Source organism: Nocardioides sp. JCM 18999 (genome assembly GCF_055391175.1).
This window is the reverse complement of record NZ_AP043887.1, coordinates 1,743,973-1,857,660: the sequence shown is the minus strand read 5'-3', so window position 1 is coordinate 1,857,660 and position 113,688 is coordinate 1,743,973. Positions and strand designations below refer to the sequence as shown.

Genomic DNA, 113,688 nt, shown 5'->3' with positions numbered 1-113,688 from the left:
CCCGGCGGTGGCGGCGAGCCCCGCGATGGTGGTCTTGTCCAGCGAGACGCCGTACGTCTGGGCGACGGCGGCCATCATGCCCAGCTGGATGGGGACGAGGACGACGGCGTCGGCGAACGGGATCGGGGTGGCTCCGGCGGTGCCTGCCGCGGTGACGGCGGCGGCGATCTTGGCCTCGGCCTGACGCTTCTTGCGGGCGGCGTCGATCCGCTGGGCCGCGGTGAGGGCTTCGGCTACGGCTTGGGGAGCGACCTGAAAGGTGGCATCGAGGACTTCCTGCAGACCGTGCGCGGTGAGACCGGAGAAGTCGTCGTCCTGCGCCATCGTGAAGAACGCGCGGTGCTCGAGGACGGGCAGGTCGAGCGCCTCGATCGAGGTGGCCAGCGCGACGGCGTCCGGGTGCGGGCGGCCCTCGCGCATCGGCACCTGGGTGAGGACCAGGATCACCGGGAGGCCGAGGCTGTGCAGGGCTCGGATCACCTGGGCCTCGGTGTCCTCGAACCGGCGGTCGCCGAAGCGCACGCAGTACCAGGCGACGTGGAGCTGCTCGGCGATCGGGCGGTTGCGCATCGCGGTGACGTAGTCGGTCAGCTCGGAGACGAGCTTGTCGGTGTCGACGCCGATCTCGAGGCCGCGGGTGTCGTAGACCCCGAGGAAGTCCGTCGAGTGCACGTAGAGGTGCGCTTCCTGCGTGACCGGCTGCCCGATGCCCGTGGAGGCGACCTCCTCACCGAAGATCGCGTTGACCAGCGTGCTCTTCCCGACCCCCGTCTTGCCCAGGATGATCAGGTTGAACCGGCCGTACTTCTCGGCCTGGTCGCGGTAGGCACGGGTGAACTGCTCCCTGAACCAGTCGTCGCTTGCGCTCGGCATGCCTCGACCATACTGGCTGCATGCCCAGCAAGATCGCCGTCCGGATGAGCGTCGACGCACCCGTGATCCAGCAGGGTCTCGCAGCGATCGCCGCAGAGCTGGGACTGCCCTCGGCCTTCCCGCCCGAGGTGCTCGCCGAGGCCGACCGGGCTGCTGCCGCGGTCGCGCTGCCGGACCTGGATCGCACGGACCTGCCGTTCATCACCATCGACCCCGCCGGCTCCATGGACCTCGACCAGGCCGTGCACATCGCCCGTACGTCGACGGGGTTCCTGGTCCACTACGCGATCGCCGACGTCGCCGCCTTCGTCACGCCCGGGGGAGCCATCGATCTCGAGGCGCACCGTCGTGGCGAGACCTTGTACGGCGCCGGCTCCCGGATCCCGCTGCACCCGCCCGCGTTGTCCGAGGCCGCGGCGTCGTTGCTGCCCGACCAGGTCCGCCCCGCGCTGCTCTGGTCCCTGGAGCTCGGTGCTGAGGGTGCGTTGGTCTCGACCCAGGTCGAGCGTGCCCGGGTCCGTTCGCGTCGCCGCTGGTCCTACGTCGACGCCCAAGTGGCGCTCGATGCTCCCGCTCCCGAGCCGCGCGACGAGGTCCTCGACCTGCTCCGCGAGGTGGGCCTGCTGCTCCAGCAGCAGGAGAGGATGCGCGGCGGGATCTCATTGCCGCTGCCGGAGCAGGAGGTCGACGTCACCGACGACGGCGCGATCCGCCTGACCTTCCGCGAGGTGCTGCCCGTGGAGGACTGGAACGCCCAGATCTCCCTGCTCACCGGTCGGGCCGCCGCCGCGCTGATGCTGAAGGGCGGCGTCGGGATGCTGCGCACCCTGCCTCCCGCCCGTGAAGCGGACATCGAACGCTTGCGCCTCGTCGCCCTCGGCCTGCGCATCGACTGGCCCGCCGACCGCGACTACGTCTGGTTGGTGCACTCCCTCGATCCCAGCAAGCCCACCCACCTGGCGATGATCGTCGCCTGCACCCGCCTCTTGCGGGGATCCGGGTACGTCGCCTTCGACGGTGCCGTCCCCGAGCAGGCCGAGCACGCCGCCATCGCCGCGCCGTACGCCCACGCGACCGCGCCCCTGCGGCGCCTGGGGGACAGGTACGTCGGCGAGGTCTGCCTCGCGCTCTGTGCCGGTGTCGAGGTGCCCTCCTGGGCGCGATCCGGCTTGACAGACCTGCCCGAGGTGCTGAAGAAGTCCAACGGCCGGTCGTCCGCCTACGACCGCGCCGTGCTGGATCTGCTCGAGGCCGCCCAGCTGTCCCACCGGGTCGGCGAGGAGTTCGCCGGTGTCGTCACCAGCGTCCGGGACGGGAATCCGACCGAAGGGGTCGTGGTGCTCGAGGAGATCGGGGTCGAAGCGCAGGTCAGTGGGTCGTCGCCATTGCCGCTCGGAGGAGCGGTGACCGTCCGATTGACGGTGGCCGACACCGGATCGCGCTCGGTGGCCTTCGAACTTGTCGGGTGACCGACTCAGCTCACTCGCCTTCGAAGCCGCGGAAGACCCCGTCCGGCTGCACGTTGTCGGCGAACTCGAAGAAGTCCATGTTCGCGATCGCGAGGTTCGCTTCGATCGATGCGATCTCCGGGATCGTGGTGCGGAACGTCCGGCCGGGGAACGTGTTGAACTCCTCGGGCACCTCACGGCTGAAGGAGGAGAGATCGACGTAGGCGAGCGTGATCTCCGTGCCCGCCTGACGTGCTTCGCCCATCGCGCGGGAGTCGGCGAGGAGCACGTAGCCGTCCCCCTCTACGCCGGCGAACCGAGTGGCGAGTGCCGCGCCGTCGGTGCCGTCGAACTCCCGGTCCGCGATCGGGACAACATGCGGCGGCCACGGGTCTTCGTCGAACTCGTCGATCGGCACCGGGAGGGCGACCTGCGTCGTGATCGTTCGCCACGCGGCATCGTCGGTGAAGTCGGTTCTCAGGAGTGGTGTCCCTTCGCTGGCCCAGATCTCCGGGATCGAGTTCGCGCCCGATCCTTCTGAGACCGCTGCGCGGGCGGGAACACCGTTGTCGGTATCGCCGGGTCCACCGGCCGTGCAGCCCGCGGAAAGGGCCAGCACGGCAGCAAGCAAGGGGATGGTGCCAAGACGCATGCAGGCATCATCGCGCGGCTTTGACGTGAATGCGTGGGGACTCCGGGTTGGCCGGGAGAATCGGATCAGAGATGGGGTCCTGTGGAAGTGTCCCAGCCGAACCAGGCGGCCACGACCCCTTGTGTCTCGGACGTGGCACTGCTCGCGTCGATTTCCGTGCACTCGATCCATCGGTAGCTGGAGTGCTCGTCGGAGAGCGCCACCGATGCCTGGTCGTTCAACGGAACAGAGACGGTGAACTGGCGGGTCAACCTCCCGGAACCGGAGAGGTAGTCGAACTGCGCCAGGAATCCGGGCTCGACGATCCCGGCAGGGAAACCCACCTCTTCCAACAGTTCACGATCAAGCGCTTCGTTGAGGGTCTCACCCACCTCAACGCCTCCTGAGGGCAGCTCCTCGATACCTGGCATGAAAGCGTCGTTCATACTGCGCGTGAGCAGCAGAACAGCGCCAGCGCGGTGGACGATCGCGCCAACGACGCACTTCTCGACGCCGTCATTCCTGGCTGCCACGGTCAACGATTCATCCAGCACTGGGGCATCGTAGGCGCTTTCCTTGTCGCGACAGGCGCTTTGCCGTGTCAGATGCCGACGTCCCTATGCGGCGGTATGACTCCCCCGTCGACACGAATGCCAGCGGCCGGGACGGCGAGCTGAGACGAGTCGTTGCGACAACCGCAAATGCCGAGATGAGGGCGCATCCCTGCCGACGCTAGGCCTGTGGCTAGCATCGGCGGGTGAGCACGATCCGGGTTCTCAACGACGGCCGACTCGTGCTCGCTGACGGCACGAAACTGGACCTGGACTACGGCTGGCTCAGCAAGGATGAGGCCCGCTCCGTCGCCGAAGTTGCAGACGTTGTCGTGGCTGCGTCCGGACTTTCGTCCTCCGATATTTCGTCCGATGCACGCCGTATCCGTGAGCTTGTCGGCATGGTCGACGCCTCGGGCGATCCCGTCGGAGCCCGCCGCTACCGAGGCGCTGGAATGGTGGCATTGGGTCTGACCTCCGGGCACTGATCGCCCGCTGTGCCGCTGTCAGGGCGGAACGCCCGACCATGCCGCGAGGCGGGTGTTCGGCTCCCGAGCTCCACATCGACCGCTCAGCGGCATGGTCAGGGTTCGCCTCATCGTCGTGTGCCAGACCTTCTAGCTGCTGTCAGTGAAAGAATGTGGGCGTGATGCTCACCCTTTGTCGAATTGGACCGGGCATTCGGCGGGCGCTCTGACAAGAGGGGCGGGCACGCGCTGGCGGGTAATCCGACGTCTGCGCCCCTTGGTTCCTACTGTCCTGTCCATCGACACAAGTCGCTCCCAGAGGACGAACCATGACCCACCCCGATTCCTCACTCAGTCCCGTTGCCGTCGCATTTCGTCAGCGCTCGGTTGAACGGTGGCCAGGGTTCTACCTGCGTACGGGATATGAGGCGCCCCGCGGGACGGTGTCTGGACATGGCGACGCTCACCCCACGTTTCGGAGTCCTCTCTCCTCAGGTGACGAGATTGAGGCGAGTGCCGAGTTTCATGGTGCCGTCATTAGGCGGCTGGCCGCGGGTCAGCACATCACCATTGTGACCTTCGACTTCGAAAACGAGTGGCAGGGGCACCGCACCCACCAGACGTCGAGTCTGGACGGAACCTTTGACCGAGAACTGTTGTGGAGCATTACGGCACTGTCCGAGGAAGAGGACGAAGAGGACGAGGAAGAGTCGACCGACCATGTATTCATTACCCAGGTCGAAGCCGACGATCCGAGACTCGATGAGGTCTGGGCAATGGTGTCCGACAGCTGTGAGCCCTTGCTGGTTGTTGGTCCTGATGCGAGCTGGATTGCCCGTCCGCACGAAGAATGTCTAGTGGTCGAGTCCTTCGACGCCGCTGACATCGAGACGCTTCGCGAGGTGGAGCGCGAGACCTGGGCTCGGTGGGGCATCCCTCAGGACCGCTCCGCCATCCTTGACCTCTCTCGGGTCGCGTCCTACTTCGAGAGCCGCCGCGAGGCATGGAGGCACAGCGGTGTCCGGGTCGTCACTGAACCGCAGTACCGGACATGGCTCAACCCTTTCGAGTTGGACAAGATTGTCGAGTCGCTGCCTGACGATCTTTCGCTGACCGATTGGTTCCTCGTCGAACTCGAATCAGACAGAGCCCGGGTAATGCTGGTCGTTCACGACAGTGGCGCATATACAAGGCAGTTGTACCCCGATATCGACGACGAGGACGAGGAGATGATCTACGACCGTCCAGGCAGTGCTGGAAGCGTCGACTTCGAAGGTGTCGTGGATATCTTCGAGCGCTCACTCGCGATCCTCGCTGGCGGATCTTCGAACCCTGAAACAGCCTGACGAGGACTCAGCCGACACGGCCTCGGCCAGGGCCCAGGCCGACACGGCCTCGGCCAGGGCCCAAGCCGACACGGCCTCGGCCAGGGCCCAGCGTTCAGGTGACCCAACCGTTCCGCGCACTACTCGCGGCATGCACGGATGGTTGACCGGGTGCTACTCCGGAATCCACCAGCCATAGGCCATCATCCGTGCCGGCGCTTCCTCAGGCTCGAGGTCGCGCGACTCAAGTACGTCGAACCACTGTTCACGCCGGCTCGGCGGGAGACCGATGCCGCAAAACGGGCAATAGTCGATGGTCAGCGACGAATCTGAGACTCCATTCAGGCCGTCGTGAACCCAAATGCCGTATTCATCGAACGCTGGGCTGTAGTCGATTAGGTAGTCACCGCACGATCCGCGCTCGGGATGCGCGGCGCACGTGAAGTCCACCTGCTCTTGTAGTCGGCGGCAGCAGTGCCTAGGAGTCGGCAGCGGAGCTTCGGTCACAGACTAAGGATGCATGCCCGCTTCGCGGCATGGTCGGGCTCTAGCCTTACTGGCGTGCACATAGTTTGGTGGGAGCGGTCGTGGTAGGTCGTGCTCGGCAGCAACCTCGGACCGTCCTCAAGAAGTTCGGGACGACGCCGGTGGGTTTGGCGTGCGTGTTCTTTGCTGGCATGACCGTCGTGCTGTTTCTCGTCGTGTGGACCTTCATCGGGCAACGGAACTGGCCGGCGACGGCCGTGATGGGAACGGGCGCAGTCTTGCTCGCGGTCTTCACAGCGTTCAACGTTCTGATCGTGTGGCGAATGGCGCCCGGCGACCCACGCCTGTACGTCCGAGACACAACAATGTCTTGGCGGGACTGGATCGACTGGATTTCTCGCCGAGAGCATTGAGATAGGCATCCCGTCGGGCATGGCCCTCGACGCGGCATGGTCGGGCATGGATCTCGAAAGCCGTTGGTGACGGCGCGTGTCAGAATGCGGCGCATGCAGGAGATCCCCGACGCCCCAACCGATGGGTGGTTCTGGTTCGACCTTGACGTCTCGCTCCTGTCGTGGATCCAGGCCTGGTACGTAGCGAATTGCGATGGCGATTGGGAACACGGGTACGGGGTCAGGATCGAAACCCTGGACAACCCGGGTTGGTCCGTGGCTATCGAGCTCGAGCGCACGCCGCTCGATGGGTTGGATTTCGAGAAGGTCGAAGTCACTCGGACCGTCAATGACTGGGTGGTCGCTCAGGTCGACGACAACACATGGAAGTTCTTCGGCGGGCCGTTGAATCTCTCCGAGGGCCTGTACTTGTTCCGGGAATGGGCGCGCGCGGTTGCTCAACCTGATCGCGACTGGCGGTACTAGGCGCTTCACGCAACTGCGAGCACGCATCTACGAGTTGCGCGCGGCATCCGGCCCATGGCCCGCCCGTGGTAAAACCGACGCACGTTCAGCGGCTTGGTCGGGCTTCGCCCGCATCGCGGCATGGTCGGGCTTCGCCCGCGTCGTGGCAGGGACGTGCGTTCGGCTAGGTACTCACCACGACGAACACGACTTCATCGGGCTCGTTGAGGTCGTTGCCCAGGACTGTGACCCGCACGGATCCAGCGTCGACACCGATGGAGTCGTACTCCTGGCTGTGGATGTCCCGCAGTGACAGGTGCCCCTCGGACTCGATCGTGAAAGCCCCGAGAATAACCAGGGACGGGTCTGTTGCCTGCGAAAACGACACCCGCGTGGGTCCGTCGGTCACACTCAGGACCCCAACAGCGATGCAATCTGCGGTCGATGCGCAAGCCGCGCCGGCGAACGTGGATGGAGGCGTGAACTCTTCACGACCAACCAACAGCAGCACAGAGTTCGGCGGCTCGATCATTCGGCTCACTGGCTCATCCTGCCTCACCGCTCATCGGCATGAGCGGGTGGTCGATCGCGGCGGATCGACGCAGGTGTCTCGTCCCGATTGCCGATCCTTGCTCGGCGATTGCACAGCCCGTTCCATCGTGAATGGCAGCTGGCGGAAGACGTGGCGGGCGCGCCCGTAACGACAATCGGACTCTGAGCTACGTTCGAGCCATGGCTGTCATCCACCAGGCAACAATCTCTCCGACCAAGCAGGAGATTCTCGACTCCGAACTCTGCTCAGCGGTGACCATCCTCGGCAGCTACCGGTTCGACGACCCCGCTGGCGAGGTCGGCGTCGAGGGCTTCATCGTGGAGACCAGCCGCGGGCGCTCACACCTCGTCCTCACTTACCGAGGCGCACCGCTTGGGGGCGCCCGGCTCATCAGCACAATGGATCACTCCGCGTTGGGCAAGCGGTGGGTGTACGACGGAACGACGGATCCTGTTGCCCTCGACTGCCTGCGCCGTGCGATTGCCGGCACGCAGGCTCAGGCAACGCTCGAGATCTGGGTCGATGGGGTCAAGGTCGGCGTGCGCGAACCGACGCTTCAGTTGGAGGTTCACAGCAGTCCTACGGGGCAACCCGCGGCCACGGAGATCCTGGTCCTGCGGGAGCTCGACCGCGAGCGTCGCGACGATCCGTCTGCGCTCGTCGCGACCTGGGCCAGCGGGTCTGCCGCCATCGCAATCGCCGCACCCGCCTGACGCACCGCAATGATCGGCGACCAGCCTTTCACCTCTCAGGTTTCGGCGGCGTGCTTCGCTGTAGCGAACGACTGGGATCTCGTGCCAGGTTCGGAGCGGGCGGATGAACGCGGCGGAATGGGCTGAGTCTGTTGACACCGGTTCGTGCGTCAGACCCTTTCCGGTGCCCCAGTCCGCGTGCCGACTCGGACCGAAAGCGGACTAGGCGCAGTCGCGGCAGATCGCCTTCGTCGCGGCAGCCAACTGCGTGCGGTGGGTAACCAAGAAGCAGCTCATGCAGGTGAACTCGTCCTGCTGGAGAGGAATGACTTCGATGGCGAGCTCAACGTCGGAGAGGTCGGCTCCGGGAAGCTCGAAGCTCTCAGCAGCCTCAGCCTCATCGACCTCAACTACATGCGACTTGGAGTCGTCGCGGGTGCTCGCCTGAAGCTCCTCGAGCGACCGTGCGTTCTGCTCAGCTACGTCGGGACGGAGATCATCAGCGTCGGCGGCCATGCGCGGAGCATAGGTGACATCCCAGCCGCCGCGAGAGTCGGAGCCTGACCGACTTCCCAGACAAGTGGGCTTGGTTGGTCAGGTTGCTCTGACGCCGCGTTCGACCCATGACGCGGGACGAGCGACTCACGGCCCCAGAGGTAGTCGTCATCCGGTGCTCGATCGATGGGCGACGCGGCCGTCAGCGCGCTCGTACCAGCGATCGGCGGGTCGAAGGGATCCGCCTCATGCGCGCCCGCGATCTGGCAGACCAATCGCACGAGCGGTCGGCCGATTCCCCGGACCGTGCTTCGCGAGCGGATCGATTCGGCTAAGGCGTCGAGCAGGCGCGCCGGTGCTCCTCGATGCTGTGGCATCGGTCGCCACGAGTGCCGACCCTGTCGCGCCCAGGACCGCCCATGAGGGTGTCCCGGGCGGCGCCGCCCTCCAGGAAGTCGGGGCCCCTGCCGCCGTTGATGCGGTCGCGCCCACTGTCGCCGAAGAGCCGGTCGCGTCCTCCTAGACCGAGGATCACGTCGTCCCCGCCGAGACCGTGGATGACATCGGGGCGCGACGAGCCCCGGATGACGTCTGGGCCGCTCGAGCCGAAGAAGGTCTCGACGGCGCTGAAGCGTGCCACGGGAATGTCGGCTGTCGAGGCGAGCCCGCGGGCCAGGTCGAGCCGCGTGGGCCAACCCGGCCACACGCGGAGGCTGTCGTTGCCCGAACCTCCGGTGAAGGTCCCGGTCGGGCGGCCTTGGTACGGATCGAGGCGGAGGTCGTCGTCACCGGCACCACCCGAGAGGTCGACCGCGCCTCGGACCGCCGTGAGCCGGTCGTTGCCCGGACCGCCGTCGACGCGGGCACCATCGCCCGCGTGGACGTCGTCATTCCCGTCACCCATCAGCAGCAGGGAGGCGCCAATCACGCCAGCCGTGTCGTTCCCTGCACCAGTGACGATCCGTGCTCCTTCGCGGTACACCTCGACCCAGTCGTTGCCGGTCCCGGCGTCGACGTAGGTGCCGTCGACAGCGGGGTTGTCGTACGGGTGGCTGTTGCTGACATAGATGGCGTCATTGCCGCCGTAGGTGCGGACGTCGTCGGCACCGCCGCTGCTCAGATAGGTATCGGCGGCGTCAGTGCCGCGGAACACGTCGTCTCCGCTGGATCCTTCGAGCCATTCGACGCTGTCATAGTGGTCGACATCGGGTCCCGTCGTCACCGTACGGGTCGCTGCGGTGATCGTGACCCCCGGCGCGGCGAGGTAGCGAAGGGAATCGAGCCCGTCGCCTCCGTGGATGAGGTCGTCGCCGTCACTTGGGCCGTGGGGGTCGTAGAACTCGGCGATGATGTCGTTGCCCGGCCCGCCGAAGAGCTCGTCGTCGCCGTCTCCGCCCACGAGGTGGTCGTCGCCCTGATCGCCGAACACCAGATCGTCACCGGGCGGGCCGCTACCAGGTCCTCCGTCGGCATAGATGACGTCGTTGCCGGGTCCGCCACAGATGACGTCGGCACCGCCGGACTCGGAGACATAGTCGTCGCCAGCGCCCAAGGCAACCACGTCGGCGCCCCTTGTGCCGGAGATGGAGTCGCTTCTCTCGGTCCCGACGATGGTCGCTTTCAGCCCACCACAGGTCGGGGCGTCGACCGCGGCAACCGCGGCGACATGCAGGGACGAGGCGCTCAGGAGGGTAGCGACAACAGCGACCGACGCAGCGGCAGCGAGGCGACGCATGGAGGATCCTTTCCCGATGGCGAGTCAGATCAAGCCGCCCGCGGTCGGCCGCAAACCGGTTCGGGGGAAGCTTGTCAGCTCGCGGCCGTCAGCACGCTCGCGCACCAGTGCGCGCCGCGTCAAACTGGGCGGAATGATGCGCCTGAGGGTGCCGGTTGGCAGTGGGGACAGAAGTACGCGGGGCGGGGGCGCCCTTCGGGCTCACCCATCGCGATCCGGCGGACGGTGGTGCCGCAGCGGTGGCAGGGCTTGCGCTCCCGGCCGTAGACCGCCATCGGCGTGCGTGACTGCCGGATCGAGTCGCGCAGCTTGAGCCGGGCGATCTGCACCATCCGGGGCAGGCGGTCGATGTCGGCCACGGGCACGCGCGGGTCGATCCCCATCGCGAAGAGGGACTCGGCCGCCCAGATGGTGCCGACGCCGGCGAGGGCGGTCTGGTCGCGGAGGGCGTCGAAGATCGCGATGTCGGGATGCTGCTGGAGGCGGCGTACGCACTCGGCCTCGTCCGCGTCGGTCCAGGTGGTCGACAGCAGGTCGGGGCCGAGCTCGTCGTAGACGGTGTGCTCGGCCGCGCGGGGGAGCAGCTCGACCGTGCCGAGCAGGACGCCGAGGGCCTGGGTGGTCTCGGTGGCGAGCACGACGCGGACGGTGTGCGCGGGCTTGGGCCAGCGCTGCTGCGCGCCGATCGCGATCCAGGCACCGTCCATCTTGAGGTGGGTGTGGAGGGTCCAGTCCTCGCCGATGTGGGTGAGCAGGTTCTTGCCGTACGTCGTCGTGCCGGTCACCCGCTCGCCCGACAGGTCGACGGTCGCGAACCGCGGGACCCGGAAGTCGGTGCGGGTGAGGACCTGCCCGGCGAGCGCCTTGTCGAGGTAGCGGGCGGCCCGCCAGACGGAGTCGCCCTCAGGCATCGCACTCACCCATCGCGCAGCCTCAGGCCGCGCGGCATCGTGGCGAACCCAGCCCCTTCGAGGGCTTCTCGCAGCGGGGTCTTGGCGCCGAGGAGGGGCTCGCCGTCGGCCTTCTCGAGAGTGACGCGACCAAGGGCTCCCCGTCGCGCAAGCGTCGCGAGCTCGGTGGTCGCGACCTTCAGCACGTCCGGGTCGGTGGCCCAGGAGAGCAGCGTGCGGCCGCCCTTCTCCACGTAGAGCGCGAGGTCGCCGTCGACCAGGATGACGATCGCGCCGGCCTTGCGGCCCGGGCGATGACCCTCGGACTGGGCGGGCCAGGGCAGGGCGGCACCGTACGGGTTGGCGGGGTCGGTCGCGGCGAGCGCCACGGCGCCCGTCTCGCTGGTGGCGCGGAGCCGGTCGACCGCACCCGGCAGGGCGAACTGGGCGGCACCGAGCCCCTCGATGAAGTACCCGCGGCGGCAGCGACCGGAGTCCTCGAACGCGGTCAGCACCTTGTAAACGTTCGCGAAACCGCCGGGGGCATTCTCCGCGGCGACGGCGCCGCGGGTGACGATGCCGTGACGCTCCAGCAGCTGGTCGGCGAGGTCGTGTGCCCGTCGAGTCGGATCGGTGTCGAGCGACGGCAGCAACGACCACCGGCCGGCCGCCTGCGGCAGGCCGAACCGCGGACTCGGCCGCGCGCGACGACCCAGGGTGCGGGCACGCGGGGGAGTCCGCGGTGCCTTGTGGGTCGTGCGTCCGGTCGAGCTCAGTGCGCGGAGCGGCGCGAGGCTGTCGTTGCCGACGTGGCCGGCCCAGACCAGCTCCCACAGCGCATCGGCCAGGGCGTGGTCCTCGGGGTGGCTCAGCGTCTCGGCGAGGTTGCGGAAGAACCACGCCCCACCCGGCGCGAGCGCATCGAGGATCCCCTGAGCGAGATCGGTCTCCACCGGCGTTGGCACCGGCAACGTCAGGGCAGCGGTGTCGGCGAGGTGGAGCGACACCCAGCCGTCCCCGGAACCCAGTGCACCGTGCCCCGCCCACAGCACCTCGCCGGCGGTGGTGAGCTCATCGAGGTACGACGGCAGGTAGTCGCTGACGCGGCTCGGCAGCACCAAGGACTCGATCGCACTGGCCGGCAGCGGGCAGCCGGCGAGCTGTTCGATCGCGGCAAGGACGCCGTCGACGCCCCGGAGCCGGCCGCCGACGTTCTGCCAGGCCGGCAGGAACCGGCCCAGCGCCGCCGGTTCGACCGGCTCGACCTCGTGCCGCAGCAGGGTGAGCGAGCGTCGCCGCAACGTCCGCAGCACCTCGGCATCGCACCACTCCGTCGCGGTCCCGGCGGGCCGGAACTCGCCCTCGAGCAGACGCCCGCTCGCGGCCAGGCGGGTCAGCGTGTGGCGTGCCACGGCGATTCCGACACCGAGCCGGGTCGCGACCTCGTCGGCGGTGAAGGGGCCGTGGCAACGGGCGTAGCGCGCCACCAGGTCGCCGAACGGATCGTCGACGGCTTCGAGGAAAACGGCCGGAGTGCCCGACGGGACCGGGGTGCCGAGGGCGTCACGGAGGCGGCCGACGTCCTCGACCACCGCCCAGCGGGGTTCACCGGCGACCCGGACCTCCACGATGCGTCGGGTCTCCACCAGCGACGTGAGCCACGGTGCGGGATCGCCGTCGGTCCGCTCCTCGACCTCGAGCGTCGACAGGGGTCCGATCAGCCGGATCATGTCGACGAGCTGCTCGGCGTTGCGTGCCTGTCGTTCGGGGGCGAGCCGTTGCAGCTCCTGCTCCAGATCCGAGAGCACGGTGGGGTCGAGCAGCTCGCGCAGCTCGGCGCGGCCGAGCAGCTCGGCGAGAAGGCCCTGGTCGAGGGTGAGCGCCGCGGCCCGACGTTCGGCCACGGGTGCGTCGCCCTCGTACATGAACTGGCCGACGTACCGGAAGAGCAGGGCCCGCGCGTAGGGCGACGGTGCGGTGGTGGCGACCTCGGTCAGCGTGATCTCGCGACGCTGCACCCGGGCGAGCAGCTGCACGAGAGCAGGCAGGTCGTAGACGTCGCGCAAACACTCGCGCACGGCCTCGAGCACGATCGGGAAGGTCGGGTACTTGCTCGCCACGGCCAACAGGGAGGCCGAGCGTTGACGCTGCTGCCACAGCGGGCTGCGCCGGCCGGGGTCACGTCGCGGCAGCAGCAGCGCGCGGGCGGCGCACTCGCGGAAGCGGGAGGCGAACAGCGCCGAGCCGGTGACCTCGTCGGTCACGATGCCCTCGATCTCGTCAGGCTCGAAGAGCACCAGCTCGGCGCCGGGCGGCTCGTCGGTCTCGGTGTCGGGGATCCGGATCACGATGCCGTCGTCGGAGGCGACGGCCAGGCCTCCGCCGGCGCCGAGACCGTACCGCTCGCGCAGCCGGGCCTCGATCGCCAGCGCCCACGGCTCGTGCACCGGTGTGCCGTAGGGCGAGTGCAGCACGAGCCGCCAGTCGCCGAGCTCGTCGCGGAACCGCTCCAGCAGGATCGTGGTGTCGCTCGGCACCACCCGCGTCGCCTCGGCCTGCTCGGCGAGGTAGGCGACGAGGTTGGTCGCGGCGTACTCATCGAGCCCGTCCTCGCGGGCCTTCCCGATCGCCGTCGCAGCCGGGAGGGTCGCGAGCGAACGGGAGTAGGAGCCGATCGCCTCACCCAGCTCGACGGGGCGCCCGAGGGTGTCGCCCTTCCAGAACGGCAGCCGCCCCGGCACGCCCGGCGCCGGCGTGACGAGGACGCGGTCGTGGGTGATCTCCTGGATCCGCCAGCTGGTGGCGCCGAGCGAGAAGACGTCGCCGACCCGGGACTCGTAGACCATCTCCTCGTCGAGCTCACCGACCCTCCGTCCGCGCCCTTCCCCCGCGAGGTAGACCGCGAACAGTCCGCGGTCGGGGATGGTGCCGCCGCTGGTGACCGCGAGCCGTTGGGATCCGGGGCGACCGACCAGGGTGTTGGTGGCGCGGTCCCACACCACGCGCGGGCGCAGCTCGGCGAACTCCTCGCTCGGGTACCGCCCGGAGAGCAGGTCGAGGGTCGCGTCGAACGCGGAGCGCGGAAGCCCGGCGTACGGCGCCGCCCGCGTGATCGCGCGGAACAGCTCGTCCACGTCCCAGTCGTCGAGAGCCGTCATCGCGACGATCTGCTGGGCGAGCACGTCGAGGGGGTTGGCCGGGACGCTGAGCGACTCGATCGCGCCCTCACGCATGCGCTGGACGGTGACGGCGGTCGGGATCAGGTCGCCGCGGTGCTTGGGGAAGAGGACGCCGTGGGAGGTCTCGCCGACCTGGTGCCCGGCGCGCCCGATCCGTTGGAGCGCCGACGCGATCGAGGGCGGCGCCTCGATCTGAATGACGAGATCGACCGCACCCATGTCGATGCCGAGCTCGAGGCTGCTGGTCGCGACCACGGCGGGGAGGCGGCCGGACTTCAGGTCGTCCTCGATCTGGGCGCGTTCCTCCTTGGACACCGACCCGTGGTGGGCGCGCGCGATGACGGGCAGCGCCCCGTGGGCGACTCCGGATTCGGCCAGGACCTGGGCAGGGATGCTGCCGTCGTACTCGTGCTCGGAGGCGATCTCGTTGAGTCGTGAGGTGAGGCGTTCGGCGAGCCGGCGGGAGTTGGCGAAGACGATCGTCGACCGGTGCTCGGTGATGAGGGCGGCGACCTGCTCCTCGACGTGCGGCCAGATCGAGCTCGAGCGGTTCGGGTCGCTCGCGTCGTACTCGGCGTCGTCGGCCGGCGCGTTCATCTGCTCGACCGGCACGACGACCTTGAGGTCCCACGACTTGGTGGCGGGAGGGGAGACGATCTCGACGGGCGCGGCACCGCCGAGGAAGCGAGCGACCTCGTCGAGCGGTCGGACCGTGGCTGAGAGGCCGATCCGTTGGGCCGGCTTCGCGAGGAGCGCGTCGAGGCGCTCCAAGGTGAGGGCCAGGTGGGCGCCGCGCTTGGTCCCGGCGACGGCGTGGATCTCGTCGACGATGACCGTCTCGACGTACCGCAGGGTCTCGCGGGCCTGGCCGGTCAGCATCAGGAAGAGCGACTCGGGCGTGGTGATCAGGATGTCCGGCGGGGTGGAGATCAGCTTGCGGCGATCGTTCGCCGCCGTGTCCCCGGATCGGATCCCGACGGTGACCTCGCTGACGCTGTCTCCGAGCCGTTCGGCGGTGCGTCGGATCCCTGCCAGGGGCGAGCGCAGGTTGCGCTCCACGTCGGTGCCCAGTGCCTTGAGCGGGCTGAGGTAGAGCACACGGGTGCGCTGTTCCTTCGCGGGTGTGGGGGTGGTGAGCAGCCGGTCGAGCGCCCAGAGGAACGCCGAGAGCGTCTTGCCCGAGCCGGTCGGCGCTACGACGAGGGCGTGACGTCCATGGCCGATCGCCTCCCACGCACCGACCTGCGCGGGCGTGGGTGCTTCGAAGGCAGCCTCGAACCACGCTCGGGTGGGCGCGCTGAACCGGTCGAGAGGCACGACCCCATCCTTGCCTACGGCACCGACGGATCCAGGTGAGCTCTGATCGCCTCGTAGGTCACCCGGTCGAACGCGACCATCCGCGCCTCCGCGACCGAGGTCGGCGTCGAGGCCAAGGTGTCGACGGCCGCGGCGACCGCGTCGTCCTTCGGCCACCCGTAGACCCCGGCGCTGATCAGGGGGAAGGCGACCGTCCGTGCTCCGAGCTCGTCGGCGACCGCGAGCGCCCGCCGGTAGCACGAGGTGAGCAGGGTGCGGTCGGTCTCGCCGGCCGTGTGGTTGGGGCCGACCACATGGATCACCCACGTTGCGGGGAGGTTCCCTGCGGTGGTCCAGCCGGCGTCGCCCGTGACCAGTCCGTCGGGGAAGCGCTGGATGCAGTCGGCGAGGACCGTCGGTCCTCCGGCGCGGTGGATCGCCCCGTCGACGCCACCGCCGCCTCGCATCGTGCGGTTCGCGGCGTTCACGACGGCATCGACCTCCTGGGCCGTGATGTCGCCCTGGACGACGGTGATCTTCATGCGACCGGGGCGGCGTAGACGACGGTGTTGCTGAGGTACTCCTGCCCGTCCCAGTCGGTGCAGGTAATCAGGACCAGACGGCCAGGGACCTTCGTGTTGAACACCTCTTCCGCCCGACGGGCGAAGTCCTTCTTGCTGAGGATGCCGACGTCGGAGACGCGATAGCTGATGCTGCCCGCGTCCGTGCGGACGCGGATGGTGTCGCCCAGCTTCAGGTCGTCCAGCTCGTCGAGGGCTCCGCCTCCCGTGTGCACGGTGTGCCCCGTGATCACCGTGCTGCCGCGGGCCGACCCGGCGAGGGCGCCGAGCTTGTACCAACCGAGTTCCCGTGGATTGCCTGGCGGCGTCAGCGCCCCACCCACGGGAGCGATGGGCAGCACCGGAACATTGATCCCGAGTCGCTGCACCGCCACGCGCGTCGGCACCCCTCGCGCGGGTAGGGCTGTCGGTGGAGGTGGCGGAGCGAGCGACAGCGTGGGGGCCGGGACGATGGGGGCGGGATCGAGCGAACGCGTCTGGGTCGGCAGGACGCGAGTCTCGGCGACCGGGTCGTCCAAGGCTGTGAAGCAGAGGCCGGCGCCGACGAGCATCGCGCCGGCTGCCACGAGGAGTGCGACCCGGGTGCCGCGCCCCGCATCCTTCATCCACGCACTCCCATACAGACGACTGGCTGCCGTCGGCCCCTGAGGTCCGAAGACCTCAGGGGCTGACGGTCAGAACTGGTGAGTGCCTCGCGGTCGTCCTGCAACGAGGACGATGATCGAGAGGGCGGTGAGGGCCAACCCGGTGCCGAGCAGGAGTCCGCCGAGCTGCTGCGACCCGGCCACCGACGTGTCGCCTGCCAGGCCGGCGTTGACGGCGGTGGGCACGGCTCCGTTGTCGTCGTCCTCGCCCTCGTCAGTGAGCGGCGTCGTCCCGCGGTTCTGCGGGTTGGCGCACTTGGAGGACGCGGGCGGGTAGGCCACCGCGACGGTTGCCTCGGGCGCCTCCTGGGTCAGGGTCACTCGGCCGGCGGGGGCTCCGTGGACCGTGAAGCGAATCTCGACGTTCGGTCGGGTCCAGCCGAAGTTGTCCTGGCCCACCTCGACGTAGGTGCCGTCAGCCAGCAGGTCCCAGCCCGGCCACATCAGCGGCTCGGTGTCGCTGGCTCCCGGCCAGAGCAGCTTGCCGGTCAACGGCTGGTTCGGGTACGTCGCGTCCTCACCGTTGGGGTTCACGAAGGTGATGTCGACGGTCGAGTCGGCGGGGAAGCCCTGCGCGTCGACCGAGTAGCTCAGGAACGGCACCGATCCGGTGCACTCTCCGACGACACCGCTCTGCACCGGCTCCTCCGACGGGGTCGGGGTGGGAGTGGGCGTAGGAGTCGGGGTCGGGGTGGGAGTCGGGGTCGGCGTCTGGCCCTTGTAGCAGGGCGCGTACGGGTCCTCCGACTGGTAGCCCAGGGCGTCCTCGACGGTGACCGAGAAGGTCTTCGGTGCGGTCGTTCCGTCCGGGAACGTGTTCCGCTCGTCGTCGTCCAGCGTCGCGGTGATCTGGTACGTGCCGGGGCCGTCGTACGTCGGGGAGACGGTGACCGAGAATCCGGCGGGCTCACCCAGGACGAGTGTTCCCGGCTCGTCACAGGTCGGCGGCGTCACGAACGCGTCGACGTCCAGCTCCACCGGCTCCTTCGGAGGCGTGGTCGACGGCGTCGACGATGGCGAGGTCGAGGCCGATGGTGACGCGAGCATCGGTTTGACCGCGGCCTGGGGCGCGACCCTGCTCGAGGGGTCGGCATTCGCAGGACCACTGCCCACAGAGACCAGCGCGACACCGGTGGTGATCAGAATCAGCCCGAAAGCGCCGGCGACGGCGGCGATGCGCCGGACGATGCGGCTGAGCTGGTTGTGCGGTGACATTGCCATGGTGGCCCCCCGTGGGACAGATGAGACAGCGAAGAAGCGGCGGACGCCGCTGGAGAAGGGTTGAGGGATCGCAGACGCAGGTACGCCGCGAGGACCCTGGACGAGCACGCGATCCGGGTTTGGACGGCGAGTTGAACCTGACCTTGAACCCTTAGCAGTCTGGTGAGGGCCAGGAACTCAGACATCCCTCAAGTTCGGTAACTCCCGAGACTGGTGGGTTTGAGAACGGTCCTCAGGCAGGCAGGGCCCGGCGGTCCGAGAGAGAAGCACGGGAGCCGTCCCGTTTGCCGGCGTTGGCGGCGGGCGCGGACCAGTCGGAGGTCTGCGGCCCCGTCCAGGTGCCGCGGACGCCGCGCTGCTTGAACTCGTAAGCGACGTAGTCGTCGAGCTGCAGCTGCTTCTCACGGAGGGCGACGGCGGTGCTCACGCTGACGGTCACGTCGGCCCCCGGGAGCTCGGCCGCGACGGCCGCTTCCTGCGCCGCCTCGCGGGCTTCGCTCAGCCGGCGTCCGACCTCGTCGGCCCACGAGCGGCAGTAGGCGATGCGGGCACTGGCACCGTGCGACCCGGAGCGCTTGTGCTGCGGCGAGGCGAGGTACGTGTCGGAGTCGCGCATCATCATCGGTGCCAGGTGGGCGAAGAGCGCGTCGGCGACGTCGAGGTCCTCGGCGAAGCCGTAGAACGTGACCAGGAAGTTGCCGCGCACGGTCGCCTGCACGCCCTGCCCGTGGGAGATCGAGAACGCCAACGCGACCAGCAGGTTACGGAGTCGGGAGCCCCCAGCCAGGCGCAGGTCGATCTCCCGGGCCGTCGGCGTGGCGGTGCTGCGATCGGTGCGGCTGGCCCGGGCACGCGCCAGGTCGATGCTGTGCTCGGTGGCGAGGGTCTCGGCCTTGGCGAGGTAGGTGTCGCGCTCGGCCGTCGTGCCGGCCTTCTCCGCGTGGGCGAGCAGCTTGCTGATCTTGTCCAGCAGCGACTCGCTCGCACGGCCCTCCTCGATCCGGTCGAACGCGGAGCGCAGGAGGTCGGCCACCCGCTGCCAGCCGAGGGTCTCGAGCAGCTCGACGAACGTCGTACGGAAGGTGGTGCCGTGCCCGGCGTCGGGGGAGAGGTGGTGGGCGAGCTCGTGCAGCACCGTGGCCAGGTTGAGCGCCCACACGCCGCCCGCCTCGAAGGTCGGCAACGCGATCGTCCGGGTGGCGGCGTCGTACTCCGCTCGCAGCGCTCCCTTGCGGGCGCGCACGCGCGGGGTGCTCAGGGGTGCCTCGCCCGCGGCGGTGCGGGCGGCGTTCACCCGGGCCATCACGGCGTCGACGAACGGCACCGCGTCCTGCCAGGTGCCGAAGCGCAGGTTCGCCGACTCGCAGGACGGGTCAGCGGCCCAGGCCGCGATCCACGCGTCCTCGGCGGCGTAGACGGCCTCGGTCTGGGACGGCCCGGTCTGCGATCGACTCACACGGCGAGCATGCCAGCCGCCGCCGACAGGAGGTGAGTCAGCGTGCGGCGAAGGTGAGGCAGTCGGCGGTGTCGCCGTTCATCCCGACGTCGACCCGGTCGGCGCTGCACTCGAGGTCGACGTTGTGGGTGCAGTCGGCGCGATGGCACGCACCGACCATGCCGGTCTTCTCGACCCCGCCCTTGGCGTCAGCGGAGTAGAAGGTGCCGCATGCTGCGGTGTCCTCCATCACGGTGATGGCGCCGGCGTGGCAGTCGTGGTCGTGGTTGTAGGAGCAGCCTTCGGCGCTGCACATGTTGACCATCGGAAGGGCCGTCATCGTCATGTCACACGCTCCAAGAACAGGGGGATCGTCGAGAAGTTCGGTGCTCTCCCACGATGCGCCTGCTCCGCCGGAGTGTCTAGGAAGGTAAGGCTGTGCTCGGTGCGCCGCTACCGATGTCGACCCGGCCGGAGTAGGAATGGTGCGTGACGCGATCTGTCTTCCGGTCCGACGACCCGGATGTGAACCCGTACAAGCTGTTGACAGCGCTCGTGGTGCCGCGGCCGATCGCCTGGGTCTCCTCGGTCGATGCCGACGGTGTCGGCAACCTGGCGCCGCACTCGTTCTTCACGGTGGCCAGCGCGCACCCGCCGATCGTCCAGTTCACCTCGGTCGGGACGAAGGACACGTTGCGCAACGTGCTCGCGACCGGCGAGTTCGTGATCAACCTGGCGAGCCGGGCCAACCTGAACGAGATCAACGCCACCAGCGCCCGTTTCGAGCTCGGCGTCGACGAGGCCCGGTCGCTCGGGATCGCGATGGAGCCCAGCGAGTTCGTCCGGCCCGCCCGGGTGGCCGGATCCCCGGCGTCGATCGAGTGCCGGCTGCACTCCACGGTCGACCTCGGCGAGTCGACGCTGGTGCTCGGTGACGTCGTCGCGTGCACCGTCGAGGAGTCGGCACTGGAGGGTCAGCATCCGGTGTTCGAGCGCCTGCAGCCGCTGTCCAGGCTCGGTGGCAGCGAGTGGGGGTGGCCGCCGGACACCTTCGAGCTCGAGCGCCCGGGCGACCCGTCCGACGTGCTCCAGAACAACGAGAGGTTCCGGCGATGAGTGAACGTGAACGGCTGCGTGCGACCTACCTTCATGCGCCCGACAGCCGGCCGGCGTCGTCGGCTCGCGGGCTGCACCACACCGCGCTGATCAGCAGCGACGTGGAAGCGACGATCCGCTTCTACCAGGGCCTGCTCGAGTTCCCGCTGACCGAGCTGATCGAGAACCGCGACTATCCGGGGTCGTCGCACTTCTTCTTCGACATCGGCAACGGCAACCTGCTCGCCTTCTTCGACTTCCCGGGCCTCGATCTCGGCGCCTACCAGGAGGTCCTCGGCGGCCTGCACCACTGCGCGATCTCGGTCGACCCGAAGCACTGGGACCGCCTGGTCGGCAAGCTCGAGGCCGCCGGTGTCGAGCACGTCGTGCACAGCGAGGTCTCGGTCTACTTCACCGACCCCGACGGTGCTCGGATCGAGCTGATCGCCGACCCGTTGGGGGAGATGTACGGCGAGCAGGTGCTCTGATCACTCCAGCTCGAGCTCCACGTCGAGCCGGGCGGTGAACGCGGGGTCGGCGTACGCCTCGACCTCGACCACCTGGTCGTCGACCACGGTGAACGCCATCACGCTGAAGACCGCTCCGTGCAGCGTGATCACCACGCCCGCGGCGCCGTTGACGATCGCCGGGTGCACGATCCGGTCGGGGTGCGCGTACATGACGGCGTTGCCTGCGACCTTGTCGGCTCCGCGGTAGGTGGTGATTCCCGAGCCGAGATCGGCGCGGAGCACGACATCGGGATCGAGCACGCTGACGAGTCGTTCCAGGTCGCCGTGGTGGGCCGCAGCGAAGAAGGCATCGACCACCGCACGCTGACGCGCCAGGTCGGGCTCCGGAACCGGTGCTCGTCCTTGCACCCGGCGGCGCGCCCGACTGGCCAGCTGGCGGGTGGCGTCGGGTGACTTCGCCACGATGGGCGCGAACTCGTCGAAGGGGACCGCGAAGAGGTCGTGCAGCACGAACGCCAGCCTCTCCGCGGGGGTGAGCTGGTCGAGGACGACGAGCAGGGCGATGCTGACGGAGTCGGCGAGCAGGGCCTGGTCGACCGGGTCGGTGGCCGCACCCTCGAGCGTCACGATCGGTTCCGGCAGCCGCTCGAGCCGCTCCTCGAGCGAGTCCTCGCGATGCGCCGCGCGGGAGCGCAGGACGTTGAGCGAGATCCGGGAGACGACGGTCGTGAGCCAGCCGCCGAGGTTGTCGATCGAGTCGGACTCGGCGTCCTTGCTGCCGCTCAACCGGAGCCAGGTCTCCTGCACGGCGTCCTCGGCCTGGGCGGTCGATCCGAGCATCCGATAGGCCACCCCGAAGATGTGCCGCCGGTGCTCCTCGAAGCGTGTGGCCAGCCAGTCGTCGTCGTTCATGTCTCCCCTGACCCGTGAGAGGCCCCTGATGTGACAGCAGAGCAGATCGAAATTCTCTTCGCCCAACCTGTCACAACCGGGACGGCTCGCGGGTCAGAGATGGCACCACCACCGAGAAACACCGAGCTGAGGAGTCAGACATGAACACCACGCCCCGGATGGCCAACCCGGCCACGATCATCCCGCAGGCCTACAAGGGCATCGGCAACCTGCTGGCCGCCAGCGCGTCGGGCGGCCTGCCGGCGTCCACCATCGAGCTGGTCGCGCTGCGGATCAGCCAGCTCAACGGGTGCGGCGCCTGCATCCAGGGCCACTTGGTCACCGGGCCGGCGGCGGGACTGACCCCGTCGCAGATGGTCGGGCTGGCCGCGTTCCGCGAGTCGCCGTACTTCGACGAGGCGGAGAAGGCGGCGCTCTCGCTGGCGGACGCGCTGACCAAGCTGGCCGGCGCCGACGACCCCGTGAACGACGAGCTCTGGCGTGAGGTCACCAAGCACTACGACGAGCAGCAGGTCGCGGCGCTGATCCTGACGATCGCCACCCACAACCTGTTCAACCGGATCAACATCGCGGTGCGCGAGGACGTGGAGCAGCCGTTCTGGACCCGGTGAGCGCCGCGAGCGCCCCCCATCTTGGGGGTGGCGCGGCGCATCACGACCGCCCTAGGTTCGAGGGCGGAGGTGGCGGCATCGGGGCCGCCACCGCAAGGGAGGACAACTCGATGCGCAGAACTCATTCAGTGGCGGCCGTTTCGTCGGCCGCCCTCCTGCTCGCGGCCTCGCTCACGGGATCGGCCGTGATGTCGTCCGGATCCGCGAGTGCCGCAGAGTCTGGCGGGGAGAGCACCAACTACGTCGTGCTGACCGGCGCCGGGACCTCGGCCGACGCCCTGGCGCGTCGGCTCACCGCCGCCGGCGGCACGGTCACCTCGGTCAACCAGGACATCGGGATGGTCGCCGTCACCTCCAGCGCCGCCGACTTCCGCAGCGCCACCACGAAGCTCGCCGGCGTCGCCGGCGTCGCGACGGACCAGGTGATCGGGCAGCAGCCCGACCAGCGCCCCAACCCCGCCGAGAACGAGGCGCGCAACGCCGCTCGGGCAGGCCAGCTCCGCGCCAAGGCCACCGCGACCGTCACCGCGGACCCGCTGGACAACCAGCTCTGGGGCATGCAGATGATCAAGGCCGACCAGGCGCACAAGTACAACCTGGGGTCGAAGAACGTGAAGGTCGGCGTGATCGACACCGGCGTCCAGGCCTCCCACCCGGACCTGCACGCCAACTTCGACTACGCGCTCTCGCGCAACTTCGCGCCGGACATCGAGGCGATCGACGGGCCGTGCGAGGTGGCGAGCTGTCTCGATCCCGTCGGCGAGGACGACGGTGGTCACGGGACCCACGTCGCCGGCACGATCGCTGCTGGGCTGAACGGGTTCGGCCTCAGCGGGGTCGCGCCGAAGTCGGACCTGGTCGAGCTCAAGGCCGGCCAGGACAGCGGGTACTTCTTCCTCCAGCCGACGTTGGACGCGCTGACCTACGCGGGTCGGACCGGGATCGACGTGGTCAACATGAGCTTCTACGTCGACCCCTGGCTCTACAACTGCAAGTCGGGCGCCCCGGAGGACAGCCCGGCCGAGGCTCAGGACCAGGCGACCATCATCGAGGCGATGAACCGGGCGCTGAACTTCGCCCACGACAAGGGCGTCACGCTGGTGGCGGCGAGCGGCAACGACCACACCGACCTGGCCAACCCGGGGACCGACCTCACCAGTCCCGACTACGGAGCCGACCCGCACGCACGGACGATCAACAACGCGACCTGCTTCGACCTGCCGGTCGAAGGGCCGCACGTCATCGGCGTGAACGCGCTCGGGCCGTCCGGCAAGAAGGCTGACTTCTCCAACTACACCACCGACCTCCGCTCCGGCGAGGTCGAGGTCTCCGCGCCCGGCGGCTGGTTCCGCGACGGATTCGGAACGCCGTCGTACCGCACCAACGAGAACCTGATCCTGTCCACCTACCCGATGCACGTGGCGCAGGAGGAGGGGTACGTCGACGCGGACGGCAACATCACCGACGACGGTGTGGCCGTCGGGGTCCAGAAGGCCTGCCCGGCGAAGCCGATTCCAGGCGCGGATGCGTGCGGGTACTACGAGTTCCTGCAGGGCACCTCGATGGCCAGCCCGCACGCGGCCGGTGTCGCAGCCCTGGTGGTCGCCCGGTTCGGCTCGTTCAAGCGCGGTGAGTTCGGGCTCAACCCGATCGCCACCAAGGCCCTGCTGATGGCCACGGCCAGCAGTCACGCCTGCCCGGCCGGGGGAGTGCAGTCCTACGTCCAGGAAGGACGGCCGGACGACTTCACCGCGAAGTGTGTCGGGCCGACCGTGTTCAACGGCTTCTACGGAGCCGGTGTCGTGAACGCGCTGAAGGTGGTGAAGTAGCGGCGCGCAGTTCGTAGCCCTGGCGACGCAGCGAGCCAGCCTGCCACCCACCAACGTGTGGGTGGCGGGCTGGCTCCCTTTGATGTTCCCCCCCGAACCCTTGACATCGGGACCGCCGCGGCGCACGCTCCTAATTGTGTTAGTCGAGCCGAATCGCGATAGGGCAGCCGAACGACGTTCGGCAACTCGTCAGGAGATTCTCGACGCGGCATGGGAGGTCGCCCGAGAGAAGGGCGTCGCTGCCATCACTCTCAAGGACGTGGCCGACAGGGTCGGCATGCGTCCGCCGTCGCTCTACTCACACTTCGCATCCAAGAACGCCATCTACGACGCGATGTTCGGTCAGGCCTGGCAGGGATGCCTGGAGGCCCTCCAGGCTGCGGTCGAAAGCCTCCCCGATGACCCACGTGCGGCGTTGACCGTCGTGGGTCGCGCCTACTTCGACTACGCCGTCGCCGACCAGGCCCGCAACCAGTTGATGAACGCACGGATCAGCGCCGACTTCCGCCCCAGTCCCGAGGCGTACGAGCCTTCGCAGGCCGTCTGGGAGCTGGGTCGGACCCGCCTTGCCATGATCGGGGTCGCCGCCGAAGCGGACCTCGACCTGTACTCCGCCGTCGTCGGTGGCCTTGTCGACGCACAGTTGGCCAACGACCCTGGCGGTGATCGCTATGCGCGCCAGCTCGACCGCGCTCTCGGCATGCTCGCCGACCACTTCGGACTCTGAGGAGACCGTGATGCCCACGCAGATCGCAGACCCAGCCTTCGTCCATGACACCCAGTTCGACCACGAGACCGCGATGACACTCGCGGCCGAGGAGTACTCCCGGTTCGCCGACACGCTTTCCGGCCTGGCTCCGACGGAATGGCAATCGCCCACCAGCTGTCCCGGTTGGACGATCCGGGACATGGCTGGCCACACCCTCGGGATGGCCGAGCTGGCCGCGTCGCTTCCTGAGATGACGCGCCAACTGGCTCACGCCAGTCGGGCCTCGAAACGGTCAGGGACGCCTCAGATCGACGAGCTCACCGGTTACCAGGTGCGCAAGCACGAGCAGCTGAGCGTCACGGATCTGCTCCTGGCCGTCCAGCGCACCGGGCCCAGAGCGGTCGCCGGGCGGAGGCGTCGCCCGGCGTTCATGCGGGGCATGACGATCACCGATTCCGGACCGGACGGCACGAGTCCGGAGCGCTGGAAGGTCGGGTTCCTGATCGACACGATCCTGACTCGGGATCCGTGGATGCACCGCAGCGATATCGCCCAGGCGTTGGGCCGGCCCATGAAGCTCACCCGCGAGCACGACGGCGTCATCATCGCCGATGTGGTTGCGGAATGGGCCCGCCGGCACGGGCAGCCCTTTGAACTCGTCCTGACCGGGCCCGTCGGCGGCCACTGGTCGTCAGGGGAGCCCACCGAGACGATCACTCTCGACGCCGAACACTTCTGCCGGATCCTCTCCGGACGCGAGCCCGGCGCGGGGCTGATGACGACCTTCGTTCCGTTCTGACGGGTGGAGCAACACCATGCTGCACCCGCCATCGATCCCGCGCAGGATGTTCGAGCTGACCGAGCCCATCGCCGCGGTCAACTTCTCTGCCGACGAGCCCAACGAGGCCATGGCCTCGTTGGGCCTTCGGGGTTACTGGGACGGGTACTTCGCCGGGCGGTCCGCGCCGCTGGGCATCGTTCCGGCCGAGGTGGTGCACGCGGCGTTCTACAACTTCGCCGACGGCGAGGTCGCCCGGCACATCCCTCGGGTCTGGAAACGGACGACCCCCGCGGCCGCGCATGCCGCGCGGGTGCGGGGATGTGTGGCCGCGCTGCGCCGGATCCTGGCCGAACGGACCGAGAGTCCTGAACTGGCGCGAGCCGCAGAGCTGCTGGCCCGGGCGAGCGTGAGCGCGCCGACGGACGGCCGGGTGATGTACGCGGGCCTGCGTGCGCTGCCGATGCCGGAGGAGCCCGTGGCGCGGCTGTGGCACGCGGCCAACCTGCTTCGCGAGCATCGCGGGGACGGACACATCGCCGCTCTCATGGCGGCCGGGATCGGTGGGCTCGAGTCCCACGTCCTCTGCGCCCTCGACATGGGCATCTACCCGGTCGAGACGTTCGGGCGCATCCACCACCTGCCGCAGGAGCGGCTGGCCGAGGTGATGGACGGACTGCGCCGCCGAGGCCTCATCGACCAGGCAGGTCACTTCACTGAGGCCGGGCGGGCGACGAAGACGGAGATCGAGTCCGTGACCGATGCCCTGGCGGCGGCGCCGTACGAGGGACTGACGGCTGAGGAGCTCGATGAGCTGATCAGCGCCCTCGAGCCGATCTCAGAGCGGATCGCCGCCGTGAGCTGAGGCGTGGTTGGCGGCCGCGACCTCGAGCACCGAGGTGATCTCGGTGCCGATCAGCTCGTGGCGCTCCACCAGCGCATCTCGCAGGGCAGCGACCAGGTGCATGTTGGCGCCCAGCAGCTCGCTCACCCGTTGCTTCTGCTCGTGCAGCAGGCGCTCCACCGCCGCCCGGCCCTGCGGGTCGCCGAGAACCCGCCCGACGATGTTGGTGTCGGACAGGGCTGCGCCCTGGACCGCCTGGAAGGAGACCAGGCTCTCGTCCATGCCGCACACCCCGACCATCTGGGCGGCCACGGTGGTGGCGGTGGTCAGGTCACCGCTGGGACCCGTCGAGACGTCATCGATGAACAGCTCTTCGGCGACCATGCCGCCCATCGCGATCTGGATCAGGTTGAGCATCTCGGTGCGTGACCTGGTGAAGACCTCGTCCCGGTCGCCGTGGGCGAGCAGGCCCAGGGCGTCGCGGCGCTTGATGATGGTCAGGACCTCCAGCCGGCGCTCGGGCGCGATCAGCCAGGCGGTGGTGGCGTGCCCGGCCTCGTGGGTGGCGATCAGGGTCTGCTCCTGGTCGGTGTACTGCACCGGCTGGCCCAGGCCGATCTCCTCGGTCAGCCGGGCGCGTTCGATGTCCTTCATCGTCATCGCTCGTTCCCCAAGGCGCAGGGCGTTGACCAGAGCCTCGTCGAAGAGGTGCTCGATCATCACGGGGGTGTATCCCTGGGTGACGGCAGCCAGCTGGTCCCGGACGTCGTCACCGTCAAGCTCGGGGACGTGGGCCTTGCTGGACAGGAAGTGGTCGACCAGCTCACGGCGGGCCGACCGACCGGGCAGGTCGAACGTCAGACGACGGTCGAAGCGGCCGGGGCGGAGCAGTGCGGGGTCGAGGTTGTCGGCCCGGTTCGTCGCCGCGATCACCAGCACGTTCGTCGGTGCCGGCTCAGGGCGGCTCAGCTGTCGGTGGGACGGGAGCAGCACGTTGACCTGGTCCACCAGCCAGGCGTGGAAGCGTTGGCCGCCGCTCGGCTCGTTGAACGATTGCATCTGGATGAGGAGCTCGTTGACGATGCCGCCGGTGCCTTCACTGATGCTCGACCGGTCGATGATCGTGGCCGGGCTGAGCGTGGGGGCCATCGCCGCCGCGTTCCAGCCGCAGGACGTGTAGGTGAGATCCTGCGACGCGAACGGCACGGCAGGAGCCGGAGTGGCGGACATCCCCTGCCGGGTCGTCGCGATGGCGTCGATCTCCTCGATGAAGCCGATCGCTCCGCCGTCCCGTCGGGCCGCCTTGCGGAGCGCGCGGAAGTACGACCGGATCTTCCGGGCCGTGGCGCCGTAGTACATCGACTGGAACGAGGTCGCCGACACGAACAGGAACGGCACGCCGGCCTCGTGGGCCATCGCCTTGGCCATGTGGGTCTTCCCTGTCCCGGGAAGCCCTTCGAACAGGATCCCGCGCCGCGGCGTGCCCCCCATCTCCTCGGTGAACGCGCGGTGGGCGAGGAAGAGGTTGAGCGAGCGGACGACGTCCTCCTTGACGGCGTCGACACCCTTCACGTCGTCGAGGCTGACGTCGATCTGCTCGGGGCTGTACGTGACGTGCGGCGAGCGGCCCGCCCCGACCGTCGCCCCGAGCAGGACCGCGATCAGCATCAGCATGAACAGCGCCGACATCACCAGGTACGGGTCGAACGCGGGCAGCTGCCAGGACCGGACGTCGACGGGATTGCCGCTCAGGGCACGCCACCACAGCCAGGCCAGCAGTGCCGTCAGCACGAGTGCGATCCGGCGGAGGGCATGTTGCCTCCGGCGTTCGCGGGCGGCACCGACGTCGGCCTCCGAGGCGACCAGGCGCCCGACTCCCACGTCCGCCAGCAACGAACGTGACGGTTCGACCTGATTCGCCATCCTGCCCACCTCCATCAGCCATGCCCGGGGTGTATAGGTTCGCGAAGGAAGTATCGCCCCAGTCTTCCGTCGCGTGAGTTGTACCTAACTCAGGTGATCACTCCTGGCGGCGGAGGGCAACACCTGGTGGGAAATCAGTTCCCGACCGTGACGCGGAACGCCCCCGTGGTTACGGAAACAAGGCCCGTAGCCCCGGTGAAGGCACGAGGCCCAGTTCGTTCCACAAGGCCCGGGTGAGCAGGTCCAGCTGCCGCCATGCCTCGGCGGCGTTGCCCTCGGCCAGATGGGCCTCGATCACGACCCGGTGGGCGCTCTCCCGCAGGGGAGCCTGAACCACGGCGGCCAGTGCGGCCTGCAGCGCTCGAGCCGGCTGTCCGTCGCGCAGCAGGCGCATCGCCAGCGACTCCAGCGCGTGCAGGGAGAGCTGGCGGTGACTCTCCCGGTAGAGGTCGATGAACTCGTCCGGCCAGTTCGGCAGGAGCTCCTGGCTGAACGACCGCGGGTCGACGCCGCTCAAGTCGACCGCGCCCGCCTCGATGCTCCGAGACAGCTCGGTGACCGTCTCGACGTCGGTCGTGACCGCCGGTGCGAGCCGGAGCCCTGCCGCGTTGGCCTCGACCAGCTCTGGCGCCAGCTGCCGCAGCCTCCACAGCACGGTGCGCAGGTTGGCGGTCGCCCGAGCCTCGTCCTGGTCGGCCCAGAGCACTCCGCAGACCCGCGAGCGACTCCAGATCCGCCGCTCGAGGCCGAGCAGCACGACCAACCGGCAGGTGGACGACGGCAGGGTCAACACGGTCGCGCCGCGACGTACCGTGAAATCTCCGAGCAACCCGAGTGCCAGTTGTGACGGGAGTGGCCCGTCCACATCCGTCGGTTCGGCTGCGAGCTGGCCCATCACTCACTCCTTGGCGCACGTTCCTCGACCGAGAGAAGGTCGACGATGACGAGGAGTCGACCGCTGCGAACACGATACGTCTCAACCCGGGGTGACGACCCGGTGACGGAGTCGTGATGGAGGAGTGACGCCGCCGTGGCGGGGGAGGGACACGCTGGCTGCGGCCTCGGACCCCCCGAGGCCGAGGCGTCCGAGGGGGACCCATGCCAGTCCTGCAGCACACCGTGTCGGTCGACCCTTCGATCGGTCCCGACTTCCAGGCGTTCGCCAGCGTCGAGTCGTGGCAGGTCAGCGATGCTGGTGCTGGACTCGTCCGTTCCCTGGGCAGTCCCACCGCGGTGCCGCTGAGCATCGTCGATGAGGCCTACAGCGGCGACTTCCCTGACGCCACCTTCCTCGGCGGCGCGGACGGACTGGGCTGGCAGTACCTGGCAGGCGCCATCAAGGACGCGGCGCTCGAGGCGCTCACCGCTCGGGTCCTGCTCTCGTGTCGCTCCGGCAGTGGTCAGCTCGCAGCCACGACCGAGGTCGCCGCACTGGTCCTGCCTGCCCGTCCGGCCCTGCTGCCCGGGCAGCCCGAGGGTCGACGGCCCGAGCTGCTGGCGTTCGGTGCGTCCGAGCCCGCGATGACCAAGGCCGACGCCTCCGGGTCCGCGAAGTCCCAGCGTGCTTCTGGGCTCTTCTTCGTCGAGGCCGCGCTCGCCACCAGCGAGCTTTCAGGACTTGCCCCGGAACAGGCCTCGCTCCGCTTGCAGATGCTCTGCCTCGCGACCGTCCTGGACGACGGCAGGCCGCGCATGCAGCTCCCGGACGCCGAGACCCTGGGGCGGATCGCCGGCGAGACGAAGGAGGCGCTCGCCTGGGTGCGGAAGTTCTGGCCGAAGCTCACCGACATCGCGGTGGCCTTCGCCGCACCGACCGCCCTCAAGGTCGCGGGCACCCTCGGCGTCACCGGGGGTGAGGGGGACGTGGTCGCGAAGGACTTCGCGCCCCTCCGCGTCGTCGCCGAGTGGTCCGATGCCGACGGCGCGGCCGTTGTCCGGACCCGCGCCTTCGACGAGTCCGTCGAGGTCGCCGATGACAAGGTCGCGTTCGACCTGATCGCGGACGATGCTCCGGTCTTCCGTCAGAACGTCGCTGGCCCGGTCAGGGTCAGTGTCCGCGGGCTCACCGGCTCCACCCTCTTCGCCAAGACCTACCGCAGTGACGACGAGAACCTGGCCAACCTCGAGCTCGCCGTCCCGCGCCAGCAGGCTGGTGGCCTCGAGCCGCCGCCGCAGCCCGTCACCGACCGCAACCTGCGGTTGCGCGGTCGGGTCCTCACGCTCGGCACGACCTGCCCGTCGACCAAGGTCACGGTGCTGATCAGCGCGAAGGCCGACGAGGAGTCCGACTGGCGCGTGGTCGGTGCAGCCACCGCCGACGCGGGCGGCAACTTCACCATGCCTTACCCGTTCGGCACGTTCGTCGCGGCCAAGGCGACCTGCTCGCTGGCTCCGGCCGAGGAGGCGGAGATCCCGATCGTCGCCGCGTCCGGCGACGTGACCATCTCGACCGACTTCCTGTGGCTCGCGATCCGCGACCCGCAGGTGCCGGACAAGCCCTGCGGTGGGCAGGCGGACGGCAGCTGTGCCTGCGGAAGCGGACCCGGCCCGAGTCGGGTCCCGGACTTCTCCGAGGTGATCGGCAACGACGACTACAGCCAGGACCTGGGAACGGGCTGTGTCAACCTCTCCAAGCCCAACCGGACCATCAACGAGTTCCGCTACCAGGCGATCGTGCGCACCTCCGACCCCGACGTCGCCACCTATGGTCTCGAACGTCACGAGCTGCCCCTGGACGCGGTCGACCCGAGGCTGACGGAGCAGGTCAAGGCGGCTGCCGAAGCCTTCCGGCTCCAGGTCATCACGGTCCGGGACGTCTTCGATCCGACGCTCAGCGCGCCGTCGTCCCACACCCGCGCCTGGCTGGACCGGATCTATGACCACGTCGTCGACGCGAAGCGAGAGATCAATGCCTCGGCCGGTGTGATCCTGGACGGCCTCGCTGCCGCCCGGTCACACCTGGAAGCGGTCGCGGGTCTGGTCGACGCAGCCCAGGCTCAACGGGTGGTCGACGACATGGGGACGTACTCCGGCTTGGACGGGGTGAAGACCGGCGCACTCACTCTCAAGACCTTGCTGACGACCGCCGTCGACGCGGCCGGAACCTCGGTCCGCTACGAGCTGCAACGTGCCACCGGCGTACGCGAGCGGCCGACGGTCTCGCTGGCCGACCCGATCGACTGGCAGGGTGCGCCGGAGTCCGTGCCCCTTCCCTCCGGCGGTGGAGCGCTGGTCCCGCGGCTGCACGTGCGGGGGACGGCCCATCCCGCGAAGCATCCTTGGGTGAGCAAGCTCCAGGCCCAGGAAGCCGACGGTGACCTGCCCGAGCCGGCCTCGACCGAGTTCTCCCAGGCGGTCAGCGTCGCGACCGGCCACATCCTGCACTACAAGGTCCTCTTCAAGGCCGACGGATACTCCCTGGGCGACCTGGTCTACTCGCTGCCCCTGGCACCTGGGCAGAAGAAGGAGATCGTCGTCTTCGACGCCGCGCAGTCGCTGCTCGGCACCGAGCAGCAGCAGCTCTCCCAGGCCGAGCGCCTTGCCGCAGGGCTGATCGACGAGCGCGACATCACCAGCCAGCTCGGCGGCGGGATCGCGGAGTCGCTCAGCGGCCGGTCCAACGCGCACACCTCCGGCGTCAGCGCCGGCGGCGGCCTCGCGGCCGGCGGCTCCATGGGCGCCTTCTCGGCGGGCGGCGTGATCGGCGTGGCAGGCGGCACCGCCGACTCCAGCTCCAGCGCGAGCCAGAGCGGCAGTCGCGACGTCGCCCAGTTCTTCGGCGAGCGCCTGCGGCAGTCGATCATGCAGAACGCCGAGGGCTACCGGCAGCTCAACGCCTCGATGGTCACCACCGTCCAACAGGGGCAGCAGTACGGCGTCACCAGCGAGGTCGTCGCCAACCACAACCACTGCCACTCGATGACGATGATGTACTTCGAGGTCCTGCGGCACTTCGCGATCTTCCAGGAGCTCAGCTCCGTGGAGGAGTGCGTCTTCGTCCCGCTCACGCTGGCTCGGTTCTCGGTGGAGAACATCGCCGCCTGGCGTGACGTCCTCGCGCCGGCGCTCAAGCCGGTGCCGTCCTCGACGTACCTCAAGCCGCGCGTCCTGCTGCCGTTCGCGCCGCCCCAGCACCCGCTGCTGCCCGCCTTCGACGCGATCAAGCGGATCACCACGCACTACGCGAACGTCGACTTCCCCGAGGGCAGCTACGACGAGGAGCGGATCCGGTTCATGAAGGGGAGCCTGCGCCTGCGGGTCAACCTGCCGCGTCCCAAGACCCGCTACGACCGGATCCTCAGCCTGCCCGTGGTGCTCAAGGAGGTGCAGACCGACCAGGTCGACCTGCAGGGCTCGGCGAAGAGGTTCGTCACCGACTCGGTCCTCGCCGGCATCACCGGAGGCCTGTCGATGCTGTTCACCGGCGCCCCCGGGACGAACGTTCAGTACAAGACCGCCATGGTCGAGACCAAGGCACAGATCTTCGACGCCTTCATGAGCATGGACGCCAACTTCCAGCACGTGCCGCCTCGCCAGTGCATCCGGGTCAAGCGCTTCACCCCGGAGACGATCCAGTTCACCGTGCCCTGGATGACCTCGCCCGTCTCGGTGGTGGTCTCCGGCGAGGACTTCTTCGGCGAGGGCGACGTCGACCGGGCTCAGTGGAAGCTCTACGCCCGCTTGCTCGGGTACGTCGACGACTCCGCCGGTCTCGGCGTCTACAAGATGCTCGACTACTACTTCAAGGACCGGCTCATCTCGGAGTGGGACTCGATCTTCAACAACGACATCGCCCCGCTGATCTTCGACAAGCTGGTGGAGGGCCTGCGGCTGAGCGAGTTCGCGCTCGACGTCACCGCCAACGGCCGCTACACGGGCGGCGAGCGGCTGATGTCGGTCAACCTGACCGGACGGACGAGCCGCACCCGCGCCGAGCTGCCCGAGGTCATCTGGCTCACCGAGTCCAGCCCCACGATCCGCGACCTCAAGCCCTACGTCACCGCCGTCATCGACGACCTGCGGATGACGTACGCGACCGAGCACTACAACGGCACCCTGTACGCGGGCTCCATCGGCAACGACCTGCTGGACGGCGTCGAGCTCTACATCCCGATCAGCGCCGACGAGAAGCGGAACCCGCGCCGCGAGGACCGCTACCTCGCGGCGGCGCTGGTCGAGCACCTCAACACCAACCTCGAGCACTACAACAAGGTGCTCTGGGCCAACCTCGACCCGGACCGCCGGTTCATGCTCCTCGACGGGTTCGACATCCAGACCTACAAGTCCGACGGCACCGTGCCGGCCGGGGGTGCCGGGATGCGCAGCCTGGCCTCGGTGGTCAAGAACGAGGTCGTCGGAATCGCTGGAAACTCGCTCGTCATGCCGGTCGCCCCGGGCTATCGGGTCAGCCAGTCGCTCGTCACCGTCGAGGAGGATGGCGACGAGGTCGCCGGCCTCTTCGAGCACTACCAGCCCCTCACGCCGGTCGACCCCTACCGGGTCAGTGTCCCGACGCGGGGCGTGTACGCCGAGGCGGTCCTCGGCCAGTGCGACTCCTGCGAGAAGATCGAGCCCGACAAGGCTCAGGACTGGACGGTCTTCACGACCGACGAGCCGACCCCGATCCAGCAGGTCCCCCTCGCCGTACCCGACGTGCAGGACTGGAAGGCGACGTGGCAGCAGCTCGCCGCGCCGCTGGTCAACGTGCAGACCGCCCCCGGCCTGCCCGCGCCGGCGGCTGGCCTGGCGGGACTCGGTGAGCTGCTCGGCCAAGGTGACGCGTTCCGCGACGTCACCGGGCTGGCGGCCAACCAGAACAACGCGCTGCAGACCTATCTCTCCAACCAGGCCAACGCGAAGGCGTTCGCCGAGATGGCCACGGAGATGGCCAAGCAGTCGCACAACACCAGCAACAGCGACAAGATCATGGGCAGCATCGAGCAGGCACGGTCCTCGGGGGCGCTCTCCGACACCGACGCCAACGCGTTGGTCAAGCAGCACCTCCAGGAGCAGATCGACGGCGGTGCGACCCAGAAGGCGGCCAGCGACCTCACCGCGAAGCAGACGGCAACACCGCTCAGCGACGCTGCGGTGAAGGCCGCCGCCTCCGGCAAGGAGGTCAAGGCGACCCGCACCGACGGCGAGGGCAACGCCGAGTCGCTCTCGATCAGCAGCGGGGGAGCCGGCGACGTGCTGGCGCAGGTCACCGGCGTGCCCAAGCTCAAGCAGGCCTCCTCGATGGCGTGCTGGGCGACCGTCGCCGCCATGCTCGTCGGCTGGAAGAAGGGCACGCCGGTCACGCCCGAGGAGGCCGTCCTCAAGGCCGGGGAGAAGTACGCCGCGATCCTCGCCGCCAACACCGGCCTGGCTGCCGCGGACAAGGACGACTTCGTGCTGCGGATGCACATGGTGGCGGAGCCGCTGGCCAGCTACACGCTCGCGAAGTGGGTCGACTTCGTGAAGCGGTACGGCCCGGTCTGGGTCACCACCGACGCTGCCCCCGACCAACGGTTCTCACCGCACGCCCGGGTGCTCGTCAAGGTCACCGGCAAGGACGTCGACGACCTCAACGCGGTCTTCACCTTCATCAATCCGTCCACCGGACTGGAGGAGTCGGAGTCGTTCGCCGACTTCCTCAAGGCTTACGAACAGATGGCGACCGACAACAGGTCGGCCACGATGATGCCGCAGATCGTGCACTTCGCCGAGAGCCTCGAGGGCGGGGTGGAGGGCTTCCAGGTGGAGGGGCCGTTCAACATCAACGAGCCGGTCCACGAGCTCATCACCATGGCCGCCCTCCAGCGATCGACCGTCGCCGTACCCGCGACGACGAAGGTCGGAACGGACCTGGCCGTCAACGAGTTCCTCCGCGGTGTGCTCTTCAACGACGACCCGGCGCTGCTCATGTTCGACGAGAACCGGACGACGAACTGGGACTTCTCCTCCGGGCTGATGTGGTTCTCCCGGTTCAAGTCAGCTGAAGGGTCCTCGACCGTCGACCTGAAGAACATCATCGGGCGCTCCCACTTCTTCGACCTGCAGTTCCTGCACGGGATGGCCCCGAAGGCCGGGGAGGAGCCCGGGGACACGCTCGCCAAGATCATGCTCTGGTGCGAGGTGATGTACCGACTGTCGGTCGGCGACGGGATCTCCGGCACCGACGCCGTCGGGACAGCGGCTCCGAGCACGACCTACACCGACTCCGGCGGCACCGTGCACACCTACACGATGGGCACCTTCTTCACCGGCGCGTCCGAGCCGAAGGGGACCGCCACCTTCGCCCAGCTCTTCGGCAACGGGACGAAGTTCCCCGGCTTCGACGTGAAGCGCCGGGCGATCGGCTCCGTGCTGCACCTGGCGCAGGACTCGTTCGCCCGCGGCCACGTGAAGCGCACCCTCTCCAACCCCGGTGACCTGGTCACCCCGGGCGTGATCGACCTCTTCAAGCCCGGCACCTTCGGTCATTGGACCGACGTGGAGAACTTCCACGACTACCGCAGTCAGAACCATGCCGATCACGACAAGTACGACAAGGTCGCGACCCGGCCGGATCCGGCCGTCATCGACACCTTCAACGCGATCCTGGGCGCACGGGACGCGGTGGCGGCGTCGACGGCGATCCTCAACCACTGGCACGCCGGCGATTCGTGGGCGACCGCGAAGCCGACGGTCGCCGGGCTCTTCAAGCTCTCAGCCGGCGCGACCCCGGCCGACGGGTCGGTGTAGCACTCGCTGGGGGAGTGTCTTGGCGACCGACTCAGGCGGAGGCGCGGACGCCCTCTCGAGCTGCGGCCAGCGCGGCGCGGAGGGGGCTCAGGGACTCCTGGATCTTGTCGCTCACGAGACGCTCATCGAGGAACGCCGCCTCAACGGCGAGGTCCTCAAGGTCGATGATCGACTTCGTCAGGACTGCGACGAACCGCGCCTGGGCTGCCTGTGCGAACTCGGGGGAGTTCGTCGAAAACTGCTGGATACTCATAGTCATTCCTTCGTGATCGGGGTGGACACTCCCTCGCAAGCTGGGACAAGGCCCGGCGGGCCATGCGTCTCCGCGGCCCTCGCGATCCAGCACCGTCTCTGCAGTTCAGGCTGCGGACAGGTGGTCGAGTGTCATTGGCTCAACAGTGCCTATCGGCTGTTCATTCCCGAGGCTGAGCGAATACGCGCTGCGGGGTCCGCGCCAGGATGATCGAGGGCACCGGGGCCTTGTTCATCGCCTCGCACACCGCCAGTGCGTACTCGAGCCTGCCGGTCGCCTCGTCCTCAGGATCTCGGGCCCTAGAATCCGGCGCGTGAGCGACCTCAACGAATCAGCGACCATCACGATCGCAGCGCCAGCATCGACGATCTTCTCGATCGTGGCTGATCCGCGCCAACACTCCCGCATCGATGGGTCAGGGAACGTGGTCGGCACCATCGACGGCCCCGACAGCTTGGTGCTCGGCTCCGAGTTCGGCATGACCATGCGGATGGGGGCGTCGTACCGGACGAAGAACACGGTCGTGGAGTTCGAGCAGGACCGGTTGATCGCCTGGCGGCACCGAGGGGTCCACCGGTGGCGTTATCGCCTCACGCCGAATTCGGATGGCACCACCGACGTCACCGAGACCTGGGACCTGTCGCGCTACGGGAAGGTCGGCCGCAGGACGCTGCACGCCCTGTTCGGCAAGAAGACGGGGCGTGCCATCAAGGCGACGCTGGTGAACCTGAAGGATGCCGCGGAAGCGGACGCAACAGGGCTTTAGGTCGATCCCCGACTCGGCTGACCTGCGGAGGAACGCCATTCCGCAGGTCCCAGGCCTGTGCGTGACGGGCTGGCCTGTAAGCCGGGCTGATGGCCTCCACCACTGATCGGCCCGGCCGCCGCGATGCGCGCGCTTGCCGAATCCGCGCCACTTCACTACGAAGCTATTGCCATGCGCGACCGGTAAATGTCGTGAACTGGCTCGAGGCTCAGGGTGATCCTGGTGGGCCGTGCAGCACCCTCGGCGTGTACTCGACCAGCTGTATCCGGCCGTCGAAGGTGCGACTGTCGGTCATGTCGAGGCCGACGTCGGGATAGTCGTTGTAGATCCGCTCCGCCCCCGTCGCCCCGGTGATCACGGGGAAGATGACCACGCGGAACCGATCGACGAGGCCGGCCTCGAGGAGAGACCGGCTCAACGACAGGCTGCCGATGGTGCGCATGGACCTGGTGCCGGTCTCCTTCATCGTCCGCACAGCCGCGACGGCGTCGCCTGCGACCAAGGTCGAGTTCGACCACTCCAGGGGTTGAGTCAACGTGCTGGAGAAGACGATCTTGGACAACGCTCCCAACATGTCCGTCCCCGGTTCGCCACCCTTCGCGAAGCCGTGCATGAGGCGGTACGTGTTCGCGCCCATGAGCACCAGGTAGTCCTTCTCGGGGCTCTCGCCGAGCCAGGAGAGGTACTCCGGTCCCTCCAGGCCCCACCAGCCGGGCCAGCCTTCAGCGGATGCGTACCCATCGAGGGAGGTGATGAAGTCGACGACCAGTTCAGGCATGACACTCCTCAGTCCGTGGACCGTCCATTCTCCACCTGATGCCGCCGCGCGTCCCGGGCGAATGCGATGGTCGGGCTGACTGTTGGGTTGGCCACGTGCTGTAGCTAGCTCTGTCGTCCGGGCAAGGTGACCCAACGGGTGAGTCCCTCAAAAGTTGACCCTTTACTGGCCACTTTCAGACCGAATCACTCGTCATCGGTCGGGTATGATCGTCAAAGAGAGAAACAGCCGTTTCCCCTCAAAAATAAGGGCAAACGGTGATTCGACCGTGCTTCTCGGTACTCGCTGAAACCCCCAAAATTCCTCCAGGCGGTCAGGGGTTCGAGTCCCCTCACCTCCACACGTTGGAAGAAGCCGCAGGGCAGAGGTCACTAGCTTCTGATCTGCTCGTTTGGTTCAGGGCAAGCGCCTGGGGTCCGCACGAGACGAATGAGGAAGCCCTGTGCTCAACACGGGTAACCGCTATTGGGGTCGGCCGCCTGTGGGGGCGCGGCTTTCCTTCGACACGGACTCATTCGATGCTGGCTCCCGGTTGACGCGGTGATGTGGCCTGGGTCACGCTGGGTAGGCCAGGCTCAGGAGCGCGCCATCGGCGCAACCCTCGGCACGGTCCGCTGAGCCCCACACTCGGCGGTCTCTCGGGCTGGGTGGATCGCTGATGCAGGTACTCCGGAACGTCCTCCGCGGCATGGCCGCGCTCACGCTCGCGATCAGCGGAGGGCTGTTCCTCCAGGTCGCCGCTCCGGCCCCGTCGCTCGCGGCCGACGTCCCGTGGACCTGCGGTGATGCGGCGTACCTGTTCCAGTCGCCGAACAACACTGCGGCGCCCCACCTGGTGCAATCGGTCAACCTGCTCACCGGTGAGTCGACCAATGTCGGCACCACCGCCAACCTGGTCAACGCCGTCGCCTACAACCCGCTCGACAACTACATGTACGCCTGGAACCTGCAGACCGACACCCTCAACCGGATCAGCTCCGACCTCTCGCTGATCAACCTCGGCGTCCCAGCCGCGACCCCGACCGCGTTCCGTGGGATCGACTACAACGTCGGTGAGATCGACGACTCGGGTCGGCTCTGGATCATGGATAACCAGACCGGGCGCTGGCTCGAGATCGACGTCAACCCGGCCTCGCCGACGTACACCCGAACGCTGGCCTCCGGGATCACTCCCGCGCCCGCGAACCTGATCCTTCCGGGGGACTGGGCGTTCGTGAACGGAGTCCTCTACGGCGTCGCCCCGACCTCTGCGGGAACGGGTGCTGCCCGACTGGTGTCGTTCAACCTGACCACGCACACCTTCACCAACCTGGGCATCCTCGCCGGCACGGTGTCGGGCTCGACCTTCGGCGCGATCTACAGCGACGGCACCTACCTCTACGTCTCGCGCAACCAGGGCGGCAACATCTACCGGATCGACCCCGCCACGCTCGAAACCATCCAGCTCGCCGTCGGCGTCGCCGCCACCTCCAATGACGGGGCGCGCTGCCGCTCCGCGATCATCCCGACGGTGACGGTCCGCAAGCTGGTCGGCGGCCGGCTGGTCCCGGCCGACCAGTTCCACGTCGCGCTCCGCGACGGCACCGGTACGACCGTCACCGACGTGACCACCACCGGCACGCAGACCAGCGTCACGTCGACGGCCTACCCGGTCGAGCGCGGCGCGACGTACCTGATCACCGACGAGCTGGCCGCCGGCTCGACCTCGCTCGGCACCGACTACACCGGCGCCCTGTCCTGCACCGTCGACGGGACCCCGGCCGCGGAGCGGTCGTCGGGGATCAACGTCTGGAGCCTCCCGATCGGCGTGGGGAACGACTACGTCTGCACCGTCACCAACACCCCCGACGCGGCGAATCCTGCCCTCACGTTGGCCAAGTCGGTGGCCCCGTCGGACGCCGCGTCGTTCACCGTCGGACGCACGCTCACTTACTCCTTCGTCGTCACCAACGCTGGGAACGTCCCCGTCACGAACCTGGCGATCACCGAGGTCGCCTTCTCCGGCACCGGCACCCTCGGCGCCGCCTCGTGCCCGGTCACCACCCTCGCGGCGCGCGCTCAGACCACCTGCACCGCGACCTATGTCGTCACCCAGGCCGACGTCGACGCAGGAGTCCTGACCAACACCGCCCGGGCGACGGGCAGCGACCCCGGCGGTGACCCGGTCGACTCCAACGACGACAGCACCGAGATCCCGAGCGACCCGGCCCCTGAGCTCACCCTGGACAAGTCGGCCACACCAGCCGTCGCGATCCAAGCCGGGCAGCAGATCACGTACACGTTCGTCGTCACCAACACCGGCAACGTCACGATCAGCGGGCTCGCCATCGCCGAGGACTCCTTCACCGGGTCCGGGACGATCGGTACCCCCAGCTGCGACCGCACCACCCTGATCGCCGGGCAGCAGGCCACCTGCACCGCGACGTACGCCGTCACCCAGGCCGACCTCGACGCCGGTGACCCGCTGGCCAACACCGCCACCGCGAGCGGCACCGATCCCGGCGGCGGCCCGGTCGACTCCCCGCCCGACGACGCCGTCGTCGACGTCGTGCAGAGCCCGCACCTGACCCTGATCAAGAACGCCGACCCGACCACGGTGTCGGCGGCAGGGGACCAGGTCACCTACACCTTCGCCGTCACCAACGACGGCAACATCACGCTGGACAGCCTGTCGATCGAGGAGGACTCCTTCTCCGGATCGGGGACCCATCCCGTGGTGTCGTGCCCGGTCCTCTCCCTCGCCCCGACGGAGTCGACCACCTGCCAGGGTCTCTACGCCGTCACCCAGGCCGACATCGACGCCGGCCAGATCACCAACGCCGCGCACGCGCAAGGGCGCCGACCGGACAACAACGACGCGGTCCTCAGCAACACCGACGACGCTCTCGTCGGCGTCGTTCCGGTGCAGTCGCTGACCCTGGTCAAGACCGCCGACCCGACGACGGTCAGCTCCGCCGGCGGCACGATCAGCTATAGCTTCCTGGTCACCAACGGAGGCAACCAGACCGTGACAGGACTGGCGATCACTGAGCTGAGCTTCACCGGGACAGGGGCCACGCCCGTCGCGACCTGCCCGGTGACCACCCTCGCCGCCGGCGCCAACACCACCTGCACAGCGTCGTACACGGTCACCCAGGCCGACATCGACTCCGGCCGGATCGACAACATCGCCCAGGCCGGTGGCACCAACCCCGCCGGGGGCGACGTCGTCTCCAACGAGGACGACGCGACCGTGACCGCCCCGGAGAACGCCGTGCTCACCCTGACCAAGACCGCCACCCCGACCAGCGTCACCGCGGCAGGCGACACCGTCACCTACACCTACACCGTGACCAACGGCGGCAACGTCACCATCGACGACCTCACGATCGCGGAGGACTCCTTCACCGGCACCGGCACCCTGGCGACGGCCGTCTGCGCGGCGACCACCCTCGCGCCCGAGGCATCAACGACCTGCACGGCGACCTACACCGTCACCACGGCCGACATCACGGCCGGTGAGATCACGAACGTCGGGCACGCCACCGGTGACGACCCGGGCGGCAACCCGGTGGTCTCTCCACCCGACGACGCCGTGGTCGACACCCCGGGCTCGCCAGCGATCACGGTCGCCAAGTCCGCTCAACCCCAGGTGGTCAGCGCGGTCGGGGACGTCGTGACCTACACCTTCCATGTAGTCAACACGGGCACGACCGAACTCGCTGACGTGACGGTCGAGGAGGGCGCCTTCAACGGGTCCGGCCAGCTCTCGGCGATCACCTGCCCCCAGACGTCACTCGCCCAGGGCGCGGCGATGAACTGCACCGCGACGTACGCCGTGACCTCGGCCGACCTGTTGCTGCCCCGGCTGACCAACACCGCCACGGCCACGGGCACGCCGCCGAGCGGCCCACCGACCCGCTCCGATCCGTCGACCGCCAATGTCGCCCCGACGACACTGACCCCACCGGTCCCGGAGCCCCTCACCGGGGACACCGGCGCCGGTAACGGCTCGGACGACCTCGGTGGCACCGGCTCACCGCTCAGCGCGTGGACCGCGCCGTTGGCGCTCCTGCTGCTCATCACGGGAGGCGCCCTGATCCACAGCGGTCACCGAGGGACTCCAAGGAACGCGTCCGGAAAGCATCGTGGAGAGCGCCACTGAAAATCTAACCCCACGCACCGCGAACGGTGCGTGGGCCGAGTCTCCAGCCTTTCGGGGGACGATCGAAGGCACTGGGCCACGGACGTGGTCGACGGCGCGCCAGGCTCATCGCACCCTTGAGCTGTGCTGGCTGGCGTCAAGCGCCAACCTCGTCCTCGACACTCGTGGCGTCCTGCGCCGTTCGCTCGGGACGATCACACACTGATCTGCAGCTCAGCACTTCGGGCGGAGGGCTCTCAGAGCCGAGTACTGGGTCTTTCGATGCCGCTCCGTGGTGGTCATCGCCGAGGCTTGGCGGGTTCTCTTGCGGACTAGGTGCGGACTAAACTCCGTTGAAAATGGCATATCCGCAGGTCACAGGCTTGTGCGTGACGGGCTGGCCCGTAAGCCGGGTTTTGTCCTCCCCGCCGAAGCGGAGATGGGCGATCATCCATCTCGGACCGCCGTTGCCGGCGGCCTCCAGCAACCTACCCGTGCTCTCAGCGGGCCGCTTCGATGAGCACTGTCTGGTCTTGCTCCGGGTGGGGTTTACCTAGCCGGCCCAGTCACCTGGGCCGCTGGTGAGCTCTTACCTCACCGTTTCACCCTTACCTCGCCGACGAATCGGTGAGGCGGTCTGTTCTCTGTGGCACTGTCCCGCGAGTTACCCCGGATGGCGGTTAGCCATCACCCTGCCCTGTGGAGCCCGGACTTTCCTCGACACCCACCCGAGGGTGAGTGACGCGATCGCCCGGCCAGCCCGTCACGCATCGCCACCGTAGTGGACGGCGACGTGGGGGAGAAGTCGCGGGTGGATAGGTCGGCTAACCAGCCGTGACATTGCCGGAGGGCGGGGTGATGGTGGAAGTCCGAAACCATCTTGGGAGAACAGAATGGAAACCAATCGACAGTTCAAACGAAAGTCCCGGGTGACAGGCGCCGTGGCGGCGCTCGCGCTTGCCGGAGCCGCACTCACTCCGCTCCTCACGCCGGATCCCGCATCCGCAGGCAAGGCCTACCCACCCAGCCCCGAACCCACGACCCTCGCCAGCGGGCTGATCAGCCCGCTCACCGCCGCGATCGACAGCGACGGGACGGCGTACGTCACCCAGAACTTCGCCAGCTCGTTGGTCAAGATCCGGAAGGGCAAGGCCCCGAAGGTGATCTACACCGCCGAGGGCGGCAACGAGGTCGGGGCCGTGTCGGTCCGCAACGGCCGCATCGTCTTCTCCGAGACCGCCGGCGGCGAGGCCGGGCCGACCGACTCCTGGATCAAGACGATCACCCGGTCCGGCAAGGTCAAGACCCTGGCCAACGTCCGAGCCTTCGAGAACAAGAAGAACCCCGACTCGGTGATCACCTACGGACTCCGTGACATCTCCGATGAGTGCGCAGCCCAGTGGCCCGCCGACCAGTTCGGCCCGCCGACGTACACCGGTCTGCCCGACTCGCACCCCTACGCCACGCTTCAGACCAAGCGCGGCGGGATCCTGATCGCTGACGCCGGCATGAACGCTGTCCTGTCGCTCTCGCGGCACGGGCGACTCCGCACCGTCGCCGTCACCCCGCCCGCGCCTGCGCTGATCACGGCCGAGCTCGCTGCAGGGATGGGCCTGCCCGACTGTGTCGTCGGTCAGACGTACTACGGCGAGTCGGTGCCCACCGACGTCGCGCTCGGCAAGCACGGGCGGCTCTACGTGACCACCGAAGGCGGTGGCCTGGGGGAGCAGATGCCGCTCGGTGCCGTCCACAAGATCTCCTGGTGGGGTGGCGTGCAGACCGTGACCGAGGGCCTGTTCGCGCCGGTCGGGATCGCCGCCTCTCCGCGTGGTGACCTGTACGTCTCGCAGCTCTTCGGCGGCTCGATCGTGAAGATCAAGCGCGGCACGAGCACCGCGGTGCCGTTCGTCGAGGTGAACATGCCGGCCGCTCTGGAGTGGAGCAGGAACCACCTGTACGCGACCGTCGACGCGCTCATCGGGCCCGACGAGGAGAACCCTGACACGCCTCCGGGAGGACGTCTGGTCCGTTACTGATCGCCACGACACAGGGGTGAGCTCCGCGAGGGGTTCACCCCTGTTCCGTCCCCCGCGGCCGCACGGACACGGGATACTGGGCGGCGTGCGAGATGGACGGTTCGCCTGGATCGGCGTGTGGCTGAGTGTGTCGCTCCTCGGTGGACTCGAGTCGTGGCTGACCGACGCGATCGGTGAAACCCGGGCCGTCGGCGTCTTCGGCGTGGGTGGGATCGTGATCGGCTGGCTCTGGTACCAGGCCTACCCGCGCCCTCTGGCGGACCGGCTCCTCCTGTTCGCGGGCTTTTTCGCCTTGGGAACGGCTCTCGCGTTCATCCCCGGCGGTGAGTTCGAGGGCGAGATGTCGCCGCGCGGGATGATCTACCTTGGCATCCTCGCGGGCCTTGTCTACAACGAGCAGCGGTTGAACTCTGACTGCACGTGGAGCCAGCAGGGGCGAACGGCGATGTCGACCCGCCGGAGCAGCAAGGAACTGCGCTGACGGGCCTCCCGCTCCCTATGGCCGGCCGAGCCGTCGCTCGAGCATGTCGACGAACGGCACCGCGTTGGCGGGCAGCACGTCGAGGTAGAGCCCCGGCTCGGTGATCTCGACCTCGGTCACCAGGAGCTGTCCGTGGTGGCGGAGCAGGTCGATCCGGGCGTAGGACAGCGTCGTCGCGAGGATCGCCTCGGTGGCGGCGTACGCCTGGAGCGCGAGGTCACGCGCCTCGGCGGTCTGGGGGACGGGGGCAACCGTGCCGCCGTACAGCTCGTTGACCCGGAACTCATCGCCCGCTGGAGTCTTGCGCAGCTGGGACACGACGGCGCCGTCGATGATGAACACGGAGGTCTCGCCCTCGGTGCGGACGCTCTCGACCAGCGGCTGGACGAGCCACGGGCCGGTGGTCGCCGGGACCCAGGTGGTCCCGGCACGGACGGCCGTGGCGCCGACGCCCCCAGCCCCCACGGGAGGTTTCACCATCCAGCCGCCCGGCGCGGCAACAGCCGTCCGCGCCTCGGCCTCGGTGCTGGCGACGAGCGTCGGGACCGTCGGGACGCCGGCAGCGGAGAGCTCGAGCAGGTAGGTCTTGTCGGTGTTCCAGGCGAACACGGTGCTGCCGTGCAGCACGGGCACCCCGAGGCCTTCGACCCGCGCACTCCACGCCAGGAATTCGGGCAGCCGGTCCATGTAGTCCCACGGCGAACGTACGGCGACGAGGGCCGCGTCCTCCCACGCGACGGCGGGGTCGTTCCAGATCACCCAGCGCGCGTCGATGTCGCGGGCGGCCAGCTCCCGATCCAACGCCTCGTGGCCGGGCTCTCCGCTCGGCCAGTCGCGTGAGGTCGCCAGCAGCACCCGTGTCATCGGGGTCGGGTCAGACGACGGACGTGGCGAGCCAAGCGACCAGCACCGAGAGCACGATCAGGACCAGGTTGAGCTGGGCGAGCTTGGCCTCGCGGCGGAACAGGTGGAAGAGCGCGGCCAGCACCTGCAGCACGGTCAGGCAGAACGCCGAGGCGATCGCGAGATCCGGGTGGATGTCGAACAGCGGCGGCACGATCAGGGCGATCGCGCCGACGACCTCGAGCAGCCCGATGCCACGAACGCCGGACATGGGGATGGTCGTCCCGGCCCACGACATCATCGGGGCGAGCTGCTCCTGCGATCGGGTGAGCTTCATCGTGCCGGAGTAGGCGTAGAACAGGGCCAGCAGTCCCGCCACGATCCAGTAGGCGATCTCCATGGTGACGAGTGTGGCGCAAACCGGTGCCCGTGCCGAGCACCTCGGCGTCAGACGCGCGGGGCGAGACCGTTGGAGCTGCGGCTGCCGCGCTCGCGACCGAGGACGCGGGCCAGGTCGGAGAGCGGCATCGGACGGTGCATCAGGTAGCCCTGGGCGCGGGCGAACGGCGCGTCCTGGCGCAGCACGGCGAGCTGGTCCTCGCGCTCGATGCCCTCGATGACGGCCTCGAAGTCCATCGACCGGGCCATCAGGATCACCGAGCCGAGCAGCGCTCGGGCGCGGAGGTCGCTGTCGATGTCCTCAGTCAGGGAGGCATCGATCTTCAGGATCTTCGCCGGCAGGTTCTTGAGGTAGCTGATCGAGGAGAAGCCGACCCCGAAGTCGTCGATCGCGAAGGCGACGCCCATCTCGGTGATCGCGTGCATCGCGAGCAGGATCTCCTCGTCGAGCTCGACGCCTTGGCGTTCGGTGATCTCGAGGACCAGCTCCATGTCGCCTAGCGCTTTGGAGGTGCGCTCCACCGTCGTGATGAAGCCCGGGTCGCGGAGCTCGGCCGCCGAGATGTTGACGTTGACGGAGAGCGGTTGCCCGTTCGCGGCGGCGCGCAGGGTCGGCGCGGCGAGGGAGACCTGGTGCATGACGCCCGCCCCGAGCGCGACGATCAGGCCCGTCTCCTCGGCGGCAGCGATGAAGACGTCGGGGGGCACCGGCACGCCGTTGCGGTTCCACCGCGCAAGCGCTTCGACGGCCACGACGTGGCCGGACTTCACGCACACCAGCGGTTGGAAGACCACCCCGATGCCGCCGGAGCGCACCGAGGCGCGGAGGTCGTCGACGAGATCGAGCCGTTCTCGGCGGGCCTCGCTCATCCCGTCCGTGTACTGGACCCAGGTGGCCTTGCCCCGCGCCTTCGCCTCGTACATCGCCAGGTCGGCCTTGCCGAGCACCGAGGTCGCGCTGTCCCCGGCGGTGCCGAAGGCGAGCCCGACGCTGGCGGTCACGGTGACGTGGTGCCGCGCGACGGTGAGCGGCTGACTGACGGCCCGCAGCACGCGTTCGGCCAACAGCGGGATCCGGTCGCTCTCGACGTCCTCGAGCAGGATCGCGAACTCGTCCCCACCGAGCCGGGCGACCGTGTCGCTGGGGCGCACGCACGCCTCGAGCCGCGCGGCCAGCTGCACCAGCGCCTGGTCACCCGCGGCGTGACCGAACCGGTCGTTGATCGGCTTGAAGCCGTCGAGGTCGAGGAAGACCAGCGCCACCGGGATGCCGTGCTGCATGGCGAGGGCGCGGGTGAGCCGGTCGAGCAGGATGCCGCGGTTCGGCAGGTCGGTCAGGGGATCGTGCCGCGCGATGTGGACCATCTCGTTGGTCAGGTCCAACCGAGCGACGGCGTCCGAGGCCACCGCGCCGAGCGCCAGGAGCGCCTGCTCGTCGCTCGCCGTGGTGGCCCGGGCCCGGTCGCGGGAGCGGGCGACCAGCCACTCGTGGTCCTCGCCGAGCTGGATCGGCACGGCGAGCTCGCCCAGCAGCGGAGCCTCTGGCAGGAGTCGCACGTCCGGCAGCAGCAGCACCGACTGGGCGTCGCGGATCAGCGCCTCCTCGACGGACCGGCGGTCGACGTGGGACTGGGCCTGCACGGCGGCGGAGAAGAGCACCCGCAGCCGGCGCGCGTTCTCCCGGCCCCGGGTGACCGCCCGGGTCGCGACCAGCAGCGTCACCAGGGGGACGGCGAGCAGCGTGACCGTCCACCAGGGCGTGGACCGGAGCACGACCGCGCCCAGGTAGCCCAGCGAGTCGAACGTGACGAAGCAGGCCACCGCCACCAAGGTCCCGGGCTGGACCAGCTCGCGGCGGATGCTCGTCTTCGACGCGATCGAGATCGAGATCGCCGAGAGCACGAAGTCGACGACGAAGTACGCCCCGGCGGCGAGCAGGACGGCCCACAGCTCGCGCGGTGTGCCGCTCTGCCCGTTGGCGGCGAGCGTGTAGACCATCGCGGCCAGACCGCCGGAGAGGATCCCGACCCCGATGTTGAAGGCCTTCGAGATCGCCGGTTTCTGGGTGGTCAGCTGGGTCAGCAGGACGCCGATCGACCACGTGACGAGCGCTTCGGAGTCGTTCACGGTGCACAGCAGGAAGATCAGGATGCTGGAGTCGTACCCGACCTCGATCCCGCCGGCGCCGCTGTCCAGGATCATCGGGAAGCGGGCGACGATGGCGATCAGCGGGACGCCGATCAAGGTCGAGACGATGAACTCGTCGCGGATCCCGGTGCTCAGGACATAGAGCGCGGCGGCCGCGAAGACAGCCAGGCCGCTCGCGAGCACGACGAGGTGGTAGCGCCACCTCCGCGCCACGCTCTGCTCCACGGCGGCAGTCTGCCTCACTACGGCTCGGCTTTCGTAGATACCGTCAGACTCGTGGAGATCGTCCCGCTGATCTGGCACGAGCTCGCCCAGGTCGGTGACCCCGAGCGCGCGGCCGCGCAACAGGCCTACATGAAGTCCGCCCTGCCCTACCGAGGGATCAGCAAGGGAGACCTCACCGCGCTGCTCCGCCCGATCCTGTGCGCGTGGCGCCCCGCCGACCGCGACGAGTGGGAGGCGGCGGTCCGGCGGCTCTGGGACGAGGTCACCTTCCGCGAGGAGTGGTACGCCGCCCTCGCGCTGCTCCGTCACCGGCCCGCGGCCGCGTGGCTCGATCGTGACGCCCTCCCGCTGCTGAGGCACGTGATCACGTCCGGCGCGTGGTGGGACGTGGTCGACGAGACCGCCACCCACCCGCTCCGCACCGCCCTCAGCCAGGACCGGGCGGCGGTCGCCCCGGTGCTCTACGAATGGGCGCAGGACGAGGACCTGTGGATGCGCCGCTCCGCGGTGATCTGCCAGATCGGCGCGAAGGAGGACACCGACCTCGACCTGCTCGTTCACGCGATCGAAGCCAACCTGGACGACTCCTCGTTCTGGCTGCGCAAGGCGATCGGCTGGGCGCTGCGGCACTACGCACGGACCGATCCCGACTGGGTCACCGAGCAGGTCGGGATCTGGGACGGACGGCTCTCCGGACTCTCTCGGCGAGAGGCGCTCAAGCACCTCTAGCAACCCCAAAATGGGGCGGAAAATATCGACTCTCTGTACCCAAAATTGCGGTGGTCTATACCCCCCAAATGTGGGGATAAGCGAGATGTGACTTGCCTCTCCCGAACCGGCCGGTGCGAACTTCAACGCGTTCCGCCTCTCGGGAAGTTCGGCGGATCTTCACCTAGCTGAACTGACCGAGAGACAAGGAAAATCATCATGCTGCAGAACGCCCTGAACCGAGTCCGTGCCGGCCGCAAGAGCGACGACGGATTCACCCTCATCGAGCTCCTGATCGTCATCGTCATCCTCGGCATCCTCGCCGGGATCGTCGTGTTCTCCGTCCGCGGAATCCAGGACCGCGGTGAGGCCTCTGCCTGCAAGTCCGAGATCGCCACGGTCGAGACCGCGGTGGAGGCGTACTACGCCAAGTTGGGCGCATACCCGACGATGGCGCAGCTGACCGCGGCTGGGAACGACCAGTTCCTTCGCTCGACCCCGAAGTACGTCACCGCCGTCAACGGGACGACCGGGGCGCTCACGGCCACCGACTGCTCGACCCTCTGAGTATCGCGGGGGGCTGCACATCCCCTGTGCAGCCCCCCGTACCTCTCCAGCCCTCCTGACCAGAGTCCAGTTCGAGACCTCCGAGGTGCCCAGCCATGCACGAACATCTCCTCCGCATCGGTGACCAGATCGACGCACTGCTCCTGACGTTGTGGGACGCGGGCGGTACCGACCTGATGCTCACCGCCGGTCTGCCGCCGATGATCCGGGTCGACGGCAACCTCATCCCGGTCCCGGACAGCCCCGTTCTGAGCGCCCACGACACCGAGGACCTGCTCGCGGACGTGCTGACCCCGGACCAGCTCGCACACTGGAGCACCCAGCACGAGTTTGACTTCTCCTTCACCTGGCGGGAACACGCCCGCATCCGCGGCAACGCGTTCACCCAGCGCGGTCTGACGGCCGTGGCACTCCGGATGATCCCGAAGGAGATCCCCACGCCCGACGCGCTCGGCCTGCCCGCCGTGATGCGGGAGCTCGCACTGCGCCACCAGGGTCTGATCCTGGTCACCGGCCCCACTGGCTCAGGCAAGTCGACCACCCTGGCCAGCCTGATCGACCACATCAACCGCAACCGCGGTTGCCACATCATCACCGTCGAGGACCCGATCGAGTACGTCCACGACCACCAGCAGGCTGCGGTCAACCAGCGCGAGGTCGGCACCGACACCGCCTCGTTCCCCGATGCGCTGCGCAGCGTCCTGCGCGAGGATCCCGACGTCCTCCTGGTCGGCGAGATGCGCGACCTGGAGTCGGTCCAGTTCGCCCTCACCGTCGCCGAGACCGGCCACCTGGTCTTCGCGACGCTGCACACCAACGACACAGCCCAGTCCATCGGGCGCATGATCGACGTCTTCCCCGCCGAGCAGCAGGCCCAGATCCGGGTCCAGCTCGCCGCGGCGCTGAGCTGCGTGGTTTATCAACGCCTGATCCCCAAGATCGGCGGCGGCATGACCGCCGCCTACGAGGTCCTGGTCGCCACGCCGGCGGTGCGCAACCTGATCAAGGAGGGCAAGACGCACCAGCTGCGCAACGCCCTCGTCACCGGGAGCAAGGACGGGATGATCACCCTCGAGTCGGCCCTGTCGACGTTGATCGCCGACGGCGTCGTCAGCGTGGAGGACGCCGTGGTCCGCAGTCTCCACCCGGATGACATCGAGACCCGTCCGCGCATGCTCGCCCCGATGGGTCGGTGAGTCTGATGCGGCGGAAGGATCGGCACTCCACGGTTGCCGTCGTTCCCGCGTCGCGGGAGCAGCTCGACCACCGCCTGGCCACCACCCTGGTCGCCGCCGGGGTCGTCCAGCCCTACCAGCTCGACGGCGCCGGGAGGCCGACCGAGGGCTCGCTCGCCGAACACCTGGTCGAGACGGGCCTGGTCACCGAGGAGCAGATCGCCTCGGTCCAGTCCACGCAGTACGGCGTCGAGCTGCTCGACTTCCGCGATCTGCAGGCCACCCCCGAGGCCCTGACGCTGCTGTCGGCGTCACGAGCGCGCGAGCTGCGGGTGCTGCCACTCGTCGATCGGGACGGGACGGTGGCCCTGGCGGTCGACGATGCCGCGCCCGAGCGGATCGCGGCACTCGAGGCCGAGCTCGGTCGACCGGTGATGTTGGCCGTGGTCACCCGGCGCAACCTGGATCGAGCCCTCTACAACGAGTACAAGGAGACCGACGGCCTCGGCTCGACCGTCGAGGCCTTCGAGGCCCGCGACCTGCTGCGCCGCGAGGCCGCGAGCCTCGAGGCCGCCCAGGTCAACGAGGACGCACCGGTGGTGCGGGTCGTCCAGATGATCATCGTTCAGGGGCTGCGCGATCGCGCCTCCGACATCCACATCGAGCCGGCGGGGGATCGTGTTCGGGTCCGGTTCCGGATCGACGGCGCGCTCGTCGACGTGCTCGACCTGCCGGGCTCCATCGGGCCGGCCGTGGTCAGTCGGGTCAAGGTGCTCGGCTCGATGAACATCGTCGAGCGACGCCGCCCCCAGGACGGCCAGATCTCGATGGAGGTCGACGGTCGCGAACTCGACATCCGGGTCTCCACCACCGCCGTCGTCGGCGGGGAGAAGGTCGTGATGCGGCTCCTCGACAAGAGCCGATCGCTCTACCGGCTCGCGAAGCTCGGCATGCCCGAGGATGTCGCGGATCCGTGGCGCCGACTGCTCCACCAGCCTCACGGGATGCTGGTCTGTGCCGGACCGACAGGCGGTGGCAAGACGACGACGCTCTACGCCTCGCTCGGTGAGCTCAACACCACGGACCGCAACATCATGACGATCGAGGACCCGGTCGAGTACCGGCTCGACTCGATCAACCAGATCCAGATCAACGAACAGGCGGGGATCACCTTCGCCGGCGGTCTTCGCTCCATCCTGCGGCAGGACCCCGACGTGATCCTGGTCGGGGAGATCCGTGACGTCGACACCGCCCGGATCGCGATCCAGTCCGCCCTGACCGGCCACATGGTGCTCTCCTCGTTGCACGCCACCGAAGCGGTCGCGGGGCTGTACCGGCTGATGGACATGGGGATCGAGTCGTTCCTGATCGCCTCGGCGATGAGCGCCGTGGTCGCGCAGCGACTCGTTCGCCGCAGCTGTCCCGACTGTCAGGAGCCGTACCAGCCGACCGCCGAGGAACTCGGATTCCTGCGGGCCTTCGAGGGAGAGGCACCGGTCAGCGGATTCCGTCGCGGCACCGGATGCCCGTTCTGTGCGAACACCGGCTTCCTCGACCGGATCGGGGTCTACGAGTTGCTCCCGGTGACGGACCAGGTCCGTTCCTACATCGTCGACCGGGCACCGCACGACGAGATGCGCAAGCTGGCTCGGGCCGAGGGGATGCGCACCCTGCAGGAGCAGGCAGTCCGCCTGGTCCATGACGGCACGACCACGGCGGCCGAGGTCATGCGCTCCATCTACGTGACAGGAATCTGAGATGCTCAAGTTCGCCTACGCCGGCGTGACGCCTGACGGCGGTCATGTGAAGGGCACGATCAAAGCCACCAGCCGCGGCGACGCCGAGATCGCTCTCTACCAGCAGAGCCTGCGCGACCTCACCGTCAACGAGCGCAAGTCAGTCCTCGCCTACGAGGTTTCCGGTCCTCGGATCAAGCCGGTCCACGTCATGCACCTGTCGCGGCAGATCGCCGCGTTCCTGCGTGCGGGCCTCCCGATCATCGACGCGGTGCATGCGATCGGCGAGGAGTCGGACAACTCCTCGGTCCGACGCATGATGAACCAGATCGAGGACGGCCTGCGAGGCGGCGAACGCTTCTCCGACTGCCTCGACCAGTTCCCGAAAGTCTTCCCGGAGTTCTACCGGGGCATCGTCCGTTCCGCCGAGCTGACCGGCGAGCTCGATTCGGTGCTGGCTCGGCTGTCGCGCTACATCGAGCGCGACCTCGAAGCACGCCGGAAGATCAAGTCGGCGGCGATGTACCCGATGGTGGTCGCCGCGATGTCGGTCGTCACCGTGGTCGTCCTCGCGGTCTACGTGTTGCCGAAGTTCCAGGAGTTCTTCGCCGATCTCGACGCCAAGCTGCCGCTGCCGACCCGGATGATGATGGGCTTCACCGCCTTCATGCAGGAGTGGTGGTGGGCGATCCTCGCCGGCATCGCGGGTGCCGTCCTGCTCTATCTGGTGGCGATGCTGACCGAACGCGGACGATACGTCCGTGATGCGACGCTGCTCAAGCTCCCGGTCATCGGCGAAGCGATCCAGTATGCGTTGGTCGAACGGTTCTGCCGGGTGTTGGCCTCCATGGTCACCGCCGGGGTCAACCTCACAGATTCGTTGGCCGTGACCACAGAGTCGCTGCGAAACCGGGTCTACATCCGCCGGCTCACCGACGCGACCGAGCAGATGCTCGAAGGACAGGGCATCGCCGGTCCATTGCAGCGCACCGACCTGTTCCCCGGAGTAGCGACCCAGATGTTGCGGGTCGGGGAGGACACCGGTTCGTTGGACACCCAGCTGGCGATCACGGCTGAGTACTTCGAAACCGAGCTCGACTACAAGATCGCCAAGCTGACCGCGCTCTTCGAACCAGCGGTGATCATCGCGATGGGTGTCGTCGTCGGATTCGTCGCGGTCGCGCTCGTGTCGGCGATGTACGGGATCTTCACCCAAGTCCAGGTGTGAGATGAAGCTCCGACACTCACGACTGAAGGACGACAGCGGCGAGACCCTGGCCGAGCTGGTCGTGACGATCGCCATCCTCGGAATCGCTGGAGTGGCCGTCCTCGGTTCGGTGATGATGGGGATCAAGGTCTCCGACATCCACCGCAAGACCACCGGTGCCGCCGCCGGCGTCCGGAACTACGTGGAGGCCATCGAGGACTACGTCGCGAACACCGCGGCCGGGTATCAGCCCTGCGCGTCGGCGAACTACTACTCACCCAGCAGGGTCGGGTACGCCCAGCCCGCGGGCTGGGCGGTGTCCCAGACAGCAGCCGTCGCGGTCGGCGGGGCGGGCACCCCCGCCGCCGGTTGCGTCACCACCCCTGCGACGGCGAGCAACTACGACCTCGGAGTCCAGCAGATCACGGTGAAGGTCAACAGCAACGACGGTCGCGGCGCCGAGTCGCTCACCGTCCTCCTGCGCAAGCCGTGTACCTACCGCTGGTCCGACCCGAACCCCGGCGCGAACGGAGCCTGCTCATGAAGGTCCGCGGCGGGCGGCGTGTGCGTCTTGCCGACGAGTCGGGCATCACCCTGATCGAGCTGGTCTTCTGCGTCGGGGTGGTCGGATTCATTGCGGCGGCACTGACCGGGATCATGATCAGCGAACTGCGCAACGATGTTGCCACCGCGGCGCGGATGGACGAGTCGTTCGACGTCCAGTTCGCCACGACGTACTGGCAGCGCGACGTCTCGTCGATCGGACGCCGGGACGCTGCGCCGGAGCGGCCGGAGGACGACCCCTACGCGTTGGTCTACACCACGCAGCAGTCGGTCTTCACCGATGGGTCCAACGCCTGTGACCTCTCCGGGGTTGGTGGCGCGGCGGCGCAGCGCACGGCGATCGTCACCCTGGCCTGGAGCGAGTACGACCCGTCAGCCATCGCCTCGGTGGCCAGCACGACGGACGCGAACGGCGACGGCATCCCCGACGACGACGCGCCGCGGCAGCCGCACGACGTGAAGGTCACCTGGGTCGCCAAGGCGTCCGCCACCGGCGGGGCGCCCTACGAGCTGTGGCGCGTGCGCTGCGGCTACTCCGGTCCGTCGACGGCCCGGTTCGGGCACAACCTTGCCGCCGTCCCGACTGTCGCCTGTACGCCGGCCTGCGCGAGCGTGAGTCCGCTGCCCCGGACCATCACCCTGAATATGGCGAGCCTCGCTGGAACCAACACCGTGCCTTATGCGGCGACCCTCACTGGTGAACGGAGGCAGTCATGAACTGCTCCAGTGCTCTTCGCGTCCTTCGTGGTCGGATCCGGACCGTGGCTCGGGATGCGCGCGACGACGGGGGTGCGGTCCTGGTCCTCGCGCTCCTCGTGATCACCACCATCGCCCTGGTGGCAACCGCCGTCCTGGTCCGGGGCAACGGTGCCCTGCGTACCGGCGTGGTGCTGCGTGACGTCGCAGCGTCGACCTACCAGGCGGACGCGGCCGGCGACATCGTGGTGAACAATCTGCGCACCGGTTATCAGGACACTGCTGGAGGTGGGGCATCGCTTCCGGGAAACAATCCCGCCGACCCGAGCACGCCGTGGAGGTTCACGAACGCCCTGAGCGACGGTTGTTTCGGCCAGGAGGCGACGCCCGGCCCCAACGGAAGCACGGTCTTCGCGAAGGATGGGACTCTGACCCTGACGAACGCCGCCGCAAAGTGGCGGGCCTACGTCGTCTGCAAGGGCGAGCTGGGCACTGGAAGCCAGGGCAGCCACACCCTCGTCACCACCAGGAACCGGCCGAAGTTCGCGGTCGCGGCGCTCAAGCCCCAGTTCGGGAGCGTTCCGGACAACGCGAGCCTCGACCTCCGCTCGACCTACGGCGTGGGCGCCTACTGCAAGGCTCTCGCCGCGCCGGCGAAGCCGAAGCTCAGGATGCCGAGCGGGCGGACGGCACTGTCGACGACCACCGCGACGACGCAGATCCAGACCTCGGCGAGCTTCGGCTACCAGCTGCGGGTGGGGACGGAGCTCGTCCTGACCTCGGGCAACAACACCCAGACGTTCGTGTTGTCGGCCAACGCCGCCTCCACCGACACCACCTTCTCCGTCACGTCCCAGATCGCCAACTTCGGCTACACCGCGAGCACCGACGTGTCGTACGTCCAGGTTCCGCTCTATCTCCAAGGTGATCTGGGTTCGGTCGGCAACCTCTGCAACGAGGGCCCCCTGCGCCTGCGCGGTGGCTCCGTCTACGCCGGCCAGTGCTTCACCGGCGGGGGTAACACGATCACGCTGGATTCGGGGGTGCTGGCCGCTAACACCTGTGGCAACGGCGGCTCGACCGTCACCGATCCGAACTACAAGAGCCTGCTCGAGGTCGACGACCGGGACAACGCGATCACGCCGACACTCCCCACCGTTCGGACGATCCCAGCGGCGACCGACACAGCGGCACTCAATGCGGGCGGGTTCTTGAACGCAGGCACCGCGGTCGCTTCGACGTCCCAGAACGCGTACAAGGACTGCCGGTCCGTCACCACCAAGCAGGTCTTCACCCTGAAGCCGGGCTCGTATCTCAGTGTCGCGGGTCTCAACGGCCTCACCAGCCGTTCCAACTGTGTCGTCTGGTTCATGCCGGGCGTCTACTACTTCGACTTCCGTGACGCGAACACGACGGCCGACCCGCACTACATCCCGCTGAAGTCGGGGCAGCCCGGCGCCGTCGGCTGGCGGATCGAGGCGGGTGTGGTGATCGGTGGAGGGAAGACGGCTCCCGTTCCCACGGCGAACCACATCACCGACTACGGCAGCTGCCCGGGACCGCAGGAAGCGACGATCGACACCAGTTCGTCGGCCAAGATGCAGGCCGATGCCGACGCAGCCGCCGCGGCCGGGGTGCAGTTCATCTTCGGGGGTCAGAGCCAGATGGAGCTCGCCACCGACTACGGCTCGGCCATCGGGTCGGGGCCTCAGGTCGATCTCTGCGGGCGCTACAGCCTCCAGCACCCGCCGATCGTCATCTACGGCAACAAAGTGGGTGCCGGTGACACCACTGGCGGTTCGTCGACGGCTCCGTTGACCTTGTCGACGGTGAACGCCCCGACCACGGCATCGCCGAGCCAGATCACGAATGCCACGGTCTCCTCGGGCGGCGGGTCGGTGAGCGGCAGCGGTTCGACTGCCCGCACCTGGACGCTGCCGTCGTCGGGCACGGCGACCAAGACCTTCACGGTGACGCTGGGCTCGTTCACCCCTTCGGCGACCGTGCCGGCAGGATCGAAGTTGATCAGTGCCACGATCAATGCGACCTACGGGTATCGGAACGCCGGCAACTTCGCCCAGCCGACGATCAACCTGACCCCTGCCGGGGGTTCGGCGATCGGCGCGGTCACGCTACCGGCCAACTCCAGCGGGAACGGGGGAGCGTCGGTCAGGTCGGCCGTGCTCAGTGCCCGTTCCACCGATACCGGTGGCGTGGCCGCTTTCAACGCCCTCAAGACGGCGATCGCGAATAACGGGTTCACCGGGGCGACAGCCCAGTACGTCCAGACGACCACCGGTAACGGAACGTCGAACACGTCGACCTTCGCCGGTGCCCAGGTCGTGCTGACGCTGGCCAAGGACACAGGTTCGCCCGCGACGACGGCGACCAGCGCCACCAGCAGTACCTGGACGACCGGCCCCGGGGCAACGGCATCGTGGAGTTCCACGTCGAACTCCAGCAGGACGGCCACGGTGAATCTGGCAGGCTTCAGCTCGACACCGCCGGCCGGTGCGATCGTCACCGGCGCCACCGTCAGTGTCCTGCACCGGGAGTCCAACAACGGCAGCGGCTCTCCGAACATCAGCCTGTCCGTCGGCTCCAACGCGATCTTCAGTTCGGAGGACCTGAGCGCGAACACCAGCGCCACTCCGGCAGTGAGTTCCTACACCCTCAGCACGAGCGAGGCGGCGGATCTAGCCAGCGCCGTCTTGGCTGATGGGAACTACAACGGGCTCACCCTCGGCTACACGCAGAGCCTCAGCGGGGGCTCGACCGGGACCCCCGTCACGGCGGACGTCGCCGGGGCGAGCATCGCGTTCAGCTACACCCTGCCGGGCCTGCGGCCGCTGACCCTGGGAAGTAGCGGCACCTTCTGGCACGACATGAACGAGTGCAACTGCAACGACAACCCGACCGAGTCGAGCATTCTCCTGATCGATCAGCGGGGAACCAACGGTCTCGTGCAGGACCACAACTTCCAGGGATCGGCTTACTTCGAGGGCACGATCTACGCGCCTCAGGCCGACGCCCGGATCGGCCTGCCCAACGCGAACAACGATCAGGGCAGGCTCGACATCAACGTCGCGCAGAGCTTCGCGGGATGGGGCATCGTGATCCGGTCCGCGTTCATCGAGAGGCCGTACACCGCGACGAACCAGGCGAATGGCGCTCCCTATCTGGGCACGCCGTGGCTCAGCACCGGAGCCGGGCAGGACAGTACGACTGCGCAGTTCCAGGTCTTCCTGTGCACCGACATGACCTCGACCTGCAATGCCACGAGCAACAGTCGCCTGGCCCTCCAGGCGCGGGTCCAGCTGCTCGACGAGGACCGGGACACCACGAGGCGCAGCGTCAGCGTGCTGAGCTGGAGCCATCAACGATGACGGGCACAGAGTGGCTGATCGTGCTGCTCGCCGGTGTCTACGGCCTGGTGATCGGCTCGTTCCTCAACGTGGTGATCTGGCGTGTGCCCCGCGGTGAGTCGGTGGTGCGCCCGCCCTCGGCGTGCCCGCACTGCGGCACCGAGATCCGGGCCCGGCACAACGTGCCGGTGCTCGGCTGGCTGATGCTGCGCGGACGCTGTTACGACTGTGCAGCCCCGATCAGCGTGCGGTACCCGCTGGTCGAGCTCGGCACGGGCCTGCTCTTCGCCGCGGTGGCGGTCCGGTTCATCGACGAGCCTGCCCTCATCCCGGCGTACGTCGTCTTCGCAGCGATCGCGGTGGCGCTGTCCCTCATCGACATCGACGTGCACCGGTTGCCGAACGTGATCGTCCTCCCGGCCTACCCGGTCCTGCTCGCGCTGCTGCTGTTCGACCGGGATCCCGAAGCCCTGGTGCGCGCCGGCATCGCCGGGGTCGCGCTGGTCGCCTTCTTCCTCGCCCTGGCGCTGGCGGTGCCGGGCGGGATGGGCATGGGTGACGTCAAGCTGGCCGGCATCATCGGGGCGATGACGGCCTACCTGTCCTGGGGCGCGTTCCTCACCGGAGTGCTCGCCGCGTTCGTGCTGGGAGCGCTCGTCGGCGTGCTCCTGATCGTGGTGCGACGGGCGGGCAGGGGCAGCGTGGTCCCGTTCGGTCCGTTCCTGCTGGGCGGAGCGATCGCGTCGATCCTCGGCGCCGCCGTCGTGGGGCAGACCTACCTCGCCGCGCTGTAGATCCGGCTGTAGACCCGTGGGTCGAGTGCCTACATGCCGAAGCAGACCAGGCAGCCGGTGGCCGGATGGGGGACGCCCTCCAGGTGCCACAGACTCTGCTGACAGAGCAGATTCTCCAGACTTTCGTTGGAGCCGAGAATCTCCAGGAGGGTGCCGGTGACGTCCTGCTCGTCGTGCTGGGCGTCCTGGGTGTCGGTCGCGGTGTAGGCGCCGTCGATGCTCATGCCGATCTATCGGCTGGGCCGTCGGCCATCAGCGCCAAACGAAGTTAAATCAGTAGACCGTCTCCCAGTCGTCCTTGATGCTCGCCAGCGTCCATCCGAGGCGGGTGCCGACGTCGGTGATCGACTCGGAGTTGTCGGTGGTGATGCCCTCGCCGGCATAGGCGAACTCCCGCTCGGCGTCGTCGTGCACGACCAGCAGAGCCAGCGACGGTCCCTCTCCGGCGGCCGCCCACTCGAGCATCTCGCGGTCGCCGCTGGAGTTGCCTGCCGCGAAGATCGGACGTCGGCCGATCTGGGACTGGATGTTGAGCACCTTCGGCTCGCCCTCGTTGGCGTGGCCCAGCAGGTTCGCGGTGCGGTGCAGCTCCGGACGGCCCTCGGCGTCGCGGCGGAACGTGTAGTCGATCAACGAGCCGACGACGAGCTCGGGCGGGACACCGTAGAGGTCGTGACTGATCGCTCGGACGAACTCGGTGCCGCCACCGGTGATGATCCCGACCGTGAAGTCGCGCGCGCGCAGCTCGGCCATCAGTTCCAGCATCGGGGCGTACGGCTTGCCGGGGGAGCGTGCGATGAACTCCCGCGCCTCCGCCGCGAACTCGGCCGGTGTCTGGTCCTCGAACAGTTCGGTGAGGGCGAAGACGATCCGCTCGAGGCCCAGCTCGCCCATCGCCGCCTGGTCCTGCTTGATCAGGGCGGCGTACTCGGGGCGCTCGGCCAACTCCGGCTTCTCGGCGACCCGGCGCGAGAGCGCGTCGACGAAGAAGTAGAACTGCACGTACTGCGGCCGTTCGGTCCACATCGTGCCGTCGTTGTCGAAGTAGGCCACTCGGTCGCGGACCGGCACGGAGGCCGAGGCGTCGAGGAAGGCGAGGAGCGCGTCGCGGGTTGCGCCCGGACGCCAGGAGGGGAGCAGTGCATCAGACAAGGTTCAGACCTTCCGTTCGGGGACGGGACACACAGCGGAAGCCGATGTGACTCATCCCGGTGTCGATCATCTGGGGGCGACGGGCGGCGGGTCGGTAGCGCAGGCAGTACGAGTCGGCGCACAGGTGGGAGCCGCCCTTGATCACCTTGCGCCCGACCTGGAACTGCGGTTGGGCGGGGTCGTAGCTGCCCTCGAGATCGCCGCCTCGAGGAGCCTCGGGGGCGCAGCACGCGGGCCCGGAGGCCGCGCCGTCAGCGTGCTGGCTGGTCCACCAGTCCTCGGTCCACTCCCAGACGTTGCCGGCCATGTCGAAGAGGCCGAAGTCGTTCGCGGGGAAGCTGCCGACCGGCGCCGTACGCAGGAAACCGCTCTCGCCGGTGCTGCGCCACGGGAAGTCGGGGCCGTCCCAGGTGTTGGCCATGATCCGGCCACCGGGGCGCTTCTCCTCACCCCAGGTGTACGTCGCCCCGTCGATGCCGCCGCGGGCGGCGTACTCCCACTCCGCCTCGGTCGGCAGGGCTCCGCCGGCCCAGGCCGCATAGGCGGCCGCGTCCTCGTGGGCGACGTGGACGACGGGGTGGTCGAGCCGCTTGTCGATCCCGCTGGCCGGACCGTTGGGGTGCTTCCAGCACGCGCCGGGTTTCCAGCGCCACCACTGGGACAGGTGGCGCAGGTCGACCGGCCCACGGGTCGGGGTGAAGACCATCGATCCGGGTTGCAGGTTCTCCGGGGGCGCGTCGGGGAAGGCGGTCGGATCCAGCGTCCGCTCGGCGACGGTCACGTAGCCCGTGGCATCGACGAACGCGGCGAACTGCTCGTTGGTCACCTGGTGGGTGTCGATGGCGAAGGCGCCGACCCGCACGTGCTGGGTCGGCGCCTCCTCCGGGTAGTGCTCGTCGGAGCCCATCCGGAAGGTGCCACCGGGCAGGTGGACCCGGCCGCGATCGTGTGCAGCGTCCGACAAGTCAGCTGGCCCCGGCGGTCGCTTTGAGCTTCGCCATCATCTGGTCGATGGAGAAGCTCGGCGGGATCTGGCGTGCGGGGAACTCCGTCAGCGTTGTCAGCATCTCGCCGACGTACGCCTGGGCGGGGATGAAGAGCCAGATGTGGTCCAGCACCCAGTCCCAGTAGGTGTTCGAGGTGCCGTCGGCCCGCTCATAGGGGTCGGTCTTGAGGTTGAACAGCTTCGGGAAGCGCAGCTCGGTGAACGGCTCCTGCCAGATGCGCAGGGTTCCCGTGGCTCGCTGCTCCAGGAAGACGAACTTCCAGTTGTCGTAACGCAGCGCGGTGAGGTCACCGTCGTCGTTGCTGTAGAAGAAGTGCTTGCGGGGGCTCGTGTCCGTCGCGCCGGTGATGTAGTCGAGCTGGTTGTGCCCGTCGAGGTGCACCTTGTACTCGGTGCCGGCGAGCTCGGTGCCGGCCTTGAGTCGCCCGGCGATGTCGGTGTCCCCGGCAGCAGCCAGCAGGGTCACGAACCAGTCGTTGTGGCTGACGATCCCGTTGAGCACCGTGCCAGGCTCGATCTTCCCGGGCCATCGCACCATCGCCGGCACCCGGTAGGCGCCCTCCCAGTTGGAGTTCTTCTCGCTGCGGAACGGCGTCATGCCGGCGTCGGGCCAGGAGTTCATGTGCGGCCCGTTGTCGGTGGAGTACATCACGATCGTGTTCTCGGCCAGGCCGCTCTCGTCGAGGTAGTCCAGCACCGATCCGACCAGCTTGTCGTGGTCCACCATCACGTCGTGGTACGCCGACTGCCAGCGGCCGGCCTGCCCGCGGGAGCCGTCCTTGATGTGGGTGCGGAAGTGCATGTGGGTGGTGTTGAGCCAGACGAAGAACGGCTTGTCATCGGCCGCGGCGTCGCCCATGAAGCGCAGCGCCTCCGGAGCGAGCTCCTCGTCGATCGTCTTCATCCGCTCCTTGGTGAGGGGGCCGGTGTCCTCCACGCGCTGGGTGCCGTCGCCGTTGGCCCAGGAGTGGATCACCCCGCGCGGCCCGAACCGCTTGCGGAAGTTCGGGAACTCCTCCTCGGTCGGGTAGTCGGGGAGCTCGGGCTCCTCCTCAGCGTTGAGGTGGTACAGGTTGCCGAAGAACTCGTCGAACCCGTGCATGGTCGGCAGGAACTCGTCAAGGTCGCCGAGGTGGTTCTTGCCGAACTGCCCGGTGGCGTAGCCGAGGTTCTTCAAAGCGGTCGCGATGGTCGGGTCCTCGGGCCGGAGACCGAGGTCGGCGCCCGGCATGCCGACCTTGGTCAGACCGGTCCGGTAGGGGTTCTGGCCGGTGATGAAGGCGGCGCGACCGGCGGTGCAGCTCTGCTCGCCGTAGTAGTCGGTGAACCGCACGCCCTCGGCGGCGACCCGGTCGATGTTCGGGGTGCGGTAGCCCATCAGGCCGTCGCTGTAGCAACTGAGATTGCTGATCCCGATGTCATCGCCCCAGATGATCAGGATGTTCGGCTGGTCAGCCATGGTGCTGTGCCTCTTCTCGTGATGTGAGTCGGACCCTGCACTGTCATCCAAGCGCATCGGTCAAGGCCTGCCGGGCCCGGAATTCCGGCGGTGTGAGAAGCGTTCTCGTGGCATGACCGAGAACGACTTCGAACTGACTGCGCCGGCGATCGTCTTCCCGGGCCAGACCGGCCCGGAGTCGGCATATCGGACGGCCTACGACCTGCTGGCCAGGCGTGCACCGGTGGAGGCACTGGCGCTGATCGAGCCGGCGCTGGCCGAGGATCCGACCAACGCGGGGCTGCGCACGCTGCTGGCGTGGGCGTACATGCTGCGCGCCCAGCTGGGCAAGGCGGAAGCCGTCCTGCGCGAGCTGGTCGAGGAGACCCCGGACGACGTCTGGGCGCGGCACGGACTGGGCCGGGTCCTGGAGCGTCAGAACCGTCTGGCCGAAGCCCTGCCGCACCTCAAGATGGCGGCCGTGATGAGCGGTGACGTCGAGCACGAGCTCGCCGTGCTGCGCGTCGAGCGGCAGCTGCTGCTCGCTACCTGACCCGTACGGCCTGCGCGCGGATCTCCGTGGTCGCGCCGGTCCCGGTGACGTAGATCGTCCTCACGCCGGCAGCCTTCGGGGCGACCAGCTTGAGGTGGACCACGCCCGTGCTGCTCGCCCGGGCAGTCTTCCGGCGCTCGCCCCAGCGCACGCTGACCAGCGATCCGGCCGGGAAGCCGATGGCGCGCGCGCTCACCGTGGCACCGCGCCTCACCCGGGTGAGCTGCTTCCCGTCGATCGTGACGAGCACGGCGCGGGCGGCCCGCTTCGTCTTCACCGCGTACGTCGCCGTGGTGCTGCCTCCGGGCGAGGTGGCGGTGCACGTCGTCACCGTCCGCGACGGCACCGCGATCGTGCGGCTCGCCGGCCGGTTGCACCGCACCGTGCCGGCCGAGGCGGCGGGAACGGGGAGCGTCAGCGCCACGCGGGAGGTGTTGGCCCGGACGACGACGGCGCGGGTGGTCAGTCGGGGCGGGACCGCGAGCCGTGGCTGAGCACTGCCGGCAACGCCTGCGGTGGTCGCCATGATCCACGGCGTCACCGACGCGGTGTCGGCGTAGTAACTGTCGGTGGCGCACTCCTCGTCGCCGTACGAGGTGGTGCCGATGATGATCCAGCCGCGGGCGAGCGGTCCACCCGAGTCCCCGCCGCAGGTGCCGTCGGGCCCCGCGTTGTACAACGTGTTGGCATCGGTGGGGCGGACCGTCACCTGGACCGACTTCAGCGTGGGGGAGGTGTCGCCCGAGCCCGACGTCTTGCCCCACCCGAGCGCGGTCGCCACGGTCGGGCCGGTCGGTGAGACGACCGCCAGGTAGGGCTGGGCCACCCCGGTCACGGGCGCGGTCAGGTGCAGCAGACCGACGTCGCCCTCGGCGCTGATCGACGGGTTGAAGAAGTCGGTCGGGGTGTAGGCGGGGTCGGTGTAGACCGCGTCGACGGTGCCGAGCTGGCCGGCCCGGCTGGTGTCGGGGGAGCCGCCGTAGACGGTGAACTGGTCAACCCCGTACGGCGCGTGCGGACTGTTCTCCCCGACCGTGCAGTGCGCAGCGGTGAGCACCCATTGCGGTGCGATCAGGGAGCCGGTGCACTGGCCGACCTCCCGGAACGGCCCGAGACCGCCGAGGTCGATCTCCACCACGACCAGCCACGGCCACTGGGCGGCGTACGCGTTGGGGGAGACGGTGCTGCCGCCCACGATCCGGGGCTCGTCGCGGGCTTCGACCGGGCCAGCCGTCAGGACGGCGGCGGGGACCAGCAGGAGGGCGGCGGCGGCAGTGGCGAGTCGGCGTACCTTCACCTCCGTCTAACGTCGTCCGGCGGCTACCGCTACGGGGCACCTTTCCCGACCACGGCGTCAGCCCCCGATGATCGTGACGGTTTCCGACGATGCGCCGAGGGTGATGGTCACGCGCACCGTGGTGCCTGCCGGGACCGGGGTCCCGGACGACGGCGAGAGAAGAAAACCTTGCATGCCCGCCGGAACCTCCACCTCCGTCGGGAAGTCCAGCAGGTCGGGTCGGTCGGAGCTCAGGTCCACGACCGTTCCTGGTGCCGCCTCGCGAGTGAGCCAGACCTCGATCCGGGGCATCCCCTCGTCCGAGTCTGAACCCCGGTAAGCCTCCGCGAGTCCGGGCCGGACCGCGATGCTCCTGGTCACCGCGTACGGCGCCGGACCGGCGGTCACGCTGGCACCGGTGACGGCGGGGCAGGGGTCCTCCTCGTCGTACGACTCGCAGTACTCGGTGCCGGTCGCCTCGAGGATGAACTCGCCGGTGCTCGAGCCGGCCGGGATCCGGACGTGCCGGGGCACGGTGAGCCAGTCCCCGTCGTACGTCGCCGTGAGCGGGATGAGCAGGTCCGTCGGAGCGGTGCAGCTCACGCTCACGCTCGCCGTGTACGACGTCGGGCCGTCGAGATCGACGCCGCGGTAGATCTCGGTGGGCGTGTTCAAGGTGAGCGTCCGGCAGTTGTTGGGGATGGCCGGACCGACGGTGAACGTGGAGGATTCGACGCTGACTCCGCCGGCGGATGCGCCCACCGAGCCGGTTCCCGCCGTGGCTGCGGTGATCGGGAACTCGACGCTCGACGACCCCGCCGGGACGATCACGGTGGACGGAACGCCGACGCCGTCGGCGTTCAGCGTGACGGTCTCATCGACCGCGGCAGCGGCGACGAGAGCGACCGTTCCCGTGGTCGGTTCGCCGGCGACGACCACGTCTGGTGGGGTGACCGACGCGACCCACGGGTGGAGAGGGACATCGATCTCGTACCCGAAGGTCGGGTACCGCGTCAGGCCGTCGAAGATCACCGAGGTGTGCAGGAACGAGTCCGCAGGGAACCGGGTCAGCGTGAACGCGAGCTGGACGGATCGCTGTCCCCACGCCAGTGACTTCTCGCTGACGAACGTTCCGTTGGTCCAGAACTTCAGTCGGTCGGGCGTGCCGGTCCCGACCGGATGGTCGAGGGTGATGGTGATGCCGACCGTGACCTTCTCGCTGGCCGGATCACGCTGGGCGACGGCCTCGAGGTCGATCGTGTCGCCCTCTCGGAACGCGTGGCTGACCGACCTGGATGCGGTGAGTCGGCGGTTTCCGAGGGTCGCCGTCGCGGTGTAGTCGCCATCGGTGACCGTGCCGCCTGAGGCCCAGACCCGCGTGCTGGCGGAGGTCGACCCGGGAGGGATCTCGATGCTGCTCGTCTGGCCTGCGAAGACGCCGTTGAGCGCGACCGAGACGACCGTGGTCGCATCCGACGTGCCCGTCAGGGTCACGGCCACGTCGGCGAAGTTGGAGCCCTCGGCGATCGTCAGGCTCACCTCGCTCAGGCCGGGCTCGACGGTGAGGGATCCCGTGGTCGACCGGCCACCCTGGGTGGCGCGGACCGTGGTGCGGTAGCTGTGCTCCTCGCCGGTCGGGGTGGCGGCGCTGACGGCGAACGTCGCGGTGCGCGCGCCCGCCTTGACGGTGACTGATCCGGGGACCTGGACCCGCGGGTCGGCCGACGTGAGTGCGATGGCGATCGGCTTCGCAGCCGGGCAGTCGAGCGTCACGGTCCCGGCGCTGGTGTCACCGGCGTGCCCCGGTCCAGCGAAGGTCAGCGATCGCAGGACGGCTGTCGGGTAGCACGGCGTCGGACGGACGCTGAGGGATGCCCGCGCAGTGCGCCCCTTGAAGGTCGCCGACAGTCGGACGCTCCTGGAGGCCGCGGTCGGCGAGGTGGTGACGGTGAAGGTCTGCTTCTTCTTCCCCTTCGGGACGACCACGGTTCGCGGTGCGCCGGCGCCGGCTCCGGCGAGGATCGTCACCTTCGCCTTCTTCGGCGTGGCGCAGCTGATCGAGACGGTGGCGACGGTGCTGGTTCCCCCGGAGACGCTCGCCTTGGCGACCGCCAACGATCTCATCACCGGGGAGCACGCTCCGGCGGCCGCGGGGCCGCTGATCGCGATGGCGGGGAAGGCCGACGCGGTGAGGACGAGAAGCCCGACGAGGCACCGTCGGAAGATTCGGGACAACATTCACTCCAGGTGCAGAGGGGCCGCACGTGCACGCCGGGAGCGACCGATCCTAGGTGCTGGCTGTGTGTCGCCGCGGGGATTCCTGTGAACTTCGGGCACTGGGTGCCGCGACACGTTCGGTGGCGGACGGTCGGCCCGATCCCGCGCTACGTTGGGGGCATGGTCCTCCACGACGACGCCGCACCTGAGTTCTGGTTCTGCCTCAACCACCACACGGTGGAGGGACGCGAAGGCTGCAAGGCCAAGGACCGCCTCGGCCCGTTCGCGACGCGCGACGAAGCCGAGCACGCGCTCGGCAAGGTCGAGGAGCGCAACGACCAGGCCGACGCCTACGACCGCGACGAGGACGACTAGAGCCAGCCGTTCTCCTCGGCGATCCTGACCGCCTCGGCCCGGGTCGCCGCGCCCGTCTTGCCGATCGCCGCGGACAGGTGGTTGCGCACGGTCCCTTCGGAGAGGAACAGCTCCGTAGCCAGGGCCGCGGCACTGCCGCCCGCCCGGGCCGCACGCAGCACCTCCGCCTCGCGCGGGGTCAGCGGGGACTCGCCGGCGATCAGGCTGTCGGTCGCCAGCTGGGGATCGACCACCCGCAGTCCGGCCTGCACCTTCCGTACGGCGTCGGCGAGGGCGGCCGCGGGCGTGTCCTTGACGACGAAGCCACTGGCCCCGGCCTGCAGCGCCCGACGCAGGAACCCCGGTCGGCCGAAGGTGGTCACGATCAGCACGCGCGTCTCGGGCGCTGCGTCGCGCACCGCGGCGGCGGCGGTGATCCCGTCCATGCCGGGCATCTCGACGTCGAGCAGGGCCACGTCGGGTCGGTGCTCCAGGACTGCCGGGACCACCTCGGAGCCGTCGCCCACCTCGGCGACCACGGTGAGGTCCGGCTCCAGGTTGAGCAGTGCGGCCAGGGCGCCGCGGACCAGCGCCTGGTCGTCGGCGAGGAGCAGTCGGATCGGTCGACTCATGCGTGCACCTCCAGGCAGAAGCCGGGGGAGAGGTTGCGCGTGGTGACGGTCCCGCCGAGGGCGGTCGCCCGCTCGCGCAGGCCGAGCAGCCCGGAGCCCGGGCCGGAGGTCGCGGCGCCGACGCCGTCGTCGACGACGGCCACCCGATCGGCGGCCAGCTCGATGGTGCACCGCTGGGCGCTCGAGTGGCGCAGCACGTTGGTGACGCCTTCACGCACCGTCCAGGCGAAGAGCTCACGCAGGTCGCTGGGCACCATGTCGGTGGACTGCGGCAGGTCAGGGGTGATCTCGGCTGCGGCCAGGGCGGCGCGGGCGCGGGCGAGCTCCCCGGGCAGGGTGAGGTCGCGGTAGCCCTCCACGGCACGACGGACGTCGGCCAGGGCGTCGCGGGAGAGACGTTCGAGGTCGGCGACCTCGCGGCGTGCCCCCTCCGGGTCGACGTCGATCAGCCGCTGGGCGAGCTCGGCCTTGATCGTGATCACGGTCAAGGAGTGGCCGAGGATGTCGTGCAGGTCGCGGGCGAACCGGTTGCGTTCGTTGTCGACGGCGAGCCGGGCGTTGGCCTCCTGCGCGCGGAAGAGCTCGGTGTTGCGGCTCATCACGGTCCGCATCCCGAAGACGGCGATCGAGGCGGCCGCGATCCCGAAGGCGGTGCCGACCTGCTCACCCCAGCCCGGCAGGGCGCTGGAGGCCAACGTGGCCACGAGGAGCACCAGCACCGCGGGCAGCGCGACCCGGAGCGGGCAGGTCATCACCAGGGCGACGGCGATGTAGACCACGGCCGCCATGCCGTTCTCGCCCAGGCAGAGGATCATCACCGCGGCGAGGACGACCAGACCGCCGAGGTAGGGCAGGGAGAAGGAGAGCGGCGCCGTCCGTGCGAGGCGACGGGGGTCGGCCCGGGCGCGCAACCACAGCCACATGTAGAGCGCGCCGAAGGCGATCGTGGCGAGCATGCCGACGATCCCGGCGAGCTCGTCGCGGTGTCGCCAGCCCTCGAGCAGCGGGGTGAGCAGGAAGAAGAGCCAGATGCCGGCGAGCCACGGTCCGGCCCACCGAGGTCGACCGGACTCCGGGCAGGACTCGCCGTTCGTCGACGCGTTCACACCCGGGCCGTGTCCTTGCTCATCCGCCACGCGGCACCACCGACGAAGATCGCGAACCAGGCCACGGCGTTGAGGATCGCATACCAGGGCAGCTCGTGGGTGAGCGGAGCGCGGACGATCTCGGCGACGCCGTACATCGGGGTCCAGTGCGCGATCTGCTGGACGACCTCGGGGTAGTTCTCCAGCGGGATGAAGACACCGCCCAGGAAGCTGACGATCGCCAGACCGGGCCCGAGGATCTGCATCGCGTTCTCGCCGGGCACGACGAAGCCGATGAAGAGGCCGAGGGCCGCGAACGTGACCGTGCAGAGCAGGGCGAGCACGGCACCGGAGATCCACACCCCGAGCGGCATCTCGGCCTTGCCCATCGCGATCCCGGTGAGGTTGACCACGGTGATGGCGAGCGCGCCCATCGCCAGGGCGATGACGGTCTTCATCAGGACGTAGGAGACCGGGTTGAGCGGCGTGAGCCGGAGCTGGCGCGACCAGCCCAGCGCCCGCTCGAGGGCGACCATCGAGCCGGTCGCGGCCGAGGTCAGCGCGGCGGCGTAGAGCGCCATCGAGAGCAGGATGTACGCCGCCACGTTGCCCGACCCGGCCGGCTCCTGCCAGCCGTCCTGGGCGCCGAAGATCAGCACCAGGATCGCCGGCATCAGCAAGGTGAAGATGATCGTGCGACGGTTGCGCAGCATCCGGCGCAGCTCGATCGCGAGCACGGTGAGGTTGAAGCCACCGAGCGCAGGGACCCGGCGGGTGGACACGTCGAGTCGGTCGAGGGTGCTCATCGCTGGTCTCCTGTCAGGGCGAGGAACGCGTCCTCGAGGTTCTTGCTGGTGATCTCCAGGTCGCGCGCACCGGGCTGGGCGAGCAGGTAGCGGGCGACGTCGTCGCTCTCCTTGGCGTGGACCATCACCTGGTCCCCCCGCTGCTCGACCTCGTCGACCCCGGGCAGCGAACGCAGCCGGGCGAGCGCCTCGACCTCGGCCCCCGCCCAGGTCACCCTCAGGGTGCGGCCCGCTGCCAGCGCGCGGATCTCCGAGCCCGTGCCGTCGGCCACGATCCGGCCGTTGCTGACCAGGATGATCCGGTCGGCGTACTGGTCAGCCTCCTCGAGGTAGTGGGTCGCGAACAGCACGGTGCGGCCGTCCTGGGCGTCGGCGCGGATCGCGTTCCAGAACGTGCGTCGTCCCTCGACGTCCATGCCCGTGGTGGGCTCGTCAAGGAGGAGGAGCGCGGGGTTGGGCAGCAGGGCCATCGCGAACCGGAGCCGCTGCTGTTCGCCGCCCGAGCACTTGCCGACCTTGCGATCGGCGATCGAGGAGATCCCCGCTCCTGCGAGCGCGTCGTCGACGTCGATCGTGTCGGCGAAGAGCGAGGCGGTGTAGGCCACCGTCTCGCGCACGGTGAGGTCCTTGAGCAGGCCGCCGGTCTGCATGACCGCGGAGACGAGGCCGCGGGCGATCGCCTGCCGCGGGGCGAGACCGAGCACCTCGACCTGGCCGGCCGTGGGGGCGGAGAGCCCCAGGATCATGTCGATCGTGGTGGTCTTCCCGGCGCCGTTGGGTCCGAGGAAGGCGACCACCTCACCCCGGCGCAGCTCCAGGTCGATGCCGCGCACCGCCTCGACCGGACCGAACGTCTTGCGCGCCCCGGCGAGCCGGACCGCCGGCGCCGTGGTGCTCATCGTCGTGCTCGTCATGGCTCCAGCCTGACCGAACGGGGCCCGGAAGGCCCGGGCCAAGCCTCACGATCGATCCGTGACATCCGTCATGGATCGGGGCCGAACGGGTCACTCCCTGTTACCAGCCCGGGCAGTGTCTGTTACCCGCCTGCACGTAGCGTTGCGGTATGGGGATGGGAGATCTCGACACCATGACGCGAACAGTCGCGTCGGTCGAGGAGCGGGCCGTTGCGCTGGTGATCGACCCGGATGGAAGTGCTCGGCAGGAAACCGCCGCCCTGCTGCACGCCTCCGGTTACGACGTCTTTCTTGCCGGCACAGGGGAGGACGGTCTCGCTCTCGCCCGGGAGCACAAGCCGATGGTGGTCGCGATCGAGATCGAGCTGCCGGGGATGGATGGTTGGGAGGCCACCCGTCAGCTGCGTGATCAGACCGATGCCTACATCGTCCTGATGACCTCGTCCTCGGACGAGGGCGACGTCATCGGCGGGCTGCACGCCGGCGCGGACACCGTGGTGACCAAGCCGCTGCGCCCGCACGAGTTCCGCGCCCGGGTGAAGGCCCTGACCCGGCGGATGGACGCCCAGCGCGCCCGCGCCCGGGCCGAGCGGGCCAACACCCGCACGCTGTCCACGATGCCGGCTGCCCGTCATCAGCAGCCGAGCATCGGGACGGGGTTGTCCCGCCAGCCCTTCCTCGGCGCGCCGCCGATCCCCGCGTCGATCCCGCAGGTCGTCCCGCAGCCGGCGCCCCAGCCGGTCCCGCAGCCGGTGATGCAGCCGGTGATGCAGCCGGTCGAGCCCGCCTACGTCGAGCAGCTCTGGACCCGCCCGGCTCCGGCCCCCACCCCGGCCCCTGCCCAGGCCCCCGTGGCCGCTGCGCCCGCGCCTGCAGCGCCCGCGCCCGCACCCGTTGCGGCCCCCAGCGCCCCGATGCAGTCCGGGTTCTCCCGCGCCCCGCAGACCCCGATCACCACCGTCGCGCCGTGGGAGCCGCCGGCCCAGCCGGCCCCGACTCCGGTCCCGACTCCGGTGGCAGCACCGGCGCCGGTCCCCGAGCGCGAGATCGAGTGGAGCGACTTCCGCGGGCTCAGCTACGAGCCGATCCGCCGGATGGTCGCCGTCGACGGTCGGCCGATCCAGGTCGAGCCGCGCGAGTTCGACCTGCTCCTCGAGGTGCTGCTGCACGGGGGTGCGGTCTGCCGCCGCGACGAGCTCGCCGCGATCCTGCGCTCCGACTCCGACACCGGCCCGATCACCGCCGGCGAGCGCGCCCAGGTCGACCGGATCGTCGGCTCGCTGATGGCGAAGCTCGGCGAGATCTCCCAGATGCCCCGCTGGCTGGAGGTCATCCCCAGCGTCGGTGTCCGCCGGGTCAACGCCTGACCCGACGGACCCCGTTTCAGCGGGTCAGAAGGTGTGTTCCTCGGCGGGGAACGTGCCGCCCTTGACCTCGGCCGCATAGGCCTGAGCCCCGGCGAGGAGCTGTCCCCGGACGTCGGCGAAGACCTTCACGAAGCGCGGCAGCTTGCCGTCGTTCGGACCACGGATGCCGAAGGCGTCGGTCCACACCAGGACCTGGCCGTCGCACCCGGCCCCGGCGCCGATCCCGATCGTGAGGATGTTCAGCTCCTGGCTGATCTGCTCGGCGATGTCGCCGGGCACCATCTCCATCACGACCGCGAACGCGCCCGCATCGGCGACGGCGCGCGCGTCGGCCTTGATCCGCTCGGCCGCGTCGCCGCGGCCCTGGACCCGGTAGCCGCCCAGCGTGTGCTCGGACTGCGGAGTGAACCCGATGTGGGCACAGACGGGGATGCCACCGTCGACGAGCTTGCGGATGGTCGGGGCCATCTCGACGCCGCCCTCGAGCTTCACCGCGTGGGCGAGGCCCTCCTTCATGAACCGGACCGCCGTCAGGTACGCCTGCTCGGGGGAGGCCTGGTAGGAGCCGAAGGGCAGGTCGCCGACCACCATCGCGCGCTTCGCCGACTGCGCGACCGCGCGGGTGAGCGGCAGCAGGTCATCGACCGTCACCGGCAACGAGGTCTCGTGTCCGAAGACGTTGTTGGCGGCGGAGTCGCCGACCAGCAGCATGTCGATCCCGGCCTCGTCGAAGATCCGGGCGGTGTACATGTCGTAGGAGGTCAGCATCGTGACCTTCTCGCCGCGCGACTTCATCTCCGCCAGGTGGTGGGTCCTGACCTTGCGGACCGGGGATCCGCCGCCGTACGGCGCTGCTTCTTCTGCGCTCATCGTTGAGCCCTTTCCAGACATCTCGCGGCTCCCCGATGGAGTCCACGGACCGCCATCGACTCTAGTGGGATCAGGGTGAGGAGATCGCTGTGAGAACCGCCATACGCGAGGCCCGGATCGCCGGCAGTACGGCGGCCAGGACCCCGACCACGACGGCGATGACCAGGAAGGTGATCAGCTGGCCCCACGGCAGGCCGAGGCTCGAGATGTCGTCCTTCAACGCCTGTCGGAGCAGGACCCCGGTGGCCAGACCGACGACCATGCCGAGGATCGCGCCGAGCAGAGCGATCGTGACCGACTCCAGGGTGACCATCAGGCGCAGCCGGCGACGGCTCATCCCGATCGCGCGGAGCAGGCCGATCTCACGGGTGCGCTCCAGCACGCTGAGACCCAGCGTGTTGATGATGCCGATCACCGCGATGATGATCGCCAGGGCGAGCAGACCGTAGATCAGGTAGAGCAGCTGGTTGACCTGGTCCCGGATCGCGTCGGCGAAGCCCTCCTTGTCGTAGAGCGCGACCACCTTGGCGTCCTTGGCGATCGCGTCGAGCTGGTCGCGCACGGTGGCCGTGTCGGCCCCGGCGTCGACGGTGATGCTCAGGCTGCTGTCGCGTCGCACCACGCCGGCGGCGGTCAGCTCGTCGAGGGGGATCGAGATCCCGGTGGTGGTCGGCGTGACCTCGCTGATCCCGGCGACCTTCACCTGGAGCGTGCTGCCGGCCGGGAAGCCGAGGGTGATGGTGTCGCCGACCTTCCAGCCGTGGTCCTTGGCCATGTCGGTGTTGATGAACGCCTGCTTGCCGGAGATGTCCTGGGTGCCCTCGACCATGTCGAGCCGGTAGATCTCGCCGAAGGCGGCGTCGTTCCCGGTCACGAAGGTGGTGCTGTCGTCGTCCAGGGTGGCGTTGGTGAATTGCTGCCGGCTGACCAGGTCGACCCCCTCGACGGCGGCCATCTCGTCACCGATCTCCGTGGAGAAGGGCAGGAAGTTCTGGCTCTGCACGAGGTAGTCCGAGGTGAACTGGTCGTCCACGATGTCGTCGACCGTCGCGTTGAGCGAGGCGGCCAGGACACCGATCGTGCAGACCAGCGCCAGTCCGATCATGAGGGCCGAGGCCGTGGCGCCGGTGCGTCGCGGGTCGCGCAGGGCGTTCTCGCCGGCAAGGCGACCCGAGGTGCCGAAGAGGCGGCCGAAGACCGCCCGGCACGCCAGCAGCACCGGTCGACCGATGACGGAGCTGATGAAGGCGGCGGTCAGCACCCAGATCAGGGCGGCGACGCCGACCCAGAGGGCTGCGGGACCGGGGGAGTCGCTCAACCCGATCACGGCGAGCGCCACGCCGATCAGCACGAAGGTCGTCCCGATGATCGTCCGGCGGCGCAGCGACGCCGGCGGCGCGATCGCGTCACCGACCATGGCGGCCACCGGCGCGACCCGGCCCGCGCGTCGCGCCGGCAGCCACGCCGCGACCAGGGTGACGAGCACCCCGACGGCGTACGAGATCACGAGGGTCGAGGGGGTCAGGGAGAGCGCGTCGCTGGAGATGTCGAGGCCGACCGCACGGAACAGAGCGGCCAGGCCGCGCGCCAGCAGCCAGCCCAGACCGATCCCGATCGTCGAGGCGATCACCGCCATCACCAGGGCCTCGACCAGCACCGAGCGGGTGACCTGCTTGCGGGTCGCTCCCAGGGCGCGCAGCAGGGCGAGCTCGCGGGTGCGTTGGGCGACCAGGATCGAGAACGTGTTGACGATGATGAAGCCGCCGACCAGGACCGCGATCAGCGCGAAGACCAGCAGGAACGTCGAGATCACGTTGAGGAACTGGTTGATCGAGGACTGGGACTCGTCGACGACCTTGTCACCGGTCACGGCCTCGAAGCCCGGGGGCAGCACCGGCTTCGCGGCAGCGACCAGCTGCTGCTGCGAGACGCCGGGCGCGGCGGTCAGGTCGACCGAGGTGAAGACCGGCTGGCCGCCCAGGAAGATCTCCTGCGCCGTCGGGGTGTCGAAGACGATCAGGGTCGCGCCGGCGGTGCCACCGCCGTTGAACTCGGCGATCCCGACCAGCTTCGCGCTCCGCTCGGGGGTGCCGAAGGGAGCGAGCAGGTTGACCGTGTCGCCGAGCTTGTAGCCGCCCCGCGAGGCGGCGGACTCGTCGAGCGCGACCTGGTCCGACCCGGTCGGCCAGTCGCCCTCGACCAGCAGCATCTTGGGCTGGCCCTGCATGTCGACCGACCCGGTGTGGTTGAACGCCAGCGTCGGAGCGCCGGTGCCGCCGACGAGCGCACCGTCGGAGTCGAGCAGGCTCATCCCGAACCCGTCGACGTTGCCGTCGGCGCGGGCGACCTCCGGGAGTGCGTCGAGCTGCTCGATGGTGGACTCGGGCAGGACCGCGGTCGAGTCGTTGGTGCCGCTGAAGGCCTCAAGACCCTTCGCCCGGACCAGGGCGTCGGAGGTGGTGCCCTTCACGATCGTGTCGAACGTCGAGGACAACCCGTGGCTGAAGACGAGGACGCCCGAGAGGAACGCCACGCCGAGCACGATCGCGAGTGCGCTCATCAACAGGCGCACCTTCCGCGCCATCAGGTTGCGCAGGGTCAAGCGCCACATCAGACGGCCTGACGCTCGAGGATCTGCTCCCGGGTCGGGTTGAGCAGCTCGTCCACGATCCGACCGTCGCGCAGGAACACGACCCGGTCGCACCAGGAGGCCGCACCGGCGTCGTGGGTGACCATCACGACCGTCTGCCCGAACTCGTCGACGCTGCGGCGCAGCAGGGCGAGCACCTCGGCGCCCGAGTGCGAGTCCAGGTTTCCGGTCGGCTCGTCGGCCAGCACGATGGAGGGCTGGCTGACCAGGGCGCGTGCGCAGGCGACGCGCTGCTGCTGGCCGCCGGACATCTCGGCGGGTCGGTGGTGCAGCCGGTCGGAGAGGCCGACCGCCTCGATGACGGTGGTGAACCACGCCTTGTCCGGGCTCTTCCCAGCCAGGGCCAGCGGCAGGACGATGTTCTCCTCCGCGGTCAGCGTCGGGATCAGGTTGAACGCCTGGAAGACGAAGCCGATCCGCTCGCGCCGCAGCGCGGTGAGGGCCTCGTCCCCGCGCCGGCCCTTGCTGATCGCGCCGAGGTCGACCCCGTCGACCAGGACGGTGCCGTTGGTCGGGGTGTCCAGGGCGGCCAGGCAGTGCATCAGGGTCGACTTCCCGGAGCCGGACGGGCCCATGATCGCCGTGAACTGGCCGGTGTGGAAGTCGACGGTGACGCCGTCCAGGGCGTGCACCTCGGCATCCCCGGAGCCGTAGGTCTTCGACAGGTCGATGGCCCGAGCGGCCGGATCGGCAGACGTCATGGTGCCTAGCCTGTCCTACCGAGTCGGCCACGTCATCAGGGATAACCCCGGTTCCTCAACCTGGGGCCTCCCTAGACTGAGCCCGTGGACTTCTACTCCGCGTACGCGCAGGGCTTCGCCCGCGTCGCCGCGGTCACCCTCCCCGTCGCTCTCGCCGACCCCGCCCTCAACGCCGCCGCGGTGATCGCTCAGGCCGAGGCCTGCCACGCCGAGGGTGTCGCGATCGCGGTCTTCCCCGAGCTGTGCCTGACCGGGTACTCCGTCGACGACCTGTTCCTGCAGGACACGCTGCTGGAGGCGGTCGAGGCGGCGATCGAGACCATCGTCGAGGCCTCGGCCGAGCTGACCCCCGTGCTGGTGGTCGGTGCGCCGCTGCTGTTCCGGCACCGGCTGCTCAACTGCGCGGTCGTGATCCACGCCGGCGAGATCCTCGGGGTCAGCCCGAAGTCCTACCTGCCGACCTACCGTGAGTTCTACGAGCGGCGCTGGTTCGCGGCCGGGGACGACATCGAGGACCTGATCACTGTCGCCGGCGAGGACGTCCCGATCAGCGCGCGACTGCTCTACAGCGCCTCGGACGTGCGCGGCCTGGTCTTCCACCCGGAGATCTGCGAGGACATGTGGGTGCCGGTACCGCCATCGGCGCAGGCCGCGCTGGCCGGTGCGACGGTGCTGCTCAACCTGTCGGCCTCACCGGTCACGGTCGGCCGCGCCGAGTCCCGCGAGCTCCTGATCGCCTCGGCCAGCGCGCGCTGCACCGCGGCGTACGTCTACACCGCTGCCGGGCCGGGGGAGTCGACCACCGACCTGGCGTGGGACGGGCAGACCATGGTCTACGAGTGCGGGGACCTGCTCGGTGAGTCCGAACGCTTCCCCGACGGGGCCCGCCGCACGGTGGTCGACGTCGACCTGGACCGGATCCGCGCCGAGCGGATGCGTCAGGGCACCTTCGACGACAACCGTCGCAACGCCATCGACGTCGATGACTGGCAGCTGATCGAGTTCACCCTCGAGGCGCCGAGCGGCGACATCGGGCTGCGCCGCAAGGTCGACCGGTTCCCGTTCGTGCCCGACGACCCGGAGCGGTTGGAGCAGGACGCCTACGAGACGTTCAACATCCAGGTCGCCGGACTCGAGCAGCGGCTCCGCTCGATCGGCGATCCCCAGATCGTGATCGGGGTCAGCGGCGGCCTCGACTCCACCCACGCGTTGCTGGTCGCCGCCCAGGCGATGGACCGACTGGGGCGTCCGCGCAGCGACATCCTGGCGTTCACCCTGCCCGGCTTCGCGACATCGGAGACCACCAAGTCGAACGCGATCGCCCTGATGCAGGCGCTCGGGACGACGTACGCGACGATCGACATCACGCCGACCGCGCGGCAGATGCTGGCCGACATCGACCACCCGTTCGCGGGCGGGGAGCCGGTCTACGACATCACGTTCGAGAACGTCCAGGCGGGTCTGCGCACCGACTACCTGTTCCGGATCGCCAACCAGCGGCACGGGATCGTGCTCGGCACCGGCGACCTCTCCGAGCTCGCGCTGGGGTGGTGCACGTACGGCGTCGGCGACCAGATGAGCCACTACAACGTCAACGCGGGCATCCCGAAGACGTTGATCCAGCACGTGATCCGCTGGGTGATCTCGACCGGACAGTTCGAGGAGAAGACCGACACCGTCCTGCAGGAGATCCTCGCCCAGGAGATCAGCCCGGAGCTGGTGCCGGTCGCGGCGGGGGAGAAGCCGCAGTCGACCGAGGCCGTCGTCGGGCCCTACTCGCTGCAGGACTTCAACCTCTTCCACGTCGTGCGGCACGGGTACCGACCGAGTCGGATCGCGTTCCTGGCCTGGCACGCCTGGTCCGACGAGCATGCGGGTGACTGGCCGCCGGCGTTCCCCGAGGGGGACCGGCGCGCGTACGACCTGGGCGAGATCCGGGACTGGCTCGAGGTCTTCATCAAGCGGTTCTTCTCCTCCCAGTTCAAGCGCTCCGCGCTGCCCAACGGGCCGAAGGTCTCCAACGGCGGCACGATGAGCCCGCGCGGTGACTGGCGGATGCCGTCGGACGCGAGCGCGGCGACCTGGTTGGCCGACCTGGAGCAGGTGCCGTTCTTCTAGAGATGAAGTGAATACCTTCTGTTTGACTGATTTGAAGGTATTCTCTTCATATGGAGCTCCGAGCCACCCTGATCGGCGACGTCGTCGGTTCGCGCGTCAGCGGCGACCGGCCGGGGCTCCACCGAGCGCTGAGCGCGGCGATCGACCAGGTCAACGCGGCCGGCCATCCCCTCGCACCGGTGCGGATCACGGTCGGTGACGAGTACCAGGGCAGCTTCGGCAGCATCGGCGCGGCGATCGCCGCCTCTCTCCGGATCGACCTCCTCCTCGGTCCCGCCGTCTCCGTCCGACACGGCCTCGGCTGGGGCGGGATCGAGGTGCTCCAGGATGCTCCCCGGGTCGAGGACGGCCCCGGTTGGTGGGCGGCGCGCGCGGCGATCGAAGCGGTCGAGGAGGCGGAGACGGTCCGCGCCACCCGGGCCCTGCGGACGGCGTACCGCTGTGCCGAGGGTGTGGACGGGGCCGATCCAGCCGCCGTGAACGCCGCCCTGCTGGCCCGTGATCTGCTGCTCGCCGACGTGGGAGAGCGGGGAGTGTCGGTCCTGCACGGCATGCTGGCGGGCATGAGTCAGCTCGACATCGCCCAGCAGCTGGGGATCAGCCCGTCGGCGGTCTCCCAGCGGATCCGGGGCGGCCTGGAGTCGATCCTCGCCGTCGAGGAGCTGCTGGAGTCGATCCGATGATCTGGCTCGGTCTGCTCCTCGTCGGGTTCGGGATCGCCGACCTGGGTCACGCGGTCTGGCCGATCCGCTGGGTTCCGGAGACGCTCGCCGCCCTCGTCGTGGTCGGTCTCGGGCTGCTCGCCGGTTACGACGAGCTCACCGAGATCGCGGTTGCGGTCGCGATCGCCCTGATCGTCTTCGCCTGGGGCTCAGCGGTGCGGATCGGCTTCGGTCGGCGCGTGCCCGCGCTGCCGCTCACCCTCGCCCTCGCGGCCCTGCTCGGCGCCATCGCGATCAGCGGGTACGGCGACGCCGACGGCGGCCCGCTCCAGGACTGGTTGGACGCGGCCGGCCTGCCGCTCATCGCCGGCCTGGGAGTCAACCGGTTCGTGCTGCTGCTCGGGGCGTTGCTGGTCCAGGGCTCCACCGGGAACGTGATCGTGCGGCTGGTCCTCCAGGCCACCCACACGGTCAGCCCGCTGGTTCGTGACCAGGCCGAGGCCGGCCCGCGGCTCAAGGGTGGCCGCCTGCTCGGCCCGATGGAACGCGGGCTGATCCTCGGCCTCGGACTGGCCGGCGCCTACAGCGCCGTCGGGCTGGTGATCGCCGCGAAGGGACTGCTGCGCTTCCCCGAGCTGCAGGCCGCACGCGATGCGAAGGAAGGACCCTCGATCACCGAGGTGACCGAGTACTTCCTGGTCGGGAACTTCGTCTCCTGGACGTTCGCGCTCGGCACCCTGGCACTGGCCGCCCGCTGACGCGAGGCTGGTGCGGTGAGCTCGTTCCTGCTGATCCACGGTGCCGGTGATGTCGGCTGGACCTGGCACCTGGTCGAGGCCGAGCTGCGTGCGCGAGGTCATCACACGGTCGCGCCCGACCTCCCGGCTGGTGACTCCCTACGACTCGAGGACTATGCCGAGGCGGCGGCTGCAGGAGTGCAGGAACGCAAGGACCTCGTGGTGGTCGGGCACTCCTTCGGCGCCTTCATGGCGCCGCTGGTCGCTGCACTGCTTCCGGTGCGTGAGCTCGTCCTCGTCGCCGGGATGATCCCCGCGCCGGGGGAGTCCCCCGAGGACTGGTGGGCGAACACCGGTGACCAGCCCGCCGATCACGGCTCCGACGACGAGCTCTACTTCCACGACGTGCCGCCCGCACTCGTCACCGAGTCGAAGCGTCGAATGAGAGACCATCCTTCGTCCGCTGCGGCGGCAGGTCCCTGGCCCCTCGCGGCATGGCCCGACGTGCGCACGCGCTTCATCCTCGGCACCGAGGACCGGCTCTTCCCTGCGCCGTTCCTGCGCCGGTTGGCGCAGGAACGGCTCGGCGTGGTCGCCGAGGAGATCGAGTCCGGCCACATGGTCCAGCTGAGCCGGCCGGTCGAGCTAGCGCGCCGGCTCGGCTGAAGGTGCGTGGTCGACCACGGTGCTGGTCACGGAGCTGAGCCAGGTGGTCTTGTCCGCATCCAGCCCAGTGACGTCAGGGAACGAAGGGTCGGTCGCGCGCTCACCGAGGTAGCGACCGGTCGTCGCGTCGAAGATCATCCGCCAGTTGCTGTCGGCGGCACCCAGGGCAACGCCCGAGCGACCGTCCAGGGTCGTGACGTCGTGCTCGACGACCATGCCCGGGGTCTCCGCCAGGCCGGTGAACAGCGCGGCACGGACCTCGGGCGGAGCCATCCCGCTGCGCAGCACCTCGCTGTAGACCTCCTCGAAGTCGTAGGCGAGCCCGGATCCTTCGCGTCCGGACTCGCTGTCCGAGATCGCCGCGATCAGTGCCTGCGGGTCGCGCGGCAGGTCGGCGTACCAGTCCGGGTCATAGGTCTTGATGTACCGGTCACCGTGCTTGCTCCAGCTTGGCTCGCTCCATGTCTCCGTGGGTTCCCCGCCGTAGTGGTAGGCGGGATCGGAGGTGCCGTAGCGCAGCACCTTCGAGCCGTCCCTGATCACCCAGTCCTGGTCGATGTCGTGGGGGATCCAGATGGTGCGCGTGCGTCGCTCCTCGGTGGTGGCCGGCTTCCCGTCCTTTCCGGTGAGAACCCGGTCCCTCTCGGATCCGTAGGACGCGCCCCAGCTCTGCTCGACGAGGGTGATCCTGAGGTACTGGCCGGGCCCGACGACAAGGCTGTCTTCCGTCATGGCGGCGCGCGCTGCGCGCTCCAGCACCGCCGCGGCGGCCGGCGAGGGTGCGAGCTCGTGGTCGCCGACGGTGATCCTGACCGCGCCGACGGCGATCGAGGCTGCGATCACGCCGGCGGTCAGGGCGAGTCGGACGCGCCGGCGGCGCGCTCGGACGACCTTGGCGCGCAGGGTCTCGGTGGTGGCTGCTCGACGGACAGCGGCGCGTGCGTCCAGCAAGCTCTGCTCCGAGGCCGGGGGGACCTCGCCAGCGCGGCTGAGCTCGGTCCAGGGGTCGAGGGTGTCGAGGTCGTTCATGGCAGGCGCTCTCCTGTGACGGTGGTGGTCATCCGCGCCCGGGCGCGGTGAAGGCGGGAACGAGCGGTTCCCGCGGGGATGCCGAGGACGGTCGCGGCCTCGGTCGGGCTGAGCTGTTCCCAGGCGACGAGCAGGAGCACGTCGCGTTCGTCGGCAGGCAGGTCCGCCAGTGCGCGTCGTAGCGCCGGTGCGAGTCCCGCTGCATCGAGGCGTTGATCGACCGCCTCCCACTCGTCGGTCTGAGGATCGGCGACGGGGAGGCCCTGACGCTGCCGTTGGTGGCGCAGGTGAGCGAGCAGCACGTTCCGGGCGATCCCGAACATCCAGGCAGCCACCTCGGCGCGGGCGGCGTCGTACCGCTCCCTGGCCTGGAACGCGACCAGCCAGACCTCGCTGAGCAGGTCGTCGGCGTGCTGGGGTGCGCGTCGGGCGAGGTAGGCGTGGACCCGGGGGCCGAGGGAGGAGACGAGCTCCTCGAACACGTGGGGGTCGGTGATCGATCTCGCGACGAGGTCGGCGTCGGTCATCTGGTCAGCTCCTGTCCGGCTCGGACGAGCCTTCACCCACTACTTGTCCTGAGCAGCAGGAGCGTTCGCAGCGTACGGGTGCGGACTGTGGCGGCGGGTTCGATTCCACAGGGAAGCGGCACTGCTGCTTGACCGAAGTTTGTGACCCGGAGTAGACTCGGCGCATCGGCTTTGTCACATCGCCGAACTCGGGAGACAGCATGAACCAGCTCATCGACACCCTCGTCGACGAACTGCGTGCCCTCGAGACCAAGAAAGCCTCGATCGAAGCCCGCCAAGCCGCCCTCGCACGTGAACTCGACCGTGCCGTCCGTGACCGGGCCGCCCACCGCGGCGAACCCGTGGAGCGTCAGGGCCGCGGAGTCGCCGAGATCATCGCCGCCGCCCGCCGGATCACCCCGACCCAAGGCCGGGTCGTGCTCGCCGCAGCCAAGAAGATGACGGCACTCCCGCAGGTCCGCGAGCTCTGGGACGCCGGCGAGCTCAACGAGTACCGCGTCCTCACGATCCTCCGCGAAGCAGCCGACCTCGACCCCGCCGACGTAGCCGAGCTCGACACCCGAATCGCAGCCAAGCCCGACCTCGGGGAGCTCGCACCGAAGAAGATCGCCCACGCCACCCGTGCGATCGCGACGGAGCTTGACGGTGCCACCGTCGAAGCCCGCCGCGCCCACGCGATCGAGGACCGCCACGTCTCGTGCCGGCCCACCGACCGCGGCGACGGGATGGGCTGGCTCCACGCACTCCTGCCCATCGAACAGCTCTACGCCGTCAAAGGTGCCCTCGATGCTGCCGCCGACACCGCCGTCGCTGCCGGGGTGGCGACCAGTCGTGGCCAGGTCCGAGCCGACACCCTCGTCGCGCGGGTCACCGGCTCCGATGCGTTGGGTCTCGACCAGCCCGTCCACGGCGTGAAGCTCAACCTGATCATGACCGACACCAGCCTCCTCAACGGATCCCAGGAGCCGGCCTGGTTGTCCGGGATGGGACCCATCCCCGCCCACCTGGCGAAGCAACTCCTCCTCCAAGCCAACACCGCCGGGATGACGACCACCCTCCGTCGGCTCTACACCGAACCCGCCACCGGGCAGCTGGTCGCGATGGAATCCAAAGCCCGCCGCTTCCCACCCGCACTGGCTGAGTTCATCAAGCTCCGCGACCAGTACTGCACCACCCCCGGCTGCGGCGCGAGCATTGCCCACATCGACCACCACCAGGACTGGGCCACCGGTGGACCCACCACCGCCGACAACGGCCACGGGAAATGCCGCCAGTGCAACTGGGCCAAACAGAACCCCGACCTCGATCCCGCCTCCGGCAGTCCGCCGATGCTGCATCCGCCTAGGCCCAGTCCGACCGCCATGGTCGTGGAGATCTACCGCACAGGTCCTCGGGTCGTTCTCGCCACCGACTACGCGGCGGCATAGGCGGTCGTCTGCTTCTAGCGGGTCGGATGGTGGCTTGCGGTGAGGGACGAGGCGTCGAGTGCGATCCCGTGAGAGCGCCCTCAAATGGGGGCACCGAGGGTCCCGGGACTGGCTAACATCTGCTCGCGTGGAAGCCGATGCCAAGCGAAGACGACGCGCATGCCCGTGACACGCGGCTGGCATTCCGACCCCGGCGGAGACGGTGAGCGGTACCACGACGGCCATCGGTGGACGGGCGTCACCCGCGGGGGTTCTCGTGGATCCGCACCGCCTCCTTTGCCACGTTCCTGGTCTCCGCCGCCACCGAAGAACAGCCACCGGACGCTGTGGACGGTCGTCCTGATGGCTGCCGTGGTGGTTTTCGCCACGGTCGTCGTGGGCGTGCGGGGGAGTGGGCCGATGGCTGACGTGGCGCAACGCTTCGGGTTCGGCGGCCCCGAGAGGCTCTTGCCGGAAGTTCGTCCCGCTGTTGTGTCATCCGCCTACACGGTCGCCCAGTACGACACCGCCGGTGACCCGGTCACGTACGACCCGTGTCGCGCGATCCACCTGGTCGTCAATCCTGCGGGCGCGCCGGCGGACTACCTTGCCTTCATCCTGCCCGCGATCAACGCAGCTCAGGAAGCCTCCGGGCTGAAGTTCGAGTACGACGGCGTCAGCGACGCGACCTGGGAGGACCGCCAACGGGGCGGCCGGGGGCCGGTGGTGATCTCCTTCGTCCCCAAGCTCAGCGGGAAGGACATACCCCCGGATGCGGTCGGTGTCGGGGGGAGTTCCCTCGAAGCCCTCGACGGGTCGGTCCAGCCCCATTTCACCGCCGGTGCCATCGCCCTGAAACAGGGATGGTTCCAGAATGAGAGCGCTCAGCATCGAACCAGTGCCGAGCAGGCCGTCGTGATGCACGAACTCGGGCACGTGCTGGGGCTCGCGCACGTCGAGGACCCGACGCAACTGATGTCACCCACGAACAACGGGCAGGTGACCTACGCGGATGGCGATCTCACCGGACTAGCGAAGCTGGGAGCTGGGTCCTGCGCGTCGTGACTCACTCATGTGTCCGGCACATCGACTCCTGCTCTGCCCGATAGGGTTTGCGGCATGGGTAAGCAGGAAGACTTCGTCCTCAGGGCACTCGAAGAGCGCGAAGTCCGGTTCGTCCGCCTCTGGTTCACCGATGTGCTCGGCTTCCTGAAGTCCGTCGCCGTCGCGCCGGCCGAGCTTGAGGGCGCCTTCGCCGAGGGCATCGGCTTCGACGGATCGGCGATCGAGGGCTTCGCCCGGGTCTACGAGTCCGACATGCTCGCCAAGCCCGACCCGCAGACCTTCCAGATCCTGCCGTGGCGCGACCAGGGCCCCGGCCCCGCGACCGCGCGCATGTTCTGCGACATCGTCATGCCCGACGGCTCGCCGTCGTACGCCGACCCGCGCTTCGTGCTCAAGCGGACGCTGTCGCGCGCCGCCGAGAAGGGTTTCACCTTCTACACCCACCCCGAGATCGAGTTCTACCTGTTCAAGGGCGGCTTCGAGGACGGCGAGGTCCCGGTCCCGGTCGACTCCAACGGCTACTTCGACCACACCGCCCAGGGCGAGGGCGCCGACTTCCGTCGCGAGGCGATCACCAACCTCGAGGCGATGGGGATCTCGGTGGAGTACTCCCACCACGAGGGTGGCCCCGGCCAGCAGGAGATCGACCTGCGCTACGCCGACGCGCTCTCCACTGCCGACAACATCATGACCTTCCGCACCGTCGTGCGGGAGGTGGCGCTGAGCCAGAACATCTGGGCCTCCTTCATGCCCAAGCCGTTCACCGAGCACCCGGGCTCGGGCATGCACACCCACCTGTCCCTGTTCGAGGGTGACCAGAACGCCTTCCACGAGGCCGGCGCCGAGTACGGCCTGTCCCAGACGGGCCGCCAGTTCATCGCCGGTCTGCTGCGGCACGCCCCTGAGATCAGCATCGTGACCAACCAGTGGGTCAACTCCTACAAGCGGCTCGTCGCCCAGGGTGAGGCGCCGTCGTACGTCAGCTGGGGGCACAACAACCGCTCCGCGATGGTCCGCGTCCCGATGTACAAGCCGCTCAAGGGCAACTCGACCCGGGTCGAGCTGCGCACCATGGACGCCGCGTGCAACCCGTACCTCGCCTTCGCCGCGGTGCTCGCCGCCGGGATGAAGGGCATCGAGGAGGGCTACGAGCTCCCGCCCGAGGCCGAGGACGACGTCTGGTCGCTGTCGGACCGCGAGCGCCGCAGCCTCGGCATCGAGCCGCTGCCGCGCGGCCTGGACGAGGCGATCGCGCTGGCCGAGGACTCCGAGCTGCTCGCCGAGACGCTGGGGGAGCACGTCTTCGACTTCGTGCTGCGCAACAAGCGCAGCGAGTGGGCGTCGTACCGCGCCGAGGTCTCGGCCTTCGAGCGCAACCAGATGCTGCCCATCCTCTGAGCCGATGATCCGGCGGACCACCGGCAAGGTCGCCCTGATCCGGCTGGGCTTCCTCGACACCGACGCAGCCCAGGTGGGCCTCGACGCGCTCGGAGCCGCCGCGGAGCCGCTCCTGGCGATGCTCGGCCTGACCGCCGACCCGGATCTCGCGCTGGCGTCTCTGACCCGGCTCGTCGCCGCGGCGGAGGCGCAGGGGGAGGGCGACGAGCTGCTCGCCACCCTCGCCGACGACGAGGGTTCCTCGATGCGGATCCTGCGGGTCCTCGGTGCCAGCGCCGCACTGGGCGAGCACCTCGAACGCCATCCCGACCACTGGCGTGAGCTGACCGACCCGACCCTCGGCTCGACCCGTCCGCCGAGCTTCTTCCTGCGCGAGAGTCTCATCGCCGCCGTCGACGGGCGTCCGCGCGCCGACGCGGTCGCGATCCTCCGAGTCGAGTACCGCCGGTTGCTGCTCCGGCTCGCCGCCCGCGACCTCGGCCACACCCTCTCCTTCGAGGACACGGGGGCCGAGCTCTCCGACCTCGCCTGCGCGGTCCTGGAGGCGGCCCTGCACGTGGCCCGGACCGAGGTCGCCGATGCCGACCAGGTCTCCCTGGCGGTCCTGGCGATGGGCAAGACCGGCGGCCACGAGCTCAACTACATCTCCGACGTCGACGTGATCTTCGTGCACGAACCCGTCGACGGCGCCGACCCGGACACCGCCGGTCGTGCCGCGGCAGCCCTGGCCGCCGAGACCATCCGGATCTGCGGGGAGCACACCGGCGAGGGCAACATCTGGGAGGTCGACGCGGCGCTGCGCCCGGAGGGGAAGGCCGGTCCGCTCAGCCGCACCCTGACCGGCATGCTCGGCTACTACGAGCGCTGGGCCAGCACCTGGGAGTTCCAGGCACTGCTCAAGGCTCGCCCCGCGGCCGGCGACCGCGCCCTGGCCCGGGCCTTCATCGACGGGGTCACGCCCCTGGTCTGGAGCGCCGCCGAACGGGAGGGATTCGTCGACGACACCCGCGCGATGCGACGCCGGGTGATCGAGCACATCCCGCAGCGCGACGCCGACCGCGAGCTGAAGCTCGGCCAGGGCGGGCTGCGCGACGTCGAGTTCGCCGTCCAGCTGCTCCAGCTCGTCCACGGCCGCGCCGACGAGTCCCTGCGCGCCCCCACGACCCTGTCGGCTCTGCACGCCCTCACCAGCGGCGGGTACGTCGGCCGGGCGGACGGAGAGACGCTGCACGCGGCGTACACGTTCCTGCGCACCGTCGAGCACCGGATCCAGCTCTTCGGCCTGCGCCGCACCCACTTGCTGCCCACCGACGAGGACGCCCTGCGACGGCTGGGTCGCTCCCTGGGCTACCTGCGTGAGCCCGTGTCCCGCTTCGCCGAGGAGCTCGAGACCCACCGGCGTGAGGTGCGTCGGATCCACGAGAAGCTCTTCTACCGGCCGCTGCTCAGCGCGGTCGCCGCGCTGCCCGGCGGCGAGGCGCACCTCACCCTCGAGGCGGCCGGCACCCAGCTGCGGGCCCTCGGCTACGCCGACCCGGCTGCCGCGCTGCGCCACCTGACCGCACTCACCCAGGGCGTGTCCCGCACCGCCGACATCCAGCGCCAGCTGCTGCCGGTGCTGCTGCAGTGGTTCGCCGACGGCCCCGACCCCGACGCCGGCCTCTTCGGGTTCCGGCGGATCTCCGAAGCGCTCGGTTCCACTCCCTGGTACCTGCGCACCCTGCGCGACGAGGGCCTGGTCGCCGAGCGTCTCGCCCGGGTGCTCACCACCAGCCGGTACGCCACCGACCTGCTCGAGCGTGAGCCCGAAGGGGTCCGGCTGCTCACCGAGGACCTCGCCCCGAAGAGCTCCGAGGCGCTGGTCGAGGAGATGCTCGCCGGCGGCCGACGCCGGGTGGAGCTCACCCCGGCGGTCCGCTCGATCCGCGCCATCCGACGCCGGGAGCTGTTCCGGATCGCCGCCGGTGACGTCGACGGCCTCCTCGACGTGACCGAGGTCGGGGAGGGGCTGACCCGGCTCACCGACGCCACCCTGGAGGCGACCCTCACCGTCGTCTCGCAGGCGGTCGCCACCGAGATGTTCGGCAGCACCGACGCGCCGGCCGACCTCGCGATCGTCGCGATGGGCCGGTACGGCGGCTACGAGCTCTCCTACGCGTCGGACGCCGACGTGCTCTTCGTGCAACGGCCGGTGCCCGGCGCCGACAGCAGCGACGCGGCGTCGTACAGCCTCAAGGTCGTCACGGAGCTGCGCCGCCTGCTCGGCGTCGCCGGTCCCGACCCGGCCCTGGAGATCGACGCGGACCTGCGCCCGGAAGGACGTAGCGGCGTGCTGGTGCGCAGCCTCGACTCCTATGCCGCGTACTACGCCAAGTGGACCGAACCGTGGGAGCGGCAGGCGCTGCTCCGGGCCGATGCCGTCGTGGGCCATCCCGGGCTGCGGGAGGCGTACACCGCACTGATCGACCCGCTGCGCTATCCCGAAGGGGGCTTGAGCGACGACGCCGTCCGCGAGATCCGCCGGATCAAGGGCCGCGTCGACACCGAGCGGATGCCGCGCGGTGCCGACCCCGCCACCCACCTCAAGCTCGGGCGTGGGGGACTGGCCGACCTCGAGTGGACGATCCAGCTGCTCCAGCTCCGCTTCGCCCACGCCGAGCCCGGCCTGCGCACCCCGCGGACGCTGGACGCGATCGCCGCCGCCCGGGCCACGGAGCTGCTGGCCGACGAGGACGCCGAGATCCTGGCCGAGACCTGGCGGATGGTGAGTCGGCTGCGCAACGCCGTCACCTTGGTCCGCGGACGCCCGGCCGACCAGCTACCGACCGATCCCCGCGAGCTGACGGCGGTCTCGACGCTGCTCGGCTACGGCGCCGGGACGTCGCACGAGCTGGTCAACGACCACCAGCGGCTCACCCGGCTCGCCCGGGGTGTCGTCGACCGGGTCTTCTGGGGCTGACGAAAGGATCTGGGATGGGCCGTCTGCTCTACGTCCTCGAACGCGACGGGCTCGCCCAGTCCGCGCTGGACCTCTCCGACCCCACGCACCTCTCCTTCGACTACATGCGCAGGATCGGTGACGTGCTCGACCGGCTGCCGGCCGGGCCGCTGCGGGTGCTGCACGTCGGGGGAGCCGCGATGACGCTGCCCCGCTACCTCGCGGCGCTGCGGCCCGGCTCCCGGCAGATCGTGCTGGAGCCCGACACCGACGTGATCGAGGAGGTCCGGCGCGACGCTCCGCTACCGCCGCGCAGCGGGATCAAGGTCCGACCCGTCGACGGGCTGGCCGGGATCGCCGAGGTCCGCGACGCCAGCCAGGACGTGGTGATCGTCGACGCGTTCCGCGACGGGGTGGTGCCCGCAGAGCTGACCACGCTCGGGTTCCTCACCGAGGTGCGCCGGGTGCTCGATGCGGACGGGATCCTGCTGGTCAACCTCGCCGACGGGGTCCCGTTCGCGATGATCCGTGCCGTTGTCGCCGGAGCCAGGGCGGCGTTCGGTCCCGCTGCGGTGATGGTGCTCGGGGCGGAGCCGGCCACGCTCAAGGCGAAACGACCGGGCAACCTGGTGCTCGCGCTCGGCGTCGTACCGGACGAGCCGTTCGGCTCACCCGCCCCGCACGAGTACCGGGTCTTCGCCGGCACCGCGGTGAGTGACTCGTTCGGGGGCGGCACGCCGCGCTAGGGGCGCGTCGGTAGCGTTGGGTGCATGACCTCCACCCGCCCTGTGCGCGTCGGCGTGCAGCTGCAGCCGCAACACTCCGACTACGCGTCCTACCGTGATGCCGTCGCCCGCGCCGAGGAGATCGGCGCCGACGTGATCTTCAACTGGGACCACTTCTACCCGCTCTACGGCGAGCCGGAGGGCAAGCACTTCGAGGCCTGGACCACGCTGGCGGCGTGGGCCGAGCAGACCACCCGCGCCGAGCTGGGAGTGCTGGTCACCTGCAACAGCTACCGCAACCCGGAGCTGCTCGCCGACATGGCCCGCACCGTCGACCACATCAGCGGTGGCCGGCTCATCCTCGGCATCGGATCGGGCTGGTTCGAGAAGGACTACGACGAGTACGGCTACGAGTTCGGCACCGCCGGTGGCCGCCTGGACAAGCTGGCCGCCGACCTGCCCCGGATCGAGTCCCGGCTGGCCAAGCTCAACCCCGCACCGACCCGTGACATCCCGGTCCTGATCGGCGGTGGGGGCGAGAAGAAGACGCTCAAGCTGGTCGCCCGGCACGCCGACATCTGGCACACGTTCGTCTCCGGCGCCGAGCTCGACCACAAGCTGGCCGTCCTGGCCGGGCACTGCGAGACGATCGGGCGCGACGTCAACGAGATCGAGGTCTCCGTGGCCGTGCGGGGCAACCCCGTCGAGGACGCCCAGGGCGTTTACGACCAGGGCGCCCGCCTGATCACCTATGGTGTGGGCGGTCCGGAATTCGACCTGGAGCCGCTGAAGGCCCTCGTGGCCTGGAGAGACAAGGTCAACAACTGATGGCACTGCTGCGCGCCGGGGACACCGCCCCCGACTTCACCCTGCCCGACCAGAACGGCGAGCAGGTCTCGCTGTCCAAGCTGCTGACCGACGGACCGGTAGTGATCTTCTTCTACCCCGCCGCGGAGACGCCCGGGTGCACCAAGGAGGCGTGCCACTTCCGCAACCTGTCGGCCGAGTTCGCCGCCGCCGGCGTCCAGCGGATCGGGATCAGCAAGGACTCCGTGGAGAAGCAGGCCGGGTTCGCGGCCAACCACAACCTGGACTACCCGCTGCTCTCGGACCCGACCAGCTCGGTCGGCAAGCTCTTCGGTGTGAAGCAGCTGCTCTTCGGGCTCGCCGGTCCGCTGCAGCGGGTGACCTTCGCGATCAACGGTGACGGCACCATCGCCACCGTGGTCGAGGGGTTGTTCAAGACCGAGGAGCACGCGGACCAGGCGCTCGCCGCGCTCCGCTGAATCGCTTCCGGGCTGGGTCAGCTCTCGGCCAGCGCCTTGAGCTTGCCCAGCCCGCGGTCGAAGTCCTTGGCGATCGCGCGATCGAAGAACAGCTTCCCGGCGATCTCCATGAACAGGTTGCGGGTGCCGGTCATCGTCCACTCGACGTGCGTGCCGGCGCCGGCCGGGGCCAGCGTGAAGACGCACGTGTTGCTCGCCTTGAACGGCTTGATGAACTCCAGCGCGATCTGGACCCGCTCGGGGGCCGACGCGGTGATCTCCATCGTGCCGGTGCCGACCTTGTTGTTGCCCTCCCACGCGTAGTGGCTGCCCACGCCGGCCTCCGCGCCGGAGTAGGTGCGCTTCAGGTCGGGGTCCATCTCCTCCCACGGGGACCAGTCGATCCAGTGGTGGAAGTCGTTGATCAGCCCGTGCACACGGGCGGTGTCGGCCGTGATGTCGATGCTCCGGGTCTGGGCGAAGGAAGCCATGCCGGGACCCTATGCGGCAGGCTGTCGCCATGACCAGCACCATCTCGACCGGCGACGCGTCCGGGCGGACCGCCCTGGCCTGGCGGACCCGCATCTTCTCCGACCTGTTGGCGCGCAGCTCGCGCGAGGTGACGACACCGGCCGAGATGGTCGCGGCCCGTGAAGCGCGCGCCCGACTGATGACGATGCGCGGCAGCACCCTCATCTTCGGCCGTCCCGCCCGCGGTGTGACGGTCACCGACGTCGTCGTCGAGCGCGACGGCTTCAGCCAGCGGTTCCACATCCACACCCCCATCGGCACCCGGCCCGGGGCCCGGCTCCCGGTGGTGCTCAACCTGCACGGCGGCGGCTGGTGCCAGGGCTCCCCGGAGCAGTCCGAGTGGCTGGCCAGCACCCTCGCCGTACGCCTGGCCGCGGTGGTGGTCTCGCCGACCTACCGGCTCGCACCGGAGCACCCCTATCCCGCAGCCGTGCACGACGCCGAGGCCGCCCTCGCCTGGGTGGCCGACCACGTCAGCGAGCACGGCGGCGATCCGAACCGGCTCGCGGTGATGGGCGACAGCGCCGGCGGCAATCTGGCCGCCGTCCTGGCGTTGCGCTCCCGCGAGGATTCCTCAGTGCCGCGAGTGAAGGCGCAGGTGCTGCTCTACGCGGCGGTCGAGATGTACGAGACGTACCCGTCGGAGGACGAGTACGCCGCCGGCCCGCTGCTCACCAAGGCCGGGATGAAGCGGTTCGCCCGGTTCTACATGGGGGAGTCGTACGGCGTCGAGGACTGGACCGCGTCCCCGATCCGCGCCACGAGCCATGCCGATCTCCCGCCCGCGCTGGTGATCAGTGCTGGCGCCGACCCGCTGCGGGACCACTCGCGCAACTACGCGTCGGCGCTGCGGGATGCGGGTGTCGCGGTCGAGGAGCACGAGTACAGCGCCGGGATCCACGGGTTCTTCTCGATCCCCGGTGCGGTTCCCGTGGCGCGCACGGCCCTGGAGCAGATCGTCCGTTTCCTGCGCCGCGAGCTCTGAGAGCGCTCAGGCGCCGGCCTTCTCGGTCGAGCTGCCCGCCGGGATCCGGTCGACCACGCCGGCGATCGCTTCGAGGAAGATCGGACGCCAGCGATCGACGTCGAAGACCACCGAGGCGTGACCGCCCGGTGCCTCGTAGACGATCGCGGTCGGGATCGCCGCGGCCATCGCCCGTTGGCGGGCCGCCGGGATCGCCTTGTCCTTGGCGGTGATGACCACCGCTGCAGGCACCTGGACATCGGCCAACCAGGCCCGGCCGTCGAAGCGACCCAGCTCGCCGAGCACCTCGGGCATCGCCCAGGGACTGGTGCTGCGGAACTCGCCCCACGCCCACTCGCTCAACGTGCCGAGGGTCGGGTCGAGGTCGGAGATCGCGGCCTGAGTCCGGGCGACCCGGGAGCGGAGGAACGGGTGGAACCGGTCGGTCGCGACGTGCAGCAGGGGATAGAAGAGCGCTTCGCCGTGCCCGACCTTCCAGCAGGCCGAGGTGGAGGCGAGGACCAGGCCGGCGGTGCGCTCGGGGAAGCGGTGGGCGAAGACCTGCGCCGAGGCGCCGCCCATCGAGTAGCCGACCGGGATCACGGAGTCGATGCCGAGCTGGTCGAGCACGGCGACGGCGTCGTCGATGCAGTCGTCCAACCGGAAGCGGTCCGAGACGATGCCGCGGCCGTGCCAGCGCTGGTCGATCAGGATGCAGCGGTACTCGGCCCGTAGGTCGTCGATCGAGCTGAACCAGGTCAGGTAGCCCGTGGTGGCCAGTCCGTGGAAGAGCAGCAGGGTCGGAGCGTTCTCATGCGGAGCGCCGGTGTCGACCACGAACACCTGGCCGCGGGTCGGCAGGTGCAGGACCTCGCCGGGCGGCAGCGGCGGCATCGGCGGCATCGTCTGGGTGCGCCGGATCGCGGTGCGGATCGTGAAGCCGGTCGCCCGGGCGCCCCAGCGCACAGCGGTCCGCGGCAGGTAGGTGGCGACGGTGAAAGCACGAGTCACGGCAACGTCTTTCGGCACGGACGAAGGCGATCAGGCGGTGGCCTGATCGACCTCCGAGGCGGTGGGCGGATGGAGGTCGAACTCGGCCAGGGCGGCCGGGAAGTAGCCAGCGAGCGAGGGCAGATCGGGGAGCAGGTCCGGACACGCGAGCAGCGCGAAGTTCATCCGGTCGACGTACGACCATACCGTGATGTTGAGCCCGATCCCGTCGACCAGCGGGCCGACGCTGTACAGATCCACCAACGCCGAACCGCCGATGCTGACCGGCTCCCGCGGGCCCGGCACGTTGGACACGATCGCCGAGAACGCAGCCGGGTGCCAGGATGCGGCGCGCAGGTGCGAGTACGACCGGATGATCGCGGCGAAGGGTCGCGGCGGGGTGAACTGCGACCAGTCGGCCAGGAACGTCGACCCGAGGCGGGCGTTGATCCGCTTCGCGTGGGTGGTGGTCTCGGCGATCACCCGGAGCCGCTCGACCGGGTCGTCGATGTCGGTCGCGAGCGTGGTGAACAGGTTGGACACCCGGTTGCCGCCCAGCCGCGGGATGGCGTCCCGGTCGTCCGCACTCACCGGCACCCCGGCGAGCAGGGAGCTGCGCGGCTGCTCGCCGTGATCGGCCATCCAGCGACGCAGTGCGCCGGAGGCGACGCCGAGGACCAGGTCGTTGAGGGTGATGTCGAGTCCGGCGGCGACGTGCTGCGCGCGGACCCGCTTCATCTCCGGGAGCGGGAGGGTGATCGTGGTGAAGGAGCGGCGGGGGGTCAGCGCTCCGTTGAAGGAGACCCGCGGGGCGTGCAGCACCGGGACGGGGGCCTTCGCGCCAGCTCGGCGTTCGGCGGCGACCCCGAGGATGCCCTGCAAGGTGCGGCGCAGCAGCCCGGGGACGATGCGCAGCTGGTCGGCCGCGTCAGCGATCGCCCACCGGATCAGGTTGCGTCGCGACGGCATCCGGTCCCGGGTCTCGTACTCCTCGTCCGCCGGCTCCGACAACGCGGCCGAGCGGACGTCGGTGACGTTCGCCAGCAGGGCGTTCGCCGCCGAGCCGTCGGCCAACGCGTGGTGCATCTTGCCGACCACCGCGACCCGACCGCCGGCCAGTCCCTCGACGAAGTGGAGCTCCCACAACGGGCGGTCCCGATCCAGCGGTGTCGAGGTGATCTCGCCGATCAGGTCCTCCAGGTCCGCCATCGATCCCGCCCCGCCCAGCACGTGCCGGCGCAGGTGGTGGTCGGCATCGATCCGTCGCAGCGTCACCCAGACCGGGTGGTTGAGTCCGAACGGCACCTCGACGATGCGTCGGCGCATCGGTGGCAAACGCTTCAGCCGGGCCAGGATGCCGGCGCGGAACACCTCGAAGGTGATCCCGCTGCGCTGGTCGTCCTGGTTCTCCAGGATGGCGATCTTCAGCGTGTGCATGTGGACGGCGGGCGTCTCCATGTAGAGGAAGCCCGCATCGATGCCGGTCATCCGTTCGATCGCCGGCTTCACGGTGGCACTCACGGGGAGGCCACCGGCAGGTCGCGCACCATCACCTTGCCGGACGCGTTGCGGGGCAGGGCGTCGAGGAAGACCACGTCGCGGGGCACCTTGTAGCCGGCCAGCTTGCCCTTGACCTCGTCCTTGAGCTCGGTCGCCGACGGCGCGGTCCGGGCAGGGTCGGGGACGACGTACGCCGCCAGGCGCTGGCCGAAGGCCTCGTCGGGGACACCGACGACCACGACCTCACGGATCGAGGGGTGGGCGCCGAGCACCTTCTCCACCTCGATCGGGTACACGTTCTCGCCGCCCGAGACGATCATGTCGTCGTCGCGGCCGACCACGAAGAGACGACCCGTGGTGTCGAGCCGACCGACGTCGCCGCTGACCATGTAGCCGTCGATGAACTCCTTCTCCGCGCCACCGGTGTAACCGTCGAAGGGGGAGGCGCCGCGGACGAGGATCCGCCCGACGGTGTCGGCGGGGACGTCGCGACCGGCATCGTCGACGATCCGGAGCAGGGTGCCGCGCACCGCTCTGCCGGCGGTGTCGGGCGCGTAGCGCAGGTCGGCGGGGACGGCGACGCTGATCTGTCCGGCCTCGGTGGCGTTGTAGCTGTTGTGCACCACGTCGCCGAAGCGGTCCATGAACGCGATCACCGACTGCGGACGCATCCGGGATCCGCTGGCCGAGACGAAGCGCAGCGAGGCGAGTGAGTAGGAGTCGAGCGTCGCGGCGGGCAGCTCCATGATCCGCTCGAGCATCACCGGGACGACGCTCAGGCCCGTCGCCTGGTGCTGGTCGACCAGCGCCAGGGTGGCCTCGGGGTCGAACCTGCGGCGGGTCACGACGGTGCAGGCCATGGTCGCGCCGATGACCAGCTGGCCGAAGCCCCAGGCGTGGAACATCGGGGCGACCACGACGGTGGTCTCCTCGCCGCGCCACGGGATCTTCTCCAGCATCCCCGCGAGCTCGTCCGTGCCGCCGCCGGTGCGGCGCGCTCCCTTCGGGGTGCCGGTGGTGCCCGACGTCAGCAGCACCACGCGGCCCCGAGTCGCGGGGCGTGGCGGCACCTGGCCGGCGTACTGCGCGATCAGGTCGTCGCTGGTCGGCAGCGAGGTCGGGGTGTCGGTCCAGGCGCGGACCTCGATCAGACCCGCGACCCGCTCGCGGGCTTCGGCGACGACGCCGTCGAACTCTTCGTCGTAGATCAGGATCCGGGCGCCCTCGCGCTCCATCACGTCGGCCAGCTGCGGCCCGGAGAAGCCGGTGTTGAGCAGCAACGAGCTGCCGCCGAGGCGGGAGGTCGCGATCAGGGAGTCGACGAAGCCGCGGTGGTTGCGACACAGGATCGCGATCGTCTCGACCGGACCGCCGTGGAGCTCGAGGAGGCCGACGGCGAGCGCGTCGGCGCGGGACTGCAGCTCGGCCCAGGTCAGGGAACCCCGCTCGTCGACGAGGCCGACCCGGTCGGGGCAGCGGATCGCGGCCAGGGTGAAGCCGGTGGTGGCGTGGGTGCCCTGGATCCGCAGGGCCTGGACCAGGCGCCAGTACTTCACCGGGCTCATCAGCACGAACATCCGGGTCCGGATCAGGACCCAGATGGCCCAGATCTGCCGGCGCATCAGCCGATCACCGGGAAGCGCCGGGCGCGGGCCATCTCGCTCAGCGCCTCATCCATCCGGGCCCGCACGTGGGCGTCGACCTCGGCCAGGTCAGGATCGGGGCCGAACTGCGCCTCGACGTCGATCGGTTCGAGGACCCGGGTGGTGATCTTGGTCGGCAACGGCAGGTTGAGCGGCAGCACGGCGCTGAACCCGAACGGGAAGCCGAAGCTGATCGGCAGCAGGTCCGTCCGCATCACCTTGCGCAGCGGTGAGCGGCGCCCGAGCCACTGGCCGCGGGAGATGAAGAACTGGGCCTCCTGCCCGCCGATCGACACCACCGGGACGATCGGGACCCCGGCCGCCACGGCGGTCCGGACGTACCCGGTCCGGCCGTTGAAGTCGACCACCGTCGAGCTGGCCGTGGGGTGGAAGGCGTCGTAGTCGCCGCCGGGGAAGACGATCGTGACGCCGCCCGAGGTGAGGATGTCGTGGGCGGCCTCACGGGTGGCGTTGACGAAGCCGAACTTGCGCATCACCGGGCCGGCGACGCCGGTGAAGAGCATGTCGTGGGCCAGGCAGTACAGCGGCCGCTCCGGACCGAACTGGTCGGCGAAGGCGACGGCGAGGATCGGGACGTCCATCGCCAACAGCCCACCGGAGTGGTTGCCGACCATCAGGACACCGCCGTCCGGGACGTGCTCCATGCCGGTGACGGTGGAGCGGAAGTACCCCTTCATCGCGGTCTTCAGCAGCGGCAGCGCCCGGGCGACGTAGCCGGGGTCGCGCTGCTCGAGGGTGGTCATGCGGCGAGTCGCTTCACGACGGTCTTGAGCACGAGCGGGTTGGAGACCATCCCGACGTGGCTGGAGAGCACCTCGACGTTGTAGGTCAACGGGCTGGTGCGCTCGTCGACGGCACAGCCCTGCCAGGGCACGATGCCGTCGGTCCTGGACCAGACCGCGGTCAGCGGGACGGGGACCGGTTGGCGCAGCTGGTCGATGATGTCGCGGGCGTGCTCGACCATCCCGTACTTCACCCGGGAGCGTTCGAACATCGCGGTGGCGCGGGTGCGTTCGCCCTCGGCACGCCACGGCGATCCCAGGCAGATCACCTGGCTGACCCGGTCGGGGTTCTGGTGGGCGAGCCACCGGGCGAGCAGACCGCCGAAGCTCCAGCCGACGATGGCGACCTTCTGGTCGCTGCCCGCCGCGATCTCGGCGAAGCGGAGGGGGAGTCCCGCGACGATCTCCTCGGTGAGACCGCGGTTGGTGCCGAGGTTCCATCCGTGCGCCGCGAAGCCCTGCCGGGTGAGGTGGGCCCGGAGGCGACCGGTGAGCCGGTCGTCGGCGGAGAAGCCGGGGATCACCAGGACCGGTCGGCCCTGGCCGAGGTCGCGTGCCGGCGCGGCCAGATCCAGCATCCGGGAGGCGCCGTACTCGACCGTCACTCGCGGGAGCTCGAGCAGGGTCAGCACGCGAGGTGGCGCCCCCGCTGCTGTGCTCGTCCCGTTCTGCTCGCCTTCGAAGTCGTACACCTGGCCCCCATGCCATGTAGAACGTGTTTCAGTTTTCGGTTCGAAGTATCCCCGCTGTTCCGCTCAGCGGCAAGGAAATGGCCTACCTGGCCAGCGTGGCATCGATCTCAGCCATGCGCAGGGCGAGCAGGTCGACGAAGACGTCGTCGGGCACGAGGTGGTCGGCGGTGAAGCGGATCCCGCCCTTGGAGAGGGAGAAGCCCTCCAGGCGCGGAGCGAGCTCCTCGATCTGGCTGCCGCTGTAGGGGAACATCGAGAACCCGGCACGGGTCGCGATCACGCTCAGCACGCCCTTGCCCCGGTACAGACAGGCGTGCATGCCGTAGGACATCCCGGTGGTCATCTCCGGAACGATCTCGGCAGCGCGGCTGTAGTACCGCTCGATCACTGCTCGTTGGTCATCGGTCAGCTCGGCCTCGTCCATGGCACGACCCTATTCACGCTCGGCGTCGAGCACTACCGTGCCGAAGGTGACCACTGCGACCGTGGATGACCTCGAGGCAGCACCGGACGAATCACCCGCCGACACCATGGGGGTGGGCAGGCGCAACATCGCCTTCGCCCTGATCGCCGGCGGGATGCTGCTCGCGGCGCTGGACGGCACCATCGTCGCGACGGCACTGCCCACGATCACCGGCGACCTCGGCGGGGCCGCGCACCTGTCCTGGGTGGTGACGGCCTACATGCTCACCCAGACCGTCGCCACCGCGCTCGGCGGCAAGCTCGGTGACATCTTCGGTCGCAAGCTGATCTTCCTGGTTGCCATCACCGTCTTCGTCGCCGCCTCGGCCCTGGCCGGCGCGAGTGAGTCGATGACGTGGCTGATCGCGAGCCGGGCGCTGCAGGGCCTCGGCGGCGGTGCTCTCACCGTGACGGCGACCGCGATGATCGCCGACATCATTCCGCTGCGTCTGCGCGGCACCTATCAGGGCGCGATGGGTGCGGTCTTCGGGGTCACCACGGTGATCGGCCCGTTCCTCGGCGGCCTGCTCACCGATCACGTCTCCTGGCGTGCGGTCTTCTACGTGAACGTGCCGATCGCGATCGGCATCCTGATCGCCGGGTGGTTCTACCTGCCGAACTCGCGCAGGAGCGCCAATCGACCCGCGATCGACGGGTGGGGGATCGCCTGGATCACGGCCGCGACCTCGATGCTGGTGCTCGCCACCAGCTGGGGTGGCACCGAGTACGAGTGGACGTCGCCGACCATCATCGGACTGTTCATCGGCGCCGTCGTCGCGTTGGGCCTCTTCGTCCTCGCCGAGGGCCGGGCCGAGAGCCCGATCCTCCCGCTGCGGCTGTTCCGCTCCAGCGTGTTCACCGTGAGCTGCGTGCTCTCGTTCGTCGTCGGCTTCGCTCTGATGGGCACGATGACCTACCTGCCCAGCTTCATGCAGTACTGCCTGGGGATCTCCGCCACCGCGTCCGGTGCCCGGACGTTCCCGATGGTGTTCGGGCTCCTGGTCGCCTCGACCGCCGCGGGCACCGTCGTCTCCCGGACCGGTCGGTACAGGCTGTTCCCGATCTTCGGGTGCGCGATCATGGCGCTCGGCGCCTTCCTGCTCGCCCAGCTCGACCAGAACTCCGGTTTCCTCTCGATGTCCGTTGCCATGCTGGTCCTGGGTGCGGGGATCGGGCTCTCGATGCAGGTGCTGGTGCTGGTCGTGCAGAACACGGTCGAGTACGCCGATCTCGGGGTCGCGACCTCGGCGGTCAGCTTCTTCCGCACCATCGGCAGCACCTTCGGCGCGGCGGTGATGGGGTCGGTCTACGTCAACCAGCTCGACGACCACCTGCCGGCAGCCCTGCAGCAGACGGGCGTGCCGCCCCAGGCGATCTCGACCCCGGAGGGCCTCGACGCGTTGCCGGCCGCGGCCCAGACGGTGCTCCGGGGCGTCTACTCCGACGCGTTCCAGGTGGTCTTCATGACCGCGGTCCCGGTCGCCCTGGTCGGGGTGGTGCTGGCGCTGATGCTCAAGCAGGTACCGCTGCGCGGCCTGGTCGCCGAGACCGCGAACGACGTCGGCCGCGCGTTCGCGGTCCCCGACGAGCGGAGCACCACCGAGCAGCTCGAGTCGATGATCGTCTCGGTGCTGCGCAGTCGACGCCGCACCGAGATCCGCGACCGGATCCTGGCCCGGGACGACACCCCCGACGACGCGGTCGTGTGGGCGGTGGTCGAGACCACGTTGCACACCCTGCACTGGCATGCGGCCCCGACCATCGAGGAGATGGGGGTGCGCCACCAGCTGCCTGCCGGGGTGTTGCGCCCCGCGCTGTCGGACGCTGTCAGGGAGGGTCAGCTGACCCTGGAGGAGGACGGCTACCACACCACCGAGGCCGGCAAGGCGACCTTCTCCACCATCCTGCGGGCCGTGCACCGTGCCCTGATCGCGGAGATCGAGGAGGAGTACGGCCGCGACCTGACCGAGGAGGAGGCGATCGACGTCGGCCGGATCGCCAAGCGGATCGCCACCGCCCAGGTTGGCTTCTTCGCTGCTCCGCGGCACCGGTTGGAGCTCGCCGGGTCTCTCTGAGGTGCTTGTGATCGGGCTCACACCCCGACATGCTGTGCGCCATGTCGCAGACGCTCACCGATGTTGAGACCGCTCCCGCCTGGACCTTCCGCAACCACTGGATGTCCCAGGTGGCGGGCCATGCCGGCCGGATCCCGGACGGTGTGGCGCTGCGCCACCGCGGTGTCGACCTGACCTGGTCCGACCTGCACGAGCGCTCACTGCGCGCCGCGGGGGCGCTGGCGGCCCGCGGGGTCACGGCCGGTGACCGGGTGCTGATGGTGACCCTCAACCACTCCGAGTTCGTCGAGGCGGTGCTGGCGATCAACAGCCTCGGCGCCATCGCGGTGCCGGTGAACTTCCGGCTCGCCCCCGGCGAGGTCCGCTACCTGATGGACGACTCCGGCGCGCAGGTCGTGCTCGCCGACCCGATCCTGGTGCCGCTCGTCGACGGCGCCCTGTCGATGGGCACCCCGATCCCGACCAAGATCGCCTTCGGTGCCGTCGAGGCCGCCGGCTGGGAGCAGTACGACGCCGTCCGCGACGCGGCCGACCCCGTCGATCTGGCCGGGCTGGGCGATGTCGCCGAGGACGAGACCGCGCTGATCATCTACACCTCCGGCACCACCGGACATCCCAAGGGCGCAATGCTCTCGCACCGCAACCTCCAGCTCCAGGGGCTGACCTGCATCCGGGCGATGGACATCAACGACGAGTCCGACATCGCCTTCCTGACCGCGCCGTTCTTCCACATCGCCGGTCTGGGGTCGATGGTCGGCAACCTGCTGCTCGGGATCCCCACCGTGATCCACCCGCTCGGCGCCTTCGACCCGGCGGCCGTCGTCGACGCCTGGGAGGCCGAACGGGCCACCGTGGTCTTCAACGTGCCCCAGCAGTGGCAGGCGATCTGCTCCCTGCCCGGGATCAAGGAGCGCGACCTCGCGCTGCGGATCATCAGCTGGGGGGCGGCCCCGGCCAGCGACGCGCTGCTGCGGCTGATGGGGGAGACGTTCCCGAACGCGCTCAACGTCGCGGTGTTCGGGCAGACCGAGACCTCGCCCATCACCTGCGTGCTGCGAGGTGAGGACTCGCTGCGCAAGCTCGGCTCGGTGGGTCGACCGATCCCGACCATCCAGACCCGGATCGTCGACGCCGAGATGAACGAGGTCGCTCCCGGCGAGGTCGGCGAGATCGTCTACCGCGGCCCGACCGTCTTCCGGGGCTACTGGAACAAGCCGCGGGAGACCGCCGCCGCGTTCGCCGGTGGCTGGTTCCACTCCGGCGACCTGGTGCGCACCGACGAGGAGGGCTTCGTCTGGGTGGTCGACCGGAAGAAGGACATGATCATCACCGGTGGTGAGAACGTGTACTGCGCTGAGGTGGAGAACGCTCTCGCCGATCACCCGGCCGTGCTCGAGGTCGCCGTCGTGGGTCAGGCGGACGAGAAGTGGGGCGAGATCCCGGTCGCCTTCATCGCCCCGCGCCCCGGCATGTCGGTCACGTTGGACGAGCTCACTGCGTTCCTCGACGGCCGGCTGGCCCGCTACAAGTTCCCCAAGCGGGTCGAGCTGCTCGAGCTGCTGCCCCGCAACGCGGGCGGCAAGGTACTCAAGACCAAGCTCAGGGAATGATTGAGCGGAACGCTCAGGGAGTGATCGAGCGGCGGACCATGTCCTGGGCCGCCGCGATCAGGTCCTCCAGCGAACCCTCGTCGGTCCGCCACCACTCGGGCACCCAGTTCAGTGCGCCGAGCATCAGCATCCGCGACATGCCGACGTGCAGGTTGGGGCGGAACTCGCCGCGGTCGATGCCGTCCTGGAACAGGGTCCGCCAGAACCGGCTGTACGACTTCCGTTCGGTCGCGGTCCGCGCCCACAGCTCCTCGGGCAGGTTCTGCGCGTTCCGGATCGAAGCCGTGGCGTAGTCGGAGATCTGCAGCTCGTAGCGCAGGTGCGCCTCCACCGCGGTCATCACCCGGTCCAGGCCACTGGCGTCGGCGGGCAGCGCCTCGACCGCCTCCTGGACGTGCCGGGTGACGCTGACCGCGCCGACCCACATCACCTCTTCGACCAGGTCGTCGCGCGAGGGGAAGTAGTAGTAGATCCCCGCCGTCTGCAGACCCGCCTCCGCTGCGACGTCGCTCAGCCGCATTCGGGCGTACCCTCGCTCTGACAGCACCTTCGCTGCGGCGTCGAGGATGCGTTCCCGGGTGCGCTCGGCCTTGGTCCCCATGGGGTGGATCGTAGGGGCTTTTCGATTCTGGGTTCAATTAATTCTGTTAGCGTGTCGAGCATGGTCGACCTCACCGCCCTGCTGGAGAGCACCCAGGAATTCATCGCCACCACGGTGATCCCGATCGACGACGAGTTCGACGGGGACATCGAGGCGGCCGGCGGTGACGAGCTCCGCGTCCGACTCCAGGCCGCCGCCCGCGAGGCGGGCGTCTACGGGCCGCACATCCCGACCGAGTACGGCGGCCAGGGACTGGGCATGGTCGACCGCAGTGCCCTCTTCGAAGCCGGCGGGTACTCGCTCTTCGGTCCGACCGCGCTCAACATCGGCGCTCCCGACGAGGGCAACGTGCACCTGCTCGCCCATGTCGCCACCGACGTCCAGAAGGAGCGCTACCTGCGCCCGCTGGCCACCGGCCAGATCCGTTCCGCCTTCGCGATGACCGAACCCGCTCCCGGCGCCGGGGCCGACCCGGGCCGGCTCACCACCCGAGCCACCCAGGTCAGCGGGGGCTGGGTGATCAACGGACAGAAGCGGTTCATCACCGGTGCCGACGGTGCCGGCATGTACATCGTGATGGCCCGCACCAGCGGCGAGGTCGGCCAGACCGGCGGAGCCACGATGTTCCTCGCTCCCGGTGACGCCGAGGGGATCACGATCCAACGCCACATGAAGACGATCGACCGGGCGATGATCGGGGGGCACTGCGAGATCGAGTTCGCCGACCTGTTCGTGCCCGACGACGACGTCCTCGGGGAGGTCGACCTCGGCTTCCGTTACGCCCAGGTGCGGCTCGGCCCGGCCCGGATGACGCACGTCATGCGGTGGACCGGTGCCGCGCTGCGGGCGCACGAGACGGCGGTCCGGTACGCCGCCGAGCGCGATGCGTTCGGCAGTCGGCTGGCCGAGCAGGGCATGGCGCAGCAGCTGATCGCCGACAACGAGATCGACCTGGCTGCGACCCGAGCGCTGCTCCGGACGGCCTGCGAGGTCCTCGACGCCGGCAGGTCGGCCTCCAAGGAGACCTCGATCGCGAAGACCTTCGCCGCCGAAGCGCTCTGGCGGGTGGTCGACCGCGCCCAGCAGCTCTGCGGTGGACTCGGTGTCACCGCCGACCTGCCGGTGGCCAAGATCGCCCGCGAGCTGCGCCCGTTCCGGATCTACGACGGCCCCTCGGAGGTCCACCGCTGGTCGATCGCCCGCCGCGCCGTCCGCGAGATCGTCGGATGAGCGAGGTCCTCTCCACCGCCGAGCTCGAGACCGTCGGTCGCACCCTGACCGAGGCGGGCGTCACGCTCGCCGGCCCCCTCGAGGCCCACCTGCTCGCCGGAGGTCGCTCCAACCAGACCATCAGGCTCAGCGACGGAGCCCAGCGGTGGGTGCTCCGGATGCCGCCGCGCGTGGGGCGGACCCCGTCGGCGCACGACGTCGGTCGCGAGTTCCGGGTCAGCGTCGGCCTGGCGAAGGCCGGGTTCCCCGTCCCGCCGCCGGTCGTCCACGTCGAGGACGAGGACCTGATCGGTGGCCCGTTCACGATCACCGGCTTCGTCGAGGGTCGGTCGATCCAGCGCCGCAGCGAGCTCGACGAGCTCGACGACGCCACCCTGGCCGCGACCGCCGACGTGCTGGTGGCGACCCTCGCCCAGCTCCACCGGATCGACCACCAGGCCGTCGGGCTGGGGGAGTTCGGTCGACCCGACGGCTACGCCGAGCGTCAGCTGCGGCGCTGGTCGGGCCAGTGGGAGATCGTCGGAACGCCCGAGCACGCGGACCTCGCGGCCGAGGTGATCGGTCTCCTGCGCGGGCACGCGTGGAGCCAGCAGAGCTCGTGCGTGGTGCACGGCGACTACCGGATCGACAACACCCTGCTCACCTTCGACGGCGGTCCCCGAGTCGCCGCGGTGGTGGACTGGGAGCTCTCGACGTTGGGCGACCCGGTCGCCGACGTCGCCCTGATGTGCGCCTACCGCGCTCCCGAGCTCGACCTCATCCTCGGTCTGGACGGCGCCTGGGCCAGTCCGCGACTGCCCGCACCCGCCGCGCTCGCCACCGCGTACGAGGGCGCCGGAGGTCACCGGCTGGTCGACTTCGAGGCCCACCTGGCGCTGGCCTACTTCAAGATCGCGGTCATCGTCGCCGGGATCGACCACCGCTACCGCGCCGGTGCGACCACCGGGGAGGCGTTCGCCGTCGCCGGGACCGCGGTCGCGCCGTTCCTCGTGCTCGCCCGGGACGCGGCGCGCGGGCGGCAGGTCTAGTGGGCACGATCCTGCTGGTCCGGCACGGCCAGGCCTCGTTCGGAGCCGAGGACTACGACCAGCTCTCCGCGCTCGGCTTCGAGCAGGCCCGTGAGGCCGGAAGGGCCCTCGGAGCGCGGGGCGCCACGCCCGCTCTCGTCGTCGCCGGGGGGTTGCGTCGCCAGCAGCAGACCGCAGCCGCGCTGGTCGAGACCGCGAGTTGGGGGAGTCAGGTCGAGACCGACGAGGCCTGGAACGAGTTCGACCACATCGGCCTCGTCGCCGCCCGGCACGACCCGGCCACGCTGACCGACCAACGTGCGTTCCAGAGCGCCCTCGAGGTCGGCATGTCCGCCTGGATCGCGGGCGAGGAGGCTCCGGAGACCTATGCAGCCTTCGGCCGTCGTACGGCGGCGGGGCTGGCGCGCGTGGTGGACCGGCTCGGGTCGGGGGAGACCGCGGTCGTGGTCACCAGCGCCGGCGTGATCGCCCAGGTGGTCTGCGACGTGATCGGGGCCGGCGGCCCGCAGTGGATCGCGCTCAACCGGGTCGCGTTCAACGCCGGCATCACCACCCTGGCGACCGGGCGCAGTGGGGTCTCGCTGCTGACCTACAACGACCCCGGCCATCTGGCCGGCGGGGTTCGCACCTTCCGCTGAGCGATCAGATGACGCGCTGACCGGTGCGGAGTCGGCGGCGCATGTCGCGCAGGATCAGCCGCGCGTGCAGCGTGCGGACGAAGGCCGGCACCCGGCGGTACAGCGGCGGGAAGACCTTCCAGAACAGGTCGTAGCGGCGCTGGTCCGCGGGGGTCCAGGTCATCCCGAGCACCGCGCGCGTGTGCGGGTCCAGGTTGCCGCGGTCGAGCATGCCCTGCAGCGACGAGGTCCAGCGCAGGCCGACGGGCTTGGTGTCGGCGCGGAGCAGCCGCTGGCAGTAGACCTGCACGCTCGGGTCGGCGGTGGCGAAGGTCGGGATCTTCGCGTCCCAGTAGGCGTCGAACTCCTCGATCGTGGCCGGCCACTGCTCGGGGGCGACCTGGAGCGAGTTGCCGAAGATCTGTGCGTCGGCATAGATCCGGTTCTTCGCCTCGAGCGAGAGCGGCCCCCAGACCTTCTCCCGGATCGTGATCGCGTTGCGCGCCAGCGTGGCGGCGACCCAGAGCTGCAGCTCCGTGTCGTAGGCGGAGTACCGCCCCGGAGAGCGGACGCCGGAGTGCATCCGGTTGATCATCCGGGTGATCGCCTTCCGCTCCGCGTCGGTGCCCAGGATCATCACGAAGACGAACGTCAGCGTGGTCCGCAACCGGTCGACCGGGCGCTGCAGCGTGGTGGAGTGCTCGGCCACGCCGAGTCCGACGCCGGCCTCGGCCATCTGGAAGAAGACCGTCGAACCGGCCCCGAGCATGAGGGCCTGCTCGCCGATCAGGTCACCCAGGCCGTGGAGCCCCGGACCGGGGGTGGAGACGTCGGTCGTCGGGTGGGACTGGGTCACGGTCATGCGTCGGGTCCGTTCTGGTTGCCTGACTGGTTGCCCAGCAGGGAGCCGTCGACCAGGCCGTTGGCGGCCTGCTGGAAGTTGCTGACCACTGCCTCGAGGGTCAGCTGGCGCAGCTGCGCCATGGTGCGGGCGAACTCGGCCGGGTCGGCGTCGTACTCCTGCTCGCGCAGCGGGTTGATCACCTGGGTGCGGAGGATCTCGCGCAGCTCCAGGGCGAGTGACTCCATGTGCCGCCGGATCGCCTCACCGGCGGATTCCAGGCTCGGGATCGACAGGTCGACGTCGAGCAGCTGCAGGCCGACGTTGAGCGTCGGCCGGACCGCGAAGCCGCCCTCGACAGGATTGATCGCGGTGAGCCGTTGCAGAAAGCCGAGTTGCTCGTTGTCCAGGACGCGACCTGCTCGTCGATTGAGTTCCTCAGGGGAGATGACCTCCGGGGGTGTCGGGGCCCACCCGGAGAGCAGGGCCCGCCGCATCTCCAACTCCGGCACCGAGGTGGTCTCGTCCAGATGAGCAAGGTGACTCTCGATCGCAGCCAAGGTCATGCCCTGGTCCTGCAGCGTGCGAACGATCTCGAGGCGTGCACGGTGCCGCTCGTCGTAGTACGCCATCCGTCCGCGTCGGACCGGCGGCGGGATCAGTCCCAGGCCGGCGTAGTAGCGGGTCGTGCGCACGGTGAGGCCGAAGTGCGAGGCCAGCTCGTCGATCGTCCAGGTCCGTCCCTCTTCGGGCTGGAGGGGTTCGGCGGTCATGAGACAAACCGTACCAAAAAGAACTGTCCTGGTGTTACTGTGCCAGTGATGACAGTCACACAGCCGGACCCGATGCTCCCGGGTGCCTCGAACACCCTATGGGCGGGGGTTCGCGAGGGATGGCGTGATCGCCCGCGCTCCTCGATGGCGCGCGATGCGCGTGGCATGGGTGGCCTGGTCGTCCGGATCGCCCGGGCGCTGGGTGACACCGTCGTCGGTCGTCGTTTCCCGCTCGAGGAGACGATCCTGCAGACCTGGTACGCGATCCAGGTCTGCACGCTGCCGGCCCTGGCCGTCTCGATCCCGTTCGGCGTCGTGATGGCGCTCCAGGTCGGCGTGCTCGCCCAGCAGGTCGGCGCGGTCGCCTTCACCGGCGCCGGAAACACCCTGGCCGTCGTGCGACAGGCGGCTCCGATGATCACCGCCCTGATGCTGTCGGGCGTCGCCGGTTCCTCGATCTGCGCCGACTTCGGCTCCCGCAAGATCCGCGAGGAGCTCGACGCGATGGAGGTGATGGGCATCCCGATCGTCGAGCGGCTCGTCCTGCCCCGCGCGATCGCGACCGTGGTGGTCTCCTCGCTGCTCAACGGGGTGGTGATGTTCTTCTCGATCATCACCACGCTGCTGGTCAGCGTCGTGATGCTCAACCTGTCGCCGGGCACCTATCTCTCCTCGGTCTCCTCGCTGGCCTCGATGGCCGACCTGTGGCTGGCCGTGATCAAGGCCGCGGTGTTCGGCTTCATCTGCACCGTCGTCGCCACGCACTACGGGATGAACGTCAAGGCCGGACCGACCGGCGTCGGTGACGCCGTCACCACGTCGGTGGTGGTCAACTTCATCGCGTTGTTCGCCGCCAACTTCGCGATCTCCCAGATCGCGTCGGGCTTCATGCCGGGGCCGCTCGGATGAGCGCCATGACGAGCTTGAGCCCCGTGCGGCTGGCGGCCGGCGTCGGCGAGCAGATCGTGCTCGCCTGGCGCGCCGTTCTCGGCATCCCGGTCGCCCTGACCCACTACCGGGCCCAGATCGGCCGCGTCATCGCCGAGGTCACGCTCGGCTCCGGCTTCTTCGTCATCGGTGGTGGCGTGGTCGGGGTGGTGCTGCTGCTGTCCACCCTCACCGGCACCGAGGTCGGGCTCGAGGGGCACAACGGACTGGCCACGATCGGCCTCGCCCCGCTGACCGGGTTCATCTCCGCCTACGTCAACACCCGCGAGCTGGCCCCGATGATCGCCGCTCTCGGCTTCGCCGCCCGGATCGGCTGCGGTTTCACGTCCCGGATCGGTGCGATGCGGATCAACGAGGAGATCGACGCCCTCGAGGCGATGGCGATCCGCCCGATCCCGTACCTGGTCACCACCCGCCTGATCGCCTCCTGGGTGATGGTGCTGCCGCTCTACATCCTCGGCCTGGTCGGCACCTACCTCGCCACCGACTTCATGGTGAACGTGATCTACGGGCAGTCCTCGGGCACCTACCACCACTACTTCCGGCTCTTCGTCTCGCCGATCGACGTCTTCTACTCCGGGATCAAGGTCGTCGTCCTGACCACGCTGGTGACCTTCATCCACTGCTTCCACGGGTACGTCGCCAGCGGCGGTCCCGCCGGCGTCGGCCGCGCCACCGGGCGTGCGATCCGCGGCAGCATCGTGATGCTCGTCGTGGTCGACATCCTGCTCACGCTCCTGCTCTGGGGCCCCGACAAGCAACCGCTGATCTCGGGGTAGGGCCGACATGTCCGAGATCCTCTTCCCGCGCGCCGCCGACCGACCGGCGCTGCGCCGTCGCCTCGCCCTGCTGGCGACCGTCTTCGGGGTGCTGTTCGCGCTCTTCTCCGCCTGGCTCGGACTCTCCTTCGTCGGAGCCATCGGCGGAGACGTCACCGTCACCGCCCGGGTGGTCTCGCTGGGTGACTCCCTCGGGGTGAACTCCAACGTCAAGTTCCGCGGCCTCAAGATCGGTCGCGTCACGAAGGTCGACACCGCCCGCGACGCCGACGGGCTGTACCACGTCCACCTCACCGTCAGCGGCGACCAGGCCGGCCAGGTCCCCACGGACGTGCGTGCCCGGGTACTGCCCACCACCATCTTCGGCGCCGAGTACGTCGACCTCGTCGATCCCGACGGGTCGGGGAAGGGGCTGGAGGACGGCGACATCATCCGGGCCGACGACTCACCGGAGACCGCCCGCCTGATGGACGCGGTCACCACCACCCAGCAGATCCTCGGGGCGATCGACCCGGCCTCGATGGACGAGGCGTTGCACCAGCTCGCGACCGCCATCGACGGCAAGGGCGACGACCTCGGCCGGTTCCTGGAGCGCTCCGACGCGCTGGCCGGCCAGATCCAGGGCGCCCAGCCGACCCTGGTCGAGGACCTGAAGCTGCTCAACGAGAACCTCGCCACCGGCACCGAGATCGAACCGCAGCTCGCCCAGACGCTGTCGAACTCGCTCCCGGTGGCGAAGACCATCTCCGACCGCGCCCAGAAGATCGACACCCTGCTCGCCTCCGGCACGAAGCTGGTCGACCACGTGGGCACGTTCCTCGCGGACCACGGTGGTGAGCTCGCCCAGTTCCTGAACGCGTTGGCGCCGACCTACACGGCGTTCGTCGGCGGGATCAAGCCGTTCACCGCCATCCTGCGCGGAGCCGCGCCGGTGCTGCACAACGGCGCGACCGCGATCTCGAACCACGCCATCCAGATGTGGGCCGACTTCGCGTTCGACCGGCCGAAGAACTACACCGCCCGGGACTGCCCCACCTACGGCACGGTCAAGGGGAGCAACTGCCGATGAGTCGTCGACCCCTCGCCGCGCTGCAGCGCACCCGCGGCCCCCTGATCGGCGTGATCGCCTTCGCCTGCGTCGCGCTGCTGCTCACCAGCCTGGTCGCCGGCACCCTGATGAAGGGCGTCGACGGCGAGACCGAGACCTACACCGCGATGTTCACCGACACCACCGGTCTGACGAAGGGCGACGACGTCCGGATCGCCGGTGTCGCCGTCGGCACCGTCCAGGACATCTCGCTCGACGGCACCCACGCCAAGGTCGTCTTCGACCTGCAGAGCGACCAGCAGCTCACCACCGGGACGACGGCCACGATCGACTTCCTCAACCTGATGGGGCAGCGCTACATCTCGCTCGAGTCCGGCAGTGTGCCAGGCAGCGCCACCGCTGAGGCGACCCGGGTCGCGGCCCTGAAGCCCGGGTCCACCATCGGCCTCGACCACACCGACACCGGCCTGGACCTGACCGCGCTGTTCAACGCCTTCAAGCCGGTCTTCGACCTGATCCAGCCCGAGGACATCAACCTGCTCGCCGACAACCTGATCAAGACCCTCCAGGGTCAGGGGCCCACCCTCCGCGACCTGACCCGGCAGGTCGCGGATCTGACCGGCACCCTCGCCGACCGCGACGAGGTGATCGGGCAGGTCGTGCAGAACCTGACCACCGTGACCACCACCCTCGACACGCACCGCACCGAGATCACCTCGATGGTCACCGACCTCAACCACCTCACCGGCACGGTCGCGGACAACACCGAGCAGATCGGGGCGACGATCGACGGCGTCCAGTCGATGGTGACCAGCTTCTCCGACCTGGTCGAGACCGGAGGCGACGACGTCAACGCCGACGTGGACAGCCTGCGCAGCTGGTCGGCATCGTTCGCGAAGCAGGCGCCCGCCCTGAAGAAGGCGCTGTACTGGACCCAGGACCTCGTCACCGGCTACATCAAGACCCTCGGGGCCGGCAGCTACCTCAACACCTACGTCTGCGACTCCTCGCTGCAGGTGCTCGGCGGCGGCCCGACGATCCCCTTGCTCAAGGGGTTCCCGAGCTCGGCGAGGTGCCAGCGATGACCCGCCGGCTGCTCTACGTCCTGGTGGCGATCGCGTTGGTCCTGACCGCGGTCAAGGTCGGTCCCCAGGTCTTTCCGAACGACGCCACCTACGTCGCCGAGCTGCCCGACGCGGCCGGCATCCGTCCCGGCGACGACGTCCGACTCGCCGGCGTGCCGGTCGGATCGGTGACCGACCTCGAGGCGGCCAAGGACCGGGTCGAGGTGACCTTCACCGTCGAGGACGGTGTCGACGTCCCCGCCGACACGAAGACCGAGGTCAAGCTCGCCTCCCTGCTCGGCCAGCGCTACCTCAACCTGACCCCGGGCGACGGCGACCTGCTCACCAGCGGCGCCAGGATCGGCCTCAAGAACGCCGTCGGCAGCTACACCCTGGAGAGGTTCTGGCTGGACAACTCCGGCACCCTGGACGGATTGGACAAGGCGAAGCTGTCGGCCGCCGTGGACGTGCTCACCCGCGACCTCAGCGGCGATCCGGGCACCACCCAGGCCGCACTGGACGGCATGACCCAGGTCGCCGCGATGGCGAACAAGCGCAACGACCAGATCACGGAGCTGGTCTCCTCGACCCGACGGATCACCGACCAGGCGGTCGCCCAGCGGGCCCAGCTGACGTCGCTGCTGACCAACGCCGATGCCGTCTTCGCGATGATCGAGGAGCGCAAGGACGCCATCGACGCGCTGCTGCGCGACAGTCGGGCCCTCGTCGTCCGCCTGACCGCGATGGCCGAGCGGAACCAGGCGCCGATGAAGGCCGCGCTCAGCCAGCTGCACACGATCCTCGGCACTCTCGCGACGAACCGCGAAGCGCTGGCCAAGACACTGCAGCTCGCCGAGCCGGCGCTGCGGCTCTACGTCAACGGTGGCGGTGACGGTCCGTGGCTCGGCGTCAACGCGCCCTACCTCGTGCTGCCCGACAGCCTGTGGTGCCTCGTCAGGAGGGACATCGGATGCAAGTGACCCGCTACCTCCGCCCACTGCTGGCAGGACTGCTGGTGATCGCACTGCTCACCGTCGGTGCCGTCACCTGGCGCGCCCTGGACGGTGACGACACCCTTGAGGTCACCGCCGACTTCGCCGACACGACCGGGCTCTACGTCGGCAACGAGGTCGACTACCTCGGTGTCCCGGTCGGGGAGGTCGTCGCGATCACGCCGGCCGGAACCACGATGAAGGTCCGGATGCGGATCGACGCCGACAACTCGGTGCCGCAGAAGGCTCAGGCCGAGATCCTGCAGTCGGCCCTCCTCACCGACCGGTTCGTCCAGCTCGGCCCGACCTACACCGACGGTCCGACCATCACCGACGGCGCCCACATCACCGCCGCCGACACCCGATCGCCGATCAACATCGACGACCTGTCCACGGCGATGGACGAGCTCGTCGTGGCCCTCGACAGCAGCGGGCCGAAGGACAAGGACGTCGGCGACCTGCTGCACGTCGGAGCGACCACCCTCGACGGCAACGGACGGAAGATCGGCGACCTGCTCGCCTCCAGCCGGGAGGCACTGAGCCACGTCAACGCCAACGGACCCGACCTGGCGGCGATCACCTCGAACCTCGCGGTGCTGTCCACCACCCTGGCCAAGCGCGACGCCACCGTGCGCCGGTTCACCCGGAACCTCGACACCGCCTCCGGGGTGCTCGCCGAGCAGACCTCCAGCATGAGCCAGACGATGTCCTCCCTCAGCCGCCTCACCACGGAGGTGTCGGCGTTCATGAAGGCGAACCAGGACAAGCTGGGCGCCACCCTCGACGACGCGGCCGCGGTCGCGAGGACCATCCAGAGCGAGCAGGGCAAGCTCGCCAGGATCTTCGACTACCTGCCGACGGGGGCCGAGAACATCTGGCGGGCCTACAACCCGAAGGTGGAGGCGATCCGGGTCCAGCTCGCCGCCCGTGACTCGGCGGTCTTCAACGCCAACGTGCGGCTGGAGTTCTGCTCGGCGATCCTCACCCCGCAGGTGTGCACGCTGTTCTTCGGCAGCGACGGCAACGGTCTCGGAGGCGGTCTGCTCGACGCCATCGAGGGCCTGATCCCGGCGGGGCTGTGATGAGACGGCTCCTGCTGGCCGGCTTGGCGCTGGTCGTGTGCGTGCTCACCGGCTGCTCGCTGCAGAGCGTTCCGCTGCCCGGGGTCGTCAGCGGGCCGACGTACCCGGTCACGGTGGAGTTCCGCAGCGCCCTCGGTCTGCCGGTCCAGGCCTCGGTCAAGCGCGACGGCGCGATCATCGGCGAGGTCACCAGGATCACCACCAAGAACTACCTCGCCCGGGTCGAGATGGCGATCTCGACCGACGTGAAGCTGCCCACCGGTGAGCAGGCCCAGATCCGGTTCAGCTCCCCGATGGGTGAGGCGTTCATCGAGCTCTCCGATCCCACGACGACGCGCGCCGTCTCGACGGGGACGCTCAACCCCGGTGACGTCATCCCGGTCTCCGCGACCGAGGACTCGGCCAGCGTGACCGACCTGCTCGCCTCGGTCTCGACGCTGATCACGGGCGGGGCGTTCGCCGACATGAAGGTCGTCATCGACCAGCTCAACGTCGCGCTGACCGGACGCAGCGACACGGTGCACAGCCTGCTGGCCCGGTTCGACGCGAGCCTGGCGACGATGAACGCGCACACCGCCGAGTTCGACTCCGCGCTGGACCGGCTCGCCGTGTTCAGCCGCCAGCTGGCGCGGGACAACGACCTGCTCGCCGACTCCCTGACCACGATGACACCGGCCATCCACACCCTGGCCGAACAGCGTCAGGACCTGCTCACGCTCGCCGGTGAGCTGCGACGGCT

102 protein-coding genes and 1 other RNA gene (2 of these 103 cut by a window edge) are annotated in these 113,688 nt (G+C 69.3%); 55 read left to right on the top strand and 48 right to left on the bottom strand.

Features of this window, described 5'->3' with window-relative positions:
* Positions 1 to 873, bottom strand: partial view of a GTPase family protein gene (locus tag ACZ5J1_RS08990; protein ID WP_464564511.1) — the 5' portion only. 267 nt of this gene lie to the left of the window's left edge; only the first 873 of its 1,140 coding nucleotides appear in the window; it begins with the start codon at positions 871 to 873; the stop codon falls past the left edge of the window.
* A 20-nt stretch (positions 874 to 893) separates the two neighbouring features.
* On the opposite strand from ACZ5J1_RS08990, the gene ACZ5J1_RS08985 reads away from it, so the two are divergent.
* Complete coding sequence (locus ACZ5J1_RS08985; RefSeq protein WP_464564510.1) at positions 894 to 2,342, top strand: RNB domain-containing ribonuclease; 1,449 nt, start codon at positions 894 to 896, stop codon at positions 2,340 to 2,342.
* A gap of 10 nt (positions 2,343 to 2,352) precedes the next feature.
* On the opposite strand, the gene ACZ5J1_RS08980 is transcribed toward ACZ5J1_RS08985, so the two are convergent.
* On the bottom strand, positions 2,353 to 2,973 hold the full coding sequence (locus ACZ5J1_RS08980; RefSeq protein ID WP_464564508.1) for a DUF6924 domain-containing protein: 621 nt from the start codon (positions 2,971 to 2,973) through the stop codon (positions 2,353 to 2,355).
* 65 nt (positions 2,974 to 3,038) lie between these two features.
* Positions 3,039 to 3,506: an NUDIX domain-containing protein gene (locus tag ACZ5J1_RS08975; protein WP_464564507.1), complete on the bottom strand. Its 468-nt coding sequence runs from the start codon at positions 3,504 to 3,506 to the stop codon at positions 3,039 to 3,041.
* A 203-nt stretch (positions 3,507 to 3,709) separates the two neighbouring features.
* Between ACZ5J1_RS08975 and ACZ5J1_RS08970 the strand changes: the two genes are divergently transcribed.
* Positions 3,710 to 3,991 carry a hypothetical protein gene (locus ACZ5J1_RS08970; protein WP_464564506.1) on the top strand — a complete coding sequence of 94 codons (282 nt, stop codon included), beginning with the start codon at positions 3,710 to 3,712 and terminating at the stop codon, positions 3,989 to 3,991.
* Between the two features lie 308 nt (positions 3,992 to 4,299).
* Positions 4,300 to 5,316, top strand: coding sequence for a DUF3885 domain-containing protein (locus ACZ5J1_RS08965; RefSeq protein ID WP_464564504.1), 1,017 nt, complete (start codon positions 4,300 to 4,302; stop codon positions 5,314 to 5,316).
* 153 nt (positions 5,317 to 5,469) lie between these two features.
* Here ACZ5J1_RS08965 and ACZ5J1_RS08960 read toward each other — a convergent pair whose 3' ends face one another.
* Positions 5,470 to 5,802, bottom strand: a complete 333-nt coding sequence (locus ACZ5J1_RS08960) for a DUF6980 family protein (RefSeq protein ID WP_464564502.1) — start codon at positions 5,800 to 5,802, stop codon at positions 5,470 to 5,472.
* A gap of 170 nt (positions 5,803 to 5,972) precedes the next feature.
* On the opposite strand from ACZ5J1_RS08960, the gene ACZ5J1_RS08955 reads away from it, so the two are divergent.
* Both ACZ5J1_RS08955 and ACZ5J1_RS08950 read left to right on the top strand, forming a co-directional pair.
* Positions 5,973 to 6,194, top strand: a complete 222-nt coding sequence (locus ACZ5J1_RS08955) for a hypothetical protein (protein WP_464564500.1) — start codon at positions 5,973 to 5,975, stop codon at positions 6,192 to 6,194.
* 93 nt (positions 6,195 to 6,287) lie between these two features.
* Positions 6,288 to 6,659: an immunity 53 family protein gene (locus ACZ5J1_RS08950; RefSeq protein WP_464564498.1), complete on the top strand. Its 372-nt coding sequence runs from the start codon at positions 6,288 to 6,290 to the stop codon at positions 6,657 to 6,659.
* A 163-nt stretch (positions 6,660 to 6,822) separates the two neighbouring features.
* On the opposite strand, the gene ACZ5J1_RS08945 is transcribed toward ACZ5J1_RS08950, so the two are convergent.
* Positions 6,823 to 7,179, bottom strand: a complete 357-nt coding sequence (locus tag ACZ5J1_RS08945; protein WP_464564496.1) for a hypothetical protein — start codon at positions 7,177 to 7,179, stop codon at positions 6,823 to 6,825.
* 191 nt (positions 7,180 to 7,370) lie between these two features.
* On the opposite strand from ACZ5J1_RS08945, the gene ACZ5J1_RS08940 reads away from it, so the two are divergent.
* Positions 7,371 to 7,904 carry a maltokinase N-terminal cap-like domain-containing protein gene (locus ACZ5J1_RS08940; protein ID WP_464564494.1) on the top strand — a complete coding sequence of 178 codons (534 nt, stop codon included), beginning with the start codon at positions 7,371 to 7,373 and terminating at the stop codon, positions 7,902 to 7,904.
* A 201-nt stretch (positions 7,905 to 8,105) separates the two neighbouring features.
* Here ACZ5J1_RS08940 and ACZ5J1_RS08935 read toward each other — a convergent pair whose 3' ends face one another.
* The 7 genes from ACZ5J1_RS08935 to ACZ5J1_RS08905 form a co-directional block, all read right to left on the bottom strand.
* Positions 8,106 to 8,399: a DUF4193 family protein gene (locus tag ACZ5J1_RS08935; protein ID WP_464564492.1), complete on the bottom strand. Its 294-nt coding sequence runs from the start codon at positions 8,397 to 8,399 to the stop codon at positions 8,106 to 8,108.
* Between the two features lie 310 nt (positions 8,400 to 8,709).
* Complete coding sequence (locus ACZ5J1_RS08930; RefSeq protein WP_464564490.1) at positions 8,710 to 10,113, bottom strand: calcium-binding protein; 1,404 nt, start codon at positions 10,111 to 10,113, stop codon at positions 8,710 to 8,712.
* Positions 10,114 to 10,232: 119 nt separating this feature from the next.
* Positions 10,233 to 11,024, bottom strand: a complete 792-nt coding sequence (locus ACZ5J1_RS08925; protein ID WP_464564753.1) for a DNA-formamidopyrimidine glycosylase family protein — start codon at positions 11,022 to 11,024, stop codon at positions 10,233 to 10,235.
* A gap of 5 nt (positions 11,025 to 11,029) precedes the next feature.
* Positions 11,030 to 15,499, bottom strand: a complete 4,470-nt coding sequence (locus tag ACZ5J1_RS08920) for an ATP-dependent helicase (protein ID WP_464564488.1) — start codon at positions 15,497 to 15,499, stop codon at positions 11,030 to 11,032.
* Positions 15,500 to 15,513: 14 nt separating this feature from the next.
* Positions 15,514 to 16,020, bottom strand: coding sequence for an O-acetyl-ADP-ribose deacetylase (locus ACZ5J1_RS08915; RefSeq protein ID WP_464564486.1), 507 nt, complete (start codon positions 16,018 to 16,020; stop codon positions 15,514 to 15,516).
* Complete coding sequence (locus ACZ5J1_RS08910; RefSeq protein WP_464564484.1) at positions 16,017 to 16,664, bottom strand: class F sortase; 648 nt, start codon at positions 16,662 to 16,664, stop codon at positions 16,017 to 16,019. The genes ACZ5J1_RS08915 and ACZ5J1_RS08910 overlap by 4 nt, the downstream gene beginning before the upstream one ends.
* A gap of 69 nt (positions 16,665 to 16,733) precedes the next feature.
* Complete coding sequence (locus tag ACZ5J1_RS08905) at positions 16,734 to 17,681, bottom strand: hypothetical protein (protein WP_464564482.1); 948 nt, start codon at positions 17,679 to 17,681, stop codon at positions 16,734 to 16,736.
* Between the two features lie 16 nt (positions 17,682 to 17,697).
* Here ACZ5J1_RS08905 and ACZ5J1_RS08900 point away from each other — a divergent pair, with 16 nt between their 5' ends.
* Positions 17,698 to 17,988 (top strand): hypothetical protein, encoded by a 291-nt coding sequence (locus ACZ5J1_RS08900; RefSeq protein ID WP_464564481.1) that lies wholly within the window; start codon positions 17,698 to 17,700, stop codon positions 17,986 to 17,988.
* Between the two features lie 168 nt (positions 17,989 to 18,156).
* On the opposite strand, the gene ACZ5J1_RS08895 is transcribed toward ACZ5J1_RS08900, so the two are convergent.
* The gene (locus ACZ5J1_RS08895) at positions 18,157 to 19,380 is read right to left on the bottom strand and encodes a DUF7168 domain-containing protein (RefSeq protein WP_464564479.1); all 1,224 of its coding nucleotides are present in this window, start codon (positions 19,378 to 19,380) and stop codon (positions 18,157 to 18,159) included.
* Positions 19,381 to 19,417: 37 nt separating this feature from the next.
* The gene (locus ACZ5J1_RS08890; protein WP_464564477.1) at positions 19,418 to 19,705 is read right to left on the bottom strand and encodes a DUF1540 domain-containing protein; all 288 of its coding nucleotides are present in this window, start codon (positions 19,703 to 19,705) and stop codon (positions 19,418 to 19,420) included.
* A 143-nt stretch (positions 19,706 to 19,848) separates the two neighbouring features.
* Between ACZ5J1_RS08890 and ACZ5J1_RS08885 the strand changes: the two genes are divergently transcribed.
* Together ACZ5J1_RS08885 and ACZ5J1_RS08880 are read left to right on the top strand one after the other, a co-directional pair.
* Entirely contained in the window at positions 19,849 to 20,475 is a 627-nt protein-coding gene (locus ACZ5J1_RS08885) for a flavin reductase family protein (protein ID WP_464564475.1), read from the top strand.
* Positions 20,472 to 20,942, top strand: coding sequence for a VOC family protein (locus tag ACZ5J1_RS08880; RefSeq protein ID WP_464564473.1), 471 nt, complete (start codon positions 20,472 to 20,474; stop codon positions 20,940 to 20,942). The genes ACZ5J1_RS08885 and ACZ5J1_RS08880 overlap by 4 nt, the downstream gene beginning before the upstream one ends.
* Here ACZ5J1_RS08880 and ACZ5J1_RS08875 read toward each other — a convergent pair whose 3' ends face one another.
* Positions 20,943 to 21,836 (bottom strand): sigma-70 family RNA polymerase sigma factor, encoded by an 894-nt coding sequence (locus tag ACZ5J1_RS08875; RefSeq protein ID WP_464564471.1) that lies wholly within the window; start codon positions 21,834 to 21,836, stop codon positions 20,943 to 20,945.
* 140 nt (positions 21,837 to 21,976) lie between these two features.
* Here ACZ5J1_RS08875 and ACZ5J1_RS08870 point away from each other — a divergent pair, with 140 nt between their 5' ends.
* From ACZ5J1_RS08870 to ACZ5J1_RS08850, 5 genes are all read left to right on the top strand, one after another.
* On the top strand, positions 21,977 to 22,447 hold the full coding sequence (locus ACZ5J1_RS08870; RefSeq protein ID WP_464564470.1) for a carboxymuconolactone decarboxylase family protein: 471 nt from the start codon (positions 21,977 to 21,979) through the stop codon (positions 22,445 to 22,447).
* A gap of 128 nt (positions 22,448 to 22,575) precedes the next feature.
* Entirely contained in the window at positions 22,576 to 24,276 is a 1,701-nt protein-coding gene (locus tag ACZ5J1_RS08865; RefSeq protein WP_464564468.1) for a S8 family serine peptidase, read from the top strand.
* Between the two features lie 82 nt (positions 24,277 to 24,358).
* The gene (locus tag ACZ5J1_RS08860; RefSeq protein ID WP_464564751.1) at positions 24,359 to 25,003 is read left to right on the top strand and encodes a TetR/AcrR family transcriptional regulator; all 645 of its coding nucleotides are present in this window, start codon (positions 24,359 to 24,361) and stop codon (positions 25,001 to 25,003) included.
* Entirely contained in the window at positions 24,948 to 25,784 is an 837-nt protein-coding gene (locus ACZ5J1_RS08855) for a maleylpyruvate isomerase family mycothiol-dependent enzyme (protein ID WP_464564466.1), read from the top strand. The genes ACZ5J1_RS08860 and ACZ5J1_RS08855 overlap by 56 nt, the downstream gene beginning before the upstream one ends.
* Positions 25,785 to 25,800: 16 nt before the next feature.
* Positions 25,801 to 26,628 (top strand): SCO6745 family protein, encoded by an 828-nt coding sequence (locus ACZ5J1_RS08850; RefSeq protein WP_464564464.1) that lies wholly within the window; start codon positions 25,801 to 25,803, stop codon positions 26,626 to 26,628.
* Here ACZ5J1_RS08850 and ACZ5J1_RS08845 read toward each other — a convergent pair.
* Positions 26,602 to 28,488 carry an AAA family ATPase gene (locus ACZ5J1_RS08845; RefSeq protein ID WP_464564462.1) on the bottom strand — a complete coding sequence of 629 codons (1,887 nt, stop codon included), beginning with the start codon at positions 28,486 to 28,488 and terminating at the stop codon, positions 26,602 to 26,604. The two genes, ACZ5J1_RS08850 and ACZ5J1_RS08845, sit on opposite strands and share 27 nt — an antisense overlap.
* Before the next feature lie 211 nt (positions 28,489 to 28,699).
* Positions 28,700 to 29,323: an AfsR/SARP family transcriptional regulator gene (locus ACZ5J1_RS08840; RefSeq protein ID WP_464564461.1), complete on the bottom strand. Its 624-nt coding sequence runs from the start codon at positions 29,321 to 29,323 to the stop codon at positions 28,700 to 28,702.
* A 305-nt stretch (positions 29,324 to 29,628) separates the two neighbouring features.
* Between ACZ5J1_RS08840 and ACZ5J1_RS08835 the strand changes: the two genes are divergently transcribed.
* Positions 29,629 to 36,255, top strand: a complete 6,627-nt coding sequence (locus tag ACZ5J1_RS08835; RefSeq protein WP_464564459.1) for a papain-like cysteine protease family protein — start codon at positions 29,629 to 29,631, stop codon at positions 36,253 to 36,255.
* Positions 36,256 to 36,286: 31 nt separating this feature from the next.
* Here the strand turns inward: ACZ5J1_RS08835 and ACZ5J1_RS08830 are convergent, their stop codons facing one another.
* Positions 36,287 to 36,508 (bottom strand): hypothetical protein, encoded by a 222-nt coding sequence (locus ACZ5J1_RS08830; RefSeq protein WP_464564458.1) that lies wholly within the window; start codon positions 36,506 to 36,508, stop codon positions 36,287 to 36,289.
* A 313-nt stretch (positions 36,509 to 36,821) separates the two neighbouring features.
* Here ACZ5J1_RS08830 and ACZ5J1_RS08825 point away from each other — a divergent pair, with 313 nt between their 5' ends.
* Positions 36,822 to 37,274 (top strand): SRPBCC family protein, encoded by a 453-nt coding sequence (locus ACZ5J1_RS08825; RefSeq protein ID WP_464564457.1) that lies wholly within the window; start codon positions 36,822 to 36,824, stop codon positions 37,272 to 37,274.
* A gap of 208 nt (positions 37,275 to 37,482) precedes the next feature.
* Here ACZ5J1_RS08825 and ACZ5J1_RS08820 read toward each other — a convergent pair whose 3' ends face one another.
* The gene (locus ACZ5J1_RS08820; RefSeq protein WP_464564455.1) at positions 37,483 to 38,052 is read right to left on the bottom strand and encodes a dihydrofolate reductase family protein; all 570 of its coding nucleotides are present in this window, start codon (positions 38,050 to 38,052) and stop codon (positions 37,483 to 37,485) included.
* A 658-nt stretch (positions 38,053 to 38,710) separates the two neighbouring features.
* Here ACZ5J1_RS08820 and ACZ5J1_RS08815 point away from each other — a divergent pair.
* Complete coding sequence (locus ACZ5J1_RS08815) at positions 38,711 to 42,196, top strand: DUF7507 domain-containing protein (protein ID WP_464564453.1); 3,486 nt, start codon at positions 38,711 to 38,713, stop codon at positions 42,194 to 42,196.
* A 368-nt stretch (positions 42,197 to 42,564) separates the two neighbouring features.
* On the opposite strand, the gene rnpB is transcribed toward ACZ5J1_RS08815, so the two are convergent.
* Positions 42,565 to 42,938: RNase P RNA component class A (gene rnpB / locus ACZ5J1_RS08810), an RNA gene on the bottom strand.
* A 166-nt stretch (positions 42,939 to 43,104) separates the two neighbouring features.
* Between rnpB and ACZ5J1_RS08805 the strand changes: the two genes are divergently transcribed.
* Together ACZ5J1_RS08805 and ACZ5J1_RS08800 are read left to right on the top strand one after the other, a co-directional pair.
* Complete coding sequence (locus tag ACZ5J1_RS08805; RefSeq protein WP_464564451.1) at positions 43,105 to 44,211, top strand: ScyD/ScyE family protein; 1,107 nt, start codon at positions 43,105 to 43,107, stop codon at positions 44,209 to 44,211.
* A gap of 85 nt (positions 44,212 to 44,296) precedes the next feature.
* Positions 44,297 to 44,692, top strand: a complete 396-nt coding sequence (locus tag ACZ5J1_RS08800; protein WP_464564449.1) for a hypothetical protein — start codon at positions 44,297 to 44,299, stop codon at positions 44,690 to 44,692.
* Between the two features lie 15 nt (positions 44,693 to 44,707).
* On the opposite strand, the gene ACZ5J1_RS08795 is transcribed toward ACZ5J1_RS08800, so the two are convergent.
* Genes ACZ5J1_RS08795 through ACZ5J1_RS08785 form a run of 3 tightly spaced genes read right to left on the bottom strand, consistent with a single transcriptional unit; the run spans position 44,708 to position 48,307 of the window.
* Positions 44,708 to 45,556 carry an ATP-grasp domain-containing protein gene (locus ACZ5J1_RS08795; protein ID WP_464564447.1) on the bottom strand — a complete coding sequence of 283 codons (849 nt, stop codon included), beginning with the start codon at positions 45,554 to 45,556 and terminating at the stop codon, positions 44,708 to 44,710.
* Between the two features lie 10 nt (positions 45,557 to 45,566).
* Positions 45,567 to 45,935 (bottom strand): DoxX family protein, encoded by a 369-nt coding sequence (locus ACZ5J1_RS08790; RefSeq protein ID WP_464564445.1) that lies wholly within the window; start codon positions 45,933 to 45,935, stop codon positions 45,567 to 45,569.
* A 47-nt stretch (positions 45,936 to 45,982) separates the two neighbouring features.
* Entirely contained in the window at positions 45,983 to 48,307 is a 2,325-nt protein-coding gene (locus tag ACZ5J1_RS08785) for a putative bifunctional diguanylate cyclase/phosphodiesterase (protein WP_464564443.1), read from the bottom strand.
* 51 nt (positions 48,308 to 48,358) lie between these two features.
* On the opposite strand from ACZ5J1_RS08785, the gene ACZ5J1_RS08780 reads away from it, so the two are divergent.
* From ACZ5J1_RS08780 to ACZ5J1_RS08740, 9 genes are all read left to right on the top strand, one after another.
* Positions 48,359 to 49,036 carry a DNA alkylation repair protein gene (locus ACZ5J1_RS08780; RefSeq protein WP_464564441.1) on the top strand — a complete coding sequence of 226 codons (678 nt, stop codon included), beginning with the start codon at positions 48,359 to 48,361 and terminating at the stop codon, positions 49,034 to 49,036.
* Positions 49,037 to 49,234: 198 nt separating this feature from the next.
* Complete coding sequence (locus tag ACZ5J1_RS08775) at positions 49,235 to 49,582, top strand: type II secretion system protein (protein WP_464564439.1); 348 nt, start codon at positions 49,235 to 49,237, stop codon at positions 49,580 to 49,582.
* A gap of 95 nt (positions 49,583 to 49,677) precedes the next feature.
* A complete protein-coding gene (locus ACZ5J1_RS08770; protein ID WP_464564437.1) occupies positions 49,678 to 50,778 on the top strand; it encodes a type IV pilus twitching motility protein PilT in 1,101 nt (366 codons plus the stop codon).
* A gap of 5 nt (positions 50,779 to 50,783) precedes the next feature.
* Positions 50,784 to 52,514: a GspE/PulE family protein gene (locus ACZ5J1_RS08765; protein ID WP_464564435.1), complete on the top strand. Its 1,731-nt coding sequence runs from the start codon at positions 50,784 to 50,786 to the stop codon at positions 52,512 to 52,514.
* Position 52,515: 1 nt separating this feature from the next.
* Positions 52,516 to 53,721: a type II secretion system F family protein gene (locus tag ACZ5J1_RS08760; protein WP_464564433.1), complete on the top strand. Its 1,206-nt coding sequence runs from the start codon at positions 52,516 to 52,518 to the stop codon at positions 53,719 to 53,721.
* Position 53,722: 1 nt separating this feature from the next.
* Positions 53,723 to 54,244, top strand: coding sequence for a type II secretion system protein (locus tag ACZ5J1_RS08755; RefSeq protein ID WP_464564431.1), 522 nt, complete (start codon positions 53,723 to 53,725; stop codon positions 54,242 to 54,244).
* Entirely contained in the window at positions 54,241 to 54,981 is a 741-nt protein-coding gene (locus ACZ5J1_RS08750) for a hypothetical protein (RefSeq protein WP_464564429.1), read from the top strand. Before ACZ5J1_RS08755 ends, ACZ5J1_RS08750 begins: the two co-directional genes overlap by 4 nt.
* Before the next feature lie 44 nt (positions 54,982 to 55,025).
* A complete protein-coding gene (locus ACZ5J1_RS08745; RefSeq protein ID WP_464564427.1) occupies positions 55,026 to 58,346 on the top strand; it encodes a hypothetical protein in 3,321 nt (1,106 codons plus the stop codon).
* Positions 58,343 to 59,119 carry a prepilin peptidase gene (locus tag ACZ5J1_RS08740; protein ID WP_464564425.1) on the top strand — a complete coding sequence of 259 codons (777 nt, stop codon included), beginning with the start codon at positions 58,343 to 58,345 and terminating at the stop codon, positions 59,117 to 59,119. The genes ACZ5J1_RS08745 and ACZ5J1_RS08740 overlap by 4 nt, the downstream gene beginning before the upstream one ends.
* Positions 59,120 to 59,148: 29 nt before the next feature.
* Here ACZ5J1_RS08740 and ACZ5J1_RS08735 read toward each other — a convergent pair whose 3' ends face one another.
* The 4 genes from ACZ5J1_RS08735 to ACZ5J1_RS08720 are packed head-to-tail and all read right to left on the bottom strand — an operon-like array spanning position 59,149 to position 62,736.
* A complete protein-coding gene (locus ACZ5J1_RS08735; RefSeq protein WP_464564424.1) occupies positions 59,149 to 59,343 on the bottom strand; it encodes a hypothetical protein in 195 nt (64 codons plus the stop codon).
* Positions 59,344 to 59,392: 49 nt separating this feature from the next.
* A complete protein-coding gene (locus ACZ5J1_RS08730; protein ID WP_464564422.1) occupies positions 59,393 to 60,271 on the bottom strand; it encodes an HAD family hydrolase in 879 nt (292 codons plus the stop codon).
* Entirely contained in the window at positions 60,264 to 61,235 is a 972-nt protein-coding gene (locus tag ACZ5J1_RS08725; RefSeq protein ID WP_464564420.1) for a formylglycine-generating enzyme family protein, read from the bottom strand. The genes ACZ5J1_RS08730 and ACZ5J1_RS08725 overlap by 8 nt, the downstream gene beginning before the upstream one ends.
* A gap of 1 nt (position 61,236) precedes the next feature.
* Complete coding sequence (locus ACZ5J1_RS08720) at positions 61,237 to 62,736, bottom strand: arylsulfatase (RefSeq protein WP_464564418.1); 1,500 nt, start codon at positions 62,734 to 62,736, stop codon at positions 61,237 to 61,239.
* Positions 62,737 to 62,848: 112 nt separating this feature from the next.
* Between ACZ5J1_RS08720 and ACZ5J1_RS08715 the strand changes: the two genes are divergently transcribed.
* Positions 62,849 to 63,268: a tetratricopeptide repeat protein gene (locus tag ACZ5J1_RS08715; RefSeq protein ID WP_464564416.1), complete on the top strand. Its 420-nt coding sequence runs from the start codon at positions 62,849 to 62,851 to the stop codon at positions 63,266 to 63,268.
* Here ACZ5J1_RS08715 and ACZ5J1_RS08710 read toward each other — a convergent pair.
* Positions 63,261 to 64,565 (bottom strand): S1 family peptidase, encoded by a 1,305-nt coding sequence (locus tag ACZ5J1_RS08710; protein WP_464564414.1) that lies wholly within the window; start codon positions 64,563 to 64,565, stop codon positions 63,261 to 63,263. The genes ACZ5J1_RS08715 and ACZ5J1_RS08710 overlap by 8 nt on opposite strands.
* Positions 64,566 to 64,622: 57 nt before the next feature.
* Complete coding sequence (locus tag ACZ5J1_RS08705; protein ID WP_464564413.1) at positions 64,623 to 66,782, bottom strand: hypothetical protein; 2,160 nt, start codon at positions 66,780 to 66,782, stop codon at positions 64,623 to 64,625.
* A gap of 159 nt (positions 66,783 to 66,941) precedes the next feature.
* On the opposite strand from ACZ5J1_RS08705, the gene ACZ5J1_RS08700 reads away from it, so the two are divergent.
* The gene (locus ACZ5J1_RS08700; RefSeq protein ID WP_464564411.1) at positions 66,942 to 67,136 is read left to right on the top strand and encodes a hypothetical protein; all 195 of its coding nucleotides are present in this window, start codon (positions 66,942 to 66,944) and stop codon (positions 67,134 to 67,136) included.
* On the opposite strand, the gene ACZ5J1_RS08695 is transcribed toward ACZ5J1_RS08700, so the two are convergent.
* From ACZ5J1_RS08695 to ACZ5J1_RS08680, 4 genes are read right to left on the bottom strand one after another with little or no spacing between them, the layout of a single operon-like run.
* Positions 67,133 to 67,747, bottom strand: a complete 615-nt coding sequence (locus tag ACZ5J1_RS08695; protein ID WP_464564409.1) for a response regulator transcription factor — start codon at positions 67,745 to 67,747, stop codon at positions 67,133 to 67,135. The genes ACZ5J1_RS08700 and ACZ5J1_RS08695 overlap by 4 nt on opposite strands.
* The gene (locus ACZ5J1_RS08690; RefSeq protein ID WP_464564407.1) at positions 67,744 to 68,853 is read right to left on the bottom strand and encodes a sensor histidine kinase; all 1,110 of its coding nucleotides are present in this window, start codon (positions 68,851 to 68,853) and stop codon (positions 67,744 to 67,746) included. The genes ACZ5J1_RS08695 and ACZ5J1_RS08690 overlap by 4 nt, the downstream gene beginning before the upstream one ends.
* Positions 68,850 to 69,638, bottom strand: coding sequence for an ABC transporter permease (locus ACZ5J1_RS08685; RefSeq protein ID WP_464564405.1), 789 nt, complete (start codon positions 69,636 to 69,638; stop codon positions 68,850 to 68,852). Before ACZ5J1_RS08685 ends, ACZ5J1_RS08690 begins: the two co-directional genes overlap by 4 nt.
* Positions 69,635 to 70,552, bottom strand: a complete 918-nt coding sequence (locus tag ACZ5J1_RS08680) for an ABC transporter ATP-binding protein (RefSeq protein ID WP_464564403.1) — start codon at positions 70,550 to 70,552, stop codon at positions 69,635 to 69,637. Before ACZ5J1_RS08680 ends, ACZ5J1_RS08685 begins: the two co-directional genes overlap by 4 nt.
* A 173-nt stretch (positions 70,553 to 70,725) precedes the next feature.
* Here ACZ5J1_RS08680 and ACZ5J1_RS08675 point away from each other — a divergent pair, with 173 nt between their 5' ends.
* On the top strand, positions 70,726 to 71,919 hold the full coding sequence (locus ACZ5J1_RS08675) for a response regulator (protein ID WP_464564402.1): 1,194 nt from the start codon (positions 70,726 to 70,728) through the stop codon (positions 71,917 to 71,919).
* A gap of 24 nt (positions 71,920 to 71,943) precedes the next feature.
* Here ACZ5J1_RS08675 and panB read toward each other — a convergent pair whose 3' ends face one another.
* The 3 genes from panB to ACZ5J1_RS08660 form a co-directional block, all read right to left on the bottom strand.
* A complete protein-coding gene (panB, locus tag ACZ5J1_RS08670) occupies positions 71,944 to 72,789 on the bottom strand; it encodes a 3-methyl-2-oxobutanoate hydroxymethyltransferase (protein WP_464564400.1) in 846 nt (281 codons plus the stop codon).
* 70 nt (positions 72,790 to 72,859) lie between these two features.
* Complete coding sequence (locus ACZ5J1_RS08665) at positions 72,860 to 75,400, bottom strand: ABC transporter permease (RefSeq protein ID WP_464564398.1); 2,541 nt, start codon at positions 75,398 to 75,400, stop codon at positions 72,860 to 72,862.
* The gene (locus tag ACZ5J1_RS08660) at positions 75,400 to 76,140 is read right to left on the bottom strand and encodes an ABC transporter ATP-binding protein (protein ID WP_464564396.1); all 741 of its coding nucleotides are present in this window, start codon (positions 76,138 to 76,140) and stop codon (positions 75,400 to 75,402) included. The genes ACZ5J1_RS08665 and ACZ5J1_RS08660 overlap by 1 nt, the downstream gene beginning before the upstream one ends.
* A gap of 84 nt (positions 76,141 to 76,224) precedes the next feature.
* Between ACZ5J1_RS08660 and ACZ5J1_RS08655 the strand changes: the two genes are divergently transcribed.
* The 4 genes from ACZ5J1_RS08655 to ACZ5J1_RS08640 are packed head-to-tail and all read left to right on the top strand — an operon-like array spanning position 76,225 to position 80,323.
* On the top strand, positions 76,225 to 78,258 hold the full coding sequence (locus ACZ5J1_RS08655; protein WP_464564394.1) for an NAD(+) synthase: 2,034 nt from the start codon (positions 76,225 to 76,227) through the stop codon (positions 78,256 to 78,258).
* A gap of 50 nt (positions 78,259 to 78,308) precedes the next feature.
* The gene (locus tag ACZ5J1_RS08650; protein ID WP_464564392.1) at positions 78,309 to 78,941 is read left to right on the top strand and encodes a SatD family protein; all 633 of its coding nucleotides are present in this window, start codon (positions 78,309 to 78,311) and stop codon (positions 78,939 to 78,941) included.
* Positions 78,938 to 79,678, top strand: a complete 741-nt coding sequence (locus ACZ5J1_RS08645; RefSeq protein WP_464564390.1) for a hypothetical protein — start codon at positions 78,938 to 78,940, stop codon at positions 79,676 to 79,678. The genes ACZ5J1_RS08650 and ACZ5J1_RS08645 overlap by 4 nt, the downstream gene beginning before the upstream one ends.
* Before the next feature lie 15 nt (positions 79,679 to 79,693).
* Entirely contained in the window at positions 79,694 to 80,323 is a 630-nt protein-coding gene (locus tag ACZ5J1_RS08640) for an alpha/beta fold hydrolase (RefSeq protein ID WP_464564389.1), read from the top strand.
* Here ACZ5J1_RS08640 and ACZ5J1_RS08635 read toward each other — a convergent pair.
* Complete coding sequence (locus ACZ5J1_RS08635) at positions 80,303 to 81,352, bottom strand: CU044_5270 family protein (protein WP_464564387.1); 1,050 nt, start codon at positions 81,350 to 81,352, stop codon at positions 80,303 to 80,305. The two genes, ACZ5J1_RS08640 and ACZ5J1_RS08635, sit on opposite strands and share 21 nt — an antisense overlap.
* On the bottom strand, positions 81,349 to 81,879 hold the full coding sequence (locus ACZ5J1_RS08630) for an RNA polymerase sigma factor (protein WP_464564385.1): 531 nt from the start codon (positions 81,877 to 81,879) through the stop codon (positions 81,349 to 81,351). The genes ACZ5J1_RS08635 and ACZ5J1_RS08630 overlap by 4 nt, the downstream gene beginning before the upstream one ends.
* Before the next feature lie 200 nt (positions 81,880 to 82,079).
* Between ACZ5J1_RS08630 and ACZ5J1_RS08625 the strand changes: the two genes are divergently transcribed.
* The 7 genes from ACZ5J1_RS08625 (at position 82,080) to ACZ5J1_RS08595 (ending at position 90,697) form a co-directional block, all read left to right on the top strand.
* Positions 82,080 to 83,306, top strand: a complete 1,227-nt coding sequence (locus ACZ5J1_RS08625) for an HNH endonuclease (RefSeq protein WP_464564383.1) — start codon at positions 82,080 to 82,082, stop codon at positions 83,304 to 83,306.
* A 342-nt stretch (positions 83,307 to 83,648) separates the two neighbouring features.
* Positions 83,649 to 84,350 (top strand): matrixin family metalloprotease, encoded by a 702-nt coding sequence (locus ACZ5J1_RS08620; RefSeq protein WP_464564381.1) that lies wholly within the window; start codon positions 83,649 to 83,651, stop codon positions 84,348 to 84,350.
* Between the two features lie 54 nt (positions 84,351 to 84,404).
* Positions 84,405 to 85,748, top strand: coding sequence for a glutamine synthetase family protein (locus ACZ5J1_RS08615; RefSeq protein WP_464564379.1), 1,344 nt, complete (start codon positions 84,405 to 84,407; stop codon positions 85,746 to 85,748).
* Positions 85,749 to 85,752: 4 nt separating this feature from the next.
* Positions 85,753 to 88,707: a bifunctional [glutamine synthetase] adenylyltransferase/[glutamine synthetase]-adenylyl-L-tyrosine phosphorylase gene (locus ACZ5J1_RS08610; RefSeq protein WP_464564377.1), complete on the top strand. Its 2,955-nt coding sequence runs from the start codon at positions 85,753 to 85,755 to the stop codon at positions 88,705 to 88,707.
* A gap of 14 nt (positions 88,708 to 88,721) precedes the next feature.
* Complete coding sequence (locus ACZ5J1_RS08605) at positions 88,722 to 89,432, top strand: spermidine synthase (protein WP_464564375.1); 711 nt, start codon at positions 88,722 to 88,724, stop codon at positions 89,430 to 89,432.
* A 24-nt stretch (positions 89,433 to 89,456) separates the two neighbouring features.
* A complete protein-coding gene (locus ACZ5J1_RS08600; protein ID WP_464564373.1) occupies positions 89,457 to 90,239 on the top strand; it encodes an LLM class F420-dependent oxidoreductase in 783 nt (260 codons plus the stop codon).
* Positions 90,239 to 90,697, top strand: a complete 459-nt coding sequence (locus tag ACZ5J1_RS08595) for a peroxiredoxin (RefSeq protein ID WP_464564371.1) — start codon at positions 90,239 to 90,241, stop codon at positions 90,695 to 90,697. Before ACZ5J1_RS08600 ends, ACZ5J1_RS08595 begins: the two co-directional genes overlap by 1 nt.
* 17 nt (positions 90,698 to 90,714) lie before the next feature.
* Here the strand turns inward: ACZ5J1_RS08595 and ACZ5J1_RS08590 are convergent, their stop codons facing one another.
* Positions 90,715 to 91,167, bottom strand: a complete 453-nt coding sequence (locus ACZ5J1_RS08590) for an SRPBCC family protein (RefSeq protein ID WP_464564369.1) — start codon at positions 91,165 to 91,167, stop codon at positions 90,715 to 90,717.
* A 29-nt stretch (positions 91,168 to 91,196) separates the two neighbouring features.
* Here ACZ5J1_RS08590 and ACZ5J1_RS08585 point away from each other — a divergent pair, with 29 nt between their 5' ends.
* A complete protein-coding gene (locus ACZ5J1_RS08585; RefSeq protein WP_464564367.1) occupies positions 91,197 to 92,192 on the top strand; it encodes an alpha/beta hydrolase in 996 nt (331 codons plus the stop codon).
* A gap of 6 nt (positions 92,193 to 92,198) precedes the next feature.
* Here the strand turns inward: ACZ5J1_RS08585 and ACZ5J1_RS08580 are convergent, their stop codons facing one another.
* The 6 genes from ACZ5J1_RS08580 to ACZ5J1_RS08555 all read right to left on the bottom strand — a co-directional run bounded on the left by ACZ5J1_RS08580 (position 92,199) and on the right by ACZ5J1_RS08555 (position 98,223).
* Positions 92,199 to 93,182, bottom strand: coding sequence for an alpha/beta fold hydrolase (locus tag ACZ5J1_RS08580; RefSeq protein ID WP_464564365.1), 984 nt, complete (start codon positions 93,180 to 93,182; stop codon positions 92,199 to 92,201).
* A gap of 30 nt (positions 93,183 to 93,212) precedes the next feature.
* Positions 93,213 to 94,682: a WS/DGAT/MGAT family O-acyltransferase gene (locus ACZ5J1_RS08575; RefSeq protein ID WP_464564363.1), complete on the bottom strand. Its 1,470-nt coding sequence runs from the start codon at positions 94,680 to 94,682 to the stop codon at positions 93,213 to 93,215.
* Entirely contained in the window at positions 94,679 to 96,283 is a 1,605-nt protein-coding gene (locus ACZ5J1_RS08570; protein WP_464564361.1) for an AMP-binding protein, read from the bottom strand. The genes ACZ5J1_RS08575 and ACZ5J1_RS08570 overlap by 4 nt, the downstream gene beginning before the upstream one ends.
* Positions 96,283 to 97,068 (bottom strand): lysophospholipid acyltransferase family protein, encoded by a 786-nt coding sequence (locus ACZ5J1_RS08565; RefSeq protein WP_464564359.1) that lies wholly within the window; start codon positions 97,066 to 97,068, stop codon positions 96,283 to 96,285. The genes ACZ5J1_RS08570 and ACZ5J1_RS08565 overlap by 1 nt, the downstream gene beginning before the upstream one ends.
* Positions 97,065 to 97,799, bottom strand: a complete 735-nt coding sequence (locus ACZ5J1_RS08560; RefSeq protein WP_464564358.1) for an esterase/lipase family protein — start codon at positions 97,797 to 97,799, stop codon at positions 97,065 to 97,067. The genes ACZ5J1_RS08565 and ACZ5J1_RS08560 overlap by 4 nt, the downstream gene beginning before the upstream one ends.
* A gap of 82 nt (positions 97,800 to 97,881) precedes the next feature.
* Positions 97,882 to 98,223 carry an iron chaperone gene (locus ACZ5J1_RS08555; protein WP_464564356.1) on the bottom strand — a complete coding sequence of 114 codons (342 nt, stop codon included), beginning with the start codon at positions 98,221 to 98,223 and terminating at the stop codon, positions 97,882 to 97,884.
* A gap of 46 nt (positions 98,224 to 98,269) precedes the next feature.
* Between ACZ5J1_RS08555 and ACZ5J1_RS08550 the strand changes: the two genes are divergently transcribed.
* Both ACZ5J1_RS08550 and ACZ5J1_RS08545 read left to right on the top strand, forming a co-directional pair.
* Entirely contained in the window at positions 98,270 to 100,336 is a 2,067-nt protein-coding gene (locus ACZ5J1_RS08550; protein WP_464564354.1) for an MDR family MFS transporter, read from the top strand.
* 41 nt (positions 100,337 to 100,377) lie between these two features.
* On the top strand, positions 100,378 to 101,946 hold the full coding sequence (locus ACZ5J1_RS08545; protein WP_464564352.1) for a long-chain-fatty-acid--CoA ligase: 1,569 nt from the start codon (positions 100,378 to 100,380) through the stop codon (positions 101,944 to 101,946).
* 13 nt (positions 101,947 to 101,959) lie between these two features.
* Here the strand turns inward: ACZ5J1_RS08545 and ACZ5J1_RS08540 are convergent, their stop codons facing one another.
* Positions 101,960 to 102,547 carry a TetR/AcrR family transcriptional regulator gene (locus ACZ5J1_RS08540; protein WP_464564350.1) on the bottom strand — a complete coding sequence of 196 codons (588 nt, stop codon included), beginning with the start codon at positions 102,545 to 102,547 and terminating at the stop codon, positions 101,960 to 101,962.
* Positions 102,548 to 102,607: 60 nt separating this feature from the next.
* Between ACZ5J1_RS08540 and ACZ5J1_RS08535 the strand changes: the two genes are divergently transcribed.
* Genes ACZ5J1_RS08535 through ACZ5J1_RS08525 form a run of 3 tightly spaced genes read left to right on the top strand, consistent with a single transcriptional unit; the run spans position 102,608 to position 105,443 of the window.
* Positions 102,608 to 103,777 (top strand): acyl-CoA dehydrogenase family protein, encoded by a 1,170-nt coding sequence (locus ACZ5J1_RS08535; RefSeq protein WP_464564348.1) that lies wholly within the window; start codon positions 102,608 to 102,610, stop codon positions 103,775 to 103,777.
* Positions 103,774 to 104,805 (top strand): phosphotransferase family protein, encoded by a 1,032-nt coding sequence (locus ACZ5J1_RS08530; protein WP_464564346.1) that lies wholly within the window; start codon positions 103,774 to 103,776, stop codon positions 104,803 to 104,805. The genes ACZ5J1_RS08535 and ACZ5J1_RS08530 overlap by 4 nt, the downstream gene beginning before the upstream one ends.
* Positions 104,805 to 105,443: a histidine phosphatase family protein gene (locus tag ACZ5J1_RS08525; protein WP_464564344.1), complete on the top strand. Its 639-nt coding sequence runs from the start codon at positions 104,805 to 104,807 to the stop codon at positions 105,441 to 105,443. The genes ACZ5J1_RS08530 and ACZ5J1_RS08525 overlap by 1 nt, the downstream gene beginning before the upstream one ends.
* 4 nt (positions 105,444 to 105,447) lie before the next feature.
* Here ACZ5J1_RS08525 and ACZ5J1_RS08520 read toward each other — a convergent pair whose 3' ends face one another.
* Both ACZ5J1_RS08520 and ACZ5J1_RS08515 read right to left on the bottom strand, forming a co-directional pair.
* A complete protein-coding gene (locus tag ACZ5J1_RS08520; RefSeq protein WP_464564342.1) occupies positions 105,448 to 106,284 on the bottom strand; it encodes an oxygenase MpaB family protein in 837 nt (278 codons plus the stop codon).
* The gene (locus tag ACZ5J1_RS08515) at positions 106,281 to 107,036 is read right to left on the bottom strand and encodes a MerR family transcriptional regulator (protein WP_464564341.1); all 756 of its coding nucleotides are present in this window, start codon (positions 107,034 to 107,036) and stop codon (positions 106,281 to 106,283) included. Before ACZ5J1_RS08515 ends, ACZ5J1_RS08520 begins: the two co-directional genes overlap by 4 nt.
* A gap of 48 nt (positions 107,037 to 107,084) precedes the next feature.
* Between ACZ5J1_RS08515 and ACZ5J1_RS08510 the strand changes: the two genes are divergently transcribed.
* The 7 genes in view from ACZ5J1_RS08510 to ACZ5J1_RS08480 are tightly spaced (at most 7 nt apart) and all read left to right on the top strand, a layout consistent with a single transcriptional unit that may run on beyond the window.
* Positions 107,085 to 107,945 (top strand): MlaE family ABC transporter permease, encoded by an 861-nt coding sequence (locus tag ACZ5J1_RS08510; RefSeq protein ID WP_464564339.1) that lies wholly within the window; start codon positions 107,085 to 107,087, stop codon positions 107,943 to 107,945.
* A gap of 5 nt (positions 107,946 to 107,950) precedes the next feature.
* The gene (locus ACZ5J1_RS08505; protein WP_464564337.1) at positions 107,951 to 108,763 is read left to right on the top strand and encodes an MlaE family ABC transporter permease; all 813 of its coding nucleotides are present in this window, start codon (positions 107,951 to 107,953) and stop codon (positions 108,761 to 108,763) included.
* A 7-nt stretch (positions 108,764 to 108,770) separates the two neighbouring features.
* Positions 108,771 to 109,832, top strand: a complete 1,062-nt coding sequence (locus ACZ5J1_RS08500) for an MCE family protein (RefSeq protein ID WP_464564335.1) — start codon at positions 108,771 to 108,773, stop codon at positions 109,830 to 109,832.
* Positions 109,829 to 110,896: an MCE family protein gene (locus ACZ5J1_RS08495; protein ID WP_464564334.1), complete on the top strand. Its 1,068-nt coding sequence runs from the start codon at positions 109,829 to 109,831 to the stop codon at positions 110,894 to 110,896. Before ACZ5J1_RS08500 ends, ACZ5J1_RS08495 begins: the two co-directional genes overlap by 4 nt.
* Positions 110,893 to 111,855, top strand: coding sequence for an MCE family protein (locus ACZ5J1_RS08490; protein WP_464564332.1), 963 nt, complete (start codon positions 110,893 to 110,895; stop codon positions 111,853 to 111,855). Before ACZ5J1_RS08495 ends, ACZ5J1_RS08490 begins: the two co-directional genes overlap by 4 nt.
* A complete protein-coding gene (locus ACZ5J1_RS08485) occupies positions 111,846 to 112,949 on the top strand; it encodes an MCE family protein (protein ID WP_464564330.1) in 1,104 nt (367 codons plus the stop codon). Before ACZ5J1_RS08490 ends, ACZ5J1_RS08485 begins: the two co-directional genes overlap by 10 nt.
* Positions 112,949 to 113,688, top strand: partial view of an MCE family protein gene (locus ACZ5J1_RS08480; RefSeq protein ID WP_464564328.1) — the 5' portion only. It continues 295 nt past the right edge of the window; the window shows 740 of its 1,035 coding nt (coding positions 1–740); the start codon lies at positions 112,949 to 112,951; its stop codon lies beyond the right edge, outside the window. The genes ACZ5J1_RS08485 and ACZ5J1_RS08480 overlap by 1 nt, the downstream gene beginning before the upstream one ends.

Coding starts and splice junctions, on each gene's coding strand:
- ACZ5J1_RS08985 (WP_464564510.1), top strand. CDS start 894: ATGCCCAGCAAGATCGCCGTCCGGATGAGCGTCGACGCACCCGTGATC.
- ACZ5J1_RS08980 (WP_464564508.1), bottom strand. CDS start 2,973: ATGCGTCTTGGCACCATCCCCTTGCTTGCTGCCGTGCTGGCCCTTTCC.
- ACZ5J1_RS08965 (WP_464564504.1), top strand. CDS start 4,300: ATGACCCACCCCGATTCCTCACTCAGTCCCGTTGCCGTCGCATTTCGT.
- ACZ5J1_RS08955 (WP_464564500.1), top strand. CDS start 5,973: ATGACCGTCGTGCTGTTTCTCGTCGTGTGGACCTTCATCGGGCAACGG.
- ACZ5J1_RS08950 (WP_464564498.1), top strand. CDS start 6,288: ATGCAGGAGATCCCCGACGCCCCAACCGATGGGTGGTTCTGGTTCGAC.
- ACZ5J1_RS08940 (WP_464564494.1), top strand. CDS start 7,371: ATGGCTGTCATCCACCAGGCAACAATCTCTCCGACCAAGCAGGAGATT.
- ACZ5J1_RS08935 (WP_464564492.1), bottom strand. CDS start 8,399: ATGGCCGCCGACGCTGATGATCTCCGTCCCGACGTAGCTGAGCAGAAC.
- ACZ5J1_RS08930 (WP_464564490.1), bottom strand. CDS start 10,113: ATGCGTCGCCTCGCTGCCGCTGCGTCGGTCGCTGTTGTCGCTACCCTC.
- ACZ5J1_RS08925 (WP_464564753.1), bottom strand. CDS start 11,024: ATGCCTGAGGGCGACTCCGTCTGGCGGGCCGCCCGCTACCTCGACAAG.
- ACZ5J1_RS08915 (WP_464564486.1), bottom strand. CDS start 16,020: ATGAAGATCACCGTCGTCCAGGGCGACATCACGGCCCAGGAGGTCGAT.
- ACZ5J1_RS08910 (WP_464564484.1), bottom strand. CDS start 16,664: ATGAAGGATGCGGGGCGCGGCACCCGGGTCGCACTCCTCGTGGCAGCC.
- ACZ5J1_RS08890 (WP_464564477.1), bottom strand. CDS start 19,705: ATGACGATGACGGCCCTTCCGATGGTCAACATGTGCAGCGCCGAAGGC.
- ACZ5J1_RS08880 (WP_464564473.1), top strand. CDS start 20,472: ATGAGTGAACGTGAACGGCTGCGTGCGACCTACCTTCATGCGCCCGAC.
- ACZ5J1_RS08875 (WP_464564471.1), bottom strand. CDS start 21,836: ATGAACGACGACGACTGGCTGGCCACACGCTTCGAGGAGCACCGGCGG.
- ACZ5J1_RS08870 (WP_464564470.1), top strand. CDS start 21,977: ATGAACACCACGCCCCGGATGGCCAACCCGGCCACGATCATCCCGCAG.
- ACZ5J1_RS08860 (WP_464564751.1), top strand. CDS start 24,359: ATGTTCCCCCCCGAACCCTTGACATCGGGACCGCCGCGGCGCACGCTC.
- ACZ5J1_RS08855 (WP_464564466.1), top strand. CDS start 24,948: ATGCGCGCCAGCTCGACCGCGCTCTCGGCATGCTCGCCGACCACTTCG.
- ACZ5J1_RS08850 (WP_464564464.1), top strand. CDS start 25,801: ATGCTGCACCCGCCATCGATCCCGCGCAGGATGTTCGAGCTGACCGAG.
- ACZ5J1_RS08835 (WP_464564459.1), top strand. CDS start 29,629: ATGCCAGTCCTGCAGCACACCGTGTCGGTCGACCCTTCGATCGGTCCC.
- ACZ5J1_RS08830 (WP_464564458.1), bottom strand. CDS start 36,508: ATGAGTATCCAGCAGTTTTCGACGAACTCCCCCGAGTTCGCACAGGCA.
- ACZ5J1_RS08820 (WP_464564455.1), bottom strand. CDS start 38,052: ATGCCTGAACTGGTCGTCGACTTCATCACCTCCCTCGATGGGTACGCA.
- ACZ5J1_RS08815 (WP_464564453.1), top strand. CDS start 38,711: ATGCAGGTACTCCGGAACGTCCTCCGCGGCATGGCCGCGCTCACGCTC.
- ACZ5J1_RS08795 (WP_464564447.1), bottom strand. CDS start 45,556: ATGACACGGGTGCTGCTGGCGACCTCACGCGACTGGCCGAGCGGAGAG.
- ACZ5J1_RS08790 (WP_464564445.1), bottom strand. CDS start 45,935: ATGGAGATCGCCTACTGGATCGTGGCGGGACTGCTGGCCCTGTTCTAC.
- ACZ5J1_RS08775 (WP_464564439.1), top strand. CDS start 49,235: ATGCTGCAGAACGCCCTGAACCGAGTCCGTGCCGGCCGCAAGAGCGAC.
- ACZ5J1_RS08770 (WP_464564437.1), top strand. CDS start 49,678: ATGCACGAACATCTCCTCCGCATCGGTGACCAGATCGACGCACTGCTC.
- ACZ5J1_RS08765 (WP_464564435.1), top strand. CDS start 50,784: ATGCGGCGGAAGGATCGGCACTCCACGGTTGCCGTCGTTCCCGCGTCG.
- ACZ5J1_RS08760 (WP_464564433.1), top strand. CDS start 52,516: ATGCTCAAGTTCGCCTACGCCGGCGTGACGCCTGACGGCGGTCATGTG.
- ACZ5J1_RS08755 (WP_464564431.1), top strand. CDS start 53,723: ATGAAGCTCCGACACTCACGACTGAAGGACGACAGCGGCGAGACCCTG.
- ACZ5J1_RS08750 (WP_464564429.1), top strand. CDS start 54,241: ATGAAGGTCCGCGGCGGGCGGCGTGTGCGTCTTGCCGACGAGTCGGGC.
- ACZ5J1_RS08740 (WP_464564425.1), top strand. CDS start 58,343: ATGACGGGCACAGAGTGGCTGATCGTGCTGCTCGCCGGTGTCTACGGC.
- ACZ5J1_RS08735 (WP_464564424.1), bottom strand. CDS start 59,343: ATGAGCATCGACGGCGCCTACACCGCGACCGACACCCAGGACGCCCAG.
- ACZ5J1_RS08720 (WP_464564418.1), bottom strand. CDS start 62,736: ATGGCTGACCAGCCGAACATCCTGATCATCTGGGGCGATGACATCGGG.
- ACZ5J1_RS08715 (WP_464564416.1), top strand. CDS start 62,849: ATGACCGAGAACGACTTCGAACTGACTGCGCCGGCGATCGTCTTCCCG.
- ACZ5J1_RS08705 (WP_464564413.1), bottom strand. CDS start 66,782: ATGTTGTCCCGAATCTTCCGACGGTGCCTCGTCGGGCTTCTCGTCCTC.
- ACZ5J1_RS08700 (WP_464564411.1), top strand. CDS start 66,942: ATGGTCCTCCACGACGACGCCGCACCTGAGTTCTGGTTCTGCCTCAAC.
- ACZ5J1_RS08695 (WP_464564409.1), bottom strand. CDS start 67,747: ATGAGTCGACCGATCCGACTGCTCCTCGCCGACGACCAGGCGCTGGTC.
- ACZ5J1_RS08685 (WP_464564405.1), bottom strand. CDS start 69,638: ATGAGCACCCTCGACCGACTCGACGTGTCCACCCGCCGGGTCCCTGCG.
- ACZ5J1_RS08680 (WP_464564403.1), bottom strand. CDS start 70,552: ATGACGAGCACGACGATGAGCACCACGGCGCCGGCGGTCCGGCTCGCC.
- ACZ5J1_RS08675 (WP_464564402.1), top strand. CDS start 70,726: ATGACGCGAACAGTCGCGTCGGTCGAGGAGCGGGCCGTTGCGCTGGTG.
- panB (WP_464564400.1), bottom strand. CDS start 72,789: ATGAGCGCAGAAGAAGCAGCGCCGTACGGCGGCGGATCCCCGGTCCGC.
- ACZ5J1_RS08665 (WP_464564398.1), bottom strand. CDS start 75,400: ATGTGGCGCTTGACCCTGCGCAACCTGATGGCGCGGAAGGTGCGCCTG.
- ACZ5J1_RS08660 (WP_464564396.1), bottom strand. CDS start 76,140: ATGACGTCTGCCGATCCGGCCGCTCGGGCCATCGACCTGTCGAAGACC.
- ACZ5J1_RS08650 (WP_464564392.1), top strand. CDS start 78,309: ATGGAGCTCCGAGCCACCCTGATCGGCGACGTCGTCGGTTCGCGCGTC.
- ACZ5J1_RS08645 (WP_464564390.1), top strand. CDS start 78,938: ATGATCTGGCTCGGTCTGCTCCTCGTCGGGTTCGGGATCGCCGACCTG.
- ACZ5J1_RS08635 (WP_464564387.1), bottom strand. CDS start 81,352: ATGAACGACCTCGACACCCTCGACCCCTGGACCGAGCTCAGCCGCGCT.
- ACZ5J1_RS08630 (WP_464564385.1), bottom strand. CDS start 81,879: ATGACCGACGCCGACCTCGTCGCGAGATCGATCACCGACCCCCACGTG.
- ACZ5J1_RS08625 (WP_464564383.1), top strand. CDS start 82,080: ATGAACCAGCTCATCGACACCCTCGTCGACGAACTGCGTGCCCTCGAG.
- ACZ5J1_RS08620 (WP_464564381.1), top strand. CDS start 83,649: ATGGCTGCCGTGGTGGTTTTCGCCACGGTCGTCGTGGGCGTGCGGGGG.
- ACZ5J1_RS08615 (WP_464564379.1), top strand. CDS start 84,405: ATGGGTAAGCAGGAAGACTTCGTCCTCAGGGCACTCGAAGAGCGCGAA.
- ACZ5J1_RS08610 (WP_464564377.1), top strand. CDS start 85,753: ATGATCCGGCGGACCACCGGCAAGGTCGCCCTGATCCGGCTGGGCTTC.
- ACZ5J1_RS08605 (WP_464564375.1), top strand. CDS start 88,722: ATGGGCCGTCTGCTCTACGTCCTCGAACGCGACGGGCTCGCCCAGTCC.
- ACZ5J1_RS08600 (WP_464564373.1), top strand. CDS start 89,457: ATGACCTCCACCCGCCCTGTGCGCGTCGGCGTGCAGCTGCAGCCGCAA.
- ACZ5J1_RS08595 (WP_464564371.1), top strand. CDS start 90,239: ATGGCACTGCTGCGCGCCGGGGACACCGCCCCCGACTTCACCCTGCCC.
- ACZ5J1_RS08590 (WP_464564369.1), bottom strand. CDS start 91,167: ATGGCTTCCTTCGCCCAGACCCGGAGCATCGACATCACGGCCGACACC.
- ACZ5J1_RS08585 (WP_464564367.1), top strand. CDS start 91,197: ATGACCAGCACCATCTCGACCGGCGACGCGTCCGGGCGGACCGCCCTG.
- ACZ5J1_RS08570 (WP_464564361.1), bottom strand. CDS start 96,283: ATGCGCCGGCAGATCTGGGCCATCTGGGTCCTGATCCGGACCCGGATG.
- ACZ5J1_RS08565 (WP_464564359.1), bottom strand. CDS start 97,068: ATGACCACCCTCGAGCAGCGCGACCCCGGCTACGTCGCCCGGGCGCTG.
- ACZ5J1_RS08555 (WP_464564356.1), bottom strand. CDS start 98,223: ATGGACGAGGCCGAGCTGACCGATGACCAACGAGCAGTGATCGAGCGG.
- ACZ5J1_RS08545 (WP_464564352.1), top strand. CDS start 100,378: ATGTCGCAGACGCTCACCGATGTTGAGACCGCTCCCGCCTGGACCTTC.
- ACZ5J1_RS08540 (WP_464564350.1), bottom strand. CDS start 102,547: ATGGGGACCAAGGCCGAGCGCACCCGGGAACGCATCCTCGACGCCGCA.
- ACZ5J1_RS08535 (WP_464564348.1), top strand. CDS start 102,608: ATGGTCGACCTCACCGCCCTGCTGGAGAGCACCCAGGAATTCATCGCC.
- ACZ5J1_RS08530 (WP_464564346.1), top strand. CDS start 103,774: ATGAGCGAGGTCCTCTCCACCGCCGAGCTCGAGACCGTCGGTCGCACC.
- ACZ5J1_RS08520 (WP_464564342.1), bottom strand. CDS start 106,284: ATGACCGTGACCCAGTCCCACCCGACGACCGACGTCTCCACCCCCGGT.
- ACZ5J1_RS08515 (WP_464564341.1), bottom strand. CDS start 107,036: ATGACCGCCGAACCCCTCCAGCCCGAAGAGGGACGGACCTGGACGATC.
- ACZ5J1_RS08510 (WP_464564339.1), top strand. CDS start 107,085: ATGACAGTCACACAGCCGGACCCGATGCTCCCGGGTGCCTCGAACACC.
- ACZ5J1_RS08505 (WP_464564337.1), top strand. CDS start 107,951: ATGACGAGCTTGAGCCCCGTGCGGCTGGCGGCCGGCGTCGGCGAGCAG.
- ACZ5J1_RS08500 (WP_464564335.1), top strand. CDS start 108,771: ATGTCCGAGATCCTCTTCCCGCGCGCCGCCGACCGACCGGCGCTGCGC.
- ACZ5J1_RS08495 (WP_464564334.1), top strand. CDS start 109,829: ATGAGTCGTCGACCCCTCGCCGCGCTGCAGCGCACCCGCGGCCCCCTG.
- ACZ5J1_RS08490 (WP_464564332.1), top strand. CDS start 110,893: ATGACCCGCCGGCTGCTCTACGTCCTGGTGGCGATCGCGTTGGTCCTG.
- ACZ5J1_RS08485 (WP_464564330.1), top strand. CDS start 111,846: ATGCAAGTGACCCGCTACCTCCGCCCACTGCTGGCAGGACTGCTGGTG.